The organism is Tumebacillus avium (assembly GCF_002162355.1).
Lineage (GTDB): Bacteria > Bacillota > Bacilli > Tumebacillales > Tumebacillaceae > Tumebacillus_A > Tumebacillus_A avium.
On record NZ_CP021434.1, the window covers coordinates 831,031 to 946,373 of the forward strand.

Consider the following 115,343-nt stretch of genomic DNA (forward strand, 5'->3'; position numbering starts at 1 on the left):
CTGGCGACCACTTGCACAGCCGTCTTGCCCACCGGGAGGATCGCCGGAAAGAAGCGCCGTTCCAAGCGCACCTCTTCCCCCGCCGCTGCAAACCAGTCGAGGAAAAACTGCCCTTGCAGCTGATAGACCGCGCTGCCGTTCAATTTCAGATGCGTGTCCCGCCAATAGCCAAACCGCTTGTCCAGCCCAAGGTATTCGTCCCCGATGTTAAACCCGCCGACAAAGCCGACCCGGCCGTCGATCACCGCCACTTTGCGGTGATTGCGAAAGTTCAGCCGCAGGTTGAGGTAGGGAATCTTCGAGGAAAAAAACGACCGGACCTCCCCGCCCGCCTCGGTCAGCCGCCGAAATGTGCGGCGCGAGATGCCGCTGGAGCCGACATGGTCGTAGATCAATTTGACCTCGACGCCTTCCCGCGCCTTTTGGATCAGCAGGTTGAGCAGTTTCATGCCGAGCTGATCCCGTTTGATCATATAGTACAGCAGATGCACATGCTGTTTGGCTTCGCGAATTTCGGTCATCAGGCTCTCAAACTTCTCCTGCCCGGATGAAAAGATCGTCACCGTGTTGTCCTGAGTCAGAAACGAGTAGTTGCTGACCAGATTGAGATGCACCAGCGACCGGTAGTCCTTCAGCCCCTGGTAGTTGTTCAAGTTGCTGGCTTGGATCGTGACGCCTTCGATCAGCTTCGACTCAGTGATGTTTTTCACCCGATACACTTTTTGCCGGGTCAAGTTCTGCCCGATAAACAGGTACAGCAAGAACCCGACGCCAGGCAACACAAACAGCACCAAGAGCCAGGCCCAGGTCGCCGATACGTTGCGCCGTTCCAAGAAAATGACCGCAAACGCAAAAAACACATTCAACAGCGGCAGCCACGTAAACACCGTCGGCGCCTCCGTCAGTCCCCACCCCATGCCAACACCTCTGTCAGGAAATCAATTTCAACCCCACTGCCGCCGCCAGCACCATGCTCATGTACAGCAGGCGGCGCCATTCTTTAGATTCCCCATAAAACAGCATGCCTAACAGCACGCTTCCGACTGTCCCGATCCCAGTCCAGACGGCATAGGCGGTGCTCATCGCGATCGACTCCATGGCAAGCGTCAGGAAGCCAAACGACACGAGGAATCCTACCACAAGGATAGCATAAGATTTCCAATCTTTCTGCCGATTCACCCGGTTCATCCCGGCCACGCCGACCACTTCGCCGATGCCTGCGAAGATCAGATAGATCCAGCCCATTACGCTTCCCCTCCTTTGGCCTGTTCAGGCTGCTTCTCCACGGTGACCGCTTTCAACCCCATCACGCCGCCGAGCAAGAGCAGGATCAGCAGCACTTTGGCGATGCGGAACGGCTCGCCAAACACGGCCATCTCCATGATCACCGTGCCCGCTGTGCCAAGCCCGGTGAAAACGGCGTACACCGTGCCGATCGGCAGCTGTTGCGAGGATTTGATCAACAGCCACATCGAGATCGCGATGGCGATCCCGGTTCCCGTCCATTCATTTGGCGTGTCGGCATGCTTCAGCCCCATCACCCACATCACTTCAAACACCGCTGCGACAAACACCATCAGCCAGTTGCGATTCATCTCCAGCCACTCCTTCTCCCCGGTTCATACAAAAAAGCCCGGCAGAATATCAAATTCGATATCCTCCCGGGCTTTTATCCCTCCGTGTACACCGCAAGCATGCCTGCTTGCCGTGCGTTCCCTCTTGGACCAGCCCGATTGAAAACCTTCCAATCGCGGAACCCTAGAGAACGAATGAACCATGCAATTTTCACTCTACTATAGCCACCCAAAACGCTCCTGTCAACCGCCCTTGACGGACAGTATGTTTCCTTTGTAAACTAACTACAAGAAGGAAACTAAACAGCACCCAAGGAGGGACTCTCATGGTTCCATCATTGTTTCTGGCCCACGGTTCGCCGCTGCTGGCCATTCAAGAGAATGAATACGCCCGATTCTTGACCTCACTCGGCGCTCAATATACCCCCAAGGCGATCGTCATCTTCACCGCCCATTGGGAAAAAGAGACTCTGACCGTGTCCTATCACAATGACGTGTACGAGACGATCTACGACTTCTACGGCTTCCCCGAAGAGATGTACAAAATCAAATACCCGGCAAAAGGCTCAACAGCAGTTGCCGACGATGTCATTGCCCGCTTTGCAGCAAACGGCATCGCCGTGCAAAAGGACCCCGCGCGGGGCCTCGACCACGGTTCCTGGGTGCTCTTGCGCCGCATGTACCCGAATGCCGACATCCCGGTCGTGCAGATTTCCGTCCACCCGTTTTTGCCGCCGGAAGATCAGTTTAAGATCGGGCAGGCTTTGCAAGGATTGGGAGCGGAAGACATCCTCGTCATCGGGAGCGGCGTCACCGTCCACAACCTGCGGATCATCAAATGGGATCAGACCGAGCCGGAGCCGTGGGCGGTCGAATTTGACGACTGGCTGATCGAGCAGTTCGCGGCAGACAACCGTGATGCCCTCAACCACTACGACACACAGGCACCGCACGCCCGTCTCGCCGTGCCGCGTCCCGAGCATTTCGTGCCGCTGTTCCTCGCCGCCGGGGCAGCCGATCCGTCTGCGAAGCCGCAAATCATCCACCGCAGCTATGAGCTGGGCACGCTGAGCTACTTGTCCCTGGCGTTTTAAACAAAAAAGGAGTTCTGCGCGTCTGCAGAACTCCTTTTCCTATTTCTTGAGCTTACCCCTGCGGAACTTCTTCCGCCTTCACAGTCTCTTTTTCCTTGCCTTTTTTCACCGGCGCGGAGAGCTTGATCTTGCCGGTAAAGAACGCGGCGATCAGACCGGCTGCGAGGAACCAGATCGACACTTCGAACACGTTGTGCAGCGAAGCGAGCAGCGCGTCTTTCAACACCGGCACAACCTGCGTCGAGAACATCCCAGCCACCTGCTCCGGCAGTCCGGCGAGGAACGTGTCGGAGAGCAGCGAGGAATACAGACCTTGCGGGTTGTTGTGCGCCATGTCGAGCAGAGCGGTGCCTTGCGGGCCGAAGCCTTGGAAGGTCGCATCGAGCTTGTTGCCGATCAGATCGATCGACTTGCTGTTGAACAGCGTGCCGAGGATCGCGATCCCGACCGTGCCGCCGATGGAGCGGAAGAACGTCGTCGCCGACGTGACCGTCCCGCGAATTTCCGCCGGGAACGATTCCTGCACGGCGATCCCGAGCGACGGCATGATCACACCCATCCCGGCGCCCATGATCACCATGTAGATGCTGGCGCGCAACTGCGTGGTATCCAGACCGAGCGACAGGAACAAGGCGAAACCGGTCAGCATGATCCCCATCCCGGCGATCAGCATCGGGCGCAGCCCGAACTTGAACAGGAGACGCGAACCGATGATCGAGGCGATCATCGAACCGATCATCATCGGCGTCATGACCGAAGCGGTCTCGGTCGGCGACATGCCGACGACGCCTTGCATGAACAGCGGGATAAACATCATCGCCCCAAACATGCCAAGGCTCATCAGGAAGCCGATGATGTTGACGGTGGTGAAGATGCTGTTCTTAAACAGCCCCATCGGAATCACCGGGTCTTTCGCCCGCAGTTCCACGATCACAAACGACACCAGCGAAACGACCGAGAGCCCAAACAATCCGAGGATCTCAGCAGACCCCCACTCGAACTTGTTGCCGCCAAAGGACAGCGCCAAGAGGAGCGAGACGATCCCGACGACGAGCGTCCCGATGCCCGCCCAGTCGATCACAACTTTCTTCTTCACATGCGCGTTTTTCAGACCTGCTGCGATGAACGCCATCGCCAGCACGCCAAACGGCAGGTTGATGAAGAAGATCCAGTGCCAATCCCAATGGTCGACAATCCAGCCGCCCGCCTGCGGACCGGCCAGCGACGACAGGCCAAACACGGCCATAAACAGACCTTGCATCTTCGCGCGCGACTCACCAGTCGTCAAATCCCCGATGATCGTCATCGCCAGCGGCATGAGAATACCGCCGCCCAAGCCTTGGATCGCGCGATAGATCGCGAGCTGCGTCATGCTCTCCGCCATCCCGCACAGAGCGGAACCGAGGATAAACACGGCCATCCCGATCAGGTAGATCACGCGGCGGCCAAACAGGTCGGCCAACTTCCCCGCGACCGGCACGACCGCCGTCGAGGTCAGCAGGTACGCGGTGGTGATCCAGGTCAGCAGATCCAGCCCGCCCAGTTGGCCGATGATCGTCGGCATTGCGGTCCCGACGACCGTCTGGTCCAGCGAAGCGAAGAACAGCCCCAGCATCAGACCGATGATCACAAGCGTCCGCTTGCGGCTCGGCTGTGTCAAATCCATTTTATCGGCAGTTGCTTCCACAGCATTGGTTGTCATTTCCCTCACCTCTTCTACATACGTTCATAATGACTGACGGGTCAGTCACCAGTCATGGCATGCAGAAATCATACAATGACCCACGGGTCATTGTCAATCACCAACCGACAAAGAGGCGATGTCAGTTTCTGACACCGCCGTCCGGCCAATCAATGATTGTGCGCATGCGGCTTCCCTCCGCCGCCGTTGCCTTTGACTTTTTTGCGCAATTTCCGTTTTTTGATGTCTTCCTGAATGCGCTTGTAATCCGCTTCATCCAGTTCCGACTCCGAGTCGGCCTGCCGGTCAAACGTGTATTCGCCGCCCTTCGTTTTTCCGCGGCCCATCTCGACTTGCTGCGCTGCCATCATCTTCTCATATTGGGTGGCCAGCAGCAGCGCTACCGAGTCCACCTCATCGCCCAGCCCGCCGATCTTGATGCCTTTTTCCAACTGCGGCACCATCTGCGTGGACAAGGCCGAGTTGGTTACCCATAGCCCGCCCATGCGGTTCCCCGTGTCAAGCCCTTCCTCATGGAAGTATAAGCGGCAGCCCATGCACTGGTATTTCGTGCCCGTCGGCAAATGATAGTCAAATTCGTTCCAGACCCCGCCTTGCTGAATGCGTATTTCCGCATGGCGTCCGTCAAATTTTACATCGACATCTGCCGGCACCGAAACGATCGCATCATCGTCCAGATAGAGTTTCAGCCGGTCATACAGCTTGAGCGCATGGCGCATCACATGGTCTTTCATCGCATTCTCGCGGGATGTCGATTCCAAATGATGCGACTCCAGCACGTCTGCGGCCAGGTCGAGGATGTCGTCCCGTCTTTCCAAGCCAAGGTCGTCGTCGATCTTGCGGTTTTCGGCGTTGATGTTTGTGGACATCACCACGCCGCCCTTATCTTTCGAGAGCGCAGCCTGCGCTTCGACGCCCTCCGGCAGCGAGTGCAGCAGCACGGTGGAGAGCTGCTTTTGAATCTGGGCTTCCTTCGATGTGTTTTTATCGTAGCTGAACTTGGCCAGATCATCGTCTTCCATGACCATCATCGGATTCTGCGGGCTGTTTTTGAAAATGAACTTCTTGTTCTTGCGTCTCAGGTGCTTGAGCATCTTCGAAGTCTCCCCGGAGCGCTTGGCAAATCCCGCCTTCGACTTCATCGACCGCACATAGCGTTTGGCCATCTCTTTGACCACCGCTTTCGGTTCATCGAGGATGTTAAACGTCTTATTCGCTTTGGCGACTTTGCCCCAGATCTCCTGCAGTTTCTCCTCATCGATCCCGGTGATTCCCATGTCCTGCAGTTCCGAGACGGCCATTTGGAACGTCCCTTTCGCCGTTTTGCGCATCGGTTTGGAATCGAGGTTGCGCATGCGCAGCCATGTGGTCGGATATTTCTTCTCTTCCTCTTTGCTGCTGCTCGGATCGTACGCGATCACCCGCTGAATCGGCGGCGTACTCTGCGCGGATTGCTGCGCCCGGAGCAGCTGCGTCACAGCGCGGTTGCCGAGCGTCTTTTGCAGTTGTAAGATCTTCAGCTGGGCGGCATGTCCCGCACCCCATGTCTGACTGGCTGCCCCTGTACCCGGCTTCGTAACGGCCGGTTTGCTTCCCGTGCGTCTGCTCCCCGTCTCCAGCATCGCGCTTTTCCTCTAGCTGCGCATGTCCGGCACGCCGTCCGGACATGTGCTGTGTTCGAGCAGAATGCTGCGGATCTCCTCCGACATCTTCACCGCTTTTTTGTCGTTAAAATCATACCCGAGCAGCGTCGCTCTCCCGCGCGCCACCCAGTTGCCCTGCTCGTCGGCCATCGCGTGTTCGACTTCGAAGCTCGACGAGCCGAGCTTGCCGACCCAGGCGTAGACGGTCAGCTTTTGCGCGTACACCGCTTCGGACAGAAAATCGCATTTGGTCGATGCGACGATCAGGTTCCAGTTGTGCGTGTCGAGCTCCGGATTAAACACGCGGAATAACTCCTTGCGGCACTCCTCAAAATATGTAAAATAAACGGCATTGTTCACATGCCCCAATGCATCGCAGTCATTAAAGCGCACCGCTACTTCCAGTTGATACACAGACAATTCCTCCTTAGGTGATGGTTGTCTCTCTATTCTACCCTTTATGCTACAATAACGGTTAGTCATCTCATCAAGAGGAGCCCCCCAATGTTCTCATTACGCGCTTTAAAAACGTACAACTACGCTTATTTCTCCCTGCTTTCGCTGTTCATCTCCTTTCTGCCCGTCTACCTCTCCGAACGAGGCGTGACGGCAGGCGAGATCGGAGCCATCATCGGCACCGGGTCGCTGATCGGCATTCTCTCCCAGCCGTTCTGGGGCTATGTCAGCGACCGCACCCGCACCGTCAAAAAAGTGCTCCTGTTCACACTCGGACTTTCCGTGCTGCTCGGCACGACCGCTTTTTCCCTGCCTCAAGGGGTCTGGCTGTTTGTGCTGATCGCGCTGCTCTATTTCTTTTACCTGCCGACCGACCCGCTGACCGAAAGCATGAACTACCGCCTGTCCGAGCGGATGGGCGTCTCCTTCGGTTCGGTGCGGATGTTTGGCGCAATCGGCTATGCGTCGACATCACTGATCGCCGGAGCGGTGTCTACTTATTTAGGAATCGGCAGTTTCGCCTGGCTGTTCTTCGGCTATGGCACATCAGCGCTGCTAATCGCTTTGCTTTTGCCCGATGTGACGGCGAACTCGCAGAAGTTTGCTTTAAAAGACTTCCTGACCTTCTTGAAAAACCGCGAGACCTTGATCTTCCTCGGACTGGTCATGATCACCGCCCTGCCGCACCGGATGAACGACAGCTTCCTCGGCGTCTACCTGCACAGCCTTGGCGCTTCGACCGGACAGATCGGGGTGGCGTGGTTTGTGGCGGCGGTCAGCGAGATCACCTTTTTCGCCCTGTCCGCCCGGCTGCTGAAAACGGGCAGCGAAAAAAAGTGGATCGCCTTCGCCGCGCTGCTCTACACGGTGCGCTTTCTGCTCTGCGCCCTGCTGCCGACTCCGCTGGCGGTGATCCTGCTGCAACTGACCCAAGGCGTGACGTTCGTCATCTTCTACACCGCCTCACTGCAATACCTCAACCGCACCGTCCCGCCGGAATGGCAGGCGACGGGGACGACGCTTTTGGCGATTCTGTTCTTCGGCGTCTCCGGCATGGTCGGCTCGTGGCTTGGCGGCTGGATCTTCGACTGGCTGGGCGGGCCTGCGCTGTATGGCGTGATGGCAGCGCTGTCCTTTTGCGGACTGCTGTATGCGGCGGTCACGCGCAAATAAAAAAGAGCCGACATCTACTCGCTTAGATGTCGGCTTTTATATTGACGATTTCCGCCAGCGCCCGTTCCAGATACTCGTTGACATGCTCATTTTCCGTGCCCGGCGTCATGACGATCAGTTTGACATGGTAGTCTTCGTATTCTTCGACCAAGTCCCTGATCTGGCGCGGGTACATCGCCCAGACTTCATGCACCGGGCGCGTCCGTTCGATCAGGCGCCGGTCGCCGCCGTCGGTCAGGAGATGGGTCGATGCCGAATCCCGGAAATACGAAATGATCTGCCCTGTCGTATACGGCGTCGGATAGCCGGACGGATTCCAGAACTTGTTGCGCCCTGCATTCGGACGGTACTTAAACTCCAAAATCAGCGAACCGGCATACACGTCCTTGTGGTAGACATCGATCCGGCCGTCCGGCTTGTTGTGCGCCGAAGCCAGCATGTGCAAAGGATGCTCGTTCGGATCGGGGTGCGGCTTGTGCGGAATGCGCGCATTAAACACATGATGCAGCCGCACATCGCCTTTTTGCAACACGATCTTCGTCCCGTCCGGCAGCATCGGGATCAAGATCCGGCTGCCTTGGAAATCCTGATCGAACACCCAGCCCGCGGCCGGTTCGTAGCCGAGGTTGTCGATCAGGTATCGGGTCACCTTGAGGTAACACCACATCTCATACATCAGATCGCTTTTCTTCCACTGGTAGGCGTAGATCGTGTCGAGGCTGACTTCGTACGTTTCCGACTTCAGCTCGCGGTAGAGCTGATAAAACGTGCGGTAGCGCGGATCGAGCGTCAGCACCGGCGTCACTGCGGTCGGGAGCTGGGCCGGCACCTCGCCGTACCACTCTGCCGACTCCAGCAATCGGAGTCCGCTGCGCATCTGGGCGATCTTCGTTTCGAATTGGACGATGCCTTCTGCGACCTGCTTTTTGGCGCGGATGTAGGCGTTCATCTTCCACTTGCCGCCCGTGCGGCCTTCGTTGTCTTCGTCGCGGTAGTGGCTGACTTCCTCCAGCAGCGCCGCCCGGTAGCGGGCAAACGAGTCGGCGATCTCTTCAAGATAGCGGGCGACCAGAAGGCAGATGTGCTTCACCCAGTGGTTTTCCGGCAGGCGGTAGTTCAGCTCGCGGACCGGCGTTTTGAGATCGCGCCGCTCCGGGTGGGTCAGCTTGGCCCGGACCGATTTTTCATCGATTGCCTTTGCCCGTTCCGGCGGGACGAGCTGGTAGTTCTTTTCGATCCGGTAGTTCGCCCGCTTCTTCACATCCTGCAGCGCCCCAAGCAAAGCCTGGTAACGATTGCGGATCACCACAAAGCGGAACAACTGCTCCGGCGGCAGATGCTTCAGAAACGGGTCGCCTGCGCCCAGATTGCGGCGGATCAGATCTTGCGCCAGACCGCGCATCTCCGCCTCCAACTCGTCGCGCATCACTTCCCATTCGGTGAACTTCAGCTCTTTGGGGATGATCATGATCATCGAATGGTAGGTCTGCCCAAACGCCTCGACCCGGATGCGGTAGCCGCCCGGAATCAGCGGGTAGAAGTCGGTCTCTTCGGTGATCACCTTGTACAGCAGTACCTTTTCCTCATCCGGACGCAGAAACAGCGCGCGATGCTCGTCCATCTCAAAGCCAACCCGCATATCCGAGACATCAAAAAAATCGATATACAGCCGCGCCTGCGGATCGTTGCAGGAAAACGTCACCTCCAGATCAAGGTTCTCCATGACCTTGGGCGCGTCATCAAAATCCTGATGCGGGGTGGTGAAAAAGTTCTCCACCGCCACTTCGCCCACCTGTTGAGCCTTGCGATCCCATTGGTGGAACACCAGGCGAAACGGCAGATTAGAGTGTGTAGCCATTCAACTTCAGCTCTCTCCCTTTTTGTCGTAACACCTTGCGCGCTTCCGTGAAGTGGGACAGGTTGGCATTTTGATCGAACAGCTTAAGCAGTTGGCTGTTCTCCAGTTCGTTCGCTTTTTCATCATACAGGCCGATCAGCGGGTTCAGGAGTTCTGCCGGCCCGCGCAGCTTGGTCATGATCCGCTGCACGATCTGCAGGTCAAACGCTTCCGGGCGGGTCAGCGCCTGGCGCTGCGGCAGATGTTTCAGGTAGTTGTCGATCTGGCGGACGATCCGCGGCCCAAAGCCCTGTCCGCGCGTCTGTTCGAGCAATTGGTGCAGCTCCCAGAAGAACGCCGTCTCCTCCGAGGTGAGCATCAAGGCATCCGAGCCGGTTTTGATGTTGCGGAAGTCTTTCAGCGTCCATTCCCGGTCGTTGCGCTTCGAGCTGACCTCGCGCACTTCCAGCAGTTGCTGGAACGGCAGCACCTCCAGCGTGATCACATTGGCGCGGTCTAAGACCTTATCGGAAAAATGGTAGGTCGATTCGTCGATGTTGACCGTGCCGACAAACATCACGTTGTCCCCGATCGTCACTTCCGGCGGGTATTCTTTGGAGTTGTACAGGCGCTGCGCTTCGTTGTACAACTGGAGCTTGCGGCGACCCGGTGAAGCTTCCAGCACCGAGAGGAATTTGGAAAAATAATGTTCGACGCGCGAGAGGTTCATCTCGTCGAACGCCACCACATACAGCTTGTCCCGGTTTTTCTCATCCTCGGCCGTCACCAAGGTGTCGATCAAGCGCGAGTCGCCGGGGCGGTACACATTGTGGATCGAGTCGACATAGCCGATCAGATCGGCATCGTCTGTCCACGACGGGCTGACCGGGATGATGCGCAGCTGTTCCGGGTCGAGTCCCAGCGCCTGCCCGTAGACTTCGACCAGCCGCGATTTCCCTGTGCCGGACATCCCGGCCAGGATGACCAGCGTCGACGATTTCATCGCCGTGTGGAAGTTGATCAGGTCACGCTCCGAGTACAGCAAGCCGCGGTTGGTCGCCGTTTTGATGAAATCATTGATAAACTGCTCCTCGCCTGCACTTCCCGCATTGGCTTCCCCTTTCGCCGCTTCCTCACTGCGCACAGCAGGTGCGGGGCTGACCGGCTGGACTTTCTCCTCAGCCTTGAGCGGCTGCTCCGCTTCCGCTGCCGGTTCTTCCGCCTGAATGGGCTCCAAAGCGTTGTCCCGGGTCAGCGCCGGAGCATCCAGCAAAGCGGACTCCATCTTTTGATAGATGTCGCTGCCCACAAACAAAATCTCCTGCGATGGATTCAGAATCGAATCTTCAAACCACTCTTCATTAAAATAGGTCACGCGCAGTTCCTCAAAAATGAACGAAAAGCCGCCAAATGCATAACGGTGGCGGTCAAACAGGCCGACCAGCTTAAAGTTGCTTTCCTCGTCCATCCAGATCACAAAAGGCGGCGTGTCGGCCGTCTCTGTCGAGACCCCGTCCACGCGGCCGACGAATTTGTCATCCCAGAGCTTTTGCATAAAATCCTCAAAGCTCGCCGGCCCGTTATCCGTCTCTGCGCTGAAGATCGGCACCGGCGTGTAGACGCTTTGTTCTGTAAATCCATCCGGCTTGCGCACATAGCGCACATCGGCAATCTTGTAATTGTCGCCGCTGCGCCGGGCTTTAAAGACCAGCAGTTTGTCATCAAACCAATCGTACGCATTGTCACACCGTCGTTCCTGATGCGAATAGGCCATCACATCGACATCTTCAAACCCCAATGGCTCAATGTCTGAAGAGTATCCGGCAAATAGAGACGTGTTGGGGAAATTGTCCGGCGGGTGGGAAATGAGTTTGATATTAAACTGCACTGCTTCTTGATTGTTGATAAAAATACAACGGGGCTTGGCGATCTTTTCCCGCACATAGTCATCTGTGGCCAGCATCCCGACCAGGTCTACCTCATACTTTTTATACATAGCTGCACCTCTTACAGTTGTTTTTTCAATTCGATAATATCTCTCATCTCGCGCAACTTGTCTTTCGGGACCAGACTGCGCACCAGGCGCTGTTCGGTCATGCGCAAGTCATTGCTCAACATCCACACCTGCTGCGCCCGCTCCAGCAGTCCGTCCCCGATCTGCCGTTGCAGATCACTCGGTGTGACATAGGCGAGGTCATATGCGTTCGACTGCAGCCGGCCGGCCCACTCCGCATCGCTCACGATCACAATCGGAGTACGGTCGGTGCGCGGGGCTGCAGGTGCCGGATCGAGTTGGATCGGTGCCCGTTTCGGTTCGGGTGGCGGCGTTGTCGCGGCGGCATTGTTGATCGTCTGTCCCTGCTGTTCTTTCGATTGACGCAGCGCGTTTTCCAGTTCGATGATCTTCAGAGCTTGTGCGGCGATCTTGTCTTTCTTTTCCGCCGCCTCGCGTTTTGCCGCGTCGCGCTCTGTGGTCAGCGCCCGCCTTTCCTGCTCCACGCGCTGCAAGTCGGCTTTGGCCTGTTTCAGCTCCTGTTTGAGCTGGGAGTTTTCGCTCTGCAGATTCGCACGCTGTTTGTCCCATTCTTTGCGGTCTTTTTCGCGGTTTTCCTTCAGATCCTGGAGCTTCTTCTCCATCCGCCGCAGTTTCCCCGCGTCCTCTTGCGCTTCCGGCTCGGTCTCCCGATTTTCCGTTTCGACAGCAGGCTCGGCCTCTTCGGCTTGCATGGGTGACTGTGCCTGGTAACGCTCCCAGAGATCGAGGCCTTTGATCCGCACGATCTCGTCTTCACTGGCAAACATATGGCAGACAATCAGCGGAACATCGTAGACACTCTGTTCCTCAATCGCATCCATCACTTCCTCGACAGACAGATGGGTATAATCCACTTCAAACTTCTCGTCCTCGCCGATCTTGTTCAAGCAAAACTTAACATGCCTTAGATTATTTGGCTGCAGCAACTGCGAAATCATCGCGGCTCGCGGCGGTTTGCCTTTGCCTTTGCGATACCCTTTCAGTTGCACGAGAGGGAAGTCGCAAAACTCACGTAGATTTTCATCTTTTACCGCATCCAGTACCTCTCTCCATAACGCCTTTGGGATGTCCAACTGCGAATTCCCCTTTCTATCAATGTTTGCCTATACTAAGAGTACCACTTTCTTCAGCCACAAAAAAGGAGCCGCAACGGCTCCTGCTGTCCTTATTTCCCAAATTTCCCGGCGTAGAAATCATCAAACGCCTGCTTGATCTCTTCCCGCGTGTTCATCACAAACGGCCCGTGCTGTACGACCGGCTCACGCACCGGTTCCCCGGCGTAGAGCAAAACTCGCAAAGAGCTTGTCGCGGTGACGACGATCTCACTGTCGCCCGCCTCGGCACGGTCCAGCCAGAGCACCTGATTTTTCACGCCGCGCGTCTTGTCTTTGCCGAACTGCCCTTCGCCTTCCAGCACGTAGAAAAATCCATTGTAGCTGCCCGGCAGGTCCTGCGTGACCGACGCGCCCGGCTCCAAAAACAGCTCGACCATCGTCACCGGCACATGGTTGAGCGTCTCAGCTGCAACCCCTTTTGACGAACCGGAGAAAACGCGGACTTTTGCGCCCGGCTCTTCGCGCAAAGGCATGTTGGCCGACTTGAGATCCTGATAGCGCGGATCGGTCAATTTCTTGGTGCTCGGCAGGTTCACCCACAGCTGCAGGCTGTGCACCGTTTCGCCTGGCAGCGGATCTTCGGAGTGCAGCACGCCGCGCCCCGCCGTCATCCACTGCACGTCGCCCGGTTTGAGAATGCCGAGTCCGCCGTTGTTGTCTTCGTGTTTCAGCTTGCCTTCGATGACATAGGTCACCGTCTCCAGTCCCCGATGGGGGTGGAAATCAAACGTGCCCTGCTGAAACCAGTCTTCCATCATGATCAAAAACGGATCAAAATCCGCCCAGCGTCCCGGCTCCAGCACCTGTCCAACGCGCAGGTGCGGTCCGCCGCCCGCTCGGGTGATGACATCATATACTTCGCGAATGCCGCGCTGTGTAACCTGTTCCAAGATGACCACTCCTTTATGGTAAAATATACCCGAAAAAGAAGGAGGGTATCAAGTTGGCACAGAAAACGAAGTTCAAAGGAGCCATTCCGCTGATCATGGTGGAAGATCTCGACGCGGCGATGACGTTCTACACCGAGAAGCTTGGCTTCAATGTGGCGTTTGTCTCCGAATGGGAATACAACGGCGTCGAGCGTGACGGCGTACAGCTGCACCTTGGCAAAGACAAGGCAAATCCGGTCACCCCCCACGGTGTCCACCTGTACTTCCACGTGGAAAGCGTGGACGCACTGCGCGAAGAATTTCTCGCCTCGGGCGCGATCACCGAAGAGGTCAAAGTGGTCGACCAGCCCTACGGAAACCGCGAGCTGTATGTCAGCGACCCGTTTGGCTACCAGATCGGTTTTTACGAATAAGAAAATAAGAAAAACACCACAGTGGCAGGCGAACTGCTCCCGTGGTGTTTTTTATATGCTTATGCCGTTGCGCTTTGCTTCATCTGCGCATTCTTGCGCTCGGTGCGCACCACGTTCCAAAGGACGACCAGCAAGACGACCAGCTGCGGCACGGTGGTTTCCCACGTGGCGTAGATGCCGAACGACGGCGCTTGAAGCAGCGCGTCCGACAGATGCGACGGCAGCTGTCCCGACACTTGCAGCGCATGGACGCTGACGCCGATGAACTTAAAGGCGAGGTAGTAGAGCAGCAGACCCGCGACGAGGAAGAACGGACGGATCGGAATCCGCGCGCTCAGCTTGAGGATCGCAAACGCGATCACCGCCAGCAGGACCAGCGCGCCGCCGATGCCGATCAACAGCTGCGACATGGCAATGCTTGGCGCCATGCCGAGGTAGAAGATGATCGTCTCCGCCCCTTCACGCAGCACGGCCAGACCTGCCGTCGCCGCCAGCGACCACAAAGCCCCTTTCGCCAGCACGTTCCCCAGCGTTTTTTCAATAAATTGGTTCCAGACCTTGAGGCTCGACTTGCTGTGCAGCCATGCACCGACAGTCAGCATGAAGACGACGGCGATGATGCCGGTGTAGCCTTCGATCAGCTCGCGGGAGCTGCCCGCTGTCGCTTGCGACAAGACGAGGCTCAGCACGACCGCCAGCACGCCGGACAGCACGATGCCCGCACCGGCGCCCGACCAGACCCACTTGCGCTTGTCGGCGTTGCCGCTTTTATTCAGGAATGCAAGCAGGGCGGTGATGACGAGGATCGCTTCCAAGCCTTCGCGGAACAGGATCAGCCCGGCATCCCACGCCGTGTACGACGCCGCTTCCGCATACGGCTCCAGCTCGGTCTGCAAGTCGCGGATCATCGCGTCCGCCTTGGCCAGATCGGGCGGCGATGAGAGCAACAGGCTCGGCACGGAGGTCATTTTCGTTTCGATCCGCGCGTACGCTTCCGGCGAACGGGTCAGAACTTGCCCTTCGACAGACGGCCAGGCGGTGATGATCTCATCCAGCTTCGCCGCCGCGTCTGCTGCGCGCTCCTCCTGCACATCGGTCAACGCGCCGCTGAGCAGTTGCTGCAGGTCGGCGATCGAACGGGTCTCCCCAGCTGCTGCGTCATCCGCCTGCACGTTGCCGGCGATGTAATCTTCGAGCAGCTTGATCACTTCGTTCAAGCTCGCCTTGGCTTTTTCCGCATTGGGCGGTTCGGTGTTCAGCGCGATGCGCGCGCCGCTGATCTTCGTTTCCACTTTGCCGTACAGCCCGGCGTTTTCCTTGCGCAGCGGGCCTTCCGCTTTCGCCCAGCCGCTGATAAACGAGCTGTACGCCGCCTTCGCCGCTGCAAAGTCGCCCGCTTCCGTGGCGGACAACGCTTGGTTGAGGTGCGGCAACAGCGCCTTTACATTTTCCTTGGCGCTCGCCCCGCCTTGTTCCGTTTCGTGGGACGTGACGTATTCGTCGACCGCTTTGGCCAGCGCGGAGACCGCTTTGTAGGCGGCATCGCGTTCAAACGGCGTTTTACCCGCCGCCGTTTCGGCTGCGCTCAGCGCGTCGCTGACCGCTTCGCCTTGTGCAGACGAGTCTTTCGCGTCCGCCCAAAGCGTCTTCATCTCAGCCAGATCCGCTTTTGTGCGGTCCCAGTCATCGCCGCCCGCATTGACCAGCGCGTCGCTGGCCAGCGCGATCAGCTGGTTGTCCTGCGGGGTCGCCGCATACGTTGCGGTCGCGGTGAAGAGCAGCAGGCAGATCAGTAGAGAAGAAAGCAATGATTTCAAATTCATGTCCGCTCGCCCCCGTTTAGAATAAAGTCTCGCCGATGCAGCCGCCCGCTTTGGCACCGGGCAGGACGGCAAAAATAGCGCTGCCGACGTGCACGATGTACTCGTTGAGTTTGTCTTGAGCAGCCAACGCTTGCTGCATCGGGATAAATTGACGGCGGGGGTCACGGTTGAAGCAGATGAACAGCAGCCCGGCGTCCAGTTGGCCGGTCTTGAGGTCGATGCCGCTGGAATACGAGTAGCCGCGGCGGTGAATCTTCACTTTGCCGCCCATGTTCGCGACGGCGACGTGCGAGTTCATCGGGATCATGAGTTTGCCCTTGTCGTCTTGTTTTGCAAAATCAAGCGGAGCGAATTCGTCCTTCTCGCCCAGCGGCGCACCGCTGTCACGGTGGCGTCCGAATGTCGCTTCCTGTTCATTGAGATGCGTGCGGTCCCAGACTTCGATCCGCATGCGGATGCGGCGCATGATCATGTACGTGCCGTCGGCCATCCAGTTTGCGCCGTCAGCCTGCGTAGCCCAGACAATGTCGTCAGCAACATCTGCCTTTTTCACGTCCGGGTTGTTGGTGCCGTCTTTGAAGCCGAGCAAGTTGCGCGGCGTCGACCCGTTCGGGTCGGCCGTGCGCGTGCGCTGGAAGCCGTCCTGCACCCAGCGCAACACCGCCTTGCCGCGCGCGATCCGCGCCAGGTTGCGCAGCGCGTGGAAAGCAACTTGCGGGTCGTTGGCGCAGACTTGCACGGCGATGTCGCCGCCCGTCCATTCCGGCTGCAGTTCATCGCCGCCAAACGCAGGCAGGTCGACGAGCGCAGCGGGACGCTTGCTCCCGAGGCCAAAGCGGCCGTCAAACAGCGATGCCCCAACGCCAAACGTGATCGTGATGCCGGCCGCGTTCAGCCCCATCGCTTCGCCGGTGTCGACCGGCGGGAGGATCGGGTTGCCGCTCTCATCGCCGACTCCTTGGCCTTGGGCGAGCTTCGCGGACGCTTCCGTCCATTTTTGGAACAGCGTGCGCAGCGCCCCAAGGTCGGTGGTGGTGACGTCAAACGCGCCGAGGCAGATAAAATCCTGCGCCGGCGTGACGATGCCCGCCTGGTGTTTGCCGTAAAACGGCACGGTGTCGCCGGCCGTTTGCGCATCGGCTGCTTTGGCGGAGTCTTTCAACATGCCCGTTCCGGCCAGCACGCCGGTCAGTCCCCCTGCTCCGAGCAAAAGCCCGACGCCACCAGCGGCGCCGAGCTTCAGCATGTCACGTCGGGAGATGGGCTTTTGCAACAAGTCGTCTTTTGTTGCGTCGCTCATCGTTTAGCCCTCCAGTACAGTGCCCATCTGCGAAAGCGGTTCGGCCAGTGCGTCGACCGCTTGGCTGAGCTTGGTGGTCTGTTCCTTGCTCAGTTCGGTGTACAGCACATACCCGTCGCCTTTGCGGTATGGAGCAAGCGCGTCTTCCAGCGCGGTGAATTGTTTGTCGATCTCCGTAGCCAGAGCTGCGTCTTTCTTCTCCAACTGCGGGCGGATGACTTTAAAGATCTCCTGTGCGCCTTCCACGTTCGCCGCGAAATCGTACAGGTCGGTGTGCGAGTAGCGTTCCTCTTCACCGGTGACTTTGGTCGAGGAAACTTCGTTGAGCAGTTCCACCGCGCCGGTGACGAGCAGGTTGGCGTCGATCTCCACGCTTTCCACTTTGACGCGCAGCAGTTTCACGTCTTGGAGCAGTTGGTCGGCGACCGCTTCCTGGCCTTTGACGCTGTTGTCGACCCACAGCGCCTTCTCCAGCTTGTGGAACCCGCGCCATTCGTTGTCCGGCACGTCGTTCTCACGAGCGTCGATCCACGGGTCAAAGTCGCCCAGAGATTCGGCGATCGGCTCGATGCGTTCAAAGTACATGCGGGACGGCGCGTACAGCGTCTTCGCTTTTTCAATATCGCCAGCTTTCACCGCTTGGGTGAACGCTTCGGTCGCTTTTACAAAATCATCAGACTGTGCGATGACAAACTTGCGGTATTCATCAACCACGCCGTTCAGGTCGGCAGCAGCAGCGGGCTGTTCCTGTTTCACCGGTTCCTGCACAGCAGCCGGTTCCTTCTCCGCGCCGCAAGCGCCCAACAATACAGAAGTGCCGATCAACAGAGCCGGCAGCGTAACTTGCATCTTTTTAAACATGGTACACCCATCTCCCCATCCACGATCTCGTTCATTGAAAATCATTCTCACTAATCCTACACCCATTCTGTCCTGCTGACAATAGGATTTTTTAGGGACGTTATCATGTACATCTGTACTAAAATTACAAATGAAGAAAAGGAAAAAGCTTCTGAAACTAGACGGTCGTCGTTTCAGAAGCTTGTTGATTCGATTCCCGCACCGTCCACAGCATCAGCAGTGTGAGCAATACGGTGACACCGCCAAACGCCGCAAATAGCCAGGCGACATTGGCTTCCCCAACTGCGGAGACGGAAGAGGCAGCCAGCGTTGTACCAAGCGGATAGCCGAGTGCAACAAATGCCGAGGAGACGGTGAACACTCGGCCCATCATCTCCGCCGGAACGGTCAGCTGCATCAAAGTCCGAATGTAGATCATCGCCGGAGCGGATGTAATACCGGCGAGCACCAGAACAAACACCGCCCAAAGCAGGTTGCCTGACACTGCCAATAATCCGTAGGCCATCCCGTGCGCAGCGATCGAGAGAAAGACCAGATTGCGCAGCGCTGGCTTTTCAACTTTTATTGCCCCGGTCACAAAAGAGCCGATCACGATCCCGACAGACAGCGTCGCCATCAACAGCCCATAGCCGCTGGCTTCTACCGACAGATGATGTGAGCTGAAGATCGGCAGCAGCGCAGAGGAAGTGCCCCAGATGAGCAAGTTCCACAGCAAGTTGACCGCCACGACGACTCGTATCACCTGCGACTTGAGGAGAAAGCCGACCCCTGCGCCCAACTCCTGCCGCCACAGTTGGAAACGTCCACCAACCGTCTTTTCTCCAACGACTTCCCTGCGTTTCGTTCGCGCTTGTGGCGGCATTGCCGCGTAGTACAGGCCGGCCGAAGCAAAAAACGTCAGCGCGTTCAGCAGATACGCCATCTGCATTTCCCCAAACGCCATCAAAATCCCGCCAATTACCGGCCCCAGCGACAGCGCCAAGTCAAACTGAATATTCATCAACGAGTTCGCCTGAATCAGCCGTTCCTTCGGCACCGTTTCCGCAATAATCATATTCGTCGCCGCTTTCGTCACCGGAGCCAGCGAGGAAGACAGTGCGATCAGCAGCATAAACCACGCATAACTCACCCCGCCCTCCAGCGGAACGATCATCAAAAACAGAAACAGCCCACCGCTGATCAGATTCGACAGCACCGCAAACAATATCGCGGGCACCCGATCCAAAAACACACCAAACAGCGGTGCAGCCAAAAACTTGGGGAACTCCAAACAAATCAATGTCATCGACAGCAAAAACGGGCTCCCCGTCTGCTGATACACCATCCAGACCAGCGATACCATGATCACCGCATCGCCAATCCCCGACAGCAGCGAACCGCTCCAAAGAGAAAGAAACCGCCAGTTTTGAAGCATTTGTCCGTAAACTCGCACCTGGCTCATCGGCTCTCCTGCCTTTCGATGATTTCCTCTTTTATCTCCAAGGCAGATTTATGGAACACCAGCAATTTCGCCAGCGGATCGCCTTTGCGAATCAAATGTTGACGTTTTGGCTCGAATGCGATTCCGAACCCCAGCCCTTGGTTAAATTTCGCCAGCGATTTCGCAAACAACAATCCCGGATGCACCACAAAATTCTCTTCTCCCTCGAGCGGTTGTATCAGCAGCACGTAATCATCAGGAATCTCAATTCCCCAGCCCATGCGCCATTCAAATGTCCGTTCCCCATTCGGCAAAAACAGCCCCTGCCACATCCCGTCCACCAAAGCCTGCTGCACTTGAAACCATCCCGCAGGCTTAATCCCCAAAAACATGTTGTCACGCGCCATCCAAAAATCAATTCCGAGCATCCTGCCCACCTCGTGGACATCTTCACTGCTTCCTTTAATCTGAACTTCTTCTACCGGGAAAATCTCAATGTTGATTGGCGAGTAAATGGTCCATCCGATTTCCTTGCCCATGCGGTATGGATAGCAGGCGCCTTTAACCCGCTCCTGAACCAGCCATCTTCTTGCGTTCATTTGGCTTTCGACTCCCTGAACTTTTTCTTTTTTCGGCGGCATGGCCCAATCGTGCAATTTGAGAAATCTCACCAAGGACATATTCATTTCTCCTTATCTAAGAATGAAAAGAGAGGCGCACCAAGGCACCTTGCGCCTCCCTTCTTTCCGAGCTTTATTGCGTGATGACGTTTTGCTGTTTCTCTGTGTCCGACTTGCCGTACATCATCGGATCATATATGTTTACCGAGCAAGGGCCAAGACCCGTTTTGATAATGCCTACCGCTTCTTTTTCTTTCAGATCGATCACGGTAAGCGCATTTGCTTTCTCGCGAAGCGACGCGGTACCGATGTCACGGGCAAATGCCGTAACATACATCGTGCGCTCGATGGAGTCTAACCTCATACCGCGCGGAGTCGGACCAACTTCGATCTGCTTCTCTTCCGTCCAGTTGTGTTTGTCGACCACACTGACCGTGTTGCTTGCTTCACAGCTGACATAGACGTAATGGTCATCCGGGTCAGGCATCACGCCGCGCGGCCCGAAACCGACCGGGATCTCCGTTTGCAATTCCATTGTGAGCAGGGAGATCACAGATAAAGTGTGACGGTGAGTGTTTGCCGTGTATACGTACTGGTTATCCCAATCCGCACAGGCATGATAAGGCTTTGCATCCTGCCCAAGTGCGATTTTAGAAACTACTTTCGAGTTTTGAATATCCTCTGCAATCTCAAGGATCGCCACTGCATCATCTCCCCACAGCGGCACGCAGGCAAATTTGCCATTTGGGGTAATGGACAAAGCACGCGGATTGTTGCCGACTTCGATACGGGTAATCTCTTGTCGACGTTCAGTGTCTACAATGGAAACGTCATCCGACCCGGAATTGGAAACAAAGAGATACTTGCCATCCGGAGTCATCGTCACACCGCGCGGAGCCATCCCGACAACAATGCGGGTGACTTCTCTGTCCTCCAAAAGATCGATGACAGAGACGGTATTGCCTGCACAGTTCGAAACATAGCCATAGCTGCCTTGCGGATCGATGATCATACAGCCGCGCGGGCTGCCTCCAATCGGAATTCGACCGAGTTCTTTCTGGTCGGCCAGATCAATCACCGAGATGTCATTTGAATCTGTGTTTGTTACGTAAGCGAGTTTTTTCATTTGTTTACCACCCAGCCTTTAGTTATTAGCGATCGCTTACTATAACCTATTCACTATTATATTTTAATATCACAACACGAACAAGAAAAACTTATAAACGTTCAAAAACGTTAATTCACTTTCTAACAAGTTACTCCACAACAGCTTTCAAAACTCTTTCCACAAGACGTGTGACTTCTGAAGGTCGCTTGTAAAACATTTCCTCGACACGCTGCAGCAGTTCTTTTTGCTCAGTGGTGAGCGCCTTGTGATGAGAAAAAAGCATTTCACAAACCTGCTGCACCGTCTCGATGGAAACGTTTTGTTGCATCATGGCTTCAAGTTCTGTTTCAGACAATCCAATACGAGTTGCAAACTGCTTCTTTGTATCACCATAAGCTTCACGAAGGATTTCAATCATCGAGATCGAATCTCCGTTGCATTCTTCTTGGTCGGGTTCATACCCGATCTCGTGAAGCAATACTTCATATGGAATCCCTAATGGCTTGGCTAACTTCCGCAAAATGTTCCGCGTCGGACCCCCGCGACCTCTTTCTCCGCGTTCCAACATGGACAAATAGGAATCTGAGCATCCTGCATACAAGGCCAACTGCCGAATCGTCATCCCTTTTGCCTCCCGCTTCTCCCTCAGATACTCCCCAAACTCCATGTTGTCACCTCTCGTTCTCTAGTTGCTAACAAAATCATATCCATCTGAATAAATTCCATCAATGATGTATTGCCTTCTACTTCGAAGTTTTGCACACTCACCTAAGAAGAGTAAAAAGAAAAGAGGAAAGCACATCCACCGCGTGAAAAATAAGAACATGCGTTCTCATATAGCATATCCCAATCGCACCTCCATTACAACTATTGTTTCATTAATCAACAAATTCGGATTTACGTGTTTGTTAAGCAAGACTTCCCGAAAACAAAAACGCCCTGCTCTCAGACCACCCAAAGAGCATGACGTTTTCTCTTGTAAGCACTAGCACTCAATTCCTAGATATTGCTTCAACTTCTCTTTTCCTCTAACAGTGATTGTAACCGTCCTACTGCCATCTTTTTTCTGAATCCACTTCATCTCAAAAAGACGCTCAGCAATGCCTGCTCCCAAAGCCCCGGCAAGATGATAGCGACGCTCGCTCCAATCCAGGCAAGGTTTGGCGAAATTTCTGCGCCTGTTTTGCAGTTCCCGCCAATCAACACCCCATTCCTGCAGGTGCGCCCCTCCCCTCTCCGTTACTTGATAGCCTTGTTCTGATTCGATCAACCACTGATTGTCTAGAAGTGCTTGGGTCAGATCCACACCGAATTGTCCCGCCAAGTGGTCGTAGCAGGTGCGTGCCGTTCGCAGTTTTTCCAGTTCTGCAGACTGACGCAAGGATCGCACTTTCACTGGAGGAGCGAGCAGTGATAAAGCTTCTATTGCGTGGCCTACGTCAGGACCGGACAGTTTGTAATAGCGGTGGCGGCCATGTGTTTCCTGCAAGAGCAGGCCGCCATCCATCAGTTTTCCAAGATGAGCTGAGATTGTCTGCGGAGTAACACCTGCGTGGCGTGCAAGATCACTGGCAGGAAGTGCCCGACCGTCCGAGGGGACCTCAAGTACCGTTGCACGAGTAGGGTCGCCGAGTAACGAAGCAATTGATGAAAAATCGGGATATGCGTTCATACTTCGATGATAGTCGAACATTCTGTGCATTACAATCTTGATAAGAGGGGGAAATTGGCATGGAAAAAACAACATTAGAAACATCAAAACTCTATTATGGATTCCCAGTCATTTTAGTAAGCTACTATGATCTGAACGGACAGCCCAATCTGGCCACCATGTCTTCGTCCTTTTCGCTGGGGAATATGATTTGCCTTGGATTTGGCCGTGGGGGACATGCAGTCCAAACGATCCGGGCAACCCTCCAGTTTTCCGTAAATGTACCGGACCGGAGTTTAATGCAAGCGATCGAGATTGGCGGATTCACCAAAGGCTCTGAGATCAACAAATTTGAAATGAGCGGTCTTACACCTACTCCCGGAATTACACTACAAGTCCCCCTCATCGCTGAATGTCCCTTCTCTTTGGAATGCAGCGTGCAAGACATCTTCGAGCATGGTTCGTATGTGATCGTGGTTGCAGAAGTGGTGCAACGTCACGTTGCAACTTGCTTATTAGACTCCAGCATGCGACTGAAGAACGAAGTCCTGGACACGATCTTATTTGCAGGAGATGTGCATGCTAGAAGCTATCGGTACTTGGAGCAGGATAAGAGTGACCTACTCGGCAGTTTCCTGCCTGAGCAGGGCAGGGAGATCTGGAAATAAGAAAAACCTCGGTTCAACCCGAGGTTTTTCTTACTACCAATAAAACACATACCCATTCCCGCTAATCTTGACACTGCTATGATTATAGATACGCAAGAAATAGGTTCCAGCAGGAACGGAAGGGAAGGAAACCGAGCCCGCTTTGTCTGTGTACGAGCCGTTTACGATGATCTCAGAAGTTCTCAAGTTGATGTTGTTGGCATTAATCAGCCGATACCCCACACTCACACTGGTATTTCCCCATGAGTCGTATTGTACAAATTTAATTGGGACATTTTGCATGCCGCTCAATGTGTAGGTAGTACTCGTGTCAATATAGCTGCCGGTATCCACATCCCAGTACTTCCAATTCGGGGACGTAATAAACTCCGGCTCGAAGCCCATGATGACCTCATCCGAATCACTTACGATCTCCTCTTGAGAAATTGACTTCGGAGCTGTGAAGTCAGGTGACAGTCCCTTCGAATGTTCTCGAATCGGCTTAGGAGTTGCGGCTATTTCTATTTCCTCAGCGCTGATTCCACCTTGAGTAGTTTGGGTCTGGATCCCATCAATACCCAAACCGAGGTCTTCTTGACTAATTGGCTTTGGAATGCTGAAGTCCGGCGAATACTTATCCTTCGCCCACCCTGCGTTCGCACCCACAAAAAGAGATACGAACAGCATGCTTGCGACGAGCGTAACACCTACTTTTTTATTCACCGATTTTCACTCCTTTGGAATTTTATACTCACATTTCCATACATTACAAATAAAAATACGACTTGTCAATAAAATGTTAAGTTTTGTTGATCTTTAAAAGAAAAAGAGACTGCACGTCGTGCGGTCTCTTGTACCTAGGCTATTCTTTTCTCATAACACGGTTCACCATGCGTTGTGAAAAACCATTGCAGAAGCGACTCGGAAGTTGTAGTTCCGCAGCACAAAACCGAAACTAATTTATACCCCATTGTTACATAACCGCCGGTGAATGGAGCCGGGTACTGTACCGGTCCGGCGTAATCACCATTACTGTTGATTATCCTGACCGCTTTCGCTTACTGTAGGGTACGTTTCTTCGCTGATCGGTTTGGGGGCAGTGAAGTGCTCAGAATAAAATTCACCGTGATGCTTTTCTGCTATCTGCTTGTCCTTTTCGTGGTCAACTTTTGGAGAAGGCAATTTGGACAGATCCATCTTATAAGGGTGAGCTTTTTCCTCGGCGGGAATAGGCTTAGGGTCGGTAACACCATAGTTCCTTTCAGAAGATTTCTCTGCTCCAGCCGTGAGTGGGATCGCGATAATTGCACAAATCGCCAATGAAGCGTAAAGAGTTTTTTTCATCATTTCGTTGATCTCCTTTTTGATCCGGTTGGTTAAAATATAACCTAATTTTGTTTTTTACAACTACTAGTTGCCTTCACATAACGTCCTCCCTTTCAGCCCCAAAGATATTTATCCATAAATTCAACAAAGGTCAATTCAGCCGCATCCGGCAACAAGTCCTCTGAATCAGTAAACACAAGTTCCAAAAAACCGCCTCGGCCTCCATTGTAATAACCCGAGTTCTCATGCCGCTCAACATGCCGCACCCCTAAAGTAACCTGTCCCGTGTCAACCTGTTTTTCCAATCGAGAGATGACGAAGCCTTCTCGAAACAATAGACCTTCTTCAATGATTGTATGCGGATATTCATCGCTGGCATTTTCCATCGTAACCCGCACCACACGCGGTATAAACAATTCCTGTGCCATCAATTTCACCTCGCTGCGTAAAGAGATCATTCCGCGATAAATTTCTTAGAAAACACAACAACCCCACGCCTGATAAGACTTTTCACCAACTTATCGTCCAAGTCGATCAACCGCTGAAAAGCCTCTTCATACTGCCCCTGCTCTGCTAAATGGTGGCTGAGATGCAAGGTCACATCCCGATAGAGATCGAACAGGTCATGTTGATCGAAAATCACCAACGCCTTCTCAAAATGTTGCAGACCCCGCTTCGGCTTATGTTTTTGAAAATCGACAAATCCCAATATCCGATGCGCTCGTCCGGCATACACATGTTTCGGATCGGGGAGTCTCTGGAGCAACAGACGAGCCTTATTTCGTGCTTGCCCCCACTCGCGAAGCGACAATTGAACTTCCGCTTCCAAGATCAGATTTTCAAGCAAAATCATCGTCAGCTCCGTGTTACCTCTTTTCGAAGCATACACCAGTGCCTCACTATAGTTCACTTTTCTTACGCTAGCTGTCTTATTCGACCTCACAGATAGATCCCCCGTGCTCTCATCGTTTGATGTGCTGCTTGATAGCCTTCGTGCATTAAGTGATAGGCGTGCTTCTCGTTCCCAGCCGCCATGTGAAGTTCAGCCAGTTCACTAATCACCGCTTCCCACTCGCGAAAGGCATTAGAGTCCTTTAAAAAACCGGCTGCTTTTTCGTAATAGTGAATGGCTTCATTTACATCGCCGCTCTGAACAGCAACTTGCCCCTGAAGAAACAGTACCCGCCCGCGAAACAGATTGGTCTCCGGCAACAGGAGCCTGGCCTGTTCCAACGACTGCACGGCATTGTCTATCTCACAATGTTCCAACTGAAACTTCGCCAATTCAAAATACGCTTCGCCAGCCATCCCCTTCTCGCGAAGTTCCAAGAACTGCGCGATCGAGCTGTGGAGCGTATCCAGTACAAGCACAGGGTCTGTGCCGCCCTTACCAGTACGCATCAAAGCCGCCTCACACTCAATCTTCAGTTTCAGCGAGACATGATCCAATCCATTGTAGAGAGCTGTTGCCCGATCTGCGTATTCCCCCGCTTTTTCTTGATCGCCAGCAGAACGACAGATCTTGCCCATCTGCAAATACAGGTCCGCCAGATCGCGGCAGTTCTGCATTCCTTCCATGAGGGCAGTGCCCTGTTCAAAACATGCAACCGCTTGATTCACCCTTCCCAGCCGCAGATGTGCCCACCCAAGATCGACCCATATCTTGCTCAACAGCACGGGATCTTGAATCCCGCCTTTCCTTGCCTGATCCTGTGCCTTTTCCAGTTGGAAGATTGCCAGATGGTGCTTCTTCATTCGTTGATACATGAGCCCCAATTGATGCAGAGTTTTCGCCTGCAAGTCGTAGTTCTGCTTCTCCGCAGCAGTTTGGTTGACTTCGTCCAGTATCTGTTCCGCTTTGCTGTACTCCTGCGTGTTCAAATAACACACCCCCAGCAGGAACTGGATATCCCCACGAGGGATTTTGTAAGCCGGTTGGTCGACTACCTGCAACAGCAACGGGATTGCCAAGGTATACGCTCCAGAAGCAACCATCATTTTCGCCATTTTATAAAGACTATCGATCTCCAGATTCCAATTCAAAGCCGAAAGCAACTTCTCCAGCGTTACTTCCAGCCGTTCCGCAATTACGGACAACACCTTATAGGAAGGCCGTGCCCGATCCGATTCAATCTGTGAAATCATGCTCGGTGTGCAAAGACCTTTGCAAAGTTCAATCTGCGTCATCCCTTTTGTCACCCTAAGTTGACGGATACGCTGGCCGAGTGAGAATTCTTGCATAGGATTGTGAACCTCCTCCTCTAAATATCACAACCCAAATATAAATTTAAAATGGAACCTGCAACATGTTTTATTTATAGCTGTCCGGAAAAAATAATTTCCTTCCGAAAACAAAAAAGAACCCTCGTCGAAACGAGAGTTCCTGATCGAACTAGGATATGGAGACCGCGGGTAACGGCGGGATAAATTCAGCTTCCTTAGTCTCTCCAAGTGAAAACGCGATACCCAATAACAACAAAACTGCACAAATACCCAACGTCATTTTTCTCACTACAATCCCCTCCAGCTATTTGATGAGGCCAAGGTATGCTGACCCATGATTTTATAATACTTCATTAGTGCACCACTATCACCGATCGAGCAGTAATAATCCATCAGAAACTTACAAGCAACCATATGAAGACTCCGATCTACCTTATTCATCGCTAACACTGCTTCTGCACTTTCAATACTATTGGAGGAGTAGGCATAGAGAAGCAACAGTTTTGCTTGAATCGTTACATACTCTTCTTGTTCATTTGGAATGTCCTCGAGGCATTTCTGAATAAATCTCGCTGCATCACTTTTCCTTCCTAGAGCCAATAGCGTCTTAGAATAGTCCTTATAGCTTACATACTTAGTGCTGGGATATTCCGATAAGTAGCCAAAAGCCTCTTCATGCAACTCTAGTGATTTTTCTAAATTACCTAACTGAGATTCAGCATAGGCAATGTTGTGCAAAGCCGTCCCAATGTCTCTTGGATTATCAGTTAGACGATAATACTCAAGCGATTCATACAACATGGTTTTACACTCTTCCTTATTTCCCATCTCAAAAGCCACCATTGCCTGTGAATACCGTAGGGCTCCCACATATTCCGCTTTGGATTGTTCAAATGCGGGAGCAAATTTATTTAAGAGTCTATAAAGGCCAGAGAAATCCTTTTGCAGAGTATGGGCAACAATAAGATTTTTTGTCACTTTAAAGAGACGATCCTGATCGTTGAATCTCCTGACGAGGTCTTCAGCATATAAAGTAGCATTCTGCCAAGCATCGAATGCCTCTTTATACTGCTTCACCAAGAAGAAAGAAAGACCCAGATCGTTCAATGCTTCAAATTTTTCAGTACTACCAATCGCTACATTTAGGATACTTTCACTTAACTGAATAGCGCGCTTTGAAGCAATCCTCTTTGCAATATAACCACGCAATTCTTTTATATCAGCACTGGTGTCCTCTTGCTTAATCCGTTCAACAGTTAAATTAAGCTTCTCTGCAATCTTCCTAAGCTCCGATGGAGAGATCCGACGCTTTCCATCTAAACAGTCATAAAATGTCCCTCTGCCCATCCCGACTTTTTTATAAAACGAGTTCGGTGTGATCTTTCTCTCCAGCAATATCTCTCTAATCCTTCTCCCCATCGGAATGGGGATGTGCTGCTCCGTCCCATTTGACGTAAGTTCTGTTGTTGCCATATTCCTTCCCTCCTTCATAAATATATCTTCGAATTTTATGTATACACTATTATAACATTATGATTATTGATAACAAACGTTCAATTGAAGTTTCATACAAAAAAGTTCCGCGTCCCAATGCCTTTTTGTCGAAGCGGAATCTGAGCCCTCGGTCTGCTCGGGCTGCGGTGGTCCAACCCATGAAATGAGCGCGGAAGGTTATTCGTACTTTGTCCCGAATGACAAAAACACAAGCTTTCATTTCATAAACAGTTTGTTGTATGATTAATTCATTCTATTGGGGAGGAGAGGAGATCTGTGAAACATCTACTGCGAGTACCACTTCCTATATATGTACTCCTTTTGCTTGCAGTGCTTGTGACCGTGAGTTACTTTTTCATGCAAACCTCTGCGTCCCGTGCACTCAATGAACAATTGCAAGACGTCTTACAAAAGAGAGAATTGATCGAAATAGCCAATCTTGCTTTGGACGACAAGACCAAAGATTTTTTGTTACACTTGCCCGCAGATGTCAAAGTCAAAAGCGACCTCACCACCGACCAGCAGGGCGGCCTTGTGGTGGAAGGACAGGAGATCATCTATTTGAACACCCGAATCGAAGATCAAACCGTACATGCCTATTTGATCGGAGAGCGCACCACCCTCTGGCAACGAATGATTCCTGACTGGAAACTGTTTAAGTTAGCTATCGATCATACTGTGCAACTTCCAGACTTGCTCAAGGATAAATAATCGAAATTGCAGCTATAGCTTGCAAAATGTCTTAGACGTGTAATGGAACCCTTGGTCTTAATGGTTCAGGGCTCAATTCACGTCTCTTTTATTGCGGCCAGACAGAAAGTTCGACCCCGAAACTCTGCTCGTGAAAAGCATTCCTAAAATCACATGCCTCTCGTTTAGATAACACCTTCCTCACGACCTCCAAAGCATATTGGAGCATACCACATCGTACTAAATCCTCAGAGCCCTTGGCTCATAAATAAATCTCTCATGACTACTGTGTGAACAAGCCCGAATAAATAATTGAGCTTGGCACCCAGTCACTCATGAGAGACAGTACACCCCAATACTACATGCTATTTTCTAGTTATTGTTACGAGGCCAGAACCACATTGACCATCCCGCTTTTACAGAAGAGCAGTCATGAACCCCTTTACCTTGGGCATTCAATCCATCACATAAAGTGTCCGCGAATGGAGACGGGCAACCGTACAAGGAGAAGTTATAATCGCAATCGCTGTACCTAAAGTTATTGAGCGCACGGGCGTCGGTTTGTGGCCAATATCGGTTGTCTGAATAAAGGCCGTTGAAACGGTTGCAATGCACCGGCTGATTTGTGTAACAATATTGCCCAACCGATGGTCCAGCGTATGAACCTCCGCTGCCGCCGTCTGTCGCTTCAGGCACAATTGACGGACTGGATGTGCCGCTGATCACTGTGTTTTTATTCGGAACATTATGCTCCATAGACTCGATTAAATCGGAAAACAGAATTGTGTTGATCAGATCAACGTTGTGTTTTTTGCCTTTTTCCGCTTTCATTTTGTGTTTTTGAATCACTTTTCCGTCTTTTTCACGAAACTCTACATTGAATTCGCCCACTTCTACTTCCATCGAGTACTCGCCTTGCTCGTTCACCTTCACTGCTTGACCATTCACAAATACCATGCCTTGCAAAGCCGGGTATTTGCGAATGACATCAACATTGCCGTTTCCATGATCAAATACCTTGAACATCTTGTCCTTCTTCCATTCTTCAATCATGTCCTGCGAAACATTGTCATAGTGGGCACTCAATTGGCGTTCTACCTTGCCTGTGACTTGAGCTTTGACTGGCTCGGCAGCAAATGTTGTGATCGGCAAAAATGTCATGCCGAGCGTCCCAGCGACCACAGTGGTTGCAATAAGTTTTTTCATAATAATCCCCTTCCTGTACCTCTAATTTATTTCACAACAAACGAAGATTTGAACTCTTTCACCCTTGTGCCATGTTTAACCGTAAGTGTAAGCGTCCATGTTCCGGGACGCGGTGCGATCACCTCTCCGTGAAAAGAGGTTTCATCGGCTTTTTCAAACATTACTGGAATTGGTTGGGCAGCAGGATCGTTATTATCGGTCACGACTGCCGTTTCAATCTCCCCGCCGGATGAAAAGTATTGCTCGCCACCTAAGAACGACACATTCAACATTACGTGGTGCCCATGCACTTCCGGTTGAATCGCTGCGTACAGGTCAGCATCCGAAACTTCGGATGCCGCGTTTGTCGAAGACGGAGCATGATTCTCATTGACCGCTATATCAGTACCACAACCAACCAGCAGTATAAAAGGCATTGCGAATATCAGTTTTTTAAATCCCATTGCGCCCGCCCCCATCATGTAATTTCTGCTACATAAATCATATTATATTAGAAGAGGAGGTAAATAATCAACAAAAATTACAAATTCAACTAAATAAATCAATGCACACACGCTTACTTTGTATAAAAAATCCTATGTATTTGTAATTGGAGATTCAAACGCTTTTGGCTGTGCCACGAGCGTTGGCTCTACCTGGGTAGTCTTTTTACCTCTAATCAAGAGGAGACTCCCATTCTCAACACTGCTTGGGACAAAAGAAAACCTCCTGTGATTTCACATCAGGAGGTTTCTGAAAGCATCGCCGGCCTCCAGCCGATCCGCAGCGGCAACCGCGAAAGAAGGGCTCGAGTTATGCAATCGTCTTTTCGCGATCGAACGCGAGATGAAAGAGGCCACGCCGGAAGAGCGGTACAAGACCCGATTGGAGCGAAGTCGACCAGTTCTGGATGTGGCTGAGAACTCAAAAATCCCGCGTGTTACCGAAGAGCGCACAGGGTCAAGCCATAACGTACTGTCAGAACCAATGGGGAGCTTGGCGGCATTTTTGCTCGATGGGCGTTTGGAGATCGACAACAACCGAAGTGAACGCGCCATCAAACCGTTCGTGATTGGACGGAAAAATTGGCTGTTCGCCAATACTCCACGCGGCGCAAAGGCAAGCGCAGTGATCTACAGTGTTGTCGAGACCGCGAAGGCAAAAGGATTAAATCCGCTGGTCTACCTGACCTATCTCTTCGAGACCCTGCCTAACCTTGCGAATCCTCATGATCACCATGATCTGGATCGCTTGCTCCCATGGTCGGACACGCTGCCGCTCATCTGCCGAGTATTTAATAAAAAGCACGAATAACCTTCAGTTCTTGCGTAACTGAAGGTTATTCGTGCTTTGTTTACGATGAATATCTTTCAAGCAGTCCTCACCTTTTGGCAAACGACACAAGGTGAGGACTGTTTTACGCTTACACATCAGCAACGTTGATAACAAACAATTTCTGCGAATTTCAACACCAGACCTCCGAAATTCACTAGACATACTTGCAACATTGATATAGAGTTCTAGTCTATAACAGCAAAATGTTTTTATAAAAAACCCACTTTTTCTACGCTGATTTCCTCCTTGATGACTCTCTCCCCTCTTTCTTTGCGTCCTATTATAAATCCCTTACAAAAGTGCTTACCATATCGCGCAGAAAATGCGCTGAGTTAGATGCCACAATAAAATTCCATATTTAAAGCTGAAAGTGATATTTAAAACCACGTATTGAAAGCTCTATCCTCCACCGTATATGATCAAGATACTAATCACAAACGGGGTGCGAAAATGGAATTTGGTGAATTTCTGAGAATGAAGCGAAATGCTAAAAAGATGTCGATCCGCCAGCTCGCTTTATACGCCGGGTGCTCAGATTCCTACCTCTCCCTCTTGGAAAGAGGAATCAGCGGTCGGCGCAGCCCGACACCCAACTTTCTGCGAAAACTAGTTCAACCTCTAGGTGTGCCTTACGAAGTTCTTATGGCTGCCGCAGGATTCCGCCTTCAAACCGACGATGAAATCTTATATAACGGGTCGTTACTCCTCCTCATCCGTGAAGCCTTCGGTGACAATGTGGCGGAGTTCTCCCGGCGTACCAGCATGAGTGAATATGAAATTTCCTCTCTTGAAGAGAAAGGAGTTTCATATGAGACACTTCATAGTGTTTTGCAGACCTTGTTTGGTCGTCAACAGTACTTTACGTCAGAACAAAAAGCTCTTTTACATCGTCTGGAAGAACAACTTCGAAATCTGCCACCAGAAATGTCATCTGATGTAGAAGGTCTTCTCCATATGTTTTTAGACATGATCGACAAGCTGCGTATCTGCAGCCAACAAAAACCTGCATCGGAATGAAGAATTCGTGGAATATTAATAAGCCCGTAGAAATATAAAATAACAAAGTTGAACACATTCTCATAAATGTGTTACAATGTCACAGAAGTAATAAAGAAAAGGGGACTGACCATCATGAATAAGAAAATTCTCATTCTTTCCTGCGCGGCTGTGCTCGTTGTCGCCGGTGCTTTTACTTTCGGTAACATTCAGTCGCAGGCATCTGCAACTACTGAACAAGAAGCGCAGCAAGTGGCAACGGATTATCTGGATGCTCTTGTTGCGAAAGACGTTGAGAAGGTTGTTAAGTATGTACAGGATGTTCGCTTCAAGACGGATGCGGAAGAACTCGCGGGCTATCAAGACATCGTGACGAATAACCCTGTTTACAGTTACAAAATTCTTTCCGTCGAAACGAAGAGCCCGACTCAAGCATCCGTGACCATCGAATACACTTCCGAACATAGAGGAACTGATCAAACTACCTTCAACGTATTTAAAAAGGGAAAAGAGTGGCAAGTCACTCTCGAGAATATCGAACTGAAGAAAAGCATCAAAAATAAATAGGTAGACCGGAGTGTATCAGATTATGAAAAAAGCATTAACTCTCTCAATCATTCTTACAATAACTTCCTTTTGGATCGCACAACCAGCGATGGCTGCCACGTCCCTCAGTTATTATGAATTTACTTGGCCCGACAATTATCATCATTCATACAGCAACACCAAGTTTTCCAACACTGATGGGACAGTAGTTGTGAACGGCTGGCAAACCAATGATCGACAAGGCGCTCAAAACGTATACAGCGTTGTAGTTTACGGGAGTTTCTCAGACGATTACCTTGGCAACGCCGCAACTGTCACAGGCAATTATTCGCAAACAGGCACATGGTATAGCGCAGTCATTACGAATGTTCCTTCCGGCTCGGGTTATCAGATTCGTATCGATAACATGGTGTACGGCGTGAACAAAGGTGCTGGTAACGCATATTAATCCAGCCTAAGAAAAGCGCCAAACAATCGTATTGAACTGAGACCCACAAGATGGACACTTTTAAAAAGTGACCTCCTTGTGGGTCATTTCTGTTTATAATCAGAATATCGAAAAGAACGAGAGGTTTAGAGAATGGGGAAAAGACATCGCTTCAAAGAACATGAGATGCAGCAGCTTGAGGCAAATCCAAATGTGGCACATGTAACGGACAAGAGTATTACTTACTCGCCATCGTTTAAGATCGCTGCCGTTAAAGAGTATGCACAAGGTCAAAAACCGATGGATATTTTCCTGGATTCAGGCTTTGACCTAGACACAATTGGCCATCAAAAGCCAAAGAGTTGCCTAAAGCGTTGGCGTGATGCATTTGAAGCTCACGGGGAGGCAGGACTTCTCGAAGAGAGACGCGGAAAAGGAAGCACGGGGCGAAAGCCAGCCGTTGACATATCAGTCGAAGAGAAGCTGAAGCGTGCAGAAGCGCGGATCAAACTGCTTGAGGCAGAGAACGATTTCTTAAAAAAGCTCGACGCGCTCGAAAGAGAGGCGATGAAGAGGAAACGCTGACACCCTTCGAGCGCTACAGTCTCATCAATCTTATAATTCGTCAGCATGGTTTGAAACGGATGACACGGTTTTTATGCAAACTGTCTGGCGTCAGCCCTAGCGGCTATTATCGTTGGCTTGGTACTGAGGAGGAGCGACAAATTCGAGAGCATGCAGACGAACGCGACTTTCGCCTTATCAAGGCACATTTCGACCGACTCCATGGAAAAGCAGGTGCTTTGGTCATCAAAATGCGTCTAGAACGTGAAAGCGGTGTTTTGATGAATCATAAGAAAATCCGCCGATTGATGCGTAAGTATAATCTCATTACAAAGATCCGAAAACCCAATCCGTATCGGAAAATCGCTCATGCTACTCAAGAACACCGTACATGTCCTAACCTCTTACAGCGCCAATTTGATACTAGAGAGCCAGAGAAGGTATTACTAACGGACATCACTTATTTGTGTTATGGCAATGGAAATCGTGCCTACCTCTCATGTGTGAAGGACGGAGCTACAAGGCAGATTCTTGCTTATTATCTCTCCTCAACATTGGAGATGACGATCGTGAAACAGACCCTTGAACGGCTGCTCGAACGACTTGATGGCAACATCCATCCTTAAGCCATCTTTCACTCGGACCAAGGCGTCCACTATACTCATCCCTCGTTTCTTGAGCAGATCAGTAAGGCTGGCTTCAAACAATCAATGTCCCGCAAGGGGAACTGCTGGGACAATGCCCCTATGGAGTCATTCTTTGGACATATGAAAGATGAAATGGAGTATCGGGAATGTGACACATTCCAAGAACTTCGCTCACGCGTTGATGCCTATATCGAGTATTACAATACCGAACGCTATCAATGGACATTAAAAAAGATGACTCCTGATGAATTCAGAAGTCATCTCTTGGCGGCATAGGCCAAGGTTACTTTTTCTAAACCGTCCACCTTTAAGGTCACAGTTCATATCGAGAATGTTTGGCGCTTTTCCAAGGCTGGATTGTTCACATATGCAGAAATGTTTTTATTTTAAAGTTTAAAAACCAACCTCCCTTGTGATACATTTATTTCGTAGGAACGGATCCAAAGATTATTTCGAAGGAGTTGAAATAATGAACCGTAAAAGCATACTTTTAGGAAGTCTTGTGGTTGTCTCCTTAGTATCTGGCGTACTCTTCTTATCTAATGAAGGTGAGGCAAACGCTCCATCCCCGATTCCGGCAGATATCCAACCCATCGTCGACAAAATGATTGACTCGGTGGACAACTACAAGTTTGTTACCGCAGTTGTGCAAGTAGACTCTGAGAATGGCGCAGACAGCACGACTTCTTTTTCCGCAAAACTTGAACCCAGGGTGAAAGTGAAATCAGAATATATTGACAAGCGGGGACAGTCTATTCAACAGTTCCAAAACAACGGAAAGACGCTTACCGTTGACTTGAAGCAAAAGACATTCTCTGCAATCCCGATTAGTCGAGGTATGGAACAAGGGTGGAAAGATCGCCCAAGGCATCGTTTTACCTATCTGGAGGACGGAAAATTCCGCGCCCAGCCAAGAATGAGCCCCTTCCATGTTGGACTTGGTGCTGAAAGTATGCTGTTCCCGCAGGATTTTGCATTAGGAGTCATGCACCGTTCCGCCGATCTGCAGATCAGCAGCCATGAAGCAATGCTCGGCCGGGACGCGACTGTGATCGAAGGTACTCCAAATGAAGTCCACCTCGATTCATACGGTGATCACTTTAAAATCTGGGTCGATACGGAAACCGGGATCTTGCTCAAATCCGAGTTCTCAAATGACGGTCAAGTGTTCGAGACACAGACTATGACAAAGCTCGAACTGGACAACCCCGTGTCTGATGCAAAGTTTGATTTCCCTTCCGTTAAGGAATACAAAAACGCAACACCTTAAAGGATATACAAAAGCCCTGCTACTCCGATCTGTGTCGGAATGGCAGGGCTTTCGTTAGTTTGTCGTTTAATCCCGAATAAGAACTTTCCACTGTCCATTTTCTTTTATCAGGGGCAGTGTGGCGGTTTCAATAAACTCTCCAAACTGGCCACTAAGCGTAACCGTACTACTGTCTTCATCCACATAGTTGAATGAGCTAATTTCAAACTTTTTGACTGGATGATCCCTAACATACCTTTCAAGCCATTCCTTTCTTTGCCCTTCGTCTGTTTCGCGCTCATCCTTACTTAACTTCACAATCTGCTGCACATCGCCTTGTGTCACTGCGGATATATAGAGTTCAACAGCTTCTCTTGCTTCCTTTTCTTCCGATTCTGCAGACACAAACGACGATGTAATAAATACCATAACGGCGAACAAAACAAGTGAGAGTGTAATCGAAACAATTCTCATCTTCACAAGATCGTCTCCTTTTCGGAAGTGGATGTACCTACTAGATAAAGTATCAACCTATTATATACCAATTTCCCACAAGAGGAAAAGTTTTTATTTTAAAGTATAAATCCCAATCTTCTTCTGGTACATTTGTACATGTAATGTACTTTCGAAAGGAGTCACGACATGAAACGAAAAACGATCGTCCTGTTCTGCGCTGCGACCGTCCTGTCTTGCGGATTGTTTGCTTCCGTGAACACGTACGCTTCAACAACTGCGGAGGAAGAAGCAAAATATGCAGTCACCCAGTATCTTCAAGCCGTTCAGGTTGGAGACGCTGAAGGCATGATGAAGTACACCAAAGACCTGCGTTTTCCTGATGAAGCACAGAAGAGAGACCAGTACGAGCGCTTTGCACTAGATACGGATGCAGTAAGAGATCTTGAAGTCCTTTCCCTCAATACGATTGATGCTGCCAATATGCTTTTGAGCATCAAATTTACCTCCAAGTACTCCGGTCCCCATGAGCTAGAGCTGCCAGTGATCAAAGAGAATGGTCACTGGAAAGTTGTGGTCGGAGGAGAGCAGCGATACGAAAAATAACGGAGTTATCCCGCAAAAAAGGAGTCATACAATGAAAAACAAAAAAAATGATCCGCTGCCCAACCGTTGCCTTAGAATCCACCGACAAATTGGGCGGAACCAACCAAGTGAACCTAAAAGTAGCAAAGATCCGATCCAAATGGTATGTCATCAACAACAAATCGTTTTCATCTCCGCCACCCGGTCAGTCCCCCGTTGACTTTATCGTTGAAGAAGACGGTCAAATCTACCTGCCGAATAACGCACAGTAGTAAACAATTAATCTCCACCCAACTAAGGGGGATACACAATGAAAATCGGACAACTGCTTTCTGTTTTTCTGCTTGCTGCTGTCGTCGTAGTTAACTCCATGGCACCTGCTACATTCGCAGCAAAAGCTGAGCCGAAGACCGCTGAGGAAGCGGTTCGAACTTTCTTTGAGTCAGAGTTGAACCATGATATTGACGGTATGATGCGTGTTGCCAAGGATCTGAGATTTTACACCACGAAAGCTCAAAAAGCGGAATACGAAAGCGCTCACAAAATCCATCCGCTTGAGCATTATGAGATCGTGTCCCAGAAAGAAGTGAATGCCTCGCGCGTTGATTTTCTTGTAACAGCTGTATACAAAGACATGGATGACATGCCTGAACTGCCTTACTCTGCAATCAAGGAAGACGGGCAATGGAAAATCTTAATTCAAGCGATGGAAATAGACATGTCTCCAGATTCCCCACAGCCCGGCAAGATCACGATTAAATCGAACAAGTGGGAGAATGCACCAGACTCAACAGTAACACCTGATACGACCTCCCTGTGAGCCGATGCAGGAAAAATGGTGAGAATTGTTAACCAGGAAATTGTAAGCGCAATTCATCTGAGAAGCTATAAGGATAGCTTGGGCAAGGTCATTGTCGTGAACATTCTCCTCTAATATTTTCTTTCGCGGAAAGAAACGGCCAGATGCACCCTAGCGTCTGGTCTTTTCTTGACATCCCTCTCACCCTTCGTTTACGATATAAAAATTGCTATTATCCGATCATTAAGGGGATTATGAAAATGTCTGCAGACGTTGTTTTGAATGTATGGGCGATTTTGGCTGGGGCGGTGATCTCGATGGTCTTGGGGTCGCTGTGGTATTCGAAGCTGCTGTTTGGCAACGTGTGGATGAAGTTGATCAACAAGCGGCAAGAAGACATGGTCAGCCCGACCGGGCCGATGATCGGGGCGGTGATCGTGTCGCTGGTGAACAGCTTTGCGTTGGCGGTGCTGTTGGAGTGGACGGGAGCGTTTGATCTTTGGGACGCGCTTGGTGTCGCGGCGCTGCTTTCGGTGGTTGTGACGGCGGCGACGGCGATCAACTACCTGTTTGAAGGACGCAAGATGCAACTGCTGGCCGTGCAAGTCGGCTATCACGTCGTTTTGTTTGTGATCAACTCGATCCTGTTTACAGTCTGGCAATAACCAAAAGGCTGTCTGCGCGAAATCTCGCTGCAGACAGCCTTTTATTTTGTGCAAACCAGTGCATGAGGCGTTCCCCGCTATCTGCTTTTGACAAGCATTTCAACTGCTTCCTTAATGACATGATCCGGTTGATTGCCTTTATCAAGTTCCATGCGGATGCAGGACTCCAGATTCGAGGCGACAACCACCCCGATCGCTCGATCAACTGCGGAACGAATCGCCGATAACTGGGTGACCACATCGCGGCAATCTTTTTCCTGCTCCATCATGCTCAAGACACCACGCAACTGTCCCTCCAACCGACGAAGCCGATTTTTGATCGCGTCATTGTATTCCACTGCGGATCACCTCTTCTCGTTTCCATCTTGTAAGATAAGCGTACCCCCTAAGGCATCCATTCGCAAGTCATGGGTTAGATGAACAGATTCAGACGGCTTTGATCGGCTTCGGCCAAATAGGTGGCAACGCCTGCGTATTCGATGCCGTCGATCAGCTCTGCCTCCGTGATCCCCAGAACATCCATCGACATGGCGCAGGCGATGATCTTGACATCCAGCTCCTTGGCCGTTTCCATCAATTCTTGCAGCGTCGCGATGTTTTTCTTGCGCATGATGTATTTCATCATCTTCGAACCGAGACCGCCCATGTTCATTTTGGAGATCCCGAGGTTCTCCGGTCCGCGCGGCATCATCAAGCCAAACATACCCTCCAAGAAGGTCTTCTTTACTGGAACCGACTCGTTTTTCCGCAGGATGTTCAGCCCCCAGAAGGTGAAGAACATCGTCACCTGATTGCCCATCGCCGCAGACCCGGTTGCGATGATGAAGCTGGCAATCGCCTTGTCCAAGTCACCGTTGAACACGACCATTGTGCTCTTGTTTTCCATGTTGTCTCCTCTTCCCGTTTGCAATCACATGGACCGCTTATTTAGCTGCTTCAATCGCTTGAATCAACGTCTCTTCAACGCCCTGCGCGATCCCCTCCAGCGCAGGGTCTTGCAACACACCCATCATCGCGGATGGTTTGGGCAACCCGATCTTCGTCGTGCCGCTCTCCTCGTAGATGACGATCTTACACGGCAGGAAGTAGCCGACCAGCAAGTTCTGCTCCAAAACGCGTTTGGCTTCCACCGGGTTGCATACTTCAAGGACCCGGTAAGGCGTGGTGAAATCTACGCCTTTCTCCTGAAGCTTTGCCGGCAGGTCCAACTTCCAGAGCACGCCGAATTGGTGGTTTTTCAAACTCGCTTCGATCGCCTCTACCGCTTCGTCCACAGATTTCGTTGTTTCTACCGTATAGTGAAACATCGAGCACGCCCCCTTACGATTTTCCACTGCTCTTTTGTGCCAAAATCTGTACAACATGCGATAATCCGTTGTGCAAGTTACCTTCATACCGTTCTACTTCCCCCATGAAGAGATGAATGATCTTCCATCCCGCGAAGGTCTGTAGAAATTCTTCGGGCCGATACAACTGATCCTGATCCTTAGGTCCCCCGCTGCCATAGGGCGGTTGATAGACAGAGTAGACTTCGCTGAGAAAGTACCCTCCCGGCCTGACCGCATCTCGGACTGCTGCGAGTGTTTGCTCGCGAAGCTGCGAGTTGAAGTGACCAAAGATACAAATGATCTGATCCCATTGGTTGTGGCCCCAGTTCGCTTCGTTCAAATCCACGAGCTCCGTCCGAATCTGAACTCCTCGCTCAGCAGCCAAGCGCCGAGTCTTGTCCAGACCGGCCTCCGCATAATCCCAAGTCGTCACGTCCATCCCTTGCTGAGCAAGGTACGTTGCATTTCGCCCTTCTCCCTCGGCGATCGCTAGGGTTCGTCCATTCTGATGAAGTCGATGTGCCATCGTTTTGAGAAACGCATTCGCTTCTGTCCCGTACACGTATTCTTCACTTAAGAATCGCTCATTCCACGGATTTATCTGGTTTTGCAAAATCGATTCACCTCCTTCCTTGGGATGCTCTTGAGCTCTGTGAAATATGCTATTGGTGCTTCAGTGCGCAACGGTTCGGGCCAATCTCCAACTCCATCGCTTGCTCGGGGTCCACTTGCCGGACACCACGATTGATGTCAACGATCTCGGTGTAGTTCGGCGGTGTCGTGCCGACTGCGCCTGCGACCGCATCGGTAAACGCTGCACGATCCGCGGTGCGCATGATCTCATTGTTTTGGCGGATCTCACCGAGCGAGGCGCCCACGTAGCCGTCTTCGTTGATCTCTTGCGTGTCGGCGAAATGCGTCGGCAACACCAGCACTTCGTCAGGCAGATTGGCAACGGTGGTGAAAACAGTGTCGTACAAGGATTGTGCCCACTCTCGCGCTTTGCCGCCGAGGTCGGGACGGCCCAGACCTCCGACAAAAATCGTGTCTCCAGACAGCAGGTATTTGCCATTGACCAAAAACGATGTGCTGCCCGGCGTATGACCTGGCGTCGGCACGGACAGGACCTGCACGTCCACTCGACCGACTTGGATGTGTTGATGATCTTCGAGCGCTTCATAGGAAAGGGTTGCGCCTTTCATCTCGTTCTCGGAGATGTAATAGGCCGCGCCCGTTTGTTCCGCAAGTTGCACACCGCCGGAGATGTGGTCTGCGTGCAGGTGGGTGTCCATGATGCCCTTGATTTTCACCCCGATTTCTTGGGCATAGCTAAGATATTCGTTCACGTGGCGGCCGGGGTCGACGATCACCGCTTCGCCATCGGACATCACCATGTAGGACAGGCAGCCTTTGGCCAAACGGTTGAACTGCACGAGCTTCATCGAGTCGGTTTCAGCAATCACGGTCGGATGATAGAACTGGCTCCACTCCTTCATGCCTGCTTCCAGATACGATGCATCATAGCCGCGCTCATCAAGCATTTCGGCGACCATTTGCGCGCTGCCGCCTTTGGCGCAGATCACCACAATCTCGGCGTCTTTCGGCAGGTCTGTGTAGATTTCGTCGTTGTCGTCAAGAAAATCAAAATACGGGATATTCACCGACTGCACAGCGGTGCTTTCGATCTTCCAATCGTTGTAGTCTTCTGTGTTGCGGACATCAAGGATGAAAAGCGGTTTGCCATGCTCAATGTCGTGGTGCAGTTGTTTCGCATGAACAGTTTTTACGGTCATGTGGATCCACCTTTCTGTGTGTAGATGATGACTTAGAGAAAATCGGTCCAAATCTTGATCGCAGTGCCGAGGATCAGCGCCGCGAGGAGGCCTTGGAGCAACTTGGTGTTGATCTTGGTGCTCAGTTTGGCCCCAAGCGGAGCGGCGATCACACTTGCCACGATCATGATCACGGCCGGCCAGAGCAACACATCACCTGCGAGCACCTTGCCAGCGGTCGAACCGATCGAGGAAATGAAAGTGATCGCCAGTGATGAAGCGATGGTCATGCGTGTTGGAATCTTCAGCACGAGCAGCATGATCGGCACCAGGATGAACGCGCCGGCAGCTCCTACGATGCCGGATGCGACCCCGACAGCTAAGGCAAAGATGACTGCTAAGCCGCGGTTGAATGTCACTTGATCCAGCGGGATGTCATCCAACCCTTTGACTTTTGGCAACACCATCATCACGGCTGCGATCGTGGCGAGCACGCCGTACACCAAGTTGATGCTGTCACCGCTGAGGTACCGGCCGCCATATGCACCGATGAAGGAACCGATGATGATCGCCGTCCCCATGTAACCTACGAGCTTGTAATTGATCACCTTGTCTTTACGCAGCGCCCAAACACCTGCGATGGTCGCAAAGAAGACCTGTACGGCGGAGATGCCTGAGACTTCGTGTGCTGTAAATGCGGTCATGCCGACAAGCGGCGGAATATATAGCAGCATCGGATATTTGATGATCGAGCCGCCGATTCCGACCAGACCCGAGAGAAACGACCCGAAGAAACCGATCAAGAACAAGGTGAGAATGGATTCGATGCTCATTATTTTTCACCCCTCCACATACCCATAGGGGTATAATTTTATCAAAAAGGAAAGGAGTCGAGTTCGTCACTCTTTACTCCTGAGTCTTACTTGCTAAGTGGACCGCTCCACCCGATGACACCCGTTTTCAGGTGTGCCAGTTGCGAGCATCCCTGCTTTTTCAACAGCTTGGCAGCTTGGCGGCTCCTCATGCCGCTCTGGCAGGTCAAAACGATCGATTTGTCCTTCGGTAACTCGTCGAGGCGAGCCTTCAATTGGCTCAAGGGAATATTTTGAAACCCTTTGATGTGGCCTTGCTTGTATTCGTGAACCTCCCGCACATCCACAAAGATGTGTTGGTTCTTTTGATTCAGCCGATCTTGTACATCTTGCGGCGTAAGTGCCGTCAACCCGCGAACGGGCAGCAATTTGCTTACCACGAACCAGAAGACGAAAGCAGCGAATAGATATTGCATGTATTCGAGCATAGGTTTATTGCACCTGAACGGGGCCGGTCCAACCAGACATGCCCGGCACCACATTTTTCACATTTGCAAACCCTTTCGCGGTCAGCAGTTGGCAGGCCATATCACTGCGGCTGCCTGTGCGGCAAATCACATGAATCTCCTGACCTGCCAGCGGTGTAAGCTCAGCCAGTTTTTCTTCCAATTGACCAAACGGCACCAGTTTCGCGCCAGGGATGTGACCAAACTTATACTCCGCCGGCTCCCGAACATCGAGAAGAACCGGGTGTTCGGACAACTTGGCTAGCAATTCCTCGTTGGACACCACATGCGGATGTTTTGTCTCCGGTTGGGTCTCCTCGGGGTTGGACTTGCGGATGTAATGTTTGTACATACCGTCTGCTGTATTCGTACCAATAAATTGATGGCCGGTACGATCCGCCCAACTCTTCATATCCGCTGCCGAACCCGCGTCGGTCGCGACCACTTCCAGCACTTGACCCGGGGTGATCTCGTCGATGGCTTTTTTTGTTCGAACGATCGGCATTGGACAGGACAAGCCTTTGCAGTCGATCGATTTATCTACAGTGACTTCACTCATGATGATAGCCTCCTCTTCTTCGGGTACTCAATACCCACCGGGGTATAACCCCTGTGCATTCAATAATATACCCCACGGGGTATGCTTGTCAAGCAACATACAAAAAGGCTGTCTGCGCGAAATCTCGCTGCAGACAGCCTTTTATTTTGTACATACCGCGATGCCAAACGGATAGCGCACTCCGGCACGCTTCGGCTCGAAGAGGACGCCGTGCTGGTAGTAGAACTGCACGTCGCGAAAGTCTGTGAAGAGCGCATGGAACTCATCTTCGGTGAACTGGTGCACATGCCAGGGGCTGAGGCAGGGCTTGCCGCGGCCGGCTCCAAACGGGGAGGACAGGACGAGCGTGCCGCCTGGGGCGAGCAGGTCGTAGCAGTTTTTTAAGAATTGCACATCGTCGGCGATGTGCTCGATCGTCTCAAAAGACAGGATCGTATCGTACGGCCCGATCTTCTGCGCGAGGGCCGGGTCGAGGACGTCTTGGACTTCGTATTTGACCAGCGGATGGTAGTAGGTCTGCCGCGCATAGTCGACGACAGCCGGGTCGAGGTCGACTCCAAGCACGGAGTCAATGCGGCTCTTGCAGAGCTTAGCGATCAGGTGTGCGCCGTAGCCTGCACCGGTGGCAAAATCGAGCACGGTGCCTTGGACGTAAGGCGCTGCAAAATAATAACGGGCGAGATGCTCCAAGAGCATGCCGTTGGTTGGTTTCATCAGTTCGGGAATGATGCGTTCCCCGGTATCTTCGAGCACGTCTTCTCACAACCTTTTTCTGCAAATCTTCTCTTCTTATCGTACAGGAATTCGGCGTGCTGTACAAATTTGGTTGACAAAAAGGGAGCTGTGCGTCGAGAATTAATTATACTCATTTTTGTGAACAGGTTAAATTACGTAGGAGGCGTTCGAGATGAGCTCGCCGGAAGCAAATTGGAATCGGGTATGGGAGCGTTCGAAACAGACGGGCAGTTACAGCTACATTCACTCCCGTTTGGAGCGCTCGATGGATAAGGTCGGGTATTTCATATCGAACGGGGTGCTGTTTCAAGACGGCGACCGCGTGCTGGAAGCGGGCTGTGGGGACGGGCTGGTGCTGCTGAGTTTGCTGCGACTGTTTGAGATTCAAGGGCACGGGCTGGACATCTCCGTCTCGGCGAAGGAACGGGCCGAAGAGCTGATGGAGGCGGAAGGCAAGCGCTTTTCGTATGACATCGGCGACATTTTGGCGATGCCGTATCCGGACGACCATTTTGACAAGATCGTGTGCCTTGGCGTGATCGAGCATTTTCATGATCCGGCCCAGTCGATTGCCGAAGTGTACCGGGTGCTGAAACCGGGCGGGCAGGTGATCATGATGACGCCAAACAAAAAGTCGCTGGGGGTGCTCGACCGCAAGCTGAAGGAATGGCTGGGCACGTGGCCGTTTGGCTATCAGACGGAGTATTCGCCCAAAGAGCTGGAGCAGCTGATGACCGCGCGGCAGTTTAAGATCCTCAAGCGCGAAGGGTTGCTGCGGCGCCGGTTGCCCAATGACAATCGCACGGTGCGGGTGATCGGGAATTTTGACCGGATGATGAATCTGTTTGTGGAGGACTGGGGATTTTTCTCGTATGTGTTTGCGACGAAATAAGGCGGAAATGAAAAGAGGCTCTGCAGATGCAGAGCCTCTTTTTTGATGCGGTGTTACTTTTGCGTTTTGACGGTCGTTTTGCCGATGACCAGCTCGCCGTTTACGTAGCCGCGGAGTTCAACTTCCACGGTGGAGTTGGACGGCCAAGTGAAGTCGTTGCGTTCAAATTTGAACTGCCCGTTTTTCGCTTGGTTGTAGTAGCCGTTGTTGCTGGTCAGCGCTTGGACGCCGTTCAGACGCACGGTGTTCAGGTCAAAGCCTTGCGTGCTGAAACCGTTCGGTAGCGATGCGCGGACGGTGAACACGCCGTTGTTGCCTTTGATGATGCCCGGCGTGACTTCGATCGAAGCCGGGATGTAGACCGTAAACGATTTTTGGATCGTTGTGGTCACGCCTGCTGCGTCGGTCGCCGTGGCGGTGACGGTGTAGATGCCCAGCTGGTTCAGGTTCAGCGTGGTCGGGTTGACCAGCACTTTGCCGGTTTGGCCAGGGCCTGCGACGAGCAGTTTTTGCGTTGCGATCCCCGAGAGGTCGTCGGTTGCCGAAACGTTCAGGTTCAGCAGCGTGCCGAGCGCGTACTCAAGGTTCAGGTTGATCGTCAGGAGCGGAGCGGTTTTGTCGATTTTGACGTCGACAGTCTGCGCTTGCTCTTGGTTGCCTGCTCCATCAACGGTGTAGAAGGAGACTTTGTTGACGCCTTCCTTGGTCACGGTGAAGGCGGTGCCTTCCACGTAGCTGGAGCCGTTGATCGAGTAGAACGTTTTCGCCACACCGCTGGTTGCATCGGTTGCGGTCAGGGTGATTTTTACATCATCCTTGGACCATGCGGTCGGTGCATCCGAAGTGGTGGTCGGCGCGGTTTTGTCGATTTTGACTTCGACGGTCTTCGCTTGCTCTTGGTTGCCTGCTGCGTCGACGGTGTAGAAGGTGATGGTGTTGATGCCTTCTTGAGCTACGGTGAAGGACGTGCCTTCGGTGTAGTCGGAGCCGTTGACGGAGTAGTAGGTGGTTGCCACGCCGCTGGTTGCGTCGGTTGCGGACAGGGTGATTTTTACATCAGCCTGCGACCAGGTGGTCGGTGCATCCGAGGTGGTGGTCGGCGCGGTTTTGTCGATTTTGACTTCGACGGTTTGAGCTTGCTCTTTGTTGCCTGCTGCGTCGACGGTGTAGAAGGTGATGGTGTTTACGCCTTCTTGAGCTACGGTGAAGGTGGTGCCTTCGGTGTAGTCGGAGCCGTTGACGGAGTAGTAGGTGGTTGCCACGCCGCTGGTTGCGTCGGTTGCGGACAGGGTGATTTTTACATCATCCTTGGACCATGCGGTCGGTGCATCCGAAGTGGTGGTCGGCGCGGTTTTGTCGATTTTGACTTCGATAGTTTGAGCTTGCTCTTTGTTGCCTGCTGCGTCGACGGTGTAGAAGGTGATGGTGTTGATGCCTTCTTGAGCTACGGTGAAGGACGTGCCTTCGGTGTAGTCGGAGCCGTTGACGGAGTAGTAAGTGGTTGCTGCGCCGCTTTGCGCGTCGGTTGCGGACAGGGTGACTTTTACATCAGCCTGCGACCATGCGGTCGGTGCATCCGAGGTGGTAGTCGGTGCGGTTTTGTCGATTTTGACTTCGACAGTTTGAGCTTGCTCTTTGTTGCCTGCTGCGTCGACGGTGTAGAAGGTGATGGTGTTTACGCCTTCTTGAGCTACGGTGAAGGTGGTGCCTTCGGTGTAGTCGGAGCCGTTGACGGAGTAGTAAGTGGTTGCCACGCCGCTTTGCGCGTCGGTTGCGGACAGGGTGACTTTTACATCAGCCTGCGACCAGGTGGTCGGTGCATCCGAGGTGGTGGTCGGCGCGGTTTTGTCGATTTTGACTTCGACAGTTTGAGCTTGCTCTTGGTTGCCTGCTGCGTCGACGGTGTAGAAGGTGATGGTGTTGATGCCTTCTTGAGCTACGGTGAAGGTGGTGCCTTCGGTGTAGTCGGAGCCGTTGACGGAGTAGTAAGTGGTTGCCACGCCGCTTTGCGCGTCGGTTGCGGACAGGGTGACTTTTACATCAGCCTGCGACCAGGTGGTCGGTGCATCCGTGGTGGTGGTCGGCGCGGTTTTGTCGATTTTGACTTGGATCGACTTGGTCTGCTCGATGTTGCCAACGCGGTCGACCGAGTAGAAGGAAAGCTCGTTGATGCCCGCTTCGGTAACTGCGACAGACGTGCCTTCTGCAAACGCGCCGCCGTTCAGGGCGTAGAACGTTTTGGCGACGCCGGTGTCGTTGTCCGTTGCGGACAGGGTGACCACAACCTCTTGGTTCGTCCAAGCATGCGGCGCTGCTGCGGTGGTGACCGGCGCGACGTCGTCTTGGATCAGCTGCGCGATCACGCTGTTCGACGGGTCAGACTCGCCGAACGAGTTGGAGTACGATGTTACCACATACGTATGGTTCGCGTACGGCAGGTTGGTCAGCGTGTAGGACAGGGCATTCAGGTTGTGCACCAGCAGAACCGGTTTGCCATCGACGATCTCATACACGTTGTAGCCGTTTGCGTAGGTGATGAAGTTCCAGGAGATGCGTGCAGAGTTTTCGCTGAGCAGTTTCACGCTGGCCGTCGGAGCCTGCATGTCCGGGTAGACGATCGTGACCGTCTCACGGTTGGAAGCTGCCGATTCGCCAAAGCGCGTGCTCACAGCCGTCACTTCATACGAGAAGGTGTCTTCCTTCAGGTTGAAGATCTGGAAGCTGCGTGCCGTGCCTTTGTAGATCTGCTCTTTCGTGTCGCCATCTACTTTGTACACCTTGTACTCGTTGGCCCACGTTACAGCCGGCCAGGACAAGGTGAGGTTGTTCGCGTTGACGACCGTTGTCGTCAACACCGGCGGCTGCACCACCGGCCAGACGAGGTCGAAGGTCAGCGTGTTCGCAACCGGCGATTCGCCAAAGCGATTGCTGTACGAATACACCTCGTAGGTGTACTCCCCTTCCGGCATGTTGATGAAGGAAAGCGTCGTGCCGGTCTGGGTCTTCTGGAGGATCTTCTCGCCGTCGACGATCTGATACACATTGTAGGAAGTCGCATACTGCGAAGCGGTCCATGCCAAGGCGATATCATTGCCGTTGACGATGTTTTTCGTAAACGTTGCCGGCTTTTGCATCACCGGATGCACGAGGTCGAAGGTCAGTTCGCTCGCTTCCGGCGATTCGCCAAATCTGCTGCTGTACGCGTGTACCGCATACTCGTATTTTCCTTCCGGCATGTTCGTGAAGGTCGCAGTCACAGCGGACTGCGTCTTTTTCAGCGTTTTCACGCCATCGACGATCTGGTAAATGCGGTACTCGGTCGCATATTGCGAAGTGCCGAATTTCAGCGTGATGTCATTGCCGTTGGAGATCGTGTTCGTCAGGACACCCGGCTTTTGCATGATCGGATGCACGAGGTTGACGGTCAATTCGCTCGCTGCAGGCGACTCGCCAAAGCGGTCGCTGTAGGAGTGCACCACGAAAGTGTGCTCGCCAGCCGGCATGTTGGCGAAGGTCATCGTCGCTGCAGACTGCGATCTTTGCAGGACTTTTTCGCCGTCGATGATCTGGTAGATCTTGTACGCCGTCGCATATTGCGCCGCATCCCATTTCAGGGCGATGTCGTTGCCGTTTACGATGGTGTTGGTCAGGCCGCCCGGCTCTTGCATCGTCGGGTGAACGAGCGTCAGGGAAAGCTTGCTGCCCGTAGCCGATTCGCCGTAGCGGGAACTGACGGTGTAGATTTCAAACTCATAGTCCCCGGCCGGCATGTTGGTCAGCGTGCCGGTCACGCCGGTCTGCGTTTTCAGCAGCTCTTTTTCGCCGTCAACGATGCGGTAGATGTTATACGACGTCGCGTATTGCGCAGCCGTCCATCTCAACACGATGTCGTTGCCGTTCGCGATGCTGTGCGTCGGGTTGGCCGGCGCTTGCAGCGTCGGGAATTCGACGCTTACAGTAAGCGTGCTGCCCGTCGCGCTTTCGCCAAAACGGTTGCTGAACGTGCGCACTTCATAAGTGTGCTCGCCTGCGGAAACGTTGGTCATCGTACCGGTGAGCGCGGTTACCGTTTTTTGAAGAACGGCTTCCCCGTTGATGATCTCATAGATCTTGTAGCTGTTTGCGTATTGCACCGCGTTCCATTTCAAGACGATGTCATTGAAGTTCGAAACGGTGTGCGAGAGGTTCCCCGGCGCTTCCAACGTCGGATGCACCAGGTTGATGGTGACCTCCGCAGCGATCGGCGATTCGCCGAGGAGCGAAGAGACGCCCGTCACAACAAACTTGTACTCTCCTGCCGGCATGTTGCCAAACACGACAGAGGTAGCGGTTTGCGACTTCTTCAGAACTCGCTGCTCATCAACAATCTGATAAACTTTGTAAGAGTTTGCATATTGAGTGGTATCCCACTTCAAGGTGATGTCATTGCCGTTTGTGACTGTGTACGTCAGGTTGCCCGGCGTCGGCATCACTTGACCGTTCATGGTGAAGGTCAACACGGTACCTTGCGCCGATTCCCCGAAACGGGGCGAATAGGAACGAACTTCAAATGTATACGTTCCCGGAGCAACGTTGGTGTAGGAAACGGTGGTGCCGGTCACAGTGCTTTTCAGCGTCTTTTGACCGTTGATGATCTGATACACTTTGTAGCTGTTTGCAAACTCTGCCGCCTGCCAGTTCAGCGTAAACGAAGTGGCGCTGGTCACCGATTGGACCAGTTCTTCCGGAGGCTGCATCGTCGGATGCACGAGGTTTACAGCTACCTGGCTGCCTGCTGCCGATTCGCCGAAGCGAGTGGAGAAGGAATGGATCTCGTAGCTGTAATCGCCCGCTGCCGAGTTGGCAAACGTGACGGTCGTTGCGGTCGGCGAGCTTTTCAGCACTTTTTGACCGTTGACGATCTGATACACTTTGTAGCTGGTGGCATTGGCAGCCGCATCCCAGGTCAGTGTGATGTCGTTGCCGTTTACAATCTTGGCGGTGAAGCTTGCTGGCGCTGCCATTTCCGGAGCGTCGACGTTAAACGTAACTTCGCTGCCAACTGCCGACTCGCCAAAGCGGTCGCTGTACGAGTACAGTCGGTAGGTATAGTCGCCCGAATCCACTTTTTGGAACACAGTGCTGGTCCCGGTCAGTGTGCTTTTCAGGACTTTTTCGCCGTCGATGACTTGGTAGAGCTTGTAGCTCGTCGCATAGGACACCGCTTGCCAAGTCAAGGTCACGTCGTTGATGTTCGTGATCGTCGACTTGAAGTTGGCCGGTGCGTCCATCGTCGGGTGGGACAGGGTAAAGGAAACGCCGCCCGCCTCTGCCGACTCGCCAAAACGAGTGGAGGTGGTGGTGATCTCAAAGCTGTACTCCCCGGCCGGCTGGTTGGCCAGCGTGACGATGGTGCCGGTCGCGGTCTGCTTCAGCACTTTTTGCCCGTCGATCACTTGGTAGATCTTGTACCCGTTGGCATAGAGTGCGGCGTCCCATTGGAGCCTCACATCGTTGCCGTTCAAGACGGTGTACTTGACGTTTTTCGGCGCGGCCAAGGTGACTTCGCCGACATCGACGGTCGCCGCTTCGGAGACAGCCGATTCGCCGTACAGCGCGTGTGCGGCCGACACCGCGTAGGTGTAGCTGCCGCCCGCTGCTTGGGCGTTGGTCCATGTCGCTCCGGTTACGGTCGCCACTTTCGTCTGCGTGCCGTCTTCCGAAACTTGGTAGACGTTGTAGTTTTGCGCGTACTGCGACGCCGTCCAGGTCAGGACGATGTCATTGATGTTTTTTGTCGTCCCGCTGAGCGTCGCCGGCGCCGCCATCTCCGGGTAGGAGATTTCGACTGTCACCGGTGCGCACGGACCCGATTCGCCATCAGGGCCCAGCGTGGAAACCACGTAGCTGTACGATCCTTCAGGCATATCATTGGCGATAAAAGAGTTCGTGTTCGCTTTGCCTAAGAATCTCAGTTCCCCGTCATAGATGCCATACACGTTATAACCGGTGGCGCCAAAGACGGCGCTCCAGGTCAGTTTGACATCACTGGGTGTCAGGAACTGGGTGGCGAGGTTGCTCGGCGGCAACATGGTGCTTTCCGAGGCGGTGTTACCGCCATCCGCAGCTGCAAATGTTTGCACTGCTGGCATTACAAGTTGGAACACCAGCAGGAACATGGTCAGCAGCGCGATTTTGCTGTACCTTTTCCCCATGCTTTTCGTCCTTCCTTTCTTGTGAAAAGAGGGAACCTCCTTACGTCGAATCCCTGTGGTAACCGGCTGCCATCTTCAATTCCAGAATATTCCGCAAATGAAGTTCAGGCCCTTGGCTTTGCGTCTCACAGTTTCCCATGATTTGCCCTTTTCACTTGTTTCTCTCTCTAGTATCAATCATATTTCATTTCAGCTAGGTTGTGAATAAGAATCTCTTACAAACCTACTATTTTCGTTGCAAACTTGTGAATTTTGGGGGTCATTTGGGGATTCACTTGCAAAAAACCTCCTTTCAATAAGAAAGGAGGTTTTTTGGCAAATGAAATTAGACCAGTTTCGCGCTGACCACAAACAGCACGCTGCTCACGGCGAGGGCAAACACGCCCAGCGCTCCGGCATACCAGCCGGCCGCTTGGAACGGCTGCTTGTTTGCGCGGCGGCTTTTCCAGAGAAAGACGAGGATAAACAGCAGGATCACCACTCCGCCGCCTTGTTCCATCACGTTGAGCCAAAGCGGCTTGTCCATTCCGCGATACCCGAGTGCCTCGATCAGCCCGACGCCTGTCGCCAGCACGACCACCGCCGCCACGCTGCTCACCCGGTTGACCAGCCGGGTGCAGAACAGCAGCAGCCCGCTTTCCTGCAAGGAATTCTTTTTCAAATAAGCAAACAAGATCATCAACAGCACCGCCGACCCCAACCATACCGCCAGGCCGGACAGATGAAAGAACAGCATCCAATTCGCGATCATTTCCAATCTCCCCTCTCAAGCTTGTACCTGCATCATAAGCAAGCCAAGTGAACAGAAGATGAACGGAAGATTACAAATGTGGCAGGCGCACCTTGAAAGAAGTGCCCACCCCTTTTTCGCTCGCCGCTTCCACCGACCCGCCGTGCATCTGTACAATCTTGTGCACGATCGCCAGTCCCAGCCCGCTGCCGGCCAGTTTCCGGCTGCGCGCTTTGTCCGCTTTGTAAAAACGCTCGAACACGTTTTGCAGATCCTCCTCTGCAATGCCGATCCCTGTGTCGGCGATCTCCACGGTCACTTCGCGCGAATCGGCTCCGATCACAATGCGAATCTCGCCGCCCGGTGGGGTAAATTTGATGCTGTTCGTCAGCAGATTCACCCAGACCAGATGCAGAAAATGCGGCTGCCCCGACACGGTCACCGGCTGCAGCTGCAAGTCGATGCCAAGCTCCCCTTCCGACCACTGCCACTGCAGCGACTTCACCACGTCGCGAATCTGTTCATCGAGGCGGAATCGGCTGACCTCCCACGCTTCCTCCGCATGATCGAGCGAAGCGAGTGTCAGCAACTGTTTGCTGAGCGACGACAAACGTCTGCTCTCCGTCTCGATGATCTGCAAATACGCTTCCCGCTCCTCCTCGGTCATGCGCTCCGTGCGCAAAGCCTGCGAGAAGCCTTGGATCGACGTCAGCGGCGATTGAATCTCATGCGACACATTGGCGACAAACTCCTGCCGGGTCTGGTCGAGCTTGCGCAGCGAGTCGGCCATCCGCGAAAAGTCCCGCGCCAGTCGCCCGATCTCATCTTGACGCGCCACGTCCAGTTCCAGCGCAAAGTCGCCTTCCGCAATCCGCTTCGTCGCCGCCGTCAACAGCTTCAGCGGTTTGACCAGGTAGCGTGTGCTGACCAGAATCAGCGCCAAGGAGAACAAAAACGTAAACAAGAGCAGCCGGGCAAACAGCACCCGCACTTCGCCAAACATCCGCTCGATGTTCGGGCGCAAAAAGAGAGCGTAAGTCTCTCCGTTCGCCTGCAGCGGAACGCCAACCGAGTTCCGCAGCGTATTTTCAAAAAAGCCGGTCACAAACAGACGCCCCGTGTGCTCCGCCCCGCGATACGCTTCCCCCGCCTGCACCTGCCGCACGGTCTCCGGCGGGATGTCCGTTTCCCGAAATGCATCCCCAAACGCCTTTGCCTGCAGCTGCGGATCGAACACGTACAGCTGGTAGTTCAGCTTGGCAATGCTGGTGAAGTACGCATCGAGATCGGGATCTGGGTTCCGTTCATACAGCTGTGCGGTCTCCGTTGCGATCTCGTACAATTTCTGTTCGTTGTACCCTTTCAGATGCAGTTGGTAATACAGATTAGACATCCAGAATCCAAACAAGGCGCTGACCATCACGATCACCACCGTCATCAACACGATGCGCACATACAGGGATTTCACGGGGTGGTCACCTCCAACTTGTAGCCGATGCCCCGTACGGTCGTGATCACAAAATCCTGCTGCAGCAGCGCGAACCGCTCCCGCAACCGTTTGATATGCACGTCGATCGTGCGAGCATCGCCTTGATACCCGGCACCCCAGATCGAATCGAGCAGCTGGTCGCGGGTAAACACGCGGTCCGGTGCAGAAGCGAGCTGAAACAGCAGCTCAAACTCCCGCCGCGGCAGCAGCACTTCCCGTTCGCCGATCCGCACTTCAAAACTGCCCCGGTCGATCACCGTCCCGCCGATGGTGACCGCATCGGTCGCCGCCAGGAGGTAGCGCCGCAGCAGCGCCTTGATGCGCAGGAGCAGCTCGCGCGGTTCAAACGGCTTGACCACATAATCGTCCGTCCCGGAGAGAAACCCGCGCTCCTTGTCCTCCACCGCGCCTTTTGCGGTCAACAAAATCACCGGAATGTCATAGTGACCCCGGATCTCCCGGCACAGTTCCAGCCCGTCCTTGCCCGGCATCATCACATCGACGATCGCCAAGTGCACCCGCTCCGTCTCCAGCTGCCGTGACGCCGCCGCGCCGTCCTCCGCCTGCAGCACGTGATAGCCTTCTTTTTGCAAATAAAATCCGACCAATGTGCGAAGATGCGGATCATCATCCGCGATCAGGATTGCCAGTCTCATGAGGTTCCCTCCAGGCATCTGTTTCCTTTTCAATCAAAAATAGCCCTCTCCTAGAGTACACATTAGGAATAGGGCTGACAATTTTTTATTACTCTTCTTTCCTCTTTTTCTTTTTTCTTGATGCAATTGCTTTTCGTATCACTTCAAGTTCTTCTTTTGTAGCAGGTGTTTTTATATCTTCCAAAATTCTCTTCGCAAGGTCTCCCTTTGCTTCATAGCTCGGTTCCGAGGGTCGATTCATATGTCCTCCCTGAACGAAAGATGTAGTTACATCTATGTTCAGTTTTGACAGAAAAAAACCTGCAACAAACAAAAGCCCTAAAATAGTTCTTCAAAGTCTTCGAGTGTTAATTCTTGGACTGTTGGCAATTTAAAACACATCGGTTGCGTATAATCATCTTGTAACTCAAAGAGGAACTCTTTGAACTGGTACTTCTTATACCAATCGATCAACCACTGTTCTTTAACAGCTCTCAAAAAAACATACCTGCAGCCGATAAAATAAGAAATACTAGTCGTCTGCGCAAGAATTTCTTCAAGCGTTTCACTGCCAATACCTTGTCGCCAGTATTGTTGATCTACTGCTAAAAATGGGATCTCAACCGCTGGGACCGTTGTCTCTTTTGCTCCGATCTGACTGCGTTCCTGCATGTCGACTGTAATTTTCGTACACTTCGCGCTGTAGTACGCGATCACCTTTCGACCATTCGAATATACTCTTGTCTGGGACAAGCCATTTGCTTGTTCAAGAACTGCATCTACGTGCAAGTGTTGATCGAATGCAGGATACCCGGAAGAAAAGCCTTGAATGTCATGTTTTGACCTGTCCAAGACTTCCCAACCAAAATGATTGAGAACATTCATCGCGGAAGTCGCTCCTACTTCTTTCTGTCTATTGCTTTTGCTTTCCGAAGAACTCTTCTCTTCAAGATTTCACGAATGGTGTCAGACTCAAGAGTGGCTGGTCTTGCAAGGTCTTGAATAAAAAACTCCGCACTTTTACCAGATACCCGGTGTGGCATGAATTGATCAGTTGGACTGTAATTTCGCAGTTTCTCAGACACTCTATCATCCCCTTTGGGCCTATTGCTTACATCCTTAATATACCATAGACAGATTCACAGATGGAGAATTTTCCGGCATAAAAAAGCGTGCAGACCTTGTACCTTTGGTACTTCGTCTACACGCTTTTTACTTATTATACGCCCAATGGCTGGTAAAAACGCTGGACTTCCTCTGCCAGCACCTGCACATTTGGCTCTTGCAGCATTGCATAATGGTTGCCTGCCACGCTGGCCAGTTGGATCGGGGTGTCGAGTAACGTGCTCCACCCGAGGGTCGGGTGGTCGTCAGCATCGAGCGCGCCTCCGTTGGCGAGGATGAGCAGGGTTGGGGCTGACAGCCCTTGCTGGGGCTGATAGCACTCCTGCGCCCGCACGTTCGCTTGGTACACACGGAACAGCTTCTCCATGCTCGGCTCGTCGAGATCGTGCGGCACGAGACCCTGTTCACGGAGCGACGGCAGCAAGGCGCCAAGCGTTTGGTGCGCGGCGAGAAGTTCTTCCAGCTGCGTGCTTGCTTCGTTGCCTGCCGTTGCCAGCAGGTCGCGCAGGAAGCCGTGCAGCAATTCCTCTTCGCTAGCCCCTTCTGCACGACGGTACAGGTCGATCGGCGCAAAGCTGTCGAACATCGTCAGCATGGCGATCTCCTCACCTGCCGCTTGCAGTTGCCGTGCCATTTCGAAGGCGACTACACCGCCGAACGACCAGCCGCCGAGATGGTACGGTCCCTCCGGCTGCACGGTGCGCAGCGCGGTGAGGTAGGACGCGGCCATCTCTTCGACGGAAGCAAGCGGCTCGCTTGACCCGTCCAGACCGGAGGCTTGCAAGGCGTAGACGTGGAAATTCTGCTGCAACTGCGACGCCAGCGTCGCGTAGCAGAACGTGTTGCCGCCGATCGGATGGACGAGGAAGAGCGGAGTGCCTTCCGCTTGATCGGCTGTGAAACTTACCAGCGGTGAGGACTCTGCAGCCCCTTCGCGGTTGCGGATCAGTTCGGCCAGCTCGCGAATTGTCGCCTGCTTGAACAGCACGTTCAAGGGCAGCTCACAATCGAAACGCTTGGCGATTCGCGAGATCAGGCGGATCGCGGCGATGGAGTGACCGCCGATTTTGAAGAAATGGTCTTCGATGCCGATCGGGCTGTGCATGAGCAGCTCTTCCCAGATCAACACCAGTTCCGCTTCCAACTCGTCGCGCGGGGCAACCAGTGCCCCTTCTCGGCGTTCCGGCTCCGCAACGCCGAGGGCGGCGAGCGCTTTGTAGTCGGCTTTCCCGTTGTGGTTGACCGGAATCCGGTCGAGCAGCACGAGTTGCGGCACCATATAGAGCGGCAGTTTGGCTTGCAGATGCGCTTCGATCTCCTCCAGACGCGCCGGGTCGGCTACCGTGTAGCCGATGAGGATCGGTTCGCCGTTTGCACCTTTTGGCGCTGCGACGACCGCTTGCTGCACGGCATCGAGTTCATTCAGCACGCGCTCGACTTCGCTCAGCTCGATGCGCAGGCCGCGAATCTTCACCTGGCTGTCATTGCGCCCGAGATACTCGATGTTGCCATCGGGCAGGAAGCGCGCCAGGTCACCTGTGCGGTACAAGCGTCCTCCTGCGCGGAACGGATCGTCGAGGAACCGCTCGCGAGTCATCTCCTCGCGGTCATGATAGCCCCGTCCGACCTGCACGCCGCCGATGTACAACTCGCCGACCGATCCGATCGGCACTTGCTGCAGTTGCTCATCGAGGATGTGCATCTGCGTATTCGCAACCGGACGACCAATCGGAACCAGCGGCCACGGGCTGTCCAGGCGGCACTCCCAGTAGGTGACGTCGACTGCCGCTTCCGTCGGGCCGTACAGGTTGTGCAGCTCGGCGGAGTAACGCGTCAGGAACTCCTGCTGCAGCGGGAACGGCAACGCCTCGCCGCTGCAGAACACCAGGCGCAGGCTCGCGCATTGCGCCGGGTCCGCTCCTTCGACGAAAACATTCAGCATCGAAGGCACAAAATGCAGCGTCGTCACGCCCTGAGCGGCGATCAGGCCGGTCAGGTAACGCGGGTCTTTGTGTCCGCCGGGACGGGCGATAACCAGCTTCGCCCCGATCACCAGCGGCCAGATAAACTCCCAGACCGACACGTCGAAGCTGTACGGCGTCTTTTGCAGCACGACGTCTTCCGCCGACAGCCCATACTGCTCCTGCATCCAGAGGATGCGGTTGCAGATGCTGCGGTGCGTGATCATCGCGCCTTTCGGTTTGCCTGTCGAGCCGGACGTGTAAATCATGTAAGCCAGCGTGTCCGGGTCGTAAGGTGCAGGTTCGAAGCTCGCAGCGGATGCCGCCAACTCTTCGTCAGCCAACAGTTCATCTGCCACCAGCACCACGTTCACGCTCGCCGGCACCAGATCCAGCCACTTGCGCTGGGTGAGCAGCACGTTGATGTCCGCATCTTCGAACATCTCTTTCAAGCGCGCTTCCGGGAACTCCGGGTCAAACGGCACATATGCGCCTCCCGCTTTCAAGATCCCGTACAAGCTCGCCACCAGCTCCGGCGAACGCTCGAACAGCAGGCCGACTTTGGTCTCTGCGCCAACACCCTTTTCCTGCAGCACGCGGGCGATTTTGTTCGCCTGCTCGTTCAAATGCTGATACGTCCACTCTTCCCCTTCAAAATGCAGGGCGGTGCGATCCGGCGTTTTGGCAACCTGCTGTTCGAACAGGTCATGGATGCAGTGCACTGGGTAGTCGCGCTCCGTATCATTCCACGCTTCCAACTGCTGAAGTTCCACTTTTGAAAGCAGGTTCACCCGCTTGTGGTCACCGTCCGCATCTTCGGTCATCGCACCCAGCACCGCTGTGAAATAGCCAGCGATGCGCTCGATGCTCTCTTTCGAAAAATGCGCCTGGTCATAGCGCAAATCCAAACGCACCGCCGAATCGAGCTCCAAGCCAAACTCAGCGCCAAACGTAAAGGAGGTGTCCGCATGCCCGGTTTCGTCCAATACGCGCAGGTGTGCATGCTCGTCCATACCGTTCAACACATGGAAATGCGTGTAGTTAAAGAACGTCTCAAACAATTCCTGCCCGCCCTGATCCTGCTGAATTTGCGCCAGCGGATAGTGGCGGTAAGGCAGCGTCTCCTGCTCTTTTTCAAAGACGGAGGCGATCAGTTCGCGCCACGAAGCGGACTTCAGCTCGACGCGGAACGGCAGCGTATGGAGGAACATCCCCAGCGCCCGCTCGCTGTCCAGCTGTTCGGGGCGGCCGTTAAACACGACCCCGGTCAGCACGTCATCTTGGCTGCAGAGCAGGCTGACCACGCGCAGATGTGCGGCGAGCAGCACGCTTTTAACTGGCACGCCAAGCTGTTTCGCCAGCCCGATCACATTTTGTGACAGCTCCGGCGCGATCTCCACGCTCTCCATCCCCATCGCCGACGAGGTCTCTTCCCCGATCCGGGCCTGTCTGCGCGGCAGTTGGTTCAGCGTCGCACCGGACAACTGCTGCTTCCAGTACGTTTGGGTCGCTTCCGAGCGAAGCGCCTGCTGCTCTAGGGAGATAAACTCCTTGTACGACGCGACAGGTGCATCTGGCAGCGGCTCTTCCAGCCCCAAATGGTGCAGGTACAGACCAAACAACTCCGTCTGCAAGGTCGCAACGCTCCACCCGTCCAAGATCGCATGATGCTCGGTGATGCCCAGTTGGAACGTCTCTTCATCCAAACGATGGAAGGCAAAGCGCATGATCGGAGCTTGCGTCCAATCGATCGGGTTGTTCCGCTCGCTTTCGATAAAGAGCGAGATCGCTTCCCCACGTTGCTCCTCCGAGAGGTCGCGGAGGTCGCCGAACACCATCGGCACGTCCACCTCGCGATGCACCAGCTGCATCGGCACGCTGTACGTGGTGAGGTCAAACGACGTACGCAATATCGCATGGCGTGCCGCAAGCTCCCCGACCGCTTTTTTCCACGCTGCCTCCTGATAAGGAGCTTTCAGCCGGAAGCTGTGCACGTTGTGATACAGATGCAGACCCGTGTCCATTTTGCTGTGGAAAAGCATCCCCAGCTGCGACTGTGACAGCGGATAAGCGTCTTCGATCTGCGCAGGCAGCAGTTCACGGTCTGCCGCGCTGATCAGCTCGGCTACCACCTCTGTCTCCGCTGCGCCCGCGTTGGCCGAGATCGCCTGTACGAGACTGCGCACCGACGGATGCTTGAACAGCTCCTGCATGCCAACTTCCATCCCGGCCGTCCGCGCCTGATACAGAATCTGCAAGGAGCGAATCGAATCCCCGCCGAGTTCAAAATAGTTGTCGGTCACGCCAACGCGCTCCACCTGCAGCACGCGCGCCCAGATCTCCGCCATCTCACGCTCGGCATCGGTGGCCGGCGCTTCGTACGGTCTGGACATGCTGCTGCGATCCTGATCCGGCGCAGGCAGTGCGCGCACGTCGGTCTTACCGTTGATCGTTACCGGCACGCTGTCGATCTTCATAAAGAAGCTCGGCACCATATACTCCGGCACTTTTTCCGCGAGAAACCCGCGCAGGCTCTCCGTCTGCAACTCAGCGTCCCCAGCAACCGGAACCACGTATCCGACCAGACCCTGGCTGCCGGACGGGAACGTTTTCACCGCCACGACCGCTTCGGCCACATCCGGGTGTTGCAACAGGGCCGCTTCAATCTCGCCCAGCTCGATGCGGAACCCGCGGATTTTCACCTGCGTGTCGGCACGTCCTCTGTATTCCAGCTCGCCGTTTGGCAGTTTGCGTGCCACGTCGCCCGTTTTGTACAGCTTGCCAGACGCTTCCGACCCGTACGGATGGGCAAGAAAACGCTCGGCGGTCAGCTCCGGACGATTGTGATAGCCGCGTGCGACCCCGGCCCCTTCGACATACATTTCGCCAAACACGCCAACCGGCACTGGCTGCAACAGCTCATCGAGCACATGCACTTTAAGGTCAGGGATCGGCACCCCAATCGAACTGATACCTTCCTCATGAGCTTCCTGCGCCGAGATGACGCGATACGTAACATGCACGGTGGTCTCCGTGATCCCATACATGTTCACCAGCTGCGGCTGCTGATCGCCATGACGGTCAAACCAAGGACGCAGCACGCGGAAATCGAGCGCTTCGCCGCCAAAGATCACATAGCGCAGCGACAACTGCGCGGACGGCTGCTGCTGATCGATGCCGATCAACTGGCGGAAACTGGACGGCGTTTGGTTCAGCACCGTCACGTTGCGGTCGACGAGCAGTTGGTAGAACAGCTCCGGCGAACGGCTGACCCAATACGGCACGACGACCAGACGCCCGCCGTAGAACAGCGCACCCCAGATCTCCCACACCGAGAAGTCGAACGCGTAGGAGTGGAACAGCGTCCAGACATCCCCTGCGCCAAATCCATACCACTGCTCCGTCTGCGCAAACAAACGGTGCACATTGCCATGCTCGATCAACACGCCCTTCGGCTTCCCGGTCGAGCCGGACGTATAGATCACATACGCCAAATTCGACGGATGCACCGCACAATCCAGATTGTCTGCCGCATACGCTTCCAACTGCGGCAACACAGCTCCCAGCTCGATCACCTGCAGCCCCTCTGGCAGTTCCTCCAACACGCCCTCTTGCGTCACCAGCACCGAAGCGTTTGCATCTTCCAAAATAAAGCGCGTGCGCTCCGCAGGCGAGGCCGGGTCGACCGGCACATACGCAGCGCCCGCTTTCAGCACGCCGAGAATCGCCGTGATCATCTCGTTCGAGCGCTCCAGACAGAGCACAACAAGGTCTTCCTGCTGCACGCCTTTGTCCAGCAACAGGCGGGCGAGACGGTTCGACTGCTCGTTCAGCTCGCGATAGGTCAGCGTCTGCCCTTCATACTCCACCGCCACCGCATCCGGCGTGCGCTCGGCCTGCTGTTCAAACCGCTGATGAATGCAAATCGCCGCTTCCTCTTGCTGCGGCAGAGCTCCGAGCCCCGCTTCAAACGCCTGCCATTCCCCTTTCGTCAGCAGCGGAACGCTTTCCACCGCCCCATCCGGGTTGGCAGCCAAGCCTTCCAGCAACACGAGGAAATGCGATGCCATCCGCTCCACCGTCTCCGGGTCGAACAGCTCCGCGTTGTACTCAAACTTCCCGTACGAACGCCCATTGCTCTTGCGCACATACAGCGCAAAATCAAACTTCGCCGTCACATCCGGCGTATCGATCCCCGTCGCCTCAACGCCGGGCAGCGACAACAGGCTCTCCTCGCCGCTCTCGTTCAGGCACTCAAACAGCACTTGGAACAGCGGTGTATGATGCAGACTGCGCTCCGTGCTGACCTCTTCGACGATCTTGTCAAAAGGCACCTCGGCATACGGCATCATTTCCAGACATTCCGCCTGCACCTGCTGCAAGCGTTCCCGAAACGTCACGCCGCGCTTGAGCTGTGCCCGATGCACCAGCGTGTTAACGAAAAATCCGATCGTTTCTTGCAGCCCGTCCTGGTTGCGATTCGCATCAAGCGTCCCGATGCAGAAATCATCCTGACCGCTGTAGCGGTACAAAAACACTTGCAGCGCGGTGAGATAGACCATAAACGCCGTCGCATTCTCCCGATGCCCGATCTGCTCCAGCGCAGCAGAGATCTCCTCGCCAATCGCAAATTCATAACTGCCCCCGACACTGGTCGGCTGTGCTTTGCGCGGGCGGTCCATCGGCAGGTCGAGCAAGGGCAGATGCCCCTGCAGCCGCTTTTTCCAGAACTGCATCTGCTCAGCGAACGCTTCCGACTCCAGCCATTCTTCCTGCCAGACCGAATAGTCGCCGTATTGCAGGTCGAGCTCCGGCAGTTCGGCCGTTTCGCCTTGGCACAACGCCGCGTAGTGCGTTTCCAGCTCCTGGAACAACACCTGTACCGACCAGCCGTCGATGATGATGTGATGAATCGACAGGAGCAGCAGATGATCCTCGTCCGCAAATTCCACCAGATGGGCGCGAATCAGCGGTCCTTTGGCGAGTTGGAACGGCTTCAACGCTTCCGCATGCGCCAGTTCCATCGCCCGCGCCTCCCGCGCTGCTTCCCCCAGCCCCGTCTCCTGCAGCACAGGGAGCGGAAGCAGCAGGCCCGGCGCCACCACTTGCACCGGCACCCCTTCGTCGTACAGCAAACGGGTGCGGAGCGCCTCATGGCGCTCCACGATGGCGTTCAAGCTGTCTCGCAAAGCCTGCAGATTCAAGCGTCCGCGCAGGCGCAGCGGAAAGGACAGGTTGTACGCCGGATTCCCGGGAATCAGTTCATCTAAAAACCAGAGGCGTTTTTGCGAAGCGGAAGCGTTAAACACATAGCTTTCTTCCCCTTGAAACACGCCGTCCAACATCTCTTCGTTCGGCTTCATAGGCATGATGTTCGTTCCTTTCCTGATGGATTAAGAAGCCTGTTCCGCAGCAGCAGCCGGCGCTTCCGGAATCTTGTCCAGCTTGGCCACCGACGAGGTCAAAATCACCCCGGCCGACAGCAGCATCCCGGCTGCACCAATGACGAGCGTCCACTGCGTGCCGATCGCATCGCCGAGGATACCGCCGAGCATCGCGCCAACCGGAATCGATCCGAAAATGATAAAGCGCAGCGATGCGTTCATCCGGCCTTGCAGATGATCCGGCGTGATCGCCGTGCGCAACGAACGCTGGTTGATGTTATAGATGACGATCATCGCCGCATCGATAAACTGCGCGGCCATCAAGGTGATGATCGCAAGCGTCGCCGGGAACAGGGAGGAGACCGGCACCAGCAGGTAGAACACGCCGGCCAGAGCCAGCGAGAGCACCAGCGTTTTGCCAAGCGACAGTTTTTCCGCCACTTTGCCGGCGATGGCAGCCCCTGCCATTGCGCCGACGCCGCTCATCGTGAAGATCAGGCCGAGCACAAACGGAGACAAGTCCAGTTCACGCGTTACATACAGGATATAGATCGCTTCCATCGCCAGCCCAAACAGGTTGAACAGGCCGGTCGCGATGGTGATGCGAGAGAGAATCGTATTGCCAAAGACGAATTTCAACCCGTCCCGAATGTTCTGGAACACGTTGTTGTCTTCTTTGTCTTCCGGAAGTTCCGGCTTGTCCTCTTTGCGCTTGATGATGATCAGCGTAAAGGCGGAGATGAAGAAAGTCACGCCGTTGATCAGAATCGCCAGCGGTGCGGACAAGATCTGCACCAGCGCGCCCCCGATCGCCTGACCGCTGATCTGGGAAGCGGAGTTGGAGAACTCCAGCTTGCTGTTGCCTTCGACCAGTTCCTCCGTCTTGACGATCGACGGCAGGTAGGACATATAGGCGATATCAAAAAATACGGAAGCGGTGCCGACGATAAACGAGATCGTGCAGAGCAGCTCAAAGGTTAAAAATCCTTCCCAAGCCGCGTACGGAATCACCAGCAGCCCGATGCCGCGAATCACGTCGGTGAGGATCATGATCGGACGGCGGCGGAGCTGGTCGACCCACACGCCGACAAACAGCGAGAACAAAATGTACGGCAGATAGCCAATCGCCGTCAGCAGGCCCATCTGCACCGCGTTCACTTCGAGCATCAGCGCGGCGATCAAGGGCAGAGCCAGCGTGGTGATTTGAGCGCCGAACATGGACAGGGTCTGCCCTGTCCACAGCTTCATAAAGTCCGGGTGTTTCCAAAGTCCTGTAAATTTCATCGGTGTACAAGCTCCTTTTTACAGCTTCTTAGTCGTGCGCTGTGCACGTTTGATCGTCGGAGCTGCTGCTGCGACGCCTTGTTTTTCTTTCGGCAATGCGTCGATTCTTGCTGCCAGATCGGACAAGAGCGGCGTTTCAAACAGCGCGCGCACCGGCACGTCCGCTGCGAACTCTTTGCGCAGACGGAAGATCACCCGTGTCACCAGCAGCGAATGCCCGCCGAGACGGAAGAAGTGATCGTTTGCGCCCACCTTCTCCGCGCCAAGCTCTTCGGCCCAGATCTCGGCCAGCTTGTGCTCGGTCGGCGTGGAAGGCGGCAGATACGCTTCTTCTGCGGCCTGGAAGCTTGGCATCGGCAGCAGTTTGCGATCGACTTTCGCGTTGACGTTGAGCTGGAATTTCTCCATCACGACAAAAGCGGTTGGGATCATATACTCCGGCAGGCGATCCTTGAGGAAATCACGCAGTTCCTGCTCCTCGACCACACCGTCTTCCAGAACGAGGTAGGCGGTCAGATACTTGCCGATCACTTCGTCTTCGTAGGTGACGACAATCGTTTCTTTCACTTTCTCGTGCTGGATCAGGTTGGCTTCGATCTCGCTGACTTCCACGCGGAAGCCACGGATTTTCACCTGATGGTCGGCGCGTCCGACAAACTCCAGAATGCCGTTGGGCATCCAGCGTGCCAAGTCGCCTGTGCCGTACAATCTTTGCCCCGGCGCAAACGGATTCTCGATAAATTTCTCGGCCGTCAGCTCCGGACGGTCCAGGTAGCCGCGTCCAACAGCAAGTCCGCCGATGAACAGCTCGCCTGTCACGCCAAGCGGAGCGGGGTTCTGGCACTTGTCCAGAATCCAGACCTGCTCGTTGAAGATCGGCTGGCCCAGTGGAATCATCTCGCCTTCCGAGCCGTCGCAGAGGTACAGGGAGGAGAAGACGGTCGTTTCGGTCGGGCCGTACGTGTTGTACAGCTCCACGCCTGTAAAGGAGGTCAGGTAGCTTTTCTTCAGCGCGTCGCCGCCGGAGAGCAGGATGCGCAAGGAGTGGTCTTTCAGGTATTTGTTCAGCTCTTTGGTCACCAGCGAAGTGGTGGCGATGGCTGTGATTTCTTTGTCGCGGACAAAATCGGACATGTGCGCCATATCCAGGAAGTCGTATTTGTTGACGATGAACAGGCTCGCCCCGGACAGGAGCGCCGGGAAGATCTCCTCCAGCGAGTTGTCGAACGCCAAGGTCGCCTGCTGCAAGAAGCGGTCTTCCGGCTGAATGCGGAAGATCTCTTGGAAGGCATCCACAAAACAGACCAGGTTGCGGTGTTCGAGCATGACGCCTTTCGGAACGCCGGTCGTGCCCGAGGTGTGCAAGACCACAAAGAGATGCTCCGGGCCGTTTTGCACAGGAAGGTTGCTGTCGTCTGCCGCATAGAGCTCAGGCGATGTCAGGTCGTACACCGTTCCGGTAAAACCAGACAGGTCCTGCGGCTGATCAAGGTAGGTCAGGAACCACTGGGTCCCACTGCCGGTCAGCACGGTGAGCACGCGTTCGCGCGGGGTGGCGATGTCGAGCGGCATATACGCGCCGCCCGCTTTCAGCACGGCCAGCACCGCGACGATCATCTCCAGCGACGGCTTGGCCATGATGCCGACCAGTGAGTCTGCCTGCACACCCGCCTCACGCAAGGTGCGGGCCAGTTGGTTTGCTTTGCGGTTGAGCTGTCCGTAGGTCAATTGCTCTCCGTTGTACTCCACCGCCAGCGCATCCGGGTCGCGGTCGACTTGGCGTTCGAACATCTCCTGCACGGTCAGATGTGCCGGGAAGTCTTTGGCTGTGGTGTTCCACAGCTTCATCAGTTCGAACTCCTCCGGCGTCAACAGCGGCAGGGCGGCAACCGCTTCGTCCGGCTGTTGTGCAATGGCTTCCAGCAGCAGTTGGAACTGTGCAGCCATGCGCGAGATCGTCGCTTCGACAAACAGGTCGGTGTTGTAGTTAAACTCCAGCACCAGTCCCCCTGCGGTCTCTTCTGCGATCAGGGTCAGTTCAAATTCCGCTTCGTCGGTGTACACGTTTTGCGGCGTCACGGTCAAGTCGGCGAGCTGCAAATGCTGCTCGGGCGTGTTTTGCATGACGAACATCGTCTGGAAGACCGGCGTGCGGCTCATGTCGCGCTCGATCTGCAGTTCTTCGACCAGCTTCTCAAACGGCAGGTCCTGATGGGCAAAAGCGCCAAACGCGCCTTCGCGGACCCGGCCCAGCAGTTCGCGGAAGCTCGGGTTGCCCGACAGATCGGTGCGCAGTGCCAGCGTGTTCGCGAAGAATCCGATCAAAGGCTCAGTCTGAGCCAGCGTGCGATTGGCAATCGGCGTGCCGACGACGATGTCCTCTTGGCCGGAATAGCGGTGCAACAGCGTTTTATAAGCGGTGAGCAGGGTCATGAACAAGGTCGCGCCTTGCTCGCTGCACAGCGTTTTCAGCCCTTGCAGCAGTCCGGCAGACAGTTCGACGCGGTGGTACGCGCCGTGGAAACGCTGCACCGCCGGGCGCGGCAGGTCGGTCGGCAGCTGCAGCACCGGAACTTCGCCTGTAAACTGCTCTTTCCAGTAGCTCAGCTGTTTCGCCAGCACTTCGCCTTGCAGCCAGTCGCGCTGCCAGGCGGCAAAGTCGGCGTACTGGATCGACAGCGGTGCCAGCTCGGCAGGCTGTCCCGTACGGAACGCCTCATACTGCGCCATCAGTTCCTGCATAAACACCGTCAGCGACCAGCCGTCGGAGATGATGTGGTGCATGACGATCATCAGGGCGAATTCCTCATCGCCCGTGCGGTAGAGCTTGGCGCGGAACAGAGGGCCTTTTTCCAGATCGAACTTCACCCGCGCATCTTGGCGCATGCGGTCTTCGAGCTCCGCTTCGCTCAGCTCTTCCAGCGGCAATTCCACGCGGGACGGCGGGAGAATCACTTGTTGCGGCACGTTGTCTTCCGTGCGGAACACGGTGCGCAGCGATTCATGACGAAGGGCAATTGCGCCGAGACTGTCTTCCAGCGCGGCGATTTCCAGCGGTCCGGTCAGGCGGTAGAACGAAGGCATGATGTATGCCGCTTCGTCCTGCACGAGCTGATCGAAGAACCAGAGGCGCTGCTGGGCAAATGACAACGGCAGCGTCTGCGTGCGGTCGAGGGCGGGGATCATCACTTCCTGTGCCGAACCTTCGCCTTCTACGCTGAGGTGTTCGGACAGCGCCGCGAGGGTCGGCTGTTCAAACAGCACACGCAGCGGCACTTCCACACCGACATGCTGGCGAATCCGCGAAACCGCTTGAGTCGCCAGCAGCGAGTGACCGCCAAGGGCAAAGAAGTTGTCTTCGATCCCGACGCGCTCAACGCCCAGCAGTTCGGACCAAATCGCGGCCAACTGCTCTTCCAGCGGCGTGCGCGGCGCGACAAACTCAGCCAGCCCGTCGCGGGTGATCTCCGGTGTCGGCAGCGCGTTGCGGTCGATCTTGCCGTTGGGTGTCAGCGGCAGTGCGTCCATCATGACAAACGCCGACGGCACCATATATTCCGGCAGCTTTTGTTTGACGATCTGGCGCAGCTCGGAGACGGTCGGTGCGACCCCTGCTTGGGCCACGACATACGCGACGACGCGCGGATCGTTTGGCGTGTCTTCACGCACGATCACCGTGACTTCCAGCACGCTCGGGTCCTGGGCGAGCACCGCTTCGATCTCGCCGAGTTCGATGCGGAAGCCGCGCACTTTCACCTGATGGTCGATCCGGCCCAGATAGTCGAGCGAACCGTCCGGCAGATAACGCACCAGGTCGCCGGTGCGATAAAGCCGTTCGTCTGTTCCCGGCAGGAACGGATTGAGGATAAACTTCTCCGCCGTCAGCTCCGGGCGGTTCAGGTAGCCGCGGGCCAGACCTGCGCCGCCGAGGTACAGTTCGCCGGACGCACCAAGCGGCACCGGCTGCATGTGCGAGTTTAGCACATAGGCTTTCGTATCGGCAACCGGACGCCCGATCAGCGGGGCGGACGCGCTGTTGCGCTCCATTTTGGCAAACGTCGAGTAGGTCGTGTCCTCCGACGGGCCGTACAGGTTGTACACGCTGTCGACGGTCGGCAGTTCGTACAGGCTCTGCACCAGCGATTTTTTCAAAGGCTCGCCGGCGAGGTTGATCACTTTGACGTTCGCCGGGATCGCCTGCAGACGGTGGAGTTCGGCGATCGCCGACGGCACGGTGTTGATCAGCGTCACTTCGCCTGCTGCGGGCAGTTCCGGCAGGTGCAGCGCGTTTTGCGCGAGGATCACTTTGCCACCCGTGCTGAGCGGCACAAACATCTCAAAGATCGACAGGTCAAAGCAGATCGACGTCGAGAACAGCACGCCGGCCAGTTCCTCTGCGGTGTACACATCCTGCGCCCACTGCACCAGCGTTGCGGCGCTGCGGTGTTCGATCGCGACCCCTTTCGGCCGTCCCGTCGAGCCGGATGTGTAAATGACATAGCCGAGGTGATGCGGTTCGGCACCGTTAATTGGTTGCTCGGTGCTTTCTTGTGCAATCTCAGGCAATGCCTGCTCCAAACAGACTTTTTCCCCTTGGAACTCGCTGAGGCGTTCCGCAAGATGGCCTTCGGTCAACAGCAAGGCGACCTGCGCGTCTTCCAAGGTGAACAAAATGCGCTCTTGCGGATAGTTCGGGTCGAGCGGAACGTACGCGCCGCCCGCTTTCAAAATGCCGAGGATGGAGATCAGCAGATGCTCCGTGCGCTCCATGCACAGCCCGACCAGCGATTCGGCACCGATGCCGCGTTTCTGCAGGAACTGAGCCATTTGGTTGGCCCGCGCATTCAGCTCGGCATAAGTGATGCGGGATGCGCCGTCGATCAGCGCCACCGCATCGGGCGTCTTCGCCACTTGCGCTTCCACCAGTTGCGGAAGCGTCATCTGCGGATAGCCGGACGTGGTGTCATTCCACGCCACCAGTTGCTGCTGCAGGTCTGCTGCGCTCAGGAACGGCAACTCGCCGATCTTCTGCTCCGGTTTCGCAACGATGCTCTCCAGCAAATTGGCAAAATGCTCCGCCATCCGCTCCATCGTTTGGCGGTCAAACAGATCGGAGTTGTATTCGAACACCGCTTTCAAGCCTGCCGCCTGCTCTTCCATAAACAAGGTCAGGTCATACTTCGCCGACCCGTTGTCCACTTCGAAACGGGACACGGTCACACCCGGCAGCTCAATCTCCGAAGCGGGCGCGTTTTGCACGGCGAACATCGTTTGGAACAGGGGCGAATGGCTCAGCGTGCGTTCCGGCTTCAGCTCTTCGACCAGTTTTTCAAACGGGACATCCTGGTTGGCAAACGCGTCGAAGGCGACCGTCTTGACCCGCTCCAGCAGTTCGAGGAACGTCGGGTTGCCCGACAGGTCGGTGCGCATGACCAAGGTGTTGACGAAAAATCCGATCAGATCTTCCGTCTCCGTCAGATTGCGGTTGGCGACGGGAGACCCGACCAGCACGTCCTCTTGGGCGGTGTAGCGCAGCAGCAGCGTCTTGTACGCAGCCAAGAGCACCATATACAGCGACACGTTCTGCTGACGGCACAGTTCCTTAACCGCGCTGCTCAGTTCCGCAGACAGCTCAAACGAATACTCCTGCCCCCGAAAACTCTGCGCCAGCGGGCGCGGGCGGTCGGTCGGCAGCTGCAGTAGCGGCAGTTCGCCTTGCAACTGCTCTTTCCAAAACTGAACCGACTTCGCCAACGCCCCGTCTTCTTGCACGCGCTGGTTTTGCCAGACCGAATAGTCGGCGTACTGAATCGGCAGTTCCTTCAGCTGGGGATCAGTGCCTTGCAACAATGCCCGGTAAAACTCGGTCAGTTCGCGGAACAGCACACCCGCCGACCAGCCGTCCGACACGATGTGATGCACGTTGAGCATCAGAATGTGTGAGAGGCTGTCCAGCTTGACCAGATACATACGCACGAGCTGTCCGGCCTGCAGGTCGAACGGCAGTTGCGTCCACTCCGTCAACAGTTCCTGCGCCCGAACTTCGCGCTCATTTTCCGGCACCGCTTGCAGATCCACTTCCTGATACGGCAGCGGCTGGAACGCATCGACCTTCTGGCACGGCTCGCCGTCGCGCTCTTCAAAGCGGACGCGCAACACGTCGTGGCGCTTGCAGATCTTCTCGATGCTGCCTTTCAGCACAGCGGAGTCCAGCTCACCTTGAATTCTGAACAGGTACGGAATGTTGTACGCCGCGTTGCCCGGATGCAGCTGGTCGAGGAACCACAGCCGCTTCTGCGGGTAGGAAGCCGGCACCCATTCGCGCTCCGGCTGGCGCTTGATCGTTTGCTGCGGTTTCTTGTCCCGGCTCAGCATCTTCGCCAGCAAAGCTTGTTTGGCAGATGTAAGGCCATCCTTGTTCACCGTCATCGTCATTCCCCCCGTTTATTCGTGATGGAGCAGCGCAAGCGCTTCTTCTTCCGTCATGTTCTCGAGCATTTCCATCAGGCGCGTTTCCACTTCTTCAGCCATCTCATGGAAAAGCGGTTTGGCAAACAGCGTGCGAAGCGGCAGTTCAACGCTGAACTGACCGCGAATGCGGGACACGACCTGTGTCGCCAGCAGCGAGTGTCCGCCCAGATCGAAAAAGTCGTCCCCAGCGCTGACTTTCTCCAGTTTCAAAATGTCCATCCAGATGTCGGCCAGCACCTCTTGCACCGGCCCCTCCGGTTCCACAAACTCCGCCGAGCTTTGGTGCGGCAGACGGTCGGGCATCGGGAGCTGCTTGCGGTCCGCTTTGCCGTTGGCGTTCAGCGGCATCGCATCGAGCTGCATCAGGAAGGACGGCACCATATAATCGGGCAGCAGGTCGCGCGTCATATTACGCAGCTCTTCCATGCTCAACCCTTGCGCTGCATCGAGCGCCACCACATAGCCGACCAGACGCTTCAGGCCGTCAGTGTCGTGGACGATGACGAGCGCTTCTTTGACATTGTCATGCTTGAGCAGCGCTGCTTCGATCTCGCCGAGCTCGACGCGCATCCCACGGATTTTCACCTGGTTGTCGGCGCGGCCGATAAACTTCAAGCTGCCGTCAGGACGGCAATATCCGAGGTCGCCCGTCTTGTACATGCGCTCGCCCGGCACAAACGGGTCGTCCATAAACGCTTTGAGGGTGCGCTCCGGGTCGTTCAGGTACCCTTTTGCCACCCCGATCCCAGCGAGGTACAAGTCGCCGCTGACCCCGACCGGGACGGGCTGCAGATGCTCGTCGAGCACATAGCAGCGGTTGTTGTCGATCGGTTTGCCGACGCAGACTGCGCCTTCTTCAAGCAGATCGTCCGCCGTGCAGACGTGGATCGTCGAGTCGATCGACACTTCGGTCGCACCCCAAGTGTTGTTCAGCGACCCGGGCATTTTTTCAAAAAAGCGGCGGACGGTGGTCGGGCTCAGCGCTTCGCCGGAAGACAGCGTGGAGCGCAGGCTGCACAGACCTTTTTTGTCCTCTTCGGTCAGCTCGTCGAGCACCAGATTGAGCATGCTCGGCACGAATTGAATGTGTACCACTTCGTAGCGGATCGCGTCGTCGATCATCGCGCGCGGGTCGACTTGTGCGCCCGGCTCGATCAAAGCGATGCGCCCGCCGACCATCAGCGGCCAGAAGAATTCGACCGCCGAGTCGTCGAACGTCAACGTCGTTTTCTGCAGGACGCTTTCGCCCTGTTGCAGCTGGAAGTGATTTTGCATCCAGCACATGCGGTTGACCCAGCCGAGGTGTTGGCTGACTACCCCTTTGGGCTTCCCGGTCGAGCCGGATGTGTAGTAGACGGAGATCATGTTGTCAGGCGTCACCTGCACGTTTGGCTTCTCCGCAGACTCTTGGTCGATCTGTGCCCAGTCCGTATCGAGGAAAAGGAACGGAACTTCTTCATGCCAGACCTTTTCGCGCAACGCTTCTTGCGTCAGGCAGACGACCGCTTGCGAGTCTTCAATGATCCCTTTCAGACGCTGGAGCGGCGCTTCCGGGTCGAGCGGCAGGAAGGCGCCGCCAGCTTTCAGCACCGCATACAGCGCGATGACCAGCTCCAGCGAACGCTGCACGCAGACGCCAACCACGCGGTCCGGGCCGACGCCTTGTTTGATCAGCGCATGCGCCAGTTTGTTGGCGCGCTCCTCCAGTTCGAGGTAGGTGATCTCCTGTTCTTGGTACACAGCAGCCGCCAGATGCGGCGTTTTCTGCACTTGCTCCTCGATCAGTTCATGCAGCACGCGATGGGACGGGAACTCGACAGAGTTGTCGTTCCACGCCGCGAGTTGGGCACGCTGCCCTTCCGAAACGATCGGCAGCTCGGAGATCTTCTGTGCTGCCTCTGCCACGATGCTTTCCAGCAGCGTGACGAAGTTCTCCTGCATGCGCTCCATCGTCTCGCGCTTGAACAGGCCGGTGTTATATTCGAAAATGCCGGACAGAGCGCCCGACTCCGTTTCGGTCAAAAAGAGGGTCAGGTCATAGCGCGACGTCCCGGCGTTCACCTCAAGCGGCGACACGTCCAGACCGCGCAGTGCCAGCGTCTCCTCCAGCTTGTTTTGGAACGCAAACACCACTTGCGTCAGCGGTGCATGCGCCTGGTTGCGCTCGACTTGCAGTTCGCGCACCAAGCGGTCAAACGGCACGTCCTGGTGGTTGTACACGTTGAGGCAGCGCTCTTTCACCGCCTGCAGATACTCGGCAAACGACAGCTCGCCGTCAAACTCGCTGCGCAGCACGATCATGTTCACGAAAAAGCCGATCAAGCGGTCGAGGCCCGGCATGGTGCGGTTGGCGATCGGCGAGCCGACCAGAATGTCCTGCTGTCTCGAATAGCGGTGCAGCAAGATGTTGTACGCGGCCAACAGCACCATATAGAGCGACGCATCAGCCTCCTGCCCCAGCTCGGCCACCTGTGCGGCCAGTTTGGCCGGGATGGAAAAATGGAGCCGGTCGCCTTCGTACGTGGGCAGTGCCGGACGCGGATGGTCGGTCGGCAGCTGCAACAGCGTCTGTGCGCCTGCCAATTCCGCTTTCCAGAACGGAAGCTGTGCGTCGATCTCGCCGCTTTCCAGCCACTTGCGCTGCCAGACGACAAAGTCGGCGTACTGGAACGGCAATTTCCCAAGCGGATTGGCTCCGTTCTCCAGCGCCGCCTCATATGCGAGGCCCAGCTCCTCCAAGAACACCACGCCCGACCAGCCGTCAGTGATGATGTGATGCAGATTGATAAACAAGACATGCTCATCAACATTTACACGGAACAGCACAACCCGAATCAAAGGCGCTTTTTCAAAACTGAAAGGCACGCGGGACTGTTCTGTCAATTTTGCCTGCAAGAGAGCTTCACGCTGTTCGCCCGGCACGTCGGTCAGGTCGATCAGTTCCAGCTGCAGATCGGCGTCCGGCGCAATCCGCTGCACGGGCAGATCGCCAACCAGACCAAACGAGGTGCGCAGCGTTTCGTGACGCTGTACCACTTGGGTGAGGGCGGTCTGCAAAGCATCAGCGTCCAACTCGCCCGTGAGGCGGTACGCGTACGGCTCGTTGTACACGGCGCTCTCCGCATCCATTTGCTGCACGAACCACAAGCGTTCCTGGGTGAAGGACAGCGGCAGATCCTGATCGCGTCCGACCGGCTCGATGACCATCTGCTGTTGCCCGGCGACCGCAACCGTCCAGCCTTGCGCTTCGAAAGCGGCGGCGAGTTGCACAGCGTTTGGCTGCTCAAAGACGATTTTCAAATTCACGTTTCCGTTCACCGAAGCACGCAGGCGAGACATCACTTGCGTCGCGGTGATCGAGTCGCCGCCGAGTTCAAAGAAGTCGTCCTCTGCCCCAACATCATCCAGACCCAGCACGTCTGCAAAAATGGAGCACAGATGCGCCTGCAGCTCCGTTTGCGGCGCGACATAACCTGCCCCGAGCTCCTGACGGCTGATGTTCGGCACCGGGAACGCTTTGCGGTCCGTTTTGCCATTGGCGTTCAGCGGCATCGCGTCCAGCGTCATGATATAGGACGGCACCATGTACTCCGGCAGCAGTTCCTTGAGCATGCTGCGCAGCTCTTCACTCTTCAGCGCATGGTCCGCATCAAGCGGCACCACATAGCCGATCAAGCGTTTCAGCCCGGCCGTTTCCTGCAGCAGAACGATCGCTTCCTTAACGTTCTCATGCCGCAGCAACGCCGATTCGATCTCGCCCAGTTCCACGCGCATCCCGCGAATCTTCACCTGGTTATCGGCGCGGCCGATGAACTTCACCGATCCGTCCGGGCGGAAGTATCCGAGGTCGCCCGTCTTGTACATGCGCTCGCCCGGCGCGAACGGGTCGGCCAGGAATGCTTTGGCTGTGCGTTCCGGATCGTTCAGGTAGCCTTTGGCCACCCCGATCCCGGCGAGGTACAGCTCGCCCGTCACGCCGATTTCCACCGGCTGCAACTGCTCATCCAGCACATAGACGCGGTTGTTGTCGATCGGCTTGCCGACGGAGATTGCGCCTTCCTCGTCGCTGTCGTCCGGGGTGCAGACGTGAATCGTCGAGTCGATCGACACTTCGGTTGCGCCCCAGGTGTTGTTCAGCGACCCGGGCATCTTTTCAAAAAAGCGCCGAACGGTGGTCGCCGACAGCGCTTCGCCCGAAGACAGTGTGCTGCGCAGAGCGGTCAGCGCTTGGCGGTCAGCAGCGGTCACTTCATCGAGCACCAGATTGAGCATGCTTGGCACAAACTGCACATGCACCGCTGCATAGCGGATCGCCGCATCGATCATCGCGCGCGGATCAACTTGCGCGCCCGGTTCGATCAGCGCAATCCGCCCGCCGACCATCAGCGGCCAGAAGAATTCAACGGCCGAGTCGTCGAACGTCAAAGTCGTTTTTTGCAACACAGTTTCGCCTGCATTTAAATGGAAGTGATTCTGCATCCAGCACATGCGGTTGACCCAGCCGAGGTGTTGGGAAACAACGCCCTTCGGCTTGCCGGTCGAGCCGGACGTATAGTACACGGAGATCATGTTCGCCGGAGTGACCCTAACGACCGGCTTGTCAGCCGGCTCCAAGTCGACCTGCGCCCAATCGGTATCCACAAAAACAAACGGCACGCCGTCATGTTCAATCTTCTCACGCAAGACCTCTTGCGTCAGGCAGACCACCGCTTCCGAGTCTTGCACAATCTGCTTCAGACGCTCCAACGGCGCTTCCGGATCGAGCGGCATAAACGCGGCCCCCGCCTTGAGCACGGCGTACAGAGCAACGACCAGCTCCAGCGAGCGCTGCACACAAACGCCAACCACACGGTCCGGCCCGGCGCCTTGCTTCATCAAATAGTGCGCCAATTTGTTCGCGCGTTCTTCCAGCTCCAAATACGTCATTTCCTGACCATCATAAACGGCAGCAGCCAAATGCGGAGTTCGCAGCACCTGTGCTTCGATCAATTCATGCAGCACAGCGTTCGACGGAAATTCCACAGTCGTCTCATTCCAAGGCATCAACATGATATCACCTGTCTCAGATATATTAAGTGCAGTAAATTTTTGGATAAAATAAAGATATTTGACCTTTTAACTCACAAGACAGTATAAGCTAAACGTTACCCTGTGTCCAGAAAAATTGAATTCCTTTCATATGATTTTATATCTTTATTTGATTCCGAATACTTACGAAATCAACGATCTGGTCTCGCAGTTCGCTTCCCCGCATACACTCTTTGCGGCGGAAGGAGTTGAGTCAACCATGCATCCACAGCGGTTTAAAAAAATCCTCGTCGCCAATCGCGGCGAGATTGCGATTCGCGTGTTTCGCGCCTGCACGGAAATGGGGATTCGCACCGTCGCCTTGTACTCGGAGCAGGACAACACGTCCCTGCACCGCTACAAAGCGGATGAAGCGTATCTGATCGGCAAAGACCAAGGCCCGATCGAAGCCTACCTCGACATCGAAGCGATCCTTGAGATCGCCAAGCGCGTGGACGTGGACGCGATCCACCCTGGCTATGGTTTCTTAGCGGAAAATGCCCATTTTGCCATGCGCTGTCAGGAAGAAGGCATGATCTTCATCGGCCCGCGCCCGGAGCAGATCGATCGGTTTGGCGACAAAGTAAAAGCCCGCGCCACAGCCGTCGCGGCGGGCATCCCGGTCATTCCGGGGACGGCCGGCGGGATCGAATCGCTGGCGGAGGCGCTGTCCTTCACCGCCCGGCACGGCTTCCCCGTGATCATCAAAGCCGCATCGGGCGGCGGCGGACGCGGCATGCGCATCGTGCGCTGTGCAGATGAGCTGCAGGAAGCGGTCACGCGGGCCCGCTCCGAAGCCCTGTCCGCTTTTGGCAATGCGGCCGTCTATCTCGAAAAATACATCGAGCAGCCCAAGCACATCGAAGTGCAGATCCTCGCCGACCACGCGGGCAATGTCATCCACCTCTACGAGCGGGACTGCTCGATCCAGCGCCGCTACCAGAAAGTCGTCGAAGTCGCCCCCAGCCTCGCCCTCGACGACAGCCTGCGTCAACAGATCTGCCAGGCCGCCTTGCAGCTGATGCGGCACTCGGGCTATCTGAACGCCGGCACGGTGGAATTTCTCGTCACGCCGGACGGGAAATTTTACTTCATTGAAGTAAACCCGCGCGTGCAGGTCGAGCATACGATCACCGAGCTGATCACCGGGATCGACATCGTGCAGTCACAGATCCTGCTCGCGGCCGGCGGTCTGCTGTCCGACCCGGAACTGGGCATCCCGGCGCAAGACGAGATCCCGGTCAACGGATATGCCATCCAGTGCCGGGTGACGACCGAAGACCCGGAGAAAGGCTTTGTGCCGGACACGGGGCGGATCTTAGCGTACCGCTCCGGCGGCGGATTTGGCGTGCGGCTCGACGGCAGCAACTGCTTCACCGGGGCGACCGTTTCGCCGCATTACGATTCGCTGCTGGTCAAAGTCTCAACCTGGGCGATGAACTACGAAAAAGCGGCGAACAAAATGCTCCGCACCTTGGAAGAGTTCCGCATTCGCGGCGTCAAGACTAACCTGCCGTTCCTGACCAACGTTGTGCAGCATCCGAGCTTTCTGACCGGGGAGTATTCGACTGCCTACATCGACAGCACGCCGGAGCTGTTCCAGTTCGCCAAACGGCAGGATCGCGGCACCAAGCTGCTCACTTTTATCGGTCAGACGATCGTCAACGGCTACCCCGGCCTGCCCGTCGGTGCCAAACCCGCTTTTGCCGCGCCGCGCATCCCGGCGACTTCCGTGCGCCAGTGCGATCCGAGCGGCACGAAGCAGATTTTGGAGCAACGAGGGGTGCAGGGCTTGATCGACTGGACGCGGCAGCAATCCAAGCTGCTCGTGACCGACACGACGTTTCGCGACGGGCACCAGTCGCTGCTCGCCACCCGCGTGCGGACGTACGACCTGTTGCAGATCGCCGAGGCGACCGGGAAGTATGCGTCCGATCTCTTTTCGCTGGAAATGTGGGGCGGGGCGACGTTTGACACGAGCATGCGCTTTCTGCACGAAGACCCGTGGGAGCGGCTGCAACTGCTGCGCGAACGCATCCCAAATGTGCTGTTCCAGATGCTCCTGCGCGGGGCGAACGCGGTCGGCTACAGCAACTATCCCGACAATGTGATCCGCAAATTCGTGCAGCTGTCGGCCGCCGCCGGGATTGACGTGTTCCGCATTTTTGACAGTCTGAACTGGATCGAAGGCATGCGCGTCGCCATCGACGCCGTGGCCGAGGCGGGCAAAGTCGCCGAAGCGACGATCTGCTACACCGGCAACATCCTAGATCCCAAGCGTGACAAATACTCGTTGCAGTACTACGTCGACCTCGCCAAGACGCTGGAAAAAACGGGCGCGCACATCCTCTGCATCAAAGACATGGCCGGACTGCTCAAGCCGTTTGCGGCGTACAAACTGATCCGCGCCTTGAAGCAGGAGATCGGCATCCCGATCCACCTGCACACGCACGACACGAGCGGCAACCAGATGGCGACGCTGCTCAAAGCGTACGAAGCGGGCGTCGATATCGTCGATGCCGCGCTTTCCTCGATGTCCGGGTTGACCTCGCAGCCGAGCCTGAACGGGCTGGTCGCATCGGTGCAGGGCATGGAGCGGGAGACGGGGCTCGATCTGCACAACCTGCAGCTCCTGTCCGATTTCTGGGAAGACATCCGCCCCTACTACCGCGAGTTCGAAAGCGGCATGAAGTCGCCCAGCTCCGAAGTCTACCTCCACGAGATGCCAGGCGGGCAGTACACCAACCTGCACCAGCAAGCCAAGGCGGTAGGGCTTGGCGAGCGCTGGGAAGAGGTCAAGACGATGTACCGCACGGTCAACCATCTGTTTGGCGACATCGTCAAAGTCACGCCTTCCTCAAAAGTGGTTGGCGACATGGCGCTGTTTATGGTGCAGAACAACTTAACGGAAGAGACAATTTATGAAAAAGGCGACCGGGTCGATTTTCCCGAATCGGTCATCCAGTTTATGCAAGGCTATCTCGGGCAACCGACGGGCGGTTTTCCCGAGCAGTTGCGCAGCGTCATCTTGAAGGGCCGCGACTATCTGACCACCCGTCCCGGCGAGCTGCTGCCCCCGGCCGATTTTGATAAAACGGGTGCGGAGCTGTCCGCCAAACTGGGGCGGCCCGTGAGCGAGTTTGATATCATGTCGTACATCATGTATCCGAAAGTGTTTGTGGAAAAAGAGAAGTATGCAGCCGAGTTCGGGCAGGTCGCGGCGCTCGATACGCCGACGTTTTTCTACGGGCTGCAAGTCGGGGAAGAGATCGCGGTGAACATCGAGGCGGGCAAAACGCTGATCATCAAGCTGGTCTCGGTCGGGCCGATCGCGGCGGACGGGTGCCAGACGCTCTTTTTCGAACTGAACGGCCAGCCCCGCGAAGTGACGATCCGCAACCTCTCCGTCGAAGCGGACACCTCCCTCCGCCGCAAAGCCGACCCGGCCGATCCCGCCCACCTCGGCGCGTCGATGCCGGGCAAAGTCCTCTCCGTCATGTTCGAGCCCGGCCAGCGCGTGAAAAAAGGCGACCATCTGCTGGTCACCGAAGCGATGAAGATGGAGACGACGATCCAGGCGTCGTTCGAGGCGGTGGTGCAGGAAGTACTGGTCAAATCGGGGGATAGTATTGAGACGGGCGATCTGCTGATCGTGTTAGAGAAACGCTGACAAAAAGCACTGTTCCCAGCGCGAAAAGAGCTGCGCGTACCAAATGCTCGCCTTACGAGAAGAACTCTGCGTATCACATGAACGCCATACGAAAAAACCATCGAGCGGTTCACGCTCGATGGTTTTTTGCTGTTCCTATTTCATCACATCATGCCACACATAGCGCTCGCCGTTCATCTCGCTGACGACGTTGATCGCCACGCGCGCGCCGTCGCCGGAGGTGACGATGGTGTGGACGCTGACGCCGGCGATGGTACCGGCCGCCCAGATGCCCGGGATGCTGGTTCTGCCGTCGCGGTCGACAACGACGTTCGTTTTAATGCGCGGCTCGGTGCCTTCGCGCGTCTCCAAGCCGATTTTCTCCGCCAGATCGGCCATCACGCCGGTGGCGAGGATGACGTGAGTTGCTTCATGCTGCCCGTCTTCCAATTCAATACGGAAGCCGTTATCCGTCTTGACGATGTTTTCGACTTTGCCGGTGAGCAGCTTCGCGCCGACCTTCTCCATCTGCTTGCGGCCCGTTTCCAGCATATCAGGCCCGCTGATCTCCATGATGCCAAAATGGTTCTCCATCCACGCCCGCTTGGTCATGCTGTGATCGCTGTCGATGACCAGCGTATTTTTCCCTGCCTTCGCCGCAAAGATCGCAGCGCTCGCCCCGGCCGGACCGGCGCCAACAATTACAATGTCATGCATGCTGAGGTACTCCCTTCCAGTAGAGCTTGCCTTTCTCTACCAGTCTACACCTCAACTGCCCCTTTTTATGTGCAGTAAGGAGGAATTATTGCAGAGATTCAAGAATATTTGATACATTAGAAAATATCTGTTAACCGCCGGGAGGTGTTCATGTGAAACTTCGCAAAAAGATGTTTCTGCGTTTTTTAATGCTAATCGTCGTCTGCCTTGTGCTGATGCTTCTTTTTGTTAAAGAAGTTTTGCTGAGCAGCTACCTGCGCATCGACGAAGCACAAGCGAAAAAGACGATGGCCGTGGTGATGTACGCCATCGACGATGAGATGAAAAACATCAACACCAACATGTTAAATTACTCGGCGTGGGACGATACCTACCAGTTTGTGCAAGGCCATGGTTCGCCCGACTATCTGGACAGCAACTATCCGACCACGATGTTCGAGACCAACCGCCTCGACCTCGTGCTTTTAGTAGATGAAGACTACAACATCAAATACGGGCAAAGCTACAACCCGCAGCAAAAAGCCGTCCGCTCCATCCCTACATACTTTCGCAATCAGGACAACCTGCGCAGCCTGACCCGGTTCGCAAACGTGACAGACACCCAAATGGGCCTGCTGGAGATCGACGGCCAGCCGATGATGGTCATTTCCCAGCCGATCCTGACCAGCGAACGCCAAGGCCCGATTCGCGGCGCGATGATCGTTGGCCGCATCCTTTCACCGGCGGAAGTGGAACGGCTCAGCCTGCGCACACAGAAAAGCCTCGCGATCATGCCGGCCGGCCAAGTCGCGCCCCCCGCCGGCCCCCCCGGCGTCTGGGTCAACAATCTCTCCGGGTCGCAAAGCAAAGTCTACGGCATCGTGCATGACTGGGAAGGCGGGATCTGCTTCATCGTTTCCATCGAGCAGGAACGCGTCGTCTATCAGCAAGGGCTGAAGACGATCCTCTACCTCGGGCTGTATCTGCTGGCCGTCGCCATTGTCGCCGTCGCCGGAGCGGTCATCGCCACCGACCGCCTCGTCATCAACCGCCTGCACCGCCTGGTGGAAAACATCCGCTGGATCTCCCGCAACCGGAGCTTCTCCGCGCGCATGGAGCCCAGCGGCAAAGACGAGATCGGCGAACTGGAAGCGGAGTTCAACCTGATGATGGCTTCCCTCCAGCAGTCGCAAAAGGCGATTCGCGATGCGGCGCTGCTCGATCCCTTGACCCAGTTGCCGAACCGCGTCGCGTTTCACGAAAGTCTGGTCGGCGCCATCGACCACGCCAAACGCACCGGACAGACGCTGGCCGTCCTGTTTGTCGATCTGGACCATTTCAAGCACATCAACGACACGTGGGGACACGACGCGGGCGACCAGTTGCTGTTGACGATCGTCGAGCGGATGAAAGGGGCTTTGTGCAGCAATGCGCTGATCTCGCGGATGGGCGGGGACGAATTTACCGTCCTGATCACCGGCTTCGCAGCGAACGAGCAGGTGCATGACCTCGCCGTGCAGATCGGCGCCGAATTGTCCCGGCCGCTGCGCATCGCCGACCGCGAGCTGAAGATCACAGCGAGCATCGGCTACAGCTTCTACCCGCATGACGGCTCCGAAGCGGAAAGCCTGATCAAAAATGCCGACCTGGCGATGTTCACCGGCAAGATGCACGGCCGCAACGAGATCCTTGGCTATCACGACGAGATGCGCGAGATGATCGAAAAGCAGGAAAACCTCGCCATGTACCTGCGCTCGGCGGTGGATCAGGAAGAGCTGTTCCTGCAGTATCAGCCAATCGTCAACATCTCCTCCGGCGAAACGGTCGGCGTCGAAGCGCTCGTCCGCTGGCAGCACCCGATCCTCGGCCGCGTCTCGCCGCTGGACTTCATCCCGCTCGCCGAAAAAACGGGCCTGATCCACAGTATCGGCAACTGGGTGCTGAAACAAGGCTGCCAGGACATCCTCGCCCTCGGGCAACCCGACTTGCAGCTGTCGATCAACGCTTCAGCGGTGCAGTTGGAAGAGCAGAACTTCATCGAGAGCGTGATGGACATTTTGCACGAGACGAGATTTGACCCGCGCCGTTTGAAGATCGAGATCACCGAAAGCGCCCTGATGTCCGATATCCAAGGCGTGACCGACAAGTTGCAGCAACTGCGCGATGCCGGGATTGAGATCTCGATCGACGATTTCGGAACGGGCTACTCGTCGCTGCATTACCTGAAAAAGTTCCCGCTCGACACGCTAAAAGTGGACAAGAGCTTCATGGACGAAATCGTTGCCACCGAAGGGGACAGCACAATCGCCAAGGCGATCATCGACCTCGGGCGCAATTTAGGGCTAAACGTGATCGCCGAAGGTGTGGAGACGGCCGAGCAGGTGGCGTTTTTGCGCGAACAGGACTGCCATTTCGTGCAGGGCTATTATTTCAGCAAACCGCTCGATTTCCCCGTGCTGGAAGTGTTTTTGGCAGGGAAACGTCTTTCTGTCTAATAAACAACACCCCCTCCTGAAGGCTCAGGAGGGGGTGTTGTTTGCTGTCTTTATTTTCGCTTCGTCATGTCTACGATTCCTTCCGCTCGTTCATAGCTGCTTACCACAATCAGTACGATGATCAGAACTCCCATCAAAATACCCTCTAGCACAGAGAGAGCCCTCCTCATGTTGGTTCTGAAGAAAGGTATGTACTGAGAGTCTATGTGAGAAAACAGTTTATTTAGACCGCCAAAAAAAGACAGCCAATGCTGGCTGTCCGCAAATTAATCTATTCTAAAAAGCTATTCACCTTGTTCGGCAATGCTTCTCTCGTCGCCCCTTGATAACCGAGACGATCCCCCAGTTGCTGGTTGATGGCCGTCATCTTGGTTGTGTACTCTCTGCAGCTGGCGATGATTTGTTGGTTGGAGCGTTCAGAAAGATCCAAAGCTGTCATCAAATCACCGATCGCCTGATTGACTGCCTCCAAAGACATCGACGGTTTGCTTAACAGTTCATTGGTTCGTTCCGTGGTGGTCTTCAGCAGACGTGCATTTTCTTTGAACTGATTTTCCAGCGTTTTGTTCGTGGCATCTACCGCCGCGATCACCTTCTCCTGATCCCCGAGCGCCATAGTGATCATGGCAGAAACGGTGATCAGATTGGCTGTTTTATCGATGGCATTATTGACCGAATCGATCAGCTTGTCGTTGTTGTCATTGATGAGGTCGGCCGCCGCAATCGCCTGATTGTAGACGATGATCATTTCCGTCATCGACTGAATGCGCGATACCACCTTGCGCAGGCCGCGTTCCAAATGCGCTTTTCGAGAGGTATTCTCCGCTTTTGCGATCTCCAGCTCAAACAGCTCTCTGAGTTTATCTCCGAACGCGATCTTGGTCTGCAGATTGTAGATCTCTTCCATTGACGTGCGCTTCATTTGACGCATATAGGCGATATTTTCCTGCAACGTGTCCTTCCCGTCCCGCAGCCCACCCAGGATCGCATCGATGTTCGTTTTGACAGACTGGTATTTGTAGACGTAGTTTTTAAAGGGGCTTTTGCGTAACAACTTGCCAAACATCCCCACGTTTTTGCTTTGCTCAAGCCCTTCGCATTCCGTACGAAGTTTTAAGATCATGTTCGACACTTCGGCTTGCTTCCCGGACATGAGATCGTTGACCGGTCTGTCCAGCATTTGCAGAGTCTGTCCCGCCTTCTCCTGCGTCTTCATCCCCAACTTCCCGATCTCATCCATCAGAGAATCCAACGAAAGCGTGTCGGTGCTCGATACCTGTCGAATCAACTGCGTCGCTTCTTGAACAACCTTCTGTTCATCCTCTTTTCTGAGCTCAATGGCAAGAGTAGACATGCTGTTCCTCCTTACATATGATCAGATTCACGATAGCGGTTCTGGATCAATTCTGCTTTGGTCTGCAATTCAATTAGATCCTTATGTTCAATCGTTTCGACGATCGTCGTGATTTTGGTATTGATGTCCTTCAGTCCGTTAAGCAACATCCTGCGGTTTTTCGTTTTCGTTTCCCCGCTCAGCCGTAAAAACGGCGTGATAAAGCTATTAAGGTCCTTCAACACCAATCTGCGGATCGTATGATTGATCGTTCCATTGTTCATTTCTTGCAAAAGCGGGATAACACGCTGCAAACGGGCAAACAAAGCCAGCGATTTATCCACGATCTCATCGTCTAGATTGTTTTTCTGCCCCTCCGAGATCACCATGTCTTCTAAGATCTCCAGATACTCCAACACGGGCGTGAATTCGGGCGCCACCGGTTCCGCCTGCTCCTGACGGCCACTGCTTGGAATTGGCTCAGCAGGTGCGGACGTCTCAACTTTGACTTCTGGAACCACATCCCGAATGTTTGCCTTCTTTCTGTCACGCATCGCTCCGATCCACATCCCCGCAAAAGGGATCAGCAACGAGATCAGTTCTGGAAAAAGTGGACTCGTGATCAATGCGATCAAATAACCTGCTGCAGCACCTGCTACGACTCGTTTCGTCATCATGGAAAATCACCCCCGGATCTCGTACCTGCTACTACTAAAATTATAGGTTATCATGTCGGATTTTGCCAGTACCTCGATCATTAGGAATACACAGTTCGAACGCCAACTGTAGGATCTCGACAGCTGCAAAAACGCCAGATACACGCGTCATGAGATATTCCGCTTGCTCTCGATACAGCTCGCCATGCCGCGGGATGATAGAATGTCGGGCATGATCCAGCATACTTCTGTCAAGCAGTGAGTCGCCCGATGCCAAGCGAACCTCTTTGCCGGACAATTCCTCCAGGTAGGCCAAGGCTGCTGACTTGCTCACAGCGTCCGGAACGAGATACAGCTTGCGTCCCTGTATGGAGAGTCCCCAGCCCCAAGCCTTCAGCCGTTCGGCGGCACGTATCACCTGTTCTTGCGGCATCCGTTCACGCTCGATGCGGATTGCAAAAAACATTTCGTCACAAAACCGCTCGTCCAACACCCACTCCGGCGTCGCGAACTCCCTGAAAATTTTGTACACATCCTCGGCAGGCGAGCACGTCTCCCGAATGCTGCGATGCAAATTGCGGTTCCATTCCAGGTCGGGCACGCCATCGAACAGGATATTGCCTCCGTTGCTGGTTACCGCGTATTTCGGCAGAATTTGTTCCTGGAACAGATGAATCCGACGGTACTGTTCCACCGTCCGTGTCGTAACCGGGACAAACGTTGCACGTTCCGCTACTTCACGCAACAGCTCTAACGCCTGCTCCGGCATATAGGAGAGCGGGGCTCCGTCTTTCAACTCCACAGGGATGAGCCCGCTGCTTTTCATCGTGCTCCCGAGTGATCGCTGCGAATAGATCAGCGTTTGATCCAGATCGCTGGCAAAGATCATACAGACTCATCCCTTCGCGGCAGGATCAGGCCGCAACAAGAATAGTGGAGACCCGGCGAGACCTCCACTGGAACTTGTCGGTCCGCAGCCAACAGCAGAATGTGTTTTAAATTGGGATTGTCCAAGCGATCCACAAGGATCTTCCAAGGAACCCTTCGCAGCAGAACACGGGTCGTCTCCCCCACTCCTGGTTTCACCAAATTGATGTCTTCAATCCCGAATTGCGACTGCAGATGCCCGATTTCTTGCAACCCTCGCCAACTCGGCTCCACCTGCGCGTTGAGGTGCTGCTCCGCTTGCAGTCTGGCCAGCTCAGCGATGGAAGGGAAGTACCTGCTCACCGTATCGACGAACAGTTGGGACACGTCTTCACCTGCCCACTCTGCATAATATTTAGCTCCATGAAAATCATCCGGCCCGATCAAGTCTTCTCTCAGGACAGTACGACTGACCAGTCCCGATACGGTCGAGTTCAAGCAGGCGCTTGGAATCAGAAAATCTTCTCGCGTGCCAAACGTTTCTGAGCATTCCCCCGGATCTGCCAACACTGCCAGATCGCTGTTTAACCGGATGTTATGCTTCTTTTCAAAATCTGCACACGACTTCGCCAAGACCTGTGAGATCGCTCCTTTCCCCGTCCAGCCATCGACAAATTGAATCTCATCACCCGAATGAGTTTGCAAGAGATAGAGAAGCGCATTCTCATCGATCCCTTTTCCACGGATGATCGAAACGCTGTAATGAGCAAGCGAAATCCCATAGACGTGCTGTAAGTAGCGTTTCATCAGTATGCCCGCTGGAGTGCCGGCTCTGGCGAGGGAAACAAGCACGACCTTCGTACCGCGTTTGCGGATAATCAACTCTGCAGCCTTTCCCGCTGCCAGCGCTACCTTTTCGGCCGTTTGCCGAAGCGTTTCATGGAACAGCTGCAGGTATTCAGCCGTCGGCCGATATTCCACCGGCAGCATCTCTGAGTAATGAATTCCGCTCTGGATGGCTTTCTCCCGGTCTTCCGTTGAGGTTTCCAACTCGACGCTTTGCAGATTCTTTAAGAGGAAGGTCACATCATCAGGATTGTAACTGCCCATCGGTTGCGGGGCGGATATCTTCATATCATGGCTCCTTTCCTTTGCTCAGGACAAAATGACCACTCGGACGCTCTTGATGCCCAAGTTGCAGAGCCGTTCGAGAAACGGTTCCATTCGCTCCGCTTCTACCTGCCGCTCCAAAAAGACAAAGAGGTCGTCATACCCATACCGTGTCACGTTATAGAAAAAATGCTGAATCTGCGGGTCATCTGGACTGGGATAGGAAAATGCCTCCCAAATTGCATAGGACGGTTCTGCATGCTGGTGGATCGGACTCCTTGTGGTCGATTGATACCAGACCCCGTCCCCCATCTCCGCTGCGATACGCATGGGAAGGTACATAAATTCCCCTGTCCCAAGACATAACGTTTTGGAGCCGGTGCGAACCTCCTTTAAAATTTTTGCAGCTAGACTGATCTGACGGTTGATCCGCTGCGCCGACGCTGATTCGATCCCGAATCGTCCTGTTGCCAAAAGGTAGGGCATGGGGTTCCGCTGCCCGACCGAGTCGAGGGAAGACTGATCAACAGTGTCAAAGAGATCCTGCAGGCGTATCACATCCAGATCGACATCCACACGCGGCATGGTCTGTACGGTAGTGGCCGCCACCAAATAAGGCTTTCCCTCTGTGCTCATTTCACCTTTAAGCAGAGCGAGCACCTTGATCGTAACGCCCAGTTCCCGCTCCAGGTCAGCAAAGCGGTCTTGCTGTGCCTGTGTTCGCCAATCCAGCAACGATGCCACATAATAGTCGCGTCCTGGATGCTTGCTGTTCAGTTCCCGAATGATGTTCAATACCGTGTTTCCTGTCGTCAGTTCATCATCGACCAATACGATCGCTTCCTTGTCTTGAACAGGAGACGACGCATAACAGCGATGCGATGTGGCATGGGAATGCACTTCTTCGAAATTGACAGATGAATCAAGTTCCGGAATCAATTCCCGTGTCGTGTGGACATATCGGCAATCTGTTGCAAACGCTGCATACATGCTGTTGCCCAGTGCGGTCGCCGTTTCAGCAAACCCGATGAAGACGAGTGGCCGCGGCGGGCTCCATCTGTTTTCCTGCAAGCGAAAAAATGCAGCTTTCGCCTGCATAGGGTCACGCACCCCTCCCAGTACTTCCTCCGGACAGGGAGCAGTTCCGTTCAATTCCTGCTGCAGCAACAGGGCCAATGCAAAGCCGCCCATCAGACTCACTTCCGGACGCACGGGCAAATGCTTCCCCAGAATCTTGCTGACGAAAAGAAACGACCGCTTTTTATTGATGCGGGCAGCCATCGAAAACAACGTCTCCGGCGAGATCTCAAACGGGTTCTGCGTAACTCTGATGTGTACCTTTAGATCCCCTGTGATCTCATACGTATGCTTGTCCTGAATAGAAAACTCTTGGTTGTTGAACGTTTCCTTGGTCATGTAACACCCCATAAACTTCAGCTTGTGCCAGAATTCGTTTCGCCCAATTCAAATGCGGCTTGATTTCGTTCATTTTGTTTGCATACTCGCTGCGAATCACGCCACTGTTCCCATCGGAGTTCTCCATGATGTTGACGGCGTCTTGATATTCTTCACAAGTTACTGCATATAGCGATTGCACAATGTTGAGATGGCTCGGATGGATGATCGTCTTACCTGTCATCCCGTTTTCCTTATCGAGCAGAACCTCGCGAATGAGACCATAATCGGACGGTGTCACCGGCTTCAAGCCATATTGGTCGGCGATGCGCTCGATTCGCTCATCCTTCATGCCAGGACTGCCGTTTTGTCGGGAAAAATACTCCCATACCGGGCCGGAAATCACATAGCCGTCTTCAGAACGGCCCAGAATGTTCAAGATGTCAGATATACAGCTGCGAATCGTGGTGATGTCATAAATCGTATGGTGGACGCTTCGCCGTACTCCGAACAAACCAGAGAAGTCGGTCGCGCCGATCCGCACGTTTAAGACATGCTTTTTGTAGCGGTCAAGAATCGCTTTGATGTCCAGAAGTGCCTGGGGGCGCATTTCCAAATACATAATCTCGCGGCTTTCCAAAATCGGTGATCCATACAAGACGGGAGCATGGGGCGCTTTGTGTTGATGATAGGCTGTAAGAATTCTGAAATAATGCTCTCCGTTCTCCGCTGTGAATTTCGGAAAGAAAAAACCGGTGATCAACACGATTCGCTCAGCCAGCCTGTCAATCAGCTTTTCGAGTTGCTCTGGACTTCTCACTCTGATAAAGATCAAAGGGAGCTTTTCTTTCTGAAGCGTCCCGATCTCCAGATAGGAATGCAGTTTGAACAGCTGTTGAAGAAGCGTTTCCTCAGCCATCTCCACCTGATGATCCCCAATCGCATCTTCCAGATCCAAAACGAGTGATACCAGACCTTCATGTTTTTGATAGAGAATGTCTTCCGCCACCGTAAGTCTGGTTGCGGGAGTGTACAGAGCGGCTCCCGCTGCCTGGGCTAGAATATCTCGGCTTGAATGATTGTTAAAAGATACGGGTGATCGATAGAACCTCACCAACTCTTCTTTTTCAGACAAAAAGCTGAAATATCGCAAAGTTGACTCCCCTCTCACGAGTTGAAAATACTCGCTATTTGAAAAAAAGAATCCCTCCGGTCAAGAGGGATTAAATCTGTTATTATGCTGTCTTTCTCTTCTTCATCGAGCTGTAGAAAATCGTACCTGCAAACACAGCGATCAGAACACCAAAGAAAGCAAGATGCGGGACATGAATACCGAATACCCCGATCATCATCTTCGCCGCGATGATCGCGATCAAAATAAATGCGGCAGTCTCCAGCTCCGGGAATTTCTCGATGAGCTTCAGGAACAGTTGTGCAACACCGCGCATCATCAGGACGCCGAGCAGTCCGCCGAGGAACAGCACCCACACCTCGCTGCTGAGACCAAAGGCAGCTACTACGCTGTCGATACTGAACGCGATGTCCATTAATTCGACCATCAGCACTGTTTTCCAGAACGACATCGGTTTGTTTTTCGCTTCGTCCTCTTCACCGCCTTTAAACAGCCCTTTGTACGCGATGTAGAAGAGATACAAGGCGCCTGCCACTTTGACAGAAGTAAACGTTACAAGATAAGTTCCAAGTCCAATGGCGAGAAAACGAAAGACATACGCACCCAGAATCCCGTAGAACAGCGCTTTTTTCCGCTGTTTTTCCGGCAAATGTTTTACCATCACCGCCAGAACAAGCGCATTATCAGCGGAGAGCAACCCTTCAAGCAGGATCAGACTGGCGATGATTCCCCAGCTGACAGGATCTGAGAGTGTACTCGTGATGGCATCCCACGAAAAGAATTGCCCATAGTTCGCAATGGCGCTTTGTATAAATTCGGATATCCAATCCATCAACTGATTCCTCCAGTAGTAGTCTTTACTTGCTGCCCCGTTTCCAGCTCAAACCCCAATCATAGGCGCGATCCAACTCAACGTGCCCTTGATAATACTGCACGAGCCGTTCAATGCTCAGCGTCTCATCGTTGACGTTTTGAATCATGGCGATTGCACACATCGCTTTTCGATTATCGTGTTCGTTCAAGTTCACGATGATGTCCGGTCCTCCATCTTGCTTGATCGTCACCACACCATCGGCTTCCGACCACTTGGTGATGCCTTCATAGATGAAGGTAAAGACAAGCAAACGCTTAAACTCCTTGATCTGATTGCCGTTGATTCGCAGATTTTCCCCTGATTTGACCGCTCCGGTGCGATCATCTCCGTCTAAAGAGATATAGGGCAAACGGGTAAGCGAGCCAAAGCTGTTGCCCAGTGCCTGAATCAGACCCTTTCTACCGTCTTTCAACTCATACAAACAAGCAAGATCAAGGTCGATCCCCGTATCTCTCCTGAAGAAACCACCGGTGTTTTGCCTTTGGTTCCAATTGAGATTAACCAGAATCTCGCCCAACTTGCCAGACTTCTTTTGAAGATTAATCTTATCCCCGCGTTTCTCCAACACGATTTTATTCAAATTGATGGCAGGGGTCGGTTTGGGCTCAGGCGGTATCGGCTTTGGTTGAGGCTCAGGCTGAGGGGCAAGCGTCGGCTCTTCTTTCACATCGATGCCGAAATTACTGCATAACGCTTGCAATCCGTCAGAGAAGCCGGAACCGATCGCATTAAACTTCCACTCACCGTTATGCCGATACAATTCGCCGATGACGACGGCCGTCTCCGAAGTGAAGGAGGTATTTTCGAGGTGAAACCGCAAAAGTTCCTCACCCGTCTGTTCGTTTTGGACGCGGATGTAGAGGCTGCGAACTGCATGAAAGCTTTGACCGCGCTTTTCGCCATCATAAATGGTCAAGGAAAATGCAATTTTTTCTATAGAAGAGGGGATCAGGCTCAGGTTCATGTTGAACTGCTTCTGATCACCTTGGCTTTGCGAATCTCGATATGTGATAAAAGCGGTTGAAGGATTGTTATAGAAAATCAGGTCTTCATCTTTTGAAACTTTTCCGTTGCTTCCCAACAGGAAGGCTGACGTGTCCAATTCAAATTCATCGGGACCCTGCCACCCGATCCCAATCGTGACCTGTGACAGCCCCTTTACCAGCTTGGTCAAATCAGTGCGCTGGCCTTTCACGACTGTAATAGCCATTGACGTCCACCTTTCCAATCGAAATGCAGGGGTGGCCGAGTACGGCCATCCCCGCCATGATCGTTATTGTGCGTCCAAACCATAATTTCTACAGAGGTCTTGCAAGCCGCCGGAAAATCCGCTGCCGATCGCTTGAAATTTCCACTCGCCGCTATGACGATACAATTCGCAAATAACGACCGCCGTCTCGATCGAGAATTCTTCCCCCAAATCGTAGCGCATAACTTCCCGATTTGTTTCCTCGTCGACAATTCGCACGAACGCATTCGAGACTTGTCCAAAATTCTGTCCACGTGTAGTCGCATCGTGAATGGTAACTGTGATGCCGATACGATGAATGCTGGACGGAACAAGGCTCAGATCCACCTTGATCTGTTCATCATCCCCGTCACCTTCTCCGGTTCTGTTATCACCGGTATGTTCAACCGAACCGTTGCCGCCGACCAAGTTGTTGTAGAAGACGAAATCTTGAATGCCTTTCGCCTTGCCGTCTTCATGCAGCAAAAAGGCGGAAGCGTCCAAATCGAAATCATGGCCGCCGGTGTACTTATTCGTGTCCCAGCCCAAACCGATGATCGCTTTTCTCAATCCCGGATTGGTCTTGGTAAGATCAATTCTCTGCCCTTTGGAAAGGCTAATCGTCATAGATATCCCTCTCTCTGCTTAGTTCAGGCGGAATCTGCGATTTAAGTTGCCCGATTAGCCAATATCCAGGCCGTAGTCACGGCACAGGCCGGAAAGACCGTCTTTATAACCGCTGCCGATCGCGTTAAATTTCCATTCCCCGTTATGACGATACAATTCACCGACCACTACAGCAGTTTCTACCGAGAAATCTTCCCCGAGGTCGTAGCGAATCAATTCTGCGTTGCTGTCCGCGTTCAAAATGCGAACAAATGCGTTCGAAACTTGCCCGAAATTTTGTCCGCGGGCAGCCGCATCGTGAATCGTGATACAGAAAGCAACTTTTTCCACGTTCGCCGGTACCGAGTTCAGGTCGACTACAACTTGCTCGTCATCGCCATCACCATCACCGGTGCGGTTATCGCCGTTGTGTACCACGGAACCGTTTTCATTTTGCGGATTGTTGTAGAAAACAAAGTCTTTGTCCGAATTTACTTTACCGGCTGCGCTCGCACAGAAGACAGAAGCGTCGAGGTCAAAGTCGTTGCCGCCATCATATTTGTTCGTATCCCAGCCGAGTCCGACGACGACTTTGGTCAACCCGGGATTCGATTTGGTCAGATCAACTTTTTGGCCTTTCGAAAGAGAAATTGCCATTGTTCAGTCCCCATTTCATTGGATAGATGAGTGTGCTTAGACGTACTTTTTTGCCAACAGATTGATGTGGGCGGCATATGCGCCTTCCCCGATCGCGTTAAACTTCCATTCCCCGTTGTGACGGTAAATCTCTGCCACGATCAGCGCTGTTTTCCCCGAATAGTCATCCGAAAGATTAAAACGCACCAATTCCTGGTTGTTTGCTTTGTTGACTACACGGATGAAAGCACTTTGAATCATACCAAAATCCTGCCTTCTGTTTTCACATTCGTAAATGTTGACTACCATCAGGATTTTGTGTACATCGGACGGGACTTTTTTGAGATCAATAAAGATCTGCTCGTCGTCGCCATCCCCTTCTCCTGTCAGGTTATCACCAGAGTGCAGAACAGAACGGCATCCGCTGGCCCGGTTATAGAAACACACCAAGTTCTCTTCCTTCGTCAGCTTGCCGTTCGCATCGAGCAGCAGCGCAGAAGCATCGCAGTCGATATTCACCTCCGACTTCATAAAGCCAAAGAGTCCTTTCTTTGGTTGAACCGGGTCCCAGCCCAGACCCACGATCAGGTTCGTCAAACCTGCATTCAATTTGGTCAAGTCAATCTTTTGACCTTTTACTAGAGAGATCGCCATCTTTGGTCACCTCCTTTCAATCAAGCACGATCATTTAACAGTTTCAATGCCAAAATCCCTTTTTCTCCAAAATGGTCGTGAATATGGAATGCATGCTGCAATCTCCCGATCCACAAACTGATAAAAGTTAGTTTGCTCAATTTCGCCAATCGCATGACCCTCAGCACCATATAAAAACACACTTCCTGTACGATACCCGAACGGTACAATCCATTCATGGAAGCAGATATATCTAAACAAATCGCTACACGGACACGCTGGCCGCCAATTTACGCAGGTCAATACTCATTCAACAACACCTTTTTAAAAGAGGTTTTGTTTAACAGTTCTATAGTACTACACTTTTTCCGACAAATATATACTTATTTTGCTATAAATTATATATTAGCATATTAGTTGGAAATTAAATATGCATTTTATTCTCCCAATTCAACTGATGTGCTAAAAAATGGAAAGATGCTAGTGGATGAACCTAGTCCTTTTGTCCGAACCTGCGCAGCTGCGGGATCAGACAGTCGTAATAAGCATCCGAAAACGGCACCATTTCCTCATAAGAGATCCGGCGGTTGACTTCATCCCAGGTTCCGTTTTCCGAGAGCTCAATGCCAGTGGCATCTGCGCTGCCGCCGCGCTTTTCCAGTATGCTGACAAACTCCCCCAGGTCAATCCGGTACAGCCCGGTGACCTCTTCTTCCTGCAGACGGAACGCCGAAAACGGCAGGGAGGCTTCGTAGTAATACAGGAAGCAAAATTCATTATCGATCACATCCGGCGGAATCACCGCGCCATCTTGGATCATCCCGAGGAAGGTCAGCTTGTCCGGGTCGACGTCGATGCCAAGCTCTTCCTTGACTTCGCGCAGCCCGTCCTCCACCGTCTCCCCCGCCAGCAGATGGCCGGCCGCCGAGATGTCGTAATAGTTGGGGTAGGTGTCTTTTTCCGGGTGCCTTTTTTGTAGCAGAATGTACGGGGTGTCCGTTGCTTCATCTCGGCCGCCGACCCAGCAGTGGATCGACTGGTGCCAATGGCCTTCGCGATGCACCACATGGCGGGGCAGGATCTCGGTCGGGTTCATATTCTCGTCAAAGCACTGAAACAGTTCGGTTTTCATCTTCATGCACCGCCTCTCCGATGTACACCCAGTCTATCATGTAAAAACTTGGGCTGCCAGAATTTGCGCAGTCGTATCCGCTGTCGGATTCTTGCGGTTCCATTGCCGGCTTATTTCCAGCGGGCATGCGGCGGTCTATAATGGTGAGCAAAGAGTCTACCGTGAAAAGGAGCCTGCCCGATGAGCCATCCCGCAACCCACGTCTTCTGGACGTCGTTCCACCATCCCGCCTTGCACAACCAGCCGCTTTATCTGGCGGCGACGGCAGAAGGATTATGCCGCATCACCTGGCCGCAGGAATCGTTTGAGACCTTGCAGCACTGGGTCGGGAAAAAGGTGCCTGGTGCCGTGTTGACCGAAGACGCTGAGCTCATGTCCGCCTATGTCGGACAGCTCCGCGAGTACCTCACAGGCGACCGCACCGCTTTTTCCCTCCCCCTCGACATGCGCGGCACTCCGTTCCAGACCTCGGTCTGGCAAGCCCTGACCAAGATCCCCTTCGGCGAGACCCGCAGCTACTCCGACCTCGCCGCCGCTGTCGGCAGCCCGCAAGCGGTCCGCGCCGTCGGAACGGCCAACGGGGCCAACCCGATCCCGATCATCGTCCCCTGCCACCGCGTCATCGGCAAAAACAACGCCCTGACCGGCTTTCGCGGCGGCCTGCAGGTCAAAGAAACGCTGCTTCGGCTGGAAGGATTTCATGACTACACCGCCAAAGGGCACGCCCGGTTTCAATTTTAAAAAGCAGTAACCACCCGTGTGGTTACTGCCTTTTTCTTTTAGAATCCCTTCAACTGATCATATCCGTTTTCAAATGCGGATATTTTGTTCGGTTCATCTTGGTAGAAGACCAGATACGATGCCTGATTGGACTGGAACGTCACTTTATAAAACGGCTGGGGCAGTGTTTTTCGCTCCCCGCCCTGTACACGGATGACCTGATGACGCGAGAGAATCTGCAGTGACTCTTGATCTGCCAACGCTGATTCTAACTCATCCTGCGCCTGACGATCAGCCTCGCTTAGCGGTTGTCCCGGTAAAATCAACAAATAGGGTTTGTCCTTCCCAAACTCCCGCTCAAAGACAGCCACGTGCCGCTGTCCGTCTTTTTCCACCCAATATCCGTACAGACGCGGCGTCTCCAGCAAATCAGATTCGATCGGACCGATCTCCGTGACCTGGTCCGCCTCCAAAAACTGAGCGATCATCTCAACCGAAGCATGTTTGCCATTCTCTGCATCCCACTCGAATCTCATGTACAGAAAGAGAGCGGCGGGAATCAAGACGAGAGCGGCAAGACCAAGAAGCCCAATTCGCTTCATGTCCTGAACTCCTTTCTTCGGTCTAGGGAGACCTTCTATTAATTCGGTTTAATCGACTGATAGTACCATGTCGCGTTGTCTTGCCGATCTCCTCTGCTGCGACTTTGAAGATGTCATCGTTGTTGTACCAGTATACTCCAGCATCTGGCTTTTGGAAGTATTCAGTTGAGCAAGTATTGTAGACGCAAGTACTTCTACTTCTGAATAATTTGACAATATCAATATAAATTTATAAAATAATAGAAAGAAATACCTAGACAAAAAAAAGGAGGTGCTCCGATTTGAAACATGATCTTTTCGACCTCGACGTACAGGTCCGGTCGGTCTCCGGTCTGCAGCCTGATACTGTGATCCAGACACTTGCCTGCACGCAGAACGGCTGTTACGAAACGGTTGCCTGCGCTCCGGAGACGGTCGATTGTCTGCAGACCCGGATCAACTGTGTGTCGTATACCTGCCCGACGCTGTAAATCACATCCAAGCAGAATCAAACAAGGCTGCCCACACCTATGTGTTGGCAGCCTCGTTGTTGTATTTAATAACGCCCCGGCCAAGAAGACGGCGGGTTGCCCCAGCCGGTGTAGCGGGACGAGAAGTAGGACGAAGTTGCGATGTTGTCTGCGATGACCGACGAGCGTCCGTTGATCATCGTGTTCTGGCCGATGTAGATGCCGACATGCCCGTACCAGCCGTTGTCAGCCGCCGGTGCGAAAAATACGAGCGAGCCGATCGGCGCGGACGCCAGCGAACCGCCGGTGTTCAAAGCGTTCGACGCAGCGATCGCCGAAGCGTACTGCCCGCTGGTTCCGTATGCGTGCTCGACAAACATTTGGCACCAGCCGTTGTAGTCGGTGCGGCCAACCTGGTCGATCGCCCAGGCGATGGCGCGGTCTTTCGGGCGAATTTGTGACGTCGGTGGCAGACCGTTGATCACCGCCGAAGCGATGTAGCGCTTCACGCCGTTTTCATAGTAGTAGTACCAGCGCGGGTCCGGCTTGCCGAGGAACACGTCGTTGACGATCGTGCCGTACTCGATGCCTGCAAAATACACCGTGGTGTTGCCCGCGATCGAGCCAACCACCGCATAGCCTGTGCCCGGACCGGAGCGCACGTTGACACCCGCCGAGGCGGTGATCCCGGAGAAGCTGACCGCGTACGGGTCGGCTGCCGATGCGGTCTGCATCGTTGCGCCTTGCACGCTGACCACTGCGGTCAACGCGACCACTGCTGCCAGTGCATAGGTAACCATCTTTTTCATTGATAAACACTCCCTTTCTTTATTATACAGGGAGTATATCATATTTTATTTTAAATTTAGAAACGATATTTATAATAACAACAGAAAAGCCGAAGCGCTATTGCTCCGGCTACCAACCAACTTTCACTTGATGATCTTTTACTTGGAAATAATAGTCCAAGTCCCCACCCCAAGTTTCCGCATCCGACACCGCAGAGACAGCCTGCACATGCAGCCTGTATTTGCCTGTGGGGAGATCCTTGAGCGGATAAGTAAAGTTCAAGGTCTGCATAGGATCCATCCGCCCATGAAACAGGTGTTTTTCCTCTATCGGATCCACCTGATCGCTGGAAAGAGTCGCTTTCAGATCGATCTCTTTTTCAGTAGGCTTTCGCAACTGCAGAGCAATCTTAATCGTATCCCTGTTCTGGATCTCTGCTTGCAAAAGGAAGGCTTCAGGAGGCGATGGAGGCACATTTTTCTCAGAATCGTTGCTGCAGGCCGTGCCCACGAAGACGAGCAGACAAACAAGCAAAGCGCCTACACTCCAGATCCGAACCCGATATTTGCGTTCCATCCAACGCCCCCCCCCCTTAGGCATCGCCTAGTAATAATTGATCGTATTCTGACTCAGCGAGTATCTGGCATTGTAATCATAACCTAACGCTTTCCAACGGCTCCAGTAATCCGCGAAATTATTGTTATTATTTGTGTGCATCGCTCTGAAAACATCTGAGAAAGCGTAACTGCGTGTATCCGTACCGTCGTTGTTGGCATCATACAAGTCGATGAGAGACGCTGTAACTCGCCCTTCTACTGCGTCGCCTTGATCTCCAGTGCTTGGATAGTACTCATGGTCAAGGGTCGCACCGGTCGACCAGTGATAAACAGCATCACGATTGACATACAAAGCGACAAAGCTTGCCCAGCCTTCTGTCCATGCACAGTTGACGTGTGACTTTTCTTGCACATTGTGAGGACTTGGGCAATACGTCGTCGGATACCAGTTGTTGTAGATATTGTACATAAAATTGTGGCCGACCTCATGCACAACCGTATCAGGCGAGTCTGCGTTAGTCTCTTTGAGATGAATGTACTCACCCGTGGTGTAATAGGCGCCTTGAGTGCTCCCTGGGTACCAAATTGCAGTTGCAGAGCCGGGATCTTTATACAGTGACAAGGCTGCTTTGGCATTGTAAATATCATCATATACCCAGATTGCCTTACGATTGATGTCTGTACTCGGAACATATCGGGTACCGATATCACCGCCTGTATAAGTGCTTCCTACAGTTGTATACCAAGTATAGGGTTTAAAGCTGCTAGTGACAACTTTGTTCCAACTGTTCCAGGATTGAACAGTGACCCTCACATCTTTGCGACCTACAGGATCTGAAAACTGATACATGAATTCACCCGTAGAATCTGTATAGGTTTCGCCAAGTCGCACCCAGCTATTTGAAGAATTCAGATAATCTATGATTACTTGAGCATTTCGGATCGCTTTGGCACTGCCGTTCCGATCATAAAACTTCCATGTGCCATACATCGTAATCGTCCACTCAGGAGCGATGACACCTTCAACATCTGCTGTCCCAGCAGTCTCCACATTCTTCAGATCATTCTGAGCAGATTCATCCGGACCTTTTTCCGCTGGATGGTCAGGGTTTGTTGTTTTCTCCCAGCCTTCAACGACTTCATTTGCCTTGACCGAAAAATAATACGATTCCATACCGCCCCACTGATTTCGTCCCTCTTGTTTGGACAGGGCTTGTACAGTAATTTTGTACTGACCTTCAGACAAATCCTTGAAGGGGACATCAATTTGTTTCCCCTCCTTCACTTTCATTTTCCCTTTGAATGCTTGATTCTTGCCAGATACAGAGGTGTAGGCGTACTCCCCAAGTTTCTCCAATTCGAATGTAATTTCAACATCCTTATCCGTTTCCTTGAGCAACTTCGTTGTAAAACTGACAATACCGTTACCTTTGCCATTTTTAATAGAGCGCTCTTTTAAAACCGCATCGACCTCGATGTTGCCTTTTCCCTCTTCCGAGTTCATGTTTACATGCGAACCTTTGACACCGTCCACATGCGGAACGGCAGTAGCAGCAGATGCAATGTTTTGAAATCCAAAGCCCGCAATGACCAGACACGTAAGCAGATACCTCCACTTATTCACATTCATCGAAATAAAAACCTCCTATGTATTTTCAAGGGAATCACTACACCTCCAATTGTACGCAAGATTGATTTCGACTTCAAGTACAATACAATAAATTATAAATAACATAAATATCATGATCAATGAATCCGATCTGTTTATTTTAACAGTCGACAGTATTCCCGTGCTGCCTTTAATCTTTTTGTACTCCGCCTCCGCCTGCTTCGACGTCATCCACATCAAAAAACAGCGCCTTATACTTCTTCAACCTGCTTCCCCCTTCCCTTAAACACCAGCACCCCGCCGATGATCACCAGCACGCCGAGCAGCTGCTTGCCCGTAAACGGCACCTGCTCCAGTCCCAGCCACCCGAACGAATCCCACATCAGCGCACACAGCAGCTGCGACGTCAGCACGATCGACACCGCAAACGTCGCCCCAAGCAGTCGCACGCCCTGCACGAGACAGGTGACCACGCCCACTCCAAGCAATCCGCTGACCCAGTGCCAAGGCTTTGGATGCTGCCACACAAACATCCCCTGCCCTTCCACCGCCAAGCCGATCACCAGCGATGCCAAACAGCCCATCCCCAGCACCCACGCCGTCGTCGCCCAAGATCCGGCGCGCTCGCTGACCTTGCTGTTGAAAATGTTCTGCAGTCCGACCAGAGCCCCGGCCAGCAGCGCGAAAAACAGCCCGCTACTCATACAGCTTCTCGCTGGCCAATGCGCCCAGCCCCTCTCGATCCTTCACCAAAATGAACCCTTTCTTCCGCTCGACCAGCCCCTCCGTGCAGAACTGCCGGATCACCCGGTTCAGATGGCGGTACGAAGTGCCGATCAGATTCGCCGCATCTTTGAGCGAGACGGTGCTCGTCTGTTCATTCAGCAAAAGATAACTCGCCAGCCGCACTTCCACCGGGTACATCAAGTTAAAGCTCATCGACTGCGACTTGACCAGAAATTTCTTGGTGATGATATCCAGCAAAAACTGCAAAAAACGCGCATCGTCCTGTGTGTATTTTTGCAGCCAGCGGTGATGCACCCCGACCATCTGCACGGTCGTCACCGCTTCCACCGTATTGATAAACTCCGCGCTTTGCACATATTCCAGATCGCCGATCACTTCAAGCGGCGTTTTAAAAGACAAGATCAGCGTTTTGCCTTCCGCCGACGTGGTGTAGATTTTCACTTTGCCGTCGACCAGCACATACAAATACTCGCTGACCGCCCCTTGCGAGCAGATCAACTCCCCCGGCTGGTAGCGGTACAGCGCCAGATGCGGCAGCACCTGCTCGTTAAACATCTCCGCGATCCCTTGCGCCTGCAGATACTGCATCAACAGCTCCCGATCTTTGATCTCTTCCATGCCGATTCACCCCCGCATCTCTCTGCCGTCAAAACTTCAAAATCGCCACGCCCGCGATCATCATCCCGATGCCGATCAGCTGCGGCAGCCGCATCTTCTGCTTCGCCACACCCAGCCAGCCATTCCCTTCGATCAAAAAAGTCAGCCCGAGCTGCGCGATCAGCAGCGCAGCGACCGTGATCGTCACCCCGATCTGCTGAATCGCCGTGATGTTGCCAAACACCACCACCGCGCCAAACGTGCCGCCCGTCAAGTACAGCGGCTTGACCCGTTTCAGCCCCTGCCAGTTGCTGTCCCGCACCAGCAGCAGGATCAGCAAGGCGGCCACCACGCCGGTAAACTGCGTCAACGCCGCCGCCTGCCAGGCGCCAATATCCTCGGAGATCCGCGCATTCGAAACGCCTTGCAGCGTGATAAACGCCCCGCCTGCCAAGGCAAACAAAATTCCTCTCATCGTTCCTCACCTCATACCTCCATTAAAAAACAGTTGGGGAGATCGAGGAAGGACATATGTCTCAAACGCAAAAAAAGGATGCTTTTCCAGCACCCTTCCCGCTTTTGCCTCTCTACCAATGCGCCGGACGAGTAAGCGTCGGCGGCAGTTGGGTATCGGCATCGCCTTTTGCCGAATTGAGCTGTGACTGCGTGAGAAAAAGGCTCCCCGTCAGATTCGCCCCGCTCAGGTCGGCATCCCGCAGGTCCGCCCCGATCAAGTCGGCCTGGCGCATGTCAGCTCCGCGCAGATCGGCCGCGATCAGGTACGCCCCGCGCAGATTCGCGCCGCGCAAGTCCGCTTTGCGCAGCTTGGCCCCGATCAGGTCGGCGCCCCGGCGATTCATCTGCTGACCCTTCATTCCCTCGCGCACCCGTTCGCTCGTCCGCAGCAGCAGCACATTCACATCCGCCCGATGTACCGCCACATCGACTTGCAACAGCTCCTCCGCACCGAGCAGGGTCAGACGTTCTGTCGCCTCAAAAGCCGCGCTGAGCTCCGCCTGCAACTCCCGTGCCGTCTCCAAAGACATCGCTTCGTCCAAATACCGCAGCAGTTCGTGCAGCTGGCGCATCACCGGAAACACCGCAAACATCTGCCCCGCAGACTCCGGCGCGCTCCGCCAGTCTTGTCCGTTATAGGTGACCTGCGACACTTTTTGCCCGGCCCCAAAGCATTCATAGACCGTGCAGCCGCGATAGCCCCGCTTGCGCAGCGTGTCATGCACCCCGCAGCGGAAGTTGGCCTGCAGATTCCGGCACGGCTCGCCTCCGTCCTTGTCCACCGCAAAATCGGACGTAGCCGCAAACGGCAGCGCGACACAGCACAGCCCAAAACACTGCTCACAATCATCTTTCAAGCTCAGTTGTCCAGCCATCTGTGTTCTCCTCCATGAAAATTATTCCTTTTATCTTCTCATGCGGTCCGGCATGAGTAAAGAAAAAAGGCATAGACGATTGCCGGCCGTTTTCTTATCATGAAGGTACATCAAAAGTTCAACATGAGGTGATCCAGATGTTCGACTTTCCCACACTGCTCACGTTTCTGACCGTCGTGATCAGTCTCTTTTTAATACCGGGCCCTGCCGTGCTGCTCACCGCGACCCGCACCGTGCAGAGCGGACGCACCGCCGGCATCATGGCTGGCCTTGGCATTGCGGTTGGCGATTGCATTCATGCGGCGTTGGCAGCGCTTGGCCTGTCCGCGCTGCTGCTCTCGTCGGCGCTGGCCTTTAACGTCGTCAAATTCGCCGGCGTCGCCTACCTGCTCTACCTTGGCATCCGCGCGATCAGAGAACAGCCGAGCGACCCGCAACTGCCGACCGTTGCGCCTGCCCAACCCGTAAAGTCGTTTGGCCTCGCCATTCTGGCCGAGCTGCTCAATCCGAAAATCCTCGCCTTCCTGCCCCAGTTCGTGCACCCGGAGCGGGGAGCTGCCGTGTGGCAATTTTTGATCCTCGGCTTGCTGTTTGCCGGGCTCGGCGCCGTCTACACGTCGATGATCGCGCTCAGCGTGAAGCCGATCGGCCGATTGGTCAAGCGCATCTCCTGGCTGCACCGCTGGAGCGGCAAAATCGTCGGGTCGATCTACATCGGACTTGGATTGAAAATCGCCTTTCAACAGCGATAAAACAAAAGATAACGTGAGCACAAAGCCCCTGAATTTAGTTCAGGGGCTTTTTTGCCGAAATATTTTTCACAAAATCTTATATATATCTTAACAAATATGGGGGTGACAGCATGAACGTGATCAATCTCTCCGCCTTGAAGGGGGTGTCTGTCCAGAGAGTCGGCTCGAAAGCGCGCAACTTAGGGGCGATGCTCGATCAGGGTCTGCCCGTTCCGCCCGGCTTTGTGGTGACCGTCGATGCGTTTCAGACATTTTTGCGGGGACACGCCGCTGAGTCGGCCGAGACGGAAGCAGAGTTCCTCGCCGCACCGATCCCGGCGCAGATTGCCGCAGAGATTGCGGAGCAGTACAAAGCTTTGCAGCAGCACGCGGTCTATGCGGTCGCCGTGCGCTCTTCGTCTGCCTTGGAAGATCTGAACAGCGCGTCTTTTGCCGGGCAGTACGAGACCTTCCTCAATGTGCGGAGTCTGGACAGCGTGCTGGTGCAGATCAAGCGCTGCTGGTATTCCTACTTCTCGCCTGTCGTGCAGAACTATGCCCGCAACCAAAACATCTCCTTGGATTCCCTTGCCATGGGCGTGCTGGTGCAAGGCATGGTCGATGCGGACGTCTCCGGGGTGATTTTCAGCAAACATCCGGTCACCAACGATCCTGACGAGATCGTGATCAACGCTTCGTATGGCCTGGGAGAAGCGATCGTGTCCGGTCTGGTGACGCCCGACTGTTTCACCATCTCGAAGCGGACGGGCGAGATCAGCAGGGAGCTGGGTCTGAAAGAAGTCAAAGTGCTTCCCGGCCCCGAAGGCACCGAGACGGCAGACACGCTGCCCGAGGAGCAGGAAGCGTACAGTTTGAGCGATGAGCAGGTGCGGGAACTGGCGGGACTGACCCGCCACATTGAGGAGTTGCAAGGCTCTGCGGTCGATCTTGAATTTGCGATCCACGATGGGACGATCTATCTGCTGCAGGTTCGTCCGATCACTACATAAAAGGGAGGCAGCGCACATGGCGTTTGTACGGGAGGATTTGTTTTTGACCGAAGAGGATAAGTCACAGGGGTTCTGGGTGCAGGACGACGCGCATCTGGCGTATCCGTTTACGCCGCTGTTCGCTTCTTATTTCATTCCGGCGATGAGCGAAGGCACACGCCGGGCTTTTGCCGGGATGAAGTTCCCCGTTACGCAGTTCAAAGCCAAGATCGAAAACGGCTACTTCTACCAATGGGCGATTCCCTTTGCCGGAGACCCGCAGGCCCGCGCAGCCGAACATGTGCAGTGGGGCATGGAGCGTCTCCCCAAGGTGCTGGAGCTGTTCCAAAGCTATATCGAAAAAGAGTTCCTGCCCTTTTACGACCGGCTCGATGCGTTCCGGGCGAGTTCGTTTACCAAAAGTGAAGCCGTAGAGATGGTGCAGGAGCTTCATGCGTTTTACCAACGGGCTTGGGAGCTGCATTTTGAGATCGTCATGCCGCGCAGTGTCCTGCTCACCGGCCTGTCGAAAACGTACGCGGAGCTGGCCGGGACGGAGAACACGTCGGTCATCTATGACTGGCTGGTCGGCGTGATGAACAAGTCGCTGGAGACCGACCGAGGACTGTGGAAGCTGAGCCAATTGGCAAACGAATCTCCACAACTCCGCGACGTGCTGCTCGGCACCGAACCGACACAGCTTGTAGCCGCCTTGAGCAAAACGGAGGAAGGCTGCGCGTTCCTGTCTTCCGTGCAGGACTTCCTCGAAATCTACGGCTATCGGGCGACCAACTCCCATGAGTTTGTCGAAGAGATCTGGGTGGAGAATCCGACGCCTGCGCTGACCGTGATCAAACGTTACTTGGAAACGGGCTACGACTTTGAGCGGGAGTTGCAAGGGATGATCGAGCGCCGTCAGCAGGCGTTTGCGGCGGCCATGGAGACGCTGCCGGATGGAGCAGTCAAGCAGATGTTCCTCAGCCTGTACGATCTGGCGCTGGAATCGTGGGGGCTCGATGAAGACCACCACTTTTACATCGACGCGATGCTCCCCGCCAAGTCGCGCCTGTTCTTGCTGGCCGTTGGCGAGCAGTTGGTGAAGTCGGGTGTGGTCGAATCGCCGCAGGACGTGTTTTTCTTCTACCTCGACGAACTGATCAACGTGCTGCGCGAACCGGTTGCTTTTGCCGAGCTGATTGAACAGCGCAAAGACGACTGGGAAGCCAGCAAGTCACGCAAGCCCACGCCAACGTACGGACAGCCGCCCGAAGGCGATCTCAACCCGGCGCTGGAAGAGGTGATGGGGCCGTCGGCGCCGCAAGTGGAAGCCACACAAATCAAAGGTGCGGCCGCTTCCCAAGGCGTTTACACCGGCCAAGTGCGCGTCGTCTTGCACCCGGGCGACTTTTCCAAAATCCAGCCTGGCGAAGTGCTGGTCTGCAAAACGACGACCCCGGCGTGGACGGCGCTGTTCTCTGTCGTTGGCGCGATCATCACCGATGCGGGCGGCATCCTCTCCCACGCCGGAACGGTTGCCCGCGAATACAAATTGCCGGCGGTGCTCGGCACCCGAGTTGCGACCACGATGTTCCGCGACGGGCAGACGGTGACGGTCGACGGCACGCAAGGCGTGGTGCGCTTCCATGAGTGAAGGCAAGGTCCGGCTGCTGATCGCTGCGATTTTGACAGGAACCTTTCTGGTCCCCGTCAACTCCACGATGATCACGGTCGGGCTCAATACGATCGCGCATTCGTTTGGCGAGACGCTGGCTCAGACCTCGTGGATCATCACGATCTACCTGATCGTCATGGCGGCGACCCAGCCTGTCGCCGGGAAGCTCGGTGATATTTTTGGCTACAAGCGGATGTTTTTGACCGGTCTGGCCCTGTCGCTGGTCGGGTCGATCGCTTGTGTGTTTGCGTTTAATCTGCCGACGATGATCCTCTTCCGCTCCCTGCAGGCGTTAGGCGGCGCACTGGCTGTGCCCAGCGGAACCGCGCTGATCCGCCATGCTGTGCCCAAGGAGCAGATGGCGTCCGTCTTTGGGCTGTTTGGCCTGCTGATGGGGCTCGGGGCAGCCGTCGGGCCGCTGGTCGGGTCGTTCCTCATCGAGGCTTGGGGCTGGCAAGGGATCTTTTGGATCAACCTGCCGTTCTTGCTCTTGTCGTTCCTCGCCGCCCTCGTGGTGATGCCCGTTACACCGACGCGGAAAACGCCGGTTGATCTGCTCGGGTCGCTGTACTTAGCGGCCGGGCTTTCGATGATCGTCCTGTTCATCACCCACCCCGAGACCCTGCACTGGTGGAGCGGGTTGTTGCTGCTCGCTTGTGTGGCGCTGTTTTTCTTGCGGGAGAAAAAGTATCCTTATCCGTTGATCGAGTTTGGACTGTTTCGCAGCCGTTCCTATACGAGCGCCAACCTCTGCGTGTTGACCAGCAACTTCATCATGTACGGCACGATCCTCGTGTTGCCGATCCTGATGCAGCAGCGCGAGATGGATCTGCGGATGATCGGCACGCTCTTGTTTGTCTATTCGATTGCGATGTCCTTCTCGTCGTGGCTCGGCGGGCGGTTGTCAAAAAAGCTGGGGCATTCCAAGACGATCGGGATCGCTTTTGGTGTGCAACTGCTTTCGGTGTTCCTCTATCTCGGCTTCTCCCAAGACGTCTCCGTCTGGTATACCGCCTTTGCCCTGCTGATCGGCGGATTGGGTTCAGGGGCAGGTCTTCCGTCGATGCAGGCGAGCAACCTCGAATCGGTGGCGCGGGAGAAAACGGGCGTCGCTTCCGGCGTCTTCTCCACCTTCCGCTACATGGGCAGCATGGTCGCGTCGGCGCTGACGAGCATTCTGGTCGGCTCGCTGTTCTACGTGATGATCGGCGTTGCGCTGGTCGGGGTCTTGCTGGCCTTGCGCATGAAACAGCAGGAAATAAAAGAGGGGCTGCCCATCTGAGGGCAGCCCCTGCTGTCTTATCTGGACCGCCGCGTGCCGCTAACCGTTCTGGTGGTTAAGACACCCAGTGCATCCTTGACGTCTCTTGCGAAGTTCAACGGACGATCAATCTTCTCAAAGTGCATAAAATACAGTCTGGGTCTGTCAAACAGCCAATGATTGTGGATCGCGGTGACTTTGATGCCATGTTCACGCAGCTTCGAAGTAAAACGGTTGATCTCTTCTTGCAGAATGACCGTTTCACCACTGCACAGCGCACGTCCGTTCCGGTCGATCGACTCAAACGTGAACATTTGAGGAGTCAGCAAAAACGATCTGCCCCGCTTGCCCAACACGACCGGTCTGATGTTGTTGCGCGAACGCATGACGGTGCAAACTCCGTTCATCTCGGTTGCTGGTGCGCCTAAAATTTCGCCAAAACGTCTGCAAAGCGAACTTGTTGCCATGGGTCTTTCCCTCCTTTTTTACCGAACGGGTCGGTTGGTCAATACGCTCAGCGCATCTTTTACTTTTCGAGCAAAGGCCAGTGGCCGATCCTTGGACTCGAAGTGGACATACATGAGACGCGGCTGGTCGAACAGCCAGTGGTTGTGGAATGCCGTGACGATGATGCCGTGTTTGCGCAGTTTGGAGATAAACGGATTGATCTCTTCTTGCAAAATGACCGTTTCCCCAAGGCACAGCGCTTTTCCGTCCCGACCGATGTTTTCAAACGAAAAGGCCTGCGGAAGAAACATAAACGATCTGGCCCGTCGTCCCAAGACTCTCGCACGAATGTTGCTCCGCGTCCGGGTCGCCGTGCAAACACCGTTGATCACAGCAGGCTGGGCACCCAAAGTACGGGCGAACTCCCGGCACAGTCTGTTAGGTTGTTCCATTGCAAGCACCTCCTTTCCAGCTTTACTACATGGTATGGAAGGGGTGCTCAGTTTGTCCTATCAATTTACCTATTTTCAATTGGCCAAAAACTTTTTTCAAAATCATGTGATCCAAACCCGAAGTTCTGTCGTTTCACTTTCTGAACACACCAAATTCGCAATCTTCGGGAGGAATCTCATATGAACATGAATAAGAAAATCGCCGCTGGCCTGCTCGCTACACTGACCCTGTGCGCTTCTGTCAATCCGGTATCCGCTCACGAACCTCACACTTCGCCGATGCCGACGGGCGTGTTGGCACAAGCAACGGCCGTCTCGACCACTCCGGCCGCCAACCTGCGCGTGGCGCTGAATCAACTGTTCAGCGAACACGCCAACCTGGCGATCATCGCGATGCAAAAAGGATACGACGGCGCACCCGACTTCGCGCAGGCTGCTGCCGCCCTCAACAAAAACACGGATGACCTCTCCGCTGCCGTCGCATCTGTGTACGGAGAGGAAGCAGGCGCCGCCTTCAAGGAAATCTGGAGCTCCCACATCGGCTATTTCGTCGACTACACGGTCGCGACGGTGAAAAAGGACGAAGCAGGCAAACAGCAGGCCTTGGCCGATCTCGCCGAATACCGTGACGAGCAAGCGAAGTTCCTCGCCGCCGCGAACCCGAACCTCAGCGAAAAAGACCTCTCCGCAACCCTGCAAATGCACGTCGACGGCCTGCTCGCTGTGTTCAACGCATATGTCAATCAAGACGCTGCGACGGAGCAGAAGGAACTCCGCATGGCGCACCACCACATGTTCATGACCGGCGATGCGCTGTCGGCGGCGATCGTCAAGCAGTTCCCGGAGAAGTTCAAGAACACGTCCACCACATCTGCGGCGGTCGACCTGCGCGTGGCGCTCGACAGCCTGCTCAGCGAACACGCCTCCCTGGCGATCCTCGCGATGCAAAAAGGCATCGACGGCAAGCAGGACTTCACCACCGTCGCCGCTGCGCTCAACGCCAACACGGATGACCTCTCCTCTGCAGTTGCCTCCATCTACGGCAAAGAGGCGGGCGTACAATTTAAAACGATCTGGAGTTCCCACATCGGCTACTTCGTCGATTATGTAACAGCCACCGCAGCAAAAGACACCGCCGGGCAGCAACAAGCGGTCGCCAACCTCGACGGCTATCGGGCTGCTCAAGCGAAATTTTTCGCCGGTGCCGACCCGTACATGAACGAGCAGGCCATCCGCGATGCGCTGAACGCCCACGTGCAAGAACTGCTCAATGCGTTCAACGACTACGTGGCGAAAGACTACGCGGGCGTCTATGAAAACTACGAGACTGCGTACGATCACATGTTCATGACCGGCTTGTCGCTGTCCTCGGCCATCGCGGCGCAGTTCCCGGCGAAATTCGGCGGCACGGAAGCAGACCTGTGGATCAACAGCAAGACGTTCACCGTCAACGGCATGGAAAAACGCTTTGACGTGGCTCCGTTCCTGCGCGGCGACCGCACGTTTGTCTCCTTGCGCGCCTTGAGCGAAACGGTTGGCGCAAAAGTCGATTGGGCGGAAGCGACACAAACGGTCACCGTGACGGCGGGCCATGATGTGCTGAAATTCTGGATCGGCCAAGACTACATGACCTTTAACGGCGAGACCCGTCAGATCGGCACCCCGGCCTTCATCGTGCAGGACAGAACGCAAGTGCCGCTGCGCTTCATCGCCGAGCAGCTCGGCTGGCATGTCGACTGGAACGGCAGCAAGCAAGGGATCACCTTAACCAAATTCTAAGCAGTTTGAAAGCGGCCTCCCCTATTTTTGTTATAATGGGGAGGTCCTTTTTTGAATCCGGAAGAAGAGGAGTCAAACTCAAACTATGACCGAGTTCATCACAGACTTAGAATTGGTAAGAAAGGTGGCCGAGGGCGACCAGGATGCGCTCGGCATGCTGTATGACCGCTACGAGCGGGCCGTGTTTTCGCTCGCCTATCGGGTTGTGCAAGACGCGCAGACCGCCGAAGAAGTCGTTCAGGACGTCTTCACCCGCGTCTGGAAAAAGCATGCCCTCTACGTCCCCGCCCAGGCCAAGTTCAGCACCTGGCTCCTGCAGGTGACCCGCAACTGTGCGCTGGATGTCCTCAAAGCCCGGCGCAGACGGCAAAGCGAGACGGTGCAGGAAGACACCCTTTTGCACACCATCCCCGATGAGGAAGCACATACCGAAACGCGCGCGCTGCAAAAGCTGGAAGGCGAAGAAATTCGCCAAGCCCTGCGTGAGCTGAACGACGAGCAGCGCGATGTGATCCACTTGATGTATTACGACGGCTGGACGCAAGGCGAGATCTCCGCCCGGCAGGATATCCCGCTTGGCACCGTGAAAAGCCGCGTCCGCCTCGCGCTGAACAAGCTCAGGCAGTCACTGACCAAGCGAAAGGAGGGAACGGCAAATGAACCCCTACACAACCACACCTTGTGACGACGTTGAGCTGTATGCCCTCGATGGATTGGAGCGGGCAGAGCAGCTTCGTTTCGAGCAGCATCTCGCCGCGTGTGCGGCTTGCCAGAGCAGACTTGCCGAGCTGCAAGACGTGACCGACGCCCTGTTGCACGCCCCCGCCGATGTGGAGCCGCCAACGGGCATGCGCGACCGCGTGCTGTCCGCCGTGACTGCCCTGCCGCAAGAAGATGCGCCGAGTGCCGCTGTCGCACGGCCTGTTACGCTTGCCGCACGGCGCAAGACCTGGCAGCAGCGCCTCTTCCCGTATGTGTCCGCAGCCGCCGTCCTGGCGATCGCGTTGCTCGGCTGGCAGAACACCACGCTGCGCCAGGAAAATCTTGCCCAGTCCGCGCAGATCGAGCAGCTTGGCCAGCTCGTCGCCACCGCAGCGCTGACCCCGGCCGATCAGCAGTTCCAGAGCGTCAGCGGCCAGGCGATGCTTCTGCAGGAAGGCTCGCAGAAAATCGTCATGGTCAAAGCCTCCCGCCTGCCCCAGCCCGCCGACCGCCAGCAATACACGCTCTGGGTGATGAACCAAGGCCAGACCCAAGTCCTCAACGGCGGCACGTTCGTCCCCACCGGACCGGACGGCCTCGGCATGGTCGTGTTCCCCGCCAAGGAACTGCCCGCCGACTTCAACACTGTCGCCGTTTCCTTGGAGCCCGATGCCTACAGCGGCAACACCCCAAGAGGCGTGCCGGTGATGACGGCGAAGTTTGATTTATAAACAAGAAAGGCACCGTTCCCATAGGAACGATGCCTTTTTTAATAGATTTTTACTACGTAGTCTTCAACTCCGCACGATCAACAATCACGCGGCGGATAAAGAAGGCGATGACTAGGGAGATGATCGTCACCAGCATCGCGAACAAGAAGACGTGATGCGAACCAAACGTCATCGCATTGGACAGCTCAGCCGGGGCGGTCGGTGCGGCCGACTCCCGCAAATACTGCTCCGTACCGCCCATCAACAGGCTGACCGCAACGGCTGTGCCGATCGCGCCTGCGACCTGCTGCAAGGTGTTCATCACGGCCGTGCCGTGCGGGTATAACTCCGGCGGCAGTTGGTTGAGACCGTTGGTTTGCGCGGGCATCCAGACCATGGAGATGCCGATCATGATGCCGATATGCAGCGCCACGATCAACGCGATCGAGGACGCCGGCGAGATAAAGGAGAAGCTCCACATCATCACCGCCACGATGGCGAGGCCGGGAATGACCAGCCACTTCGGGCCATACCGGTCGAACAACCGCCCCATTCGCGGCGATAGAATTCCGTTCAGCACGCTGCCCGGCAACAAGATCAGCCCGGTGGTGAAGGCAGACATCTTGAGCCCGTTTTGCAGGAACATCGGCAGAATGATCATGCTCGACATCATGATCAGCATGCAGGACAGCACCATCAACAGCCCCACGATATACATCGGAAACTTGAAGACGCCCAGATTCATCATCGGGTCGCGCATCCAGATCTGGCGCAGCGTGAACAGCACCAGCGCGATCAGCCCGGCCCCGATCGAGATCAGCACGACCGCGCTGCCCCAGCCGCCGGTGCCTTCGCCCGCCTTGCTGAAGCCAAACACCACGCCGCCGAAGCCAATCGTGGACAAGATGACCGACAAGAGATCGATTCGCGGCTTGGTGACCTCGGTGACATTCTCCAGATACTTCAGACCGACCAGCAGCCCGATGACCAAGAACGGCAGCGAGAGCCAGAAGATGTACTGCCAGGACAAGTATTCAATCAAGATCCCCGCCACGGTCGGGCCTGTAGCCGGTGCGAACATGATCACCAGACCGACAAACCCCATCGCCTCGCCGCGTTTCTCCGGCGGAAAGATGACGAGGATCGTATTGAACATCAGCGGCAGCAGCAAGCCCATCCCCAGCGCCTGCAGCACGCGGGCGACCATCAGCATTTCAAAATTGACGGAGAGCGCCGCGACAAAGGTGCCGACGATCAAGCTGACCAGCGAACCGGTGAACAGCTGTCGCGTTGAAAAGCGCTGCAGCAAAAGTCCGCTGACCGGCATCAAGATGCCGAGCGTCAGCAAGAACCCGGTGGTCAGCCACTGTGCGGTCGCCGCCTCAATGTGGAACACGTCCATCAAGTTCGAGATCGCGACATTCAAAGCCGTTTCGCTAAAAAAGCCGACAAAACCGCAGATCAGCAGCGATCCCAAGATGGCGCGCGTGTTGTATTGTTTTGTTGTTTCCATGTTTTCTCCCCTTGCTGGTTGGACGCGTTGCATCGTGTCACAGATCGTTATTCAGTAATCCTACCACAGAACGGTGCTTTGCATCCGTAACGATTCTGTATTTTTTCGATGACAGTCCGCCCGTCCAGCTCCATTACAAGGTAGAGATGTCAATCACGAAGCGATAGCGCACATCGCTCTTCAAAACCCGCTCGTACGCTTCGTCCACCTGGTCGGCAGAAATCACTTCAATCTGCGGCACAATCCCATGTTCGGCTGCGAAATCGAGCATCTCCTGCGTTTCCCGAATGCCGCCGACCAGCGAACCGGCGATGCTGCGGCGGCCCATGATCAAGGAAAACACATGGTACTGATCGCGCTCGGACGGTGCGCCGACATTGACCAGCGTTCCGTCTACGCGCAGCAGCGACAGATACGCGTCCACCGGAAGATTGGCCGATACCGTGTTCAAAATCAGGTCAAAACGCCCCGCCAGACTCTTGAAAGTCTCCTTATCACTGGTCGCAAAATACTGATCCGCCCCAAAGCTCAACGCTTCCGCTTGCTTATCCAACGAGCGGCTCAAGACAGTCACTTCAGCGCCCAGCGCATGAGCAAATTGGATCGCCAGGTGGCCCAGCCCGCCCATCCCGACGATGGCGACTTTCTTGCCCGGGCCTGCCTTCCAGTGTTTCAAAGGCGAGAACGTGGTGATGCCCGCACACAGCAAGGGGCTGGCCGCATCCATCGGCAGACCGTCCGGAATCCGGACGACGAACCCTTCGGTGACCACGATCTTTTGACTGTAGCCGCCATAGGTCGGATTCCCGTCGTAATCCAGCGAGTTATAGGTGGACACAACGCCTTTGGTGCAATATTGCTCCTCGCCGCTGAGGCAGTATTCGCATTCGCCGCAGGAGTCCACAAAGCAGCCCACGCCCACACGGTCACCGACCGCAAATTTGGTAACCTCTGCACCTACCGCAGCCACTACGCCCGCGATCTCATGACCCGGCACCATCGGGAACATCCCGCCGCCCCATTCACCATGGGCGCTGTGAATGTCAGAATGGCAAATCCCGCTATATTGGATCTCGATCAAGACATCGTGCGGACGCAACTCTCTGCGCTCCATCGTCGTTTTTTCAAATGGCGCTTTGGCGCTCGCCACGCTGAGCACTTTCGTTTCGATCTTGCACATCATCTCTCACAATCCTTTCTGGTAAACAATTCACTTACTGTGTCACTGTACAACTTGGAGTATGCTCCAAGTCAAGCCCGATAAAGAAAGCCCCTGACATCAATCAGGGGCTTCTTGCAGTCAGCTTACGAAGTCGGCTGCGGCTTCAAACGAGCGTCAGCGTTTTCTTGCTGTTTCAGTTCGGCGATCAGCTTGTCGCCTTCGACGTCCAAGTTCGGCAGCATGCGGTCGAGCCACTTCGGCAGCCACCACGCTTTGTCGCCAAAGAGCGCCATCACAGCCGGCACGAGCATGATCCGCACGACAAACGCGTCGATCAAAATGCCCACAGCCAGCGCAAAGCCGATCTGTTTGATCATGATATCATGGGCGAAAATAAACCCGGCAAACACCGATACCATGATCACAGCAGCCGCCACAACCACGCGGGAGGCCAGTTGATAGCCGTGAATGACACTTTCACTTCCCCGGTGTCCATGGACGTACGACTCGCGCATCGAACTGACCAGGAAGACCTGATAGTCCATCGCCAGGCCGTACAAGATCCCGGTGACCATGATCGGCATAAAGCTGAGCAGCGGACCACCCGTGTCAAAGCCAAACATGGAGTGCAGCCAACCCCACTGGAACACCGCTGTCGTAATCCCAAACGTCGCCAGCACGCTCAGCAGGAAGCCGACGGTGGCTTTGATCGGGACGATGACCGAGCGGAACACCAGCAGCAAAATGATGATCGACAGGATGACGATGATCCCGATGTAGAGCGGGAAGGCCTCCGTCAGCTTCGTCGACATGTCGATGTTGATCGCGGTGAACCCGGTCACGCCAAGCGTGACATCGTATTTCTCGGCAAGGCTCAGCGCCGGGTCGCGCAGTTCGGTGACCAGATCTTTCGTCTCCGCGTCGGTCGGCCCCGTTTTCGGGATCAGACTCAGTATCGCAATGTCACCCGACTCGTTGACACCCAAAGGCGAGACGATCGAAACGTTGTCATGCTGTTGGATCTCCTGCACCAGACCGTACAGCGTTTCCATCGTGACTTTGCCGGAAGCGTCATTCGGCTGTGCAACCAGCAGCAGCGGACCGTTAAACCCTTCCCCGAAACCATCCGCAATCGCGTCATAACTTTGTCGCGACGTCGTATCCAAGTTCGCCGTCGCGCCGGAAGGAATGCCCATTTCCATCTCTGTGACCGGAATCGCTGCGAAACCAAGCACCAAAACCACGCCGACGATGACGAGCCAGCGGAACTTGACGACGCCTTTCGCCCAGCCGCGCGCAACGCCGTTGCGTGCTTCTTTTGCCTGTGTGCGGCTCTTCTCGCGCACTTTCGGCGAGCAGATGCGCTCCCCGACCAGTCCGAGCAGAGCGGGCAGCAAGGTCAGAGCGATCAACACGTTGACAAACACAGTCGCCGCAGCGACCAACGCCATTGTGGACAAGAACTCAATCCCGATGACCAGCATCCCGCACAGCGCGATGATGACTGTCAGACCGGCGAAGAATACCGCACTGCCCGCCGTGCCGACCGCCCGGCCGACCGCTTCGCGCGCGCTCAGTCCCTGATCGAGAATGATGCTGCGCTGACGGTTGACGATAAACAGGCAGTAGTCGATGCCGACCGCCAGACCGACCATCAGGGCCAGAGCGGGCGTAATGTCGCTCATGTTCACATAGTTCGAGATCGCAAACGCTCCGCCCACGCCGATGCCGACCCCGAGGATCGCCGTCAACAGCGGCAGGCCAGCCGCCACAACCGAGCCAAGCGTCATCAGCAGCACGACCGCCGCGACAACCAGACCGATGATCTCCGTCGGCCCGATCACCGAAGGTTTGCCTTTGATCGAGTCGCTCGGCAGCGCCGTGATGTCGGTGTTATCCTCCACACCCATCACCGCATTTTTCACAGAATCGATAACCTCTTGGGGCAGCGATGTCTGCTGTTCCGTGAACTGGAACTGGAACAGGGCAACATGACCGTCCGACGAGATCAACACCCCCGGCACCGGCATCCCGTTGACCATCAACGGCCCATACGGCAACTTCGCGGCCTGTGCAGCCTGCTGTTGCTGTTGCTGTTGCTGTTGCTGTTGCTGAGCGCCCTGTGCACCCTGTCCCGCTGCAGCAGCCAGATCAGCCGGGTTAATCACATACTCCAGGCTGTACACATCCTCCACAGCCTTCAAAATCGCAGGCAACCGGTCCTGCGCATCTAACCGTTCCCCCTCCGGCACGGTGAACACCACGCTCGCCTGCCCGCCGGACGCTTCCGGCAGCTCTTCGGCCAGCATATCCAGCACTTTTTGCGACTCCGTGCCGGCAATTTTCATCTCCGAACTGACATGTATTCCATTCACGCCCAACATGGCGAGAACGAGCGCAAAGACCGCGATCCAAGCGGCGATAAAGTACCAGGGTCTGTCGAAAGCCGCTTTCCCCAACTTATACAAAAACTTAGACATGATGTGGGTCATTCTCCTTTTCTAACGAGTCACTAAAATCCATTTCGCAAAT

The 115,343-nt window shown here is 54.5% G+C and carries 96 protein-coding genes, 2 pseudogenes and 2 riboswitches (2 of these 100 only partly in view); of the genes and pseudogenes, 26 read left to right on the forward strand and 72 right to left on the reverse strand.

Features of this window, described 5'->3' with window-relative positions; translation table 11 throughout:
• The 3 genes in view from cls to CBW65_RS03805 are tightly spaced (at most 13 nt apart) and all read right to left on the reverse strand, a layout consistent with a single transcriptional unit that may run on beyond the window.
• Positions 1-917: the 5' portion of a cardiolipin synthase gene (gene cls / locus CBW65_RS03795; RefSeq protein ID WP_087455670.1), read on the reverse strand. The gene continues 523 nt to the left of window position 1, outside the view; only the first 917 of its 1,440 coding nucleotides appear in the window; its start codon is at positions 915-917; its stop codon lies off the left edge, out of view.
• A gap of 13 nt (positions 918-930) precedes the next feature.
• The gene (locus CBW65_RS03800; protein ID WP_087455671.1) at positions 931-1,245 is read right to left on the reverse strand and encodes a DMT family transporter; all 315 of its coding nucleotides are present in this window, start codon (positions 1,243-1,245) and stop codon (positions 931-933) included.
• Positions 1,245-1,595, reverse strand: a complete 351-nt coding sequence (locus tag CBW65_RS03805; RefSeq protein ID WP_087455672.1) for a DMT family transporter — start codon at positions 1,593-1,595, stop codon at positions 1,245-1,247. The genes CBW65_RS03800 and CBW65_RS03805 overlap by 1 nt, the downstream gene beginning before the upstream one ends.
• Positions 1,596-1,656: 61 nt before the next feature.
• Positions 1,657-1,773: riboswitch (guanidine-I (ykkC/yxkD leader) on the reverse strand.
• A 127-nt stretch (positions 1,774-1,900) separates the two neighbouring features.
• On the opposite strand from CBW65_RS03805, the gene CBW65_RS03810 reads away from it, so the two are divergent.
• Positions 1,901-2,668, forward strand: coding sequence for a DODA-type extradiol aromatic ring-opening family dioxygenase (locus CBW65_RS03810; protein WP_087455673.1), 768 nt, complete (start codon positions 1,901-1,903; stop codon positions 2,666-2,668).
• 52 nt (positions 2,669-2,720) lie between these two features.
• On the opposite strand, the gene CBW65_RS03815 is transcribed toward CBW65_RS03810, so the two are convergent.
• From CBW65_RS03815 to CBW65_RS03825, 3 genes are all read right to left on the reverse strand, one after another.
• Positions 2,721-4,334 carry an MDR family MFS transporter gene (locus CBW65_RS03815; RefSeq protein WP_087459109.1) on the reverse strand — a complete coding sequence of 538 codons (1,614 nt, stop codon included), beginning with the start codon at positions 4,332-4,334 and terminating at the stop codon, positions 2,721-2,723.
• 185 nt (positions 4,335-4,519) lie between these two features.
• On the reverse strand, positions 4,520-5,992 hold the full coding sequence (locus CBW65_RS03820; RefSeq protein ID WP_087455674.1) for a hypothetical protein: 1,473 nt from the start codon (positions 5,990-5,992) through the stop codon (positions 4,520-4,522).
• 12 nt (positions 5,993-6,004) lie between these two features.
• On the reverse strand, positions 6,005-6,427 hold the full coding sequence (locus CBW65_RS03825) for an acyl-CoA thioesterase (RefSeq protein WP_087455675.1): 423 nt from the start codon (positions 6,425-6,427) through the stop codon (positions 6,005-6,007).
• Positions 6,428-6,517: 90 nt separating this feature from the next.
• Between CBW65_RS03825 and CBW65_RS03830 the strand changes: the two genes are divergently transcribed.
• A complete protein-coding gene (locus CBW65_RS03830) occupies positions 6,518-7,642 on the forward strand; it encodes an MFS transporter (protein WP_087455676.1) in 1,125 nt (374 codons plus the stop codon).
• Positions 7,643-7,664: 22 nt separating this feature from the next.
• Here CBW65_RS03830 and CBW65_RS03835 read toward each other — a convergent pair whose 3' ends face one another.
• From CBW65_RS03835 to CBW65_RS03850, 4 genes are all read right to left on the reverse strand, one after another.
• Positions 7,665-9,500: a DUF2357 domain-containing protein gene (locus tag CBW65_RS03835; protein ID WP_087455677.1), complete on the reverse strand. Its 1,836-nt coding sequence runs from the start codon at positions 9,498-9,500 to the stop codon at positions 7,665-7,667.
• Positions 9,484-11,475 (reverse strand): McrB family protein, encoded by a 1,992-nt coding sequence (locus CBW65_RS03840; protein WP_087455678.1) that lies wholly within the window; start codon positions 11,473-11,475, stop codon positions 9,484-9,486. The genes CBW65_RS03835 and CBW65_RS03840 overlap by 17 nt, the downstream gene beginning before the upstream one ends.
• An 11-nt stretch (positions 11,476-11,486) precedes the next feature.
• On the reverse strand, positions 11,487-12,587 hold the full coding sequence (locus CBW65_RS03845; protein WP_157721756.1) for a coiled-coil domain-containing protein: 1,101 nt from the start codon (positions 12,585-12,587) through the stop codon (positions 11,487-11,489).
• Between the two features lie 92 nt (positions 12,588-12,679).
• On the reverse strand, positions 12,680-13,519 hold the full coding sequence (locus CBW65_RS03850) for a pirin family protein (RefSeq protein WP_408646525.1): 840 nt from the start codon (positions 13,517-13,519) through the stop codon (positions 12,680-12,682).
• A gap of 53 nt (positions 13,520-13,572) precedes the next feature.
• Between CBW65_RS03850 and CBW65_RS03855 the strand changes: the two genes are divergently transcribed.
• Positions 13,573-13,932, forward strand: coding sequence for a glyoxalase superfamily protein (locus CBW65_RS03855; RefSeq protein WP_087455680.1), 360 nt, complete (start codon positions 13,573-13,575; stop codon positions 13,930-13,932).
• Positions 13,933-13,991: 59 nt separating this feature from the next.
• On the opposite strand, the gene CBW65_RS03860 is transcribed toward CBW65_RS03855, so the two are convergent.
• From CBW65_RS03860 to CBW65_RS03895, 8 genes are all read right to left on the reverse strand, one after another.
• Positions 13,992-15,755 carry an FTR1 family iron permease gene (locus CBW65_RS03860; protein WP_087455681.1) on the reverse strand — a complete coding sequence of 588 codons (1,764 nt, stop codon included), beginning with the start codon at positions 15,753-15,755 and terminating at the stop codon, positions 13,992-13,994.
• A gap of 16 nt (positions 15,756-15,771) precedes the next feature.
• Complete coding sequence (gene efeB, locus CBW65_RS03865; protein ID WP_087455682.1) at positions 15,772-17,055, reverse strand: iron uptake transporter deferrochelatase/peroxidase subunit; 1,284 nt, start codon at positions 17,053-17,055, stop codon at positions 15,772-15,774.
• 3 nt (positions 17,056-17,058) lie between these two features.
• The gene (gene efeO, locus CBW65_RS03870) at positions 17,059-17,916 is read right to left on the reverse strand and encodes an iron uptake system protein EfeO (protein ID WP_087455683.1); all 858 of its coding nucleotides are present in this window, start codon (positions 17,914-17,916) and stop codon (positions 17,059-17,061) included.
• Between the two features lie 157 nt (positions 17,917-18,073).
• Complete coding sequence (locus CBW65_RS03875; RefSeq protein WP_087455684.1) at positions 18,074-19,357, reverse strand: MFS transporter; 1,284 nt, start codon at positions 19,355-19,357, stop codon at positions 18,074-18,076.
• On the reverse strand, positions 19,354-20,016 hold the full coding sequence (locus tag CBW65_RS03880) for a hypothetical protein (protein WP_087455685.1): 663 nt from the start codon (positions 20,014-20,016) through the stop codon (positions 19,354-19,356). The genes CBW65_RS03875 and CBW65_RS03880 overlap by 4 nt, the downstream gene beginning before the upstream one ends.
• A 73-nt stretch (positions 20,017-20,089) precedes the next feature.
• Positions 20,090-21,082 (reverse strand): YncE family protein, encoded by a 993-nt coding sequence (locus CBW65_RS03885; protein WP_087455686.1) that lies wholly within the window; start codon positions 21,080-21,082, stop codon positions 20,090-20,092.
• 130 nt (positions 21,083-21,212) lie between these two features.
• Complete coding sequence (locus CBW65_RS03890) at positions 21,213-21,731, reverse strand: helix-turn-helix domain-containing protein (RefSeq protein WP_087455687.1); 519 nt, start codon at positions 21,729-21,731, stop codon at positions 21,213-21,215.
• A 318-nt stretch (positions 21,732-22,049) separates the two neighbouring features.
• Positions 22,050-22,736 (reverse strand): ArsR/SmtB family transcription factor, encoded by a 687-nt coding sequence (locus CBW65_RS03895; protein WP_087459111.1) that lies wholly within the window; start codon positions 22,734-22,736, stop codon positions 22,050-22,052.
• 59 nt (positions 22,737-22,795) lie between these two features.
• Between CBW65_RS03895 and CBW65_RS03900 the strand changes: the two genes are divergently transcribed.
• Entirely contained in the window at positions 22,796-23,383 is a 588-nt protein-coding gene (locus tag CBW65_RS03900; protein ID WP_087455688.1) for a flavin reductase family protein, read from the forward strand.
• A 33-nt stretch (positions 23,384-23,416) separates the two neighbouring features.
• On the opposite strand, the gene CBW65_RS03905 is transcribed toward CBW65_RS03900, so the two are convergent.
• The 6 genes from CBW65_RS03905 to CBW65_RS03930 form a co-directional block, all read right to left on the reverse strand.
• Complete coding sequence (locus CBW65_RS03905) at positions 23,417-24,085, reverse strand: hypothetical protein (protein ID WP_087455689.1); 669 nt, start codon at positions 24,083-24,085, stop codon at positions 23,417-23,419.
• 306 nt (positions 24,086-24,391) lie between these two features.
• On the reverse strand, positions 24,392-24,709 hold the full coding sequence (locus CBW65_RS03910; protein WP_087455690.1) for a hypothetical protein: 318 nt from the start codon (positions 24,707-24,709) through the stop codon (positions 24,392-24,394).
• Between the two features lie 92 nt (positions 24,710-24,801).
• Positions 24,802-25,116 carry a hypothetical protein gene (locus CBW65_RS03915; RefSeq protein ID WP_157721758.1) on the reverse strand — a complete coding sequence of 105 codons (315 nt, stop codon included), beginning with the start codon at positions 25,114-25,116 and terminating at the stop codon, positions 24,802-24,804.
• Between the two features lie 26 nt (positions 25,117-25,142).
• Complete coding sequence (locus CBW65_RS03920; RefSeq protein WP_157721759.1) at positions 25,143-25,541, reverse strand: tetratricopeptide repeat protein; 399 nt, start codon at positions 25,539-25,541, stop codon at positions 25,143-25,145.
• 86 nt (positions 25,542-25,627) lie between these two features.
• Positions 25,628-26,929 (reverse strand): helix-turn-helix domain-containing protein, encoded by a 1,302-nt coding sequence (locus CBW65_RS03925; protein WP_087455693.1) that lies wholly within the window; start codon positions 26,927-26,929, stop codon positions 25,628-25,630.
• 270 nt (positions 26,930-27,199) lie between these two features.
• Positions 27,200-28,384, reverse strand: coding sequence for a helix-turn-helix transcriptional regulator (locus CBW65_RS03930; RefSeq protein ID WP_087455694.1), 1,185 nt, complete (start codon positions 28,382-28,384; stop codon positions 27,200-27,202).
• A gap of 297 nt (positions 28,385-28,681) precedes the next feature.
• On the opposite strand from CBW65_RS03930, the gene CBW65_RS03935 reads away from it, so the two are divergent.
• Entirely contained in the window at positions 28,682-29,116 is a 435-nt protein-coding gene (locus CBW65_RS03935) for a hypothetical protein (RefSeq protein WP_087455695.1), read from the forward strand.
• 351 nt (positions 29,117-29,467) lie between these two features.
• Here CBW65_RS03935 and CBW65_RS03940 read toward each other — a convergent pair whose 3' ends face one another.
• Together CBW65_RS03940 and CBW65_RS03945 are read right to left on the reverse strand one after the other, a co-directional pair.
• Positions 29,468-30,301 (reverse strand): hypothetical protein, encoded by an 834-nt coding sequence (locus tag CBW65_RS03940; protein WP_087455696.1) that lies wholly within the window; start codon positions 30,299-30,301, stop codon positions 29,468-29,470.
• A gap of 26 nt (positions 30,302-30,327) precedes the next feature.
• On the reverse strand, positions 30,328-30,744 hold the full coding sequence (locus tag CBW65_RS03945; RefSeq protein ID WP_087455697.1) for a hypothetical protein: 417 nt from the start codon (positions 30,742-30,744) through the stop codon (positions 30,328-30,330).
• Positions 30,745-31,021: 277 nt separating this feature from the next.
• On the opposite strand from CBW65_RS03945, the gene CBW65_RS03950 reads away from it, so the two are divergent.
• From CBW65_RS03950 to CBW65_RS24520, 6 genes and pseudogenes are all read left to right on the forward strand, one after another.
• On the forward strand, positions 31,022-31,594 hold the full coding sequence (locus tag CBW65_RS03950; RefSeq protein WP_456300711.1) for an IS66 family transposase: 573 nt from the start codon (positions 31,022-31,024) through the stop codon (positions 31,592-31,594).
• Between the two features lie 471 nt (positions 31,595-32,065).
• The gene (locus CBW65_RS03955; RefSeq protein WP_087455698.1) at positions 32,066-32,632 is read left to right on the forward strand and encodes a helix-turn-helix domain-containing protein; all 567 of its coding nucleotides are present in this window, start codon (positions 32,066-32,068) and stop codon (positions 32,630-32,632) included.
• Positions 32,633-32,746: 114 nt separating this feature from the next.
• Positions 32,747-33,178: an Rv0361 family membrane protein gene (locus CBW65_RS03960; RefSeq protein WP_087455699.1), complete on the forward strand. Its 432-nt coding sequence runs from the start codon at positions 32,747-32,749 to the stop codon at positions 33,176-33,178.
• 22 nt (positions 33,179-33,200) lie between these two features.
• Positions 33,201-33,605 carry a hypothetical protein gene (locus CBW65_RS03965; protein ID WP_087455700.1) on the forward strand — a complete coding sequence of 135 codons (405 nt, stop codon included), beginning with the start codon at positions 33,201-33,203 and terminating at the stop codon, positions 33,603-33,605.
• A gap of 132 nt (positions 33,606-33,737) precedes the next feature.
• Positions 33,738-35,071, forward strand: a pseudogene (locus CBW65_RS03970) (IS3 family transposase).
• A 193-nt stretch (positions 35,072-35,264) separates the two neighbouring features.
• The gene (locus CBW65_RS24520) at positions 35,265-36,065 is read left to right on the forward strand and encodes a sigma-E factor regulatory protein RseB domain-containing protein (RefSeq protein WP_087455701.1); all 801 of its coding nucleotides are present in this window, start codon (positions 35,265-35,267) and stop codon (positions 36,063-36,065) included.
• A gap of 66 nt (positions 36,066-36,131) precedes the next feature.
• Here CBW65_RS24520 and CBW65_RS03980 read toward each other — a convergent pair whose 3' ends face one another.
• Positions 36,132-36,518: an Rv0361 family membrane protein gene (locus CBW65_RS03980; RefSeq protein WP_456300712.1), complete on the reverse strand. Its 387-nt coding sequence runs from the start codon at positions 36,516-36,518 to the stop codon at positions 36,132-36,134.
• A 168-nt stretch (positions 36,519-36,686) separates the two neighbouring features.
• Between CBW65_RS03980 and CBW65_RS03985 the strand changes: the two genes are divergently transcribed.
• From CBW65_RS03985 to CBW65_RS03995, 3 genes are all read left to right on the forward strand, one after another.
• Positions 36,687-37,103 carry a hypothetical protein gene (locus CBW65_RS03985; protein ID WP_087455703.1) on the forward strand — a complete coding sequence of 139 codons (417 nt, stop codon included), beginning with the start codon at positions 36,687-36,689 and terminating at the stop codon, positions 37,101-37,103.
• Positions 37,104-37,392: 289 nt separating this feature from the next.
• The gene (locus CBW65_RS03990) at positions 37,393-37,902 is read left to right on the forward strand and encodes a hypothetical protein (protein ID WP_087455704.1); all 510 of its coding nucleotides are present in this window, start codon (positions 37,393-37,395) and stop codon (positions 37,900-37,902) included.
• 239 nt (positions 37,903-38,141) lie between these two features.
• Entirely contained in the window at positions 38,142-38,546 is a 405-nt protein-coding gene (locus CBW65_RS03995; protein WP_157721760.1) for a DUF1761 domain-containing protein, read from the forward strand.
• Positions 38,547-38,623: 77 nt separating this feature from the next.
• Here CBW65_RS03995 and CBW65_RS04000 read toward each other — a convergent pair whose 3' ends face one another.
• From CBW65_RS04000 to CBW65_RS04040, 9 genes are all read right to left on the reverse strand, one after another.
• Positions 38,624-38,884, reverse strand: a complete 261-nt coding sequence (locus tag CBW65_RS04000) for a metal-sensitive transcriptional regulator (protein ID WP_087455706.1) — start codon at positions 38,882-38,884, stop codon at positions 38,624-38,626.
• Positions 38,885-38,958: 74 nt separating this feature from the next.
• Complete coding sequence (locus CBW65_RS04005) at positions 38,959-39,432, reverse strand: DsrE/DsrF/DrsH-like family protein (RefSeq protein ID WP_087455707.1); 474 nt, start codon at positions 39,430-39,432, stop codon at positions 38,959-38,961.
• Between the two features lie 37 nt (positions 39,433-39,469).
• The gene (locus tag CBW65_RS04010) at positions 39,470-39,853 is read right to left on the reverse strand and encodes a DUF302 domain-containing protein (protein ID WP_087455708.1); all 384 of its coding nucleotides are present in this window, start codon (positions 39,851-39,853) and stop codon (positions 39,470-39,472) included.
• A gap of 13 nt (positions 39,854-39,866) precedes the next feature.
• Positions 39,867-40,475, reverse strand: a complete 609-nt coding sequence (locus tag CBW65_RS04015) for a class I SAM-dependent methyltransferase (protein ID WP_087459112.1) — start codon at positions 40,473-40,475, stop codon at positions 39,867-39,869.
• A gap of 61 nt (positions 40,476-40,536) precedes the next feature.
• Positions 40,537-41,667, reverse strand: a complete 1,131-nt coding sequence (locus CBW65_RS04020; protein WP_087455709.1) for an MBL fold metallo-hydrolase — start codon at positions 41,665-41,667, stop codon at positions 40,537-40,539.
• A gap of 32 nt (positions 41,668-41,699) precedes the next feature.
• Positions 41,700-42,479, reverse strand: a complete 780-nt coding sequence (locus CBW65_RS04025) for a sulfite exporter TauE/SafE family protein (RefSeq protein WP_087455710.1) — start codon at positions 42,477-42,479, stop codon at positions 41,700-41,702.
• 86 nt (positions 42,480-42,565) lie between these two features.
• A complete protein-coding gene (locus CBW65_RS04030) occupies positions 42,566-42,946 on the reverse strand; it encodes a rhodanese-like domain-containing protein (protein WP_087455711.1) in 381 nt (126 codons plus the stop codon).
• A gap of 4 nt (positions 42,947-42,950) precedes the next feature.
• Positions 42,951-43,523, reverse strand: a complete 573-nt coding sequence (locus CBW65_RS04035; RefSeq protein WP_087455712.1) for a sulfurtransferase TusA family protein — start codon at positions 43,521-43,523, stop codon at positions 42,951-42,953.
• Positions 43,524-43,664: 141 nt separating this feature from the next.
• Positions 43,665-44,276: a class I SAM-dependent methyltransferase gene (locus CBW65_RS04040; RefSeq protein WP_198299746.1), complete on the reverse strand. Its 612-nt coding sequence runs from the start codon at positions 44,274-44,276 to the stop codon at positions 43,665-43,667.
• 154 nt (positions 44,277-44,430) lie between these two features.
• Here CBW65_RS04040 and CBW65_RS04045 point away from each other — a divergent pair, with 154 nt between their 5' ends.
• Positions 44,431-45,150, forward strand: coding sequence for a class I SAM-dependent methyltransferase (locus CBW65_RS04045; protein WP_087455713.1), 720 nt, complete (start codon positions 44,431-44,433; stop codon positions 45,148-45,150).
• A gap of 53 nt (positions 45,151-45,203) precedes the next feature.
• On the opposite strand, the gene CBW65_RS04050 is transcribed toward CBW65_RS04045, so the two are convergent.
• The 10 genes from CBW65_RS04050 to CBW65_RS04090 all read right to left on the reverse strand — a co-directional run bounded on the left by CBW65_RS04050 (position 45,204) and on the right by CBW65_RS04090 (position 75,466).
• Positions 45,204-51,344 carry an OmpL47-type beta-barrel domain-containing protein gene (locus CBW65_RS04050; RefSeq protein ID WP_087455714.1) on the reverse strand — a complete coding sequence of 2,047 codons (6,141 nt, stop codon included), beginning with the start codon at positions 51,342-51,344 and terminating at the stop codon, positions 45,204-45,206.
• A gap of 54 nt (positions 51,345-51,398) precedes the next feature.
• Positions 51,399-51,501: riboswitch (cyclic di-GMP riboswitch) on the reverse strand.
• 168 nt (positions 51,502-51,669) lie between these two features.
• The gene (locus tag CBW65_RS04055; RefSeq protein ID WP_087455715.1) at positions 51,670-52,095 is read right to left on the reverse strand and encodes a hypothetical protein; all 426 of its coding nucleotides are present in this window, start codon (positions 52,093-52,095) and stop codon (positions 51,670-51,672) included.
• Positions 52,096-52,165: 70 nt separating this feature from the next.
• Positions 52,166-53,542 (reverse strand): sensor histidine kinase, encoded by a 1,377-nt coding sequence (locus tag CBW65_RS04060; protein WP_087455716.1) that lies wholly within the window; start codon positions 53,540-53,542, stop codon positions 52,166-52,168.
• On the reverse strand, positions 53,539-54,219 hold the full coding sequence (locus CBW65_RS04065; RefSeq protein ID WP_087455717.1) for a response regulator transcription factor: 681 nt from the start codon (positions 54,217-54,219) through the stop codon (positions 53,539-53,541). Before CBW65_RS04065 ends, CBW65_RS04060 begins: the two co-directional genes overlap by 4 nt.
• 88 nt (positions 54,220-54,307) lie before the next feature.
• The gene (locus CBW65_RS24070) at positions 54,308-54,460 is read right to left on the reverse strand and encodes a hypothetical protein (protein WP_157721761.1); all 153 of its coding nucleotides are present in this window, start codon (positions 54,458-54,460) and stop codon (positions 54,308-54,310) included.
• A gap of 77 nt (positions 54,461-54,537) precedes the next feature.
• Positions 54,538-55,083 (reverse strand): GNAT family N-acetyltransferase, encoded by a 546-nt coding sequence (locus tag CBW65_RS04070; RefSeq protein ID WP_087455718.1) that lies wholly within the window; start codon positions 55,081-55,083, stop codon positions 54,538-54,540.
• A 334-nt stretch (positions 55,084-55,417) separates the two neighbouring features.
• The gene (locus CBW65_RS04075; protein ID WP_087455719.1) at positions 55,418-62,653 is read right to left on the reverse strand and encodes an amino acid adenylation domain-containing protein; all 7,236 of its coding nucleotides are present in this window, start codon (positions 62,651-62,653) and stop codon (positions 55,418-55,420) included.
• A 24-nt stretch (positions 62,654-62,677) separates the two neighbouring features.
• On the reverse strand, positions 62,678-63,952 hold the full coding sequence (locus CBW65_RS04080; protein ID WP_087455720.1) for an MFS transporter: 1,275 nt from the start codon (positions 63,950-63,952) through the stop codon (positions 62,678-62,680).
• Between the two features lie 18 nt (positions 63,953-63,970).
• Positions 63,971-70,381, reverse strand: a complete 6,411-nt coding sequence (locus tag CBW65_RS04085) for a non-ribosomal peptide synthetase (RefSeq protein ID WP_198299747.1) — start codon at positions 70,379-70,381, stop codon at positions 63,971-63,973.
• 15 nt (positions 70,382-70,396) lie between these two features.
• Positions 70,397-75,466: a non-ribosomal peptide synthetase gene (locus CBW65_RS04090; protein ID WP_087455722.1), complete on the reverse strand. Its 5,070-nt coding sequence runs from the start codon at positions 75,464-75,466 to the stop codon at positions 70,397-70,399.
• 244 nt (positions 75,467-75,710) lie between these two features.
• Between CBW65_RS04090 and pyc the strand changes: the two genes are divergently transcribed.
• Positions 75,711-79,160, forward strand: coding sequence for a pyruvate carboxylase (gene pyc, locus CBW65_RS04095; RefSeq protein ID WP_087455723.1), 3,450 nt, complete (start codon positions 75,711-75,713; stop codon positions 79,158-79,160).
• A 135-nt stretch (positions 79,161-79,295) separates the two neighbouring features.
• Here the strand turns inward: pyc and CBW65_RS04100 are convergent, their stop codons facing one another.
• Positions 79,296-79,856 (reverse strand): FAD-dependent oxidoreductase, encoded by a 561-nt coding sequence (locus CBW65_RS04100; RefSeq protein WP_087455724.1) that lies wholly within the window; start codon positions 79,854-79,856, stop codon positions 79,296-79,298.
• 152 nt (positions 79,857-80,008) lie between these two features.
• On the opposite strand from CBW65_RS04100, the gene CBW65_RS04105 reads away from it, so the two are divergent.
• Positions 80,009-82,330, forward strand: coding sequence for a bifunctional diguanylate cyclase/phosphodiesterase (locus CBW65_RS04105; RefSeq protein WP_087455725.1), 2,322 nt, complete (start codon positions 80,009-80,011; stop codon positions 82,328-82,330).
• Positions 82,331-82,601: 271 nt separating this feature from the next.
• Here CBW65_RS04105 and CBW65_RS04110 read toward each other — a convergent pair whose 3' ends face one another.
• The 12 genes from CBW65_RS04110 to CBW65_RS04165 form a co-directional block, all read right to left on the reverse strand.
• Positions 82,602-83,684 carry a toxic anion resistance protein gene (locus CBW65_RS04110; RefSeq protein ID WP_087455726.1) on the reverse strand — a complete coding sequence of 361 codons (1,083 nt, stop codon included), beginning with the start codon at positions 83,682-83,684 and terminating at the stop codon, positions 82,602-82,604.
• Between the two features lie 11 nt (positions 83,685-83,695).
• Positions 83,696-84,337: a hypothetical protein gene (locus tag CBW65_RS04115; protein ID WP_408646549.1), complete on the reverse strand. Its 642-nt coding sequence runs from the start codon at positions 84,335-84,337 to the stop codon at positions 83,696-83,698.
• Positions 84,338-84,380: 43 nt separating this feature from the next.
• Positions 84,381-85,208, reverse strand: a complete 828-nt coding sequence (locus CBW65_RS04120; RefSeq protein ID WP_087455728.1) for an HAD family hydrolase — start codon at positions 85,206-85,208, stop codon at positions 84,381-84,383.
• A complete protein-coding gene (locus CBW65_RS04125) occupies positions 85,205-86,320 on the reverse strand; it encodes a cysteine protease StiP family protein (RefSeq protein WP_087455729.1) in 1,116 nt (371 codons plus the stop codon). The genes CBW65_RS04120 and CBW65_RS04125 overlap by 4 nt, the downstream gene beginning before the upstream one ends.
• Before the next feature lie 21 nt (positions 86,321-86,341).
• Complete coding sequence (locus CBW65_RS04130; RefSeq protein WP_198299748.1) at positions 86,342-87,712, reverse strand: phosphoribosyltransferase family protein; 1,371 nt, start codon at positions 87,710-87,712, stop codon at positions 86,342-86,344.
• Complete coding sequence (locus CBW65_RS04135) at positions 87,654-88,844, reverse strand: HpcH/HpaI aldolase/citrate lyase family protein (protein ID WP_087455731.1); 1,191 nt, start codon at positions 88,842-88,844, stop codon at positions 87,654-87,656. The genes CBW65_RS04130 and CBW65_RS04135 overlap by 59 nt, the downstream gene beginning before the upstream one ends.
• Positions 88,845-88,926: 82 nt before the next feature.
• A complete protein-coding gene (locus tag CBW65_RS04140) occupies positions 88,927-89,655 on the reverse strand; it encodes a TerC family protein (RefSeq protein ID WP_087455732.1) in 729 nt (242 codons plus the stop codon).
• A 25-nt stretch (positions 89,656-89,680) separates the two neighbouring features.
• Positions 89,681-90,907, reverse strand: coding sequence for a TerD family protein (locus CBW65_RS04145; protein ID WP_087455733.1), 1,227 nt, complete (start codon positions 90,905-90,907; stop codon positions 89,681-89,683).
• A 63-nt stretch (positions 90,908-90,970) separates the two neighbouring features.
• Complete coding sequence (locus CBW65_RS04150; RefSeq protein ID WP_087455734.1) at positions 90,971-91,552, reverse strand: TerD family protein; 582 nt, start codon at positions 91,550-91,552, stop codon at positions 90,971-90,973.
• Between the two features lie 54 nt (positions 91,553-91,606).
• Positions 91,607-92,188, reverse strand: coding sequence for a TerD family protein (locus CBW65_RS04155; protein ID WP_087455735.1), 582 nt, complete (start codon positions 92,186-92,188; stop codon positions 91,607-91,609).
• Between the two features lie 36 nt (positions 92,189-92,224).
• On the reverse strand, positions 92,225-92,821 hold the full coding sequence (locus tag CBW65_RS04160) for a TerD family protein (protein ID WP_087455736.1): 597 nt from the start codon (positions 92,819-92,821) through the stop codon (positions 92,225-92,227).
• A 472-nt stretch (positions 92,822-93,293) separates the two neighbouring features.
• Positions 93,294-93,938: an NUDIX hydrolase gene (locus tag CBW65_RS04165; protein ID WP_087455737.1), complete on the reverse strand. Its 645-nt coding sequence runs from the start codon at positions 93,936-93,938 to the stop codon at positions 93,294-93,296.
• Positions 93,939-94,112: 174 nt separating this feature from the next.
• Here CBW65_RS04165 and CBW65_RS04170 point away from each other — a divergent pair, with 174 nt between their 5' ends.
• Positions 94,113-94,673, forward strand: coding sequence for a methylated-DNA--[protein]-cysteine S-methyltransferase (locus CBW65_RS04170; protein WP_087455738.1), 561 nt, complete (start codon positions 94,113-94,115; stop codon positions 94,671-94,673).
• 38 nt (positions 94,674-94,711) lie between these two features.
• Here CBW65_RS04170 and CBW65_RS04175 read toward each other — a convergent pair whose 3' ends face one another.
• Positions 94,712-95,254 carry a hypothetical protein gene (locus CBW65_RS04175; protein WP_087455739.1) on the reverse strand — a complete coding sequence of 181 codons (543 nt, stop codon included), beginning with the start codon at positions 95,252-95,254 and terminating at the stop codon, positions 94,712-94,714.
• A 281-nt stretch (positions 95,255-95,535) separates the two neighbouring features.
• Between CBW65_RS04175 and CBW65_RS04180 the strand changes: the two genes are divergently transcribed.
• A complete protein-coding gene (locus CBW65_RS04180) occupies positions 95,536-95,724 on the forward strand; it encodes an FDLD family class I lanthipeptide (protein WP_087455740.1) in 189 nt (62 codons plus the stop codon).
• A 65-nt stretch (positions 95,725-95,789) separates the two neighbouring features.
• Here CBW65_RS04180 and CBW65_RS04185 read toward each other — a convergent pair whose 3' ends face one another.
• The 7 genes from CBW65_RS04185 to CBW65_RS04220 all read right to left on the reverse strand — a co-directional run bounded on the left by CBW65_RS04185 (position 95,790) and on the right by CBW65_RS04220 (position 101,393).
• A complete protein-coding gene (locus CBW65_RS04185) occupies positions 95,790-96,512 on the reverse strand; it encodes an NlpC/P60 family protein (protein WP_157721762.1) in 723 nt (240 codons plus the stop codon).
• Positions 96,513-96,621: 109 nt separating this feature from the next.
• Positions 96,622-97,068, reverse strand: a complete 447-nt coding sequence (locus CBW65_RS04190) for a hypothetical protein (protein ID WP_087455742.1) — start codon at positions 97,066-97,068, stop codon at positions 96,622-96,624.
• Between the two features lie 27 nt (positions 97,069-97,095).
• Positions 97,096-98,679, reverse strand: coding sequence for a hypothetical protein (locus CBW65_RS04195; RefSeq protein ID WP_087455743.1), 1,584 nt, complete (start codon positions 98,677-98,679; stop codon positions 97,096-97,098).
• Positions 98,680-98,909: 230 nt separating this feature from the next.
• On the reverse strand, positions 98,910-99,362 hold the full coding sequence (locus CBW65_RS04205) for a DMT family transporter (protein ID WP_087455745.1): 453 nt from the start codon (positions 99,360-99,362) through the stop codon (positions 98,910-98,912).
• Positions 99,355-100,023 carry a cyclic nucleotide-binding domain-containing protein gene (locus CBW65_RS04210; protein ID WP_087455746.1) on the reverse strand — a complete coding sequence of 223 codons (669 nt, stop codon included), beginning with the start codon at positions 100,021-100,023 and terminating at the stop codon, positions 99,355-99,357. The genes CBW65_RS04205 and CBW65_RS04210 overlap by 8 nt, the downstream gene beginning before the upstream one ends.
• Before the next feature lie 28 nt (positions 100,024-100,051).
• Positions 100,052-100,477: a DMT family transporter gene (locus CBW65_RS04215; protein WP_087455747.1), complete on the reverse strand. Its 426-nt coding sequence runs from the start codon at positions 100,475-100,477 to the stop codon at positions 100,052-100,054.
• Positions 100,478-100,589: 112 nt separating this feature from the next.
• On the reverse strand, positions 100,590-101,393 hold the full coding sequence (locus CBW65_RS04220) for a pentapeptide repeat-containing protein (RefSeq protein WP_087455748.1): 804 nt from the start codon (positions 101,391-101,393) through the stop codon (positions 100,590-100,592).
• A 137-nt stretch (positions 101,394-101,530) separates the two neighbouring features.
• Here CBW65_RS04220 and CBW65_RS04225 point away from each other — a divergent pair, with 137 nt between their 5' ends.
• From CBW65_RS04225 to CBW65_RS04240, 4 genes are all read left to right on the forward strand, one after another.
• A complete protein-coding gene (locus CBW65_RS04225; protein ID WP_087455749.1) occupies positions 101,531-102,145 on the forward strand; it encodes a LysE family translocator in 615 nt (204 codons plus the stop codon).
• 110 nt (positions 102,146-102,255) lie between these two features.
• Positions 102,256-103,134: a PEP/pyruvate-binding domain-containing protein gene (locus CBW65_RS04230; RefSeq protein WP_087455750.1), complete on the forward strand. Its 879-nt coding sequence runs from the start codon at positions 102,256-102,258 to the stop codon at positions 103,132-103,134.
• A gap of 16 nt (positions 103,135-103,150) precedes the next feature.
• Positions 103,151-104,764, forward strand: a complete 1,614-nt coding sequence (locus CBW65_RS04235) for a PEP-utilizing enzyme (protein WP_157721763.1) — start codon at positions 103,151-103,153, stop codon at positions 104,762-104,764.
• Positions 104,757-106,067 (forward strand): MFS transporter, encoded by a 1,311-nt coding sequence (locus tag CBW65_RS04240; RefSeq protein ID WP_087455752.1) that lies wholly within the window; start codon positions 104,757-104,759, stop codon positions 106,065-106,067. Before CBW65_RS04235 ends, CBW65_RS04240 begins: the two co-directional genes overlap by 8 nt.
• Before the next feature lie 17 nt (positions 106,068-106,084).
• On the opposite strand, the pseudogene CBW65_RS25300 reads toward CBW65_RS04240, so the two are convergent.
• Positions 106,085-106,945: pseudogene (locus CBW65_RS25300) on the reverse strand (DUF1259 domain-containing protein).
• A gap of 180 nt (positions 106,946-107,125) precedes the next feature.
• Between CBW65_RS25300 and CBW65_RS04250 the strand changes: the two are divergent.
• From CBW65_RS04250 to CBW65_RS04260, 3 genes are all read left to right on the forward strand, one after another.
• The gene (locus CBW65_RS04250; RefSeq protein WP_087455753.1) at positions 107,126-108,724 is read left to right on the forward strand and encodes a copper amine oxidase N-terminal domain-containing protein; all 1,599 of its coding nucleotides are present in this window, start codon (positions 107,126-107,128) and stop codon (positions 108,722-108,724) included.
• An 85-nt stretch (positions 108,725-108,809) separates the two neighbouring features.
• Positions 108,810-109,409 carry an RNA polymerase sigma factor gene (locus CBW65_RS04255; RefSeq protein ID WP_087455754.1) on the forward strand — a complete coding sequence of 200 codons (600 nt, stop codon included), beginning with the start codon at positions 108,810-108,812 and terminating at the stop codon, positions 109,407-109,409.
• Entirely contained in the window at positions 109,381-110,157 is a 777-nt protein-coding gene (locus tag CBW65_RS04260; protein WP_087455755.1) for an anti-sigma factor, read from the forward strand. Before CBW65_RS04255 ends, CBW65_RS04260 begins: the two co-directional genes overlap by 29 nt.
• A 52-nt stretch (positions 110,158-110,209) precedes the next feature.
• On the opposite strand, the gene CBW65_RS04265 is transcribed toward CBW65_RS04260, so the two are convergent.
• The 4 genes from CBW65_RS04265 to CBW65_RS04280 all read right to left on the reverse strand — a co-directional run.
• Positions 110,210-111,649: a DHA2 family efflux MFS transporter permease subunit gene (locus CBW65_RS04265; protein ID WP_087455756.1), complete on the reverse strand. Its 1,440-nt coding sequence runs from the start codon at positions 111,647-111,649 to the stop codon at positions 110,210-110,212.
• A 133-nt stretch (positions 111,650-111,782) separates the two neighbouring features.
• On the reverse strand, positions 111,783-112,832 hold the full coding sequence (locus tag CBW65_RS04270; RefSeq protein ID WP_408646526.1) for an NAD(P)-dependent alcohol dehydrogenase: 1,050 nt from the start codon (positions 112,830-112,832) through the stop codon (positions 111,783-111,785).
• Between the two features lie 122 nt (positions 112,833-112,954).
• A complete protein-coding gene (locus CBW65_RS04275; RefSeq protein WP_087455757.1) occupies positions 112,955-115,291 on the reverse strand; it encodes an MMPL family transporter in 2,337 nt (778 codons plus the stop codon).
• A gap of 32 nt (positions 115,292-115,323) precedes the next feature.
• Positions 115,324-115,343 carry the final stretch of a TetR/AcrR family transcriptional regulator gene (locus CBW65_RS04280; protein WP_087455758.1) on the reverse strand. Its footprint extends 595 nt past the window's final position, so the window shows 20 of its 615 coding nt (coding positions 596-615); its start codon lies off the right edge, out of view; its stop codon occupies positions 115,324-115,326.

What these genes read in the sequence shown, in the direction of transcription:
- CBW65_RS24520 (WP_087455701.1), top strand. Translation starts at nt 35,265, where the DNA reads ATGAACCGTAAAAGCATACTTTTAGGAAGTCTTGTGGTTGTCTCCTTA.
- CBW65_RS04155 (WP_087455735.1), bottom strand. Translation starts at nt 92,188, where the DNA reads ATGGCAATTTCTCTTTCGAAAGGCCAAAAAGTTGATCTGACCAAATCG.
- CBW65_RS03815 (WP_087459109.1), bottom strand. Translation starts at nt 4,334, where the DNA reads ATGGATTTGACACAGCCGAGCCGCAAGCGGACGCTTGTGATCATCGGT.
- CBW65_RS03980 (WP_456300712.1), bottom strand. Translation starts at nt 36,518, where the DNA reads ATGAGAATTGTTTCGATTACACTCTCACTTGTTTTGTTCGCCGTTATG.
- CBW65_RS03965 (WP_087455700.1), top strand. Translation starts at nt 33,201, where the DNA reads ATGAAAAAAGCATTAACTCTCTCAATCATTCTTACAATAACTTCCTTT.
- CBW65_RS04045 (WP_087455713.1), top strand. Translation starts at nt 44,431, where the DNA reads ATGAGCTCGCCGGAAGCAAATTGGAATCGGGTATGGGAGCGTTCGAAA.
- CBW65_RS03895 (WP_087459111.1), bottom strand. Translation starts at nt 22,736, where the DNA reads ATGAACGCATATCCCGATTTTTCATCAATTGCTTCGTTACTCGGCGAC.
- CBW65_RS03840 (WP_087455678.1), bottom strand. Translation starts at nt 11,475, where the DNA reads ATGTATAAAAAGTATGAGGTAGACCTGGTCGGGATGCTGGCCACAGAT.
- CBW65_RS04030 (WP_087455711.1), bottom strand. Translation starts at nt 42,946, where the DNA reads ATGCTCGAATACATGCAATATCTATTCGCTGCTTTCGTCTTCTGGTTC.
- CBW65_RS04020 (WP_087455709.1), bottom strand. Translation starts at nt 41,667, where the DNA reads ATGACCGTAAAAACTGTTCATGCGAAACAACTGCACCACGACATTGAG.
- CBW65_RS04035 (WP_087455712.1), bottom strand. Translation starts at nt 43,523, where the DNA reads ATGAGTGAAGTCACTGTAGATAAATCGATCGACTGCAAAGGCTTGTCC.
- CBW65_RS04195 (WP_087455743.1), bottom strand. Translation starts at nt 98,679, where the DNA reads ATGAATGTGAATAAGTGGAGGTATCTGCTTACGTGTCTGGTCATTGCG.
- CBW65_RS03955 (WP_087455698.1), top strand. Translation starts at nt 32,066, where the DNA reads ATGGAATTTGGTGAATTTCTGAGAATGAAGCGAAATGCTAAAAAGATG.
- CBW65_RS04070 (WP_087455718.1), bottom strand. Translation starts at nt 55,083, where the DNA reads ATGAATGTTCTCAATCATTTTGGTTGGGAAGTCTTGGACAGGTCAAAA.
- CBW65_RS04115 (WP_408646549.1), bottom strand. Translation starts at nt 84,337, where the DNA reads ATGACGAAACGAGTCGTAGCAGGTGCTGCAGCAGGTTATTTGATCGCA.
- CBW65_RS04185 (WP_157721762.1), bottom strand. Translation starts at nt 96,512, where the DNA reads ATGAAAAAGATGGTTACCTATGCACTGGCAGCAGTGGTCGCGTTGACC.
- CBW65_RS03930 (WP_087455694.1), bottom strand. Translation starts at nt 28,384, where the DNA reads ATGGCAACAACAGAACTTACGTCAAATGGGACGGAGCAGCACATCCCC.
- CBW65_RS04255 (WP_087455754.1), top strand. Translation starts at nt 108,810, where the DNA reads ATGACCGAGTTCATCACAGACTTAGAATTGGTAAGAAAGGTGGCCGAG.
- CBW65_RS04205 (WP_087455745.1), bottom strand. Translation starts at nt 99,362, where the DNA reads ATGAGTAGCGGGCTGTTTTTCGCGCTGCTGGCCGGGGCTCTGGTCGGA.
- CBW65_RS03820 (WP_087455674.1), bottom strand. Translation starts at nt 5,992, where the DNA reads ATGCTGGAGACGGGGAGCAGACGCACGGGAAGCAAACCGGCCGTTACG.
- CBW65_RS04190 (WP_087455742.1), bottom strand. Translation starts at nt 97,068, where the DNA reads ATGGAACGCAAATATCGGGTTCGGATCTGGAGTGTAGGCGCTTTGCTT.
- CBW65_RS24070 (WP_157721761.1), bottom strand. Translation starts at nt 54,460, where the DNA reads ATGAATCGACCCTCGGAACCGAGCTATGAAGCAAAGGGAGACCTTGCG.
- CBW65_RS03890 (WP_087455687.1), bottom strand. Translation starts at nt 21,731, where the DNA reads ATGGAGTTTGGGGAGTATCTGAGGGAGAAGCGGGAGGCAAAAGGGATG.
- CBW65_RS03995 (WP_157721760.1), top strand. Translation starts at nt 38,142, where the DNA reads ATGTCTGCAGACGTTGTTTTGAATGTATGGGCGATTTTGGCTGGGGCG.
- CBW65_RS04025 (WP_087455710.1), bottom strand. Translation starts at nt 42,479, where the DNA reads ATGAGCATCGAATCCATTCTCACCTTGTTCTTGATCGGTTTCTTCGGG.
- CBW65_RS04145 (WP_087455733.1), bottom strand. Translation starts at nt 90,907, where the DNA reads ATGGCTATTACAGTCGTGAAAGGCCAGCGCACTGATTTGACCAAGCTG.
- CBW65_RS03925 (WP_087455693.1), bottom strand. Translation starts at nt 26,929, where the DNA reads ATGCAAGAATTCTCACTCGGCCAGCGTATCCGTCAACTTAGGGTGACA.
- CBW65_RS04085 (WP_198299747.1), bottom strand. Translation starts at nt 70,381, where the DNA reads ATGACGGTGAACAAGGATGGCCTTACATCTGCCAAACAAGCTTTGCTG.
- CBW65_RS04270 (WP_408646526.1), bottom strand. Translation starts at nt 112,832, where the DNA reads ATGATGTGCAAGATCGAAACGAAAGTGCTCAGCGTGGCGAGCGCCAAA.
- CBW65_RS04125 (WP_087455729.1), bottom strand. Translation starts at nt 86,320, where the DNA reads ATGAAGATATCCGCCCCGCAACCGATGGGCAGTTACAATCCTGATGAT.
- efeB (WP_087455682.1), bottom strand. Translation starts at nt 17,055, where the DNA reads ATGAGCGACGCAACAAAAGACGACTTGTTGCAAAAGCCCATCTCCCGA.
- CBW65_RS04240 (WP_087455752.1), top strand. Translation starts at nt 104,757, where the DNA reads ATGAGTGAAGGCAAGGTCCGGCTGCTGATCGCTGCGATTTTGACAGGA.
- CBW65_RS04230 (WP_087455750.1), top strand. Translation starts at nt 102,256, where the DNA reads ATGAACGTGATCAATCTCTCCGCCTTGAAGGGGGTGTCTGTCCAGAGA.
- CBW65_RS04150 (WP_087455734.1), bottom strand. Translation starts at nt 91,552, where the DNA reads ATGACGATTAGCCTTTCCAAAGGGCAGAGAATTGATCTTACCAAGACC.
- CBW65_RS04220 (WP_087455748.1), bottom strand. Translation starts at nt 101,393, where the DNA reads ATGGCTGGACAACTGAGCTTGAAAGATGATTGTGAGCAGTGTTTTGGG.
- CBW65_RS03985 (WP_087455703.1), top strand. Translation starts at nt 36,687, where the DNA reads ATGAAACGAAAAACGATCGTCCTGTTCTGCGCTGCGACCGTCCTGTCT.
- CBW65_RS03810 (WP_087455673.1), top strand. Translation starts at nt 1,901, where the DNA reads ATGGTTCCATCATTGTTTCTGGCCCACGGTTCGCCGCTGCTGGCCATT.
- CBW65_RS04235 (WP_157721763.1), top strand. Translation starts at nt 103,151, where the DNA reads ATGGCGTTTGTACGGGAGGATTTGTTTTTGACCGAAGAGGATAAGTCA.
- efeO (WP_087455683.1), bottom strand. Translation starts at nt 17,916, where the DNA reads ATGTTTAAAAAGATGCAAGTTACGCTGCCGGCTCTGTTGATCGGCACT.
- CBW65_RS04265 (WP_087455756.1), bottom strand. Translation starts at nt 111,649, where the DNA reads ATGGAAACAACAAAACAATACAACACGCGCGCCATCTTGGGATCGCTG.
- CBW65_RS04100 (WP_087455724.1), bottom strand. Translation starts at nt 79,856, where the DNA reads ATGCATGACATTGTAATTGTTGGCGCCGGTCCGGCCGGGGCGAGCGCT.
- CBW65_RS04260 (WP_087455755.1), top strand. Translation starts at nt 109,381, where the DNA reads ATGAACCCCTACACAACCACACCTTGTGACGACGTTGAGCTGTATGCC.
- CBW65_RS04250 (WP_087455753.1), top strand. Translation starts at nt 107,126, where the DNA reads ATGAACATGAATAAGAAAATCGCCGCTGGCCTGCTCGCTACACTGACC.
- CBW65_RS04090 (WP_087455722.1), bottom strand. Translation starts at nt 75,466, where the DNA reads ATGCCTTGGAATGAGACGACTGTGGAATTTCCGTCGAACGCTGTGCTG.
- CBW65_RS04140 (WP_087455732.1), bottom strand. Translation starts at nt 89,655, where the DNA reads ATGGATTGGATATCCGAATTTATACAAAGCGCCATTGCGAACTATGGG.
- CBW65_RS03990 (WP_087455704.1), top strand. Translation starts at nt 37,393, where the DNA reads ATGAAAATCGGACAACTGCTTTCTGTTTTTCTGCTTGCTGCTGTCGTC.
- CBW65_RS04075 (WP_087455719.1), bottom strand. Translation starts at nt 62,653, where the DNA reads ATGCCTATGAAGCCGAACGAAGAGATGTTGGACGGCGTGTTTCAAGGG.
- CBW65_RS04210 (WP_087455746.1), bottom strand. Translation starts at nt 100,023, where the DNA reads ATGGAAGAGATCAAAGATCGGGAGCTGTTGATGCAGTATCTGCAGGCG.
- CBW65_RS04065 (WP_087455717.1), bottom strand. Translation starts at nt 54,219, where the DNA reads ATGAGACTGGCAATCCTGATCGCGGATGATGATCCGCATCTTCGCACA.
- CBW65_RS03915 (WP_157721758.1), bottom strand. Translation starts at nt 25,116, where the DNA reads ATGGCACAGGAATTGTTTATACCGCGTGTGGTGCGGGTTACGATGGAA.
- CBW65_RS04165 (WP_087455737.1), bottom strand. Translation starts at nt 93,938, where the DNA reads ATGAAGATGAAAACCGAACTGTTTCAGTGCTTTGACGAGAATATGAAC.
- CBW65_RS04275 (WP_087455757.1), bottom strand. Translation starts at nt 115,291, where the DNA reads ATGTCTAAGTTTTTGTATAAGTTGGGGAAAGCGGCTTTCGACAGACCC.
- CBW65_RS04215 (WP_087455747.1), bottom strand. Translation starts at nt 100,477, where the DNA reads ATGAGAGGAATTTTGTTTGCCTTGGCAGGCGGGGCGTTTATCACGCTG.
- CBW65_RS03960 (WP_087455699.1), top strand. Translation starts at nt 32,747, where the DNA reads ATGAATAAGAAAATTCTCATTCTTTCCTGCGCGGCTGTGCTCGTTGTC.
- CBW65_RS03875 (WP_087455684.1), bottom strand. Translation starts at nt 19,357, where the DNA reads ATGAGCCAGGTGCGAGTTTACGGACAAATGCTTCAAAACTGGCGGTTT.
- CBW65_RS03880 (WP_087455685.1), bottom strand. Translation starts at nt 20,016, where the DNA reads ATGTCCTTGGTGAGATTTCTCAAATTGCACGATTGGGCCATGCCGCCG.
- CBW65_RS03835 (WP_087455677.1), bottom strand. Translation starts at nt 9,500, where the DNA reads ATGGCTACACACTCTAATCTGCCGTTTCGCCTGGTGTTCCACCAATGG.
- CBW65_RS04005 (WP_087455707.1), bottom strand. Translation starts at nt 39,432, where the DNA reads ATGGAAAACAAGAGCACAATGGTCGTGTTCAACGGTGACTTGGACAAG.
- CBW65_RS04170 (WP_087455738.1), top strand. Translation starts at nt 94,113, where the DNA reads ATGAGCCATCCCGCAACCCACGTCTTCTGGACGTCGTTCCACCATCCC.
- CBW65_RS03940 (WP_087455696.1), bottom strand. Translation starts at nt 30,301, where the DNA reads ATGAAAAAACTTATTGCAACCACTGTGGTCGCTGGGACGCTCGGCATG.
- pyc (WP_087455723.1), top strand. Translation starts at nt 75,711, where the DNA reads ATGCATCCACAGCGGTTTAAAAAAATCCTCGTCGCCAATCGCGGCGAG.
- CBW65_RS03945 (WP_087455697.1), bottom strand. Translation starts at nt 30,744, where the DNA reads ATGGGATTTAAAAAACTGATATTCGCAATGCCTTTTATACTGCTGGTT.
- CBW65_RS03800 (WP_087455671.1), bottom strand. Translation starts at nt 1,245, where the DNA reads ATGGGCTGGATCTATCTGATCTTCGCAGGCATCGGCGAAGTGGTCGGC.
- CBW65_RS03805 (WP_087455672.1), bottom strand. Translation starts at nt 1,595, where the DNA reads ATGAATCGCAACTGGCTGATGGTGTTTGTCGCAGCGGTGTTTGAAGTG.
- CBW65_RS04130 (WP_198299748.1), bottom strand. Translation starts at nt 87,712, where the DNA reads ATGACCAAGGAAACGTTCAACAACCAAGAGTTTTCTATTCAGGACAAG.
- CBW65_RS03885 (WP_087455686.1), bottom strand. Translation starts at nt 21,082, where the DNA reads ATGAAAAAACTCGCTTACGTAACAAACACAGATTCAAATGACATCTCG.
- CBW65_RS03920 (WP_157721759.1), bottom strand. Translation starts at nt 25,541, where the DNA reads ATGATTTTGCTTGAAAATCTGATCTTGGAAGCGGAAGTTCAATTGTCG.
- CBW65_RS04225 (WP_087455749.1), top strand. Translation starts at nt 101,531, where the DNA reads ATGTTCGACTTTCCCACACTGCTCACGTTTCTGACCGTCGTGATCAGT.
- CBW65_RS03860 (WP_087455681.1), bottom strand. Translation starts at nt 15,755, where the DNA reads ATGAATTTGAAATCATTGCTTTCTTCTCTACTGATCTGCCTGCTGCTC.
- CBW65_RS04050 (WP_087455714.1), bottom strand. Translation starts at nt 51,344, where the DNA reads ATGGGGAAAAGGTACAGCAAAATCGCGCTGCTGACCATGTTCCTGCTG.
- CBW65_RS03910 (WP_087455690.1), bottom strand. Translation starts at nt 24,709, where the DNA reads ATGATGAAAAAAACTCTTTACGCTTCATTGGCGATTTGTGCAATTATC.
- CBW65_RS04110 (WP_087455726.1), bottom strand. Translation starts at nt 83,684, where the DNA reads ATGTCTACTCTTGCCATTGAGCTCAGAAAAGAGGATGAACAGAAGGTT.
- CBW65_RS04080 (WP_087455720.1), bottom strand. Translation starts at nt 63,952, where the DNA reads ATGAAATTTACAGGACTTTGGAAACACCCGGACTTTATGAAGCTGTGG.
- CBW65_RS04175 (WP_087455739.1), bottom strand. Translation starts at nt 95,254, where the DNA reads ATGAAGCGAATTGGGCTTCTTGGTCTTGCCGCTCTCGTCTTGATTCCC.
- CBW65_RS04120 (WP_087455728.1), bottom strand. Translation starts at nt 85,208, where the DNA reads ATGATCTTTGCCAGCGATCTGGATCAAACGCTGATCTATTCGCAGCGA.
- CBW65_RS03830 (WP_087455676.1), top strand. Translation starts at nt 6,518, where the DNA reads ATGTTCTCATTACGCGCTTTAAAAACGTACAACTACGCTTATTTCTCC.
- CBW65_RS04160 (WP_087455736.1), bottom strand. Translation starts at nt 92,821, where the DNA reads ATGGCGATCTCTCTAGTAAAAGGTCAAAAGATTGACTTGACCAAATTG.
- CBW65_RS03900 (WP_087455688.1), top strand. Translation starts at nt 22,796, where the DNA reads ATGGAAAAAACAACATTAGAAACATCAAAACTCTATTATGGATTCCCA.
- CBW65_RS04055 (WP_087455715.1), bottom strand. Translation starts at nt 52,095, where the DNA reads ATGATCGCGAATTGGATGCTGTTCTTTCATCTGTCCGGCCTGGCGGTA.
- CBW65_RS04010 (WP_087455708.1), bottom strand. Translation starts at nt 39,853, where the DNA reads ATGTTTCACTATACGGTAGAAACAACGAAATCTGTGGACGAAGCGGTA.